We start from the raw sequence: 93,219 nt of genomic DNA, 5'->3' as shown, positions 1-93,219 counted from the left end.
CCGTTGGCTGTTGTGCCGTTGGCTGTTGTGCCGTTGGCTGTTGTGCCGTTGGCTGATGAGCCGTTGACCCGAGGGCCATCGGCGGATGCACCGATGCTCGACGCGCCGTTGACGGATGCCCGGTACGCGGGAGCGCCGTTGGCCGGCGCGGGCTGGGTCTCGTCGCTCGAGCGGGCCGGTGTGACGTCGGTGGCCGCGGCCGCGGGCTGGCTGATCGGGCGTAGCTGGGCCGGCTCAACGACCAGGCGCTGGGGCGTGCCGATGCCGAGCTCGTGCAGCGTGCCCGTCTCGCTGGCTTGCTTGAGCTGGCGGACCTCGTGCTGCAACGCCTCGAGGTCGGAGCCGATGACCCTTGTCGTCTCGATCCGCTCGAGGCGCAGCTGACCACCGACTTTGTCGAGCAGGTCCTGGCGCAACCGCGCGATCTCGCCCCGCAGGTCGCCGACCTCGCGTGCGAGCTCGCGGCGCAGCATCTGCTCCAGCCGGTCCTCGAAGACCCGGCGCGCAGCGGCCTCGGCGATCCGCTCGACCTCGACGGGCGAACGCAGCAAAAGTTCCTGGCCGGACCGGACCGGATCGTCGGACCCCGACACCGGCTGGGGGGGCGGCTCGACGAGCTCCGAACCGCCTCGACGGGCGCCAAACATCGAGAAGGCGCCGAGCAGGGCACCCCACAACCCAACGATCACCCCGATCTGGATCGACTTGGTGCTGTCGGCGATGACGATGAGCCACACCGCGACAGCGCCGAGGGCAATTGCGACCCCGAAGACGATTCCGCGCAGAACGACGCCACGCGTCAGCGGCGGGTCGTCGGGGTTCGGCACCGCACCATCCTAGACAACTTCGGGGTCGGTGCCGATTTCTCGAAAGTCACTTTCAGTAGGCGCGTTCGTCGGGGCGCTGCGCCCCGCTGTTCGGGTCGATGCCGGCCCGTTCGAGCAGCAACCCGGCCGCCACGAGCAGCGCTGACGCCAGCAACAGCAGCACCCCGACGCGGGCGTCGTGCGCCGCGGCGTCGACGTTCGGCACATCCGGCAGCAGGCGCGCAAGCAGGCCCAGCGAGCCCCCGACGACCCCTGAACCAACCAGCGAGGACGCCTTGCCCAAGGCCACGCAGCGCGCAATGACGATGGCGGCCATTGGCTTGGCATCGGGGTCGTGACGCACCGCGGCCCGCACCCGGCGGGCGGCAATCAGCTCGGCCACAGCCAGCGCGGCGAGCGGCGCCGGCACGAGGAACTGCAACCTGGGCAGGGAGTCGTAGGAGAAGCGCAGCAGGGCGTAGACGGTGATCGCGATGACCACCAGCGGCACAGCGAGCTCGGTCCAATGGGTCCGCTGCATCCCCGGCCCCCGGTCGCTCATCTCCCCACCCCGTTCGGCGTTGCGGAGACGCGATACCGCCAGGTCGCTGGGCAAGCGTCGCTCATGTCAGCACCAGGTCAGCACGCAGGCGCGCCCCGGCGACGTCCGCCGGGTCGAGGTCGTGCACCAGCTGCTTCACGGACGTGCCCCCGAGCAGCGCCGCCGGGTCGACCTCGAGCCACGGCACGAGGACGAACGCCCGTTCCGCAGCTCGGGGGTGCGGCAGCGTCAGCGTCGGGTCGTCACTGGTCAGGTCGCCGACCGTGACGATGTCGACGTCGAGGGTGCGCGGCCCCCATCGCACCTCGCGCGTGCGGCCCGCCGCGTTCTCGGCGGTGTGCGCACGGGTCAGCCAGTCGGCGGCACCGGCCGACGGGTCGTCGACGAGGACGATTGCGTTGAGATAGTCGCCCTGCGGCACCGGGCCCCACGGAGCGGTCTCGTACACCGGCGAGACGCTGAACACCCACGGCCGGAACGAGTCAACGGCACCCTGCAGGGTCGCGAGCCGGTCACCGAGATTCGACCCGATCGACAGCACGGCAGCAGTCATCCACGGCTCCGGCGGATCGTCACCGCGACGTCGTCGAACTGCAGGGCGATCGGGGCCTGCGGCTTGTGGACGGTCACCGTCGCCGCCTCGACACGCGCGTCGGCCAGGCACACGTCGGCCAACCGCTGGACGAGGCGTTCGAGCAGATTCACCGGCTCGCCCGACACGACGGCACCCAGAGCCTCAGCGAGCTCGCCGTAGTGCACGGTGTCGGTGACGTCGTCCGACGCGGCGGCCGGCGCGGTGTCGAGCTCCAGTACGACGTCGACGACGAACTCCTGGCCCTCGCGCCGCTCGAAGTCGAACACGCCGTGGTGGCCGTACACCCGCAGCCCGGACAGGGTGATGAGATCGCTCATCGCGCAACCCGGATCGCTGCGACGGTCAACGCGGCGTCGACGGACGGTCGGACCTCGTGCACCCGCACCCCCCACACGCCGGCAGCGGCGCACACCGCGGTGAGGGCCGTCGTGGCGTCCTCGCGTTCCTCGATCGGGCGTGGATTGCCCGAGTGGTCCGCCAGCAACCGGCCGAGGAACGACTTGCGCGACGCCCCCACGAGCACCGGCAGGCCGAGCCCGACGATGACATCCAGCTGCGCCAGCAGCTGCCAGTTGTGCTCGCCGGTCTTGGCGAACCCGAGGCCCGGGTCGAGCACCAACCGGTCGACGTCGATACCGGCGGCGACCGCGGCGTCGACGCGGGCCGACAGCTCGTCGCGAACCTCCAGCACGACGTCGTCGTAGCGGGCGAGCTCAGCCATCCGGTCCGACGGGCCGCGCCAATGCATCAGCACCCACGGGCAACCGGCGTCGGCCACCACCCGGGCCATGTCGCGGTCGGCGAGGCCGCCGGAGACGTCGTTGACGAGCAGGGCCCCCGCGTCCAGTGCGGCAGCCGCGGTGCGGGCATGCACGGTGTCGATCGACAGCGGCACCCCGACCTCGGCCAACGCTGTCACCACCGGCAGGACGCGCGCCAGCTCGTCGGCGGGCGCGACCGCGGCGGCCCCGGGACGCGTCGACTCGCCGCCCACGTCGACGAGGTCGGCGCCGGCGTCGCGCAGGGCGATGCCGCGGGCCACCGCGTCGTCGACGGCCGTCCAGCGCCCGCCGTCGGAGAACGAGTCGGGCGTGACGTTCAGGACGCCCATGACCATGATCCGGTCGGCGCGTCCAGGCAGCGTTGCCGCAGTCATCTGGACCGGATCAGGTCCAACGCCTCGGCGCGGGTGCGCGGGTCGTCCTGGAAGATGCCGCGCACAGCCGAGGTCATGGTCTTCGCCCCGGGCTTGCGGATGCCGCGCATGGCCATGCACAGGTGCTCGGCCTCGATGACGACGATGACGCCGCGCGGTTCGAGACGGCGCACGAGCGCGTCTGCCACCTGGCTGGTCAGCCGTTCCTGAACCTGCGGGCGACGCGCGTAGAGGTCGACGACGCGGGCCAGCTTCGACAACCCCGTGATACGCCCCTCGTGGCCCGGGATGTAACCGACCGCGGCGATCCCGTGCCACGGCACCAGGTGGTGTTCGCACGTGGAGTACAACGGGATGTCTTTGACGAGCACGAGCTCGTTGTGGTGCTCGTCGAACGTTGTCTGCAGCACGTCGTCCGGGTTGACGTGCAGGCCGCCGAAGGTCTCCGCGTACGCGCGGGCGACCCGCTCAGGTGTGGCTCGCAGACCCTCACGGTCAGGATCCTCGCCGATGGCGTAGAGCAGCTCGCGAACCGCAGCGGCGGCACGGACGAGGTCGACCTCACCCGACGCTGCGGCGTTCCCCGCCGCCGCGCCGTCGACGTCGACGACGCGGGTCTGACTCAAGCCTGGCCGCCACCGGCGGGGCCCTGCGGCGGCAGCTGCGGCGGTGGTGGTGAGTAGCCGCCCGGCTGCGGACCGAAGTAGCCACCCTGGTTGCTCGGCGGCTGCGGGATGCTGCCGCCCGGGGTCGGCGTGATGCCCGGCATCGCGCCGTTGCCGTTGGAGCCGTTGCCGTTGGAGCCGCTGCCGTTGGACCCGTTGCCGTTCGAGCCGTTGTGGCCGTTCGTCCCGTTGACGGCCTTGCGCATCGACGCCGGGATCTCGATCGGCGGGCGGTCGCTGGGCGTGCGCTTGCCGAAGGCGGTGAAGGTGTTGTGCGCGGGCCGCTTGCGGACCCCGACCAGGATGCGCTCGAGATCCTTCTTCTCCAGCGTCTCGCGCTCGACGAGCTCGAGCACCATGGCGTCGAGCGCATCGCGGTACTGCTGCAGGATCTCCCACGCCTCGTCGTGCGCGCCCTCGATGATGTCGCGGACCTCGGCGTCGATGTCGGCGGCGATGTCCTCGGAGTAGTCGCGCTGGTTGCCGTAGTCGCGGCCCATGAACGGCTCGGAGTCACCGGTGCCGTACTTGACCGCGCCGAGCTTGCTGCTCATGCCGTACTCGGTGACCATCGAGCGAGCCAGCTTCGTGGCCTTCTCGATGTCATTGGACGCACCCGTGGTCGGCTCGTGAAAGACGAGTTCCTCGGCGGCGCGACCGCCGAGGGCGTAGACGAGCTGGTCGAGGATCTCGGCGCGGGTCTGGGTGTAGCGGTCCTCGAGCGGCAGCACGAGCGTGTGCCCGAGGGAACGGCCGCGCGGCAGGATCGTGACCTTGTGCACCGGGTCGAGGTTGGGCATGGCCCACGCGGTGAGGGCGTGCCCGGCCTCGTGATAGGCGGTGACCCGCTTCTCCTTGTCGCTCATGGCCCGCGTCTTGCGTTCGGGCCCGGCGATGACGCGGTCGATGGACTCCTCGAGCGCGGCCTCGGTGATCAGCCGGCCGCCGGTGCGGGCGGTGAGCAGCGCAGCCTCGTTGACCACGTTGGCCAGGTCGGCACCGGTGAAGCCGGGGGTGCGTCGGGCGATGACGCCGAGGTCGACGTCGGCGGCGAACGGCTTGCCCTTGGCGTGCACCTTCAGGACGGCCTCGCGGCCGATGACGTCGGGCGGGCCGACGGCGATCTGACGGTCGAAGCGGCCCGGGCGCAGCAGCGCGGGGTCGAGGATGTCGGGCCGGTTAGTTGCGGCGATCATGATGACGCCGCCCTTGACGTCGAAGCCGTCCATCTCGACGAGCATCTGGTTCAGCGTCTGCTCGCGCTCGTCGTGGCCGCCGCCCATTCCGGCGCCGCGGTGCCGGCCGACGGCGTCGATCTCGTCGACGAAGATGATCGCCGGCGCGTTGGACTTGGCCTGCTCGAACAGGTCACGCACGCGCGACGCGCCGACACCGACGAACATCTCGACGAAGTCCGAGCCGGAGATCGAGTAGAACGGCACCCCGGCCTCGCCGGCGACGGCGCGCGCGAGCAGCGTCTTGCCGGTGCCGGGCGGGCCGTAGAGCAGCACGCCCTTCGGGATCTTGGCGCCGATGGCCTGGAACTTGGCGGGGCTGGCGAGGAACTCCTTGATCTCGTCGAGTTCCTCGATGGCCTCGTCGGCCCCGGCGACGTCGGCGAACGTCGTCTTCGGGGTGTCCTTGCTGACCAGCTTGGCCTTGCTCTTGCCGAAGCTCATGACCCGGCTGCCGCCGCCCTGGACCTGGCTCATGACGAAGAACAACACGCCGACGATGAGCAGGAGGGGCAACAGGCTGACCAGGATCGACAGCCAGGTGTTCTCCTTGGCCACGTGGGTGCGGAACGTCAGATCCGAGCCCTGCTTGGCCGCTGCGGTGTCGAGGGTCTTGTAGATGTCGTCCGAGGCGCGCGCCGGGTACTGCGTGCTGATCTTGCTGTACTTGTCCTCGAACTTCTTCTTCAGCGTCAGCTGCAGCGTCTGACCCTTGTCGTCCTGGACCGCGGACTTGACGTTGCCACTCGAGACCTGGGCCAGCGCGTCGGACGTGCTCACGCCGTGGTAGCCGCTACCGCCCGACAGCACGCTCGGCAGGATGAGGACGCCGAAGAGGATCACGACGGCCCACAGCCACCATGACCGAACTATGCGCTTGCGATTCATATCGTTACCACGAACGGACAGCCGCTCGCGTTCCTTCCCGCATTGGGATCGTTAGCGGGTTCTGCGACGAGGTGTGTGACGCCGCAGAACACCGGGTCTGAACCGTCGACGGTACACGTCACGTGGTGTAGATCTCGGGCCGCAGACGGCCGATGTAAGGCAGGTCGCGGTACCGCTCGGCGTAGTCGAGGCCGTACCCGACGACGAACTCGTTGGCGATGTCGAAACCGACCCAGTCGACCTCGACGTCGACTCGGAGCGCCTCCGGTTTGCGCAGCAGGGTGACGATCTTGATCGAGGAGGGGTTGCGGCTGCTGAGATTTCGCAGCAGCCACGACAGCGTGAGGCCCGAGTCGATGATGTCCTCGACGATGAGGACGTCCTGGCCGGCGATGTCGCGGTCGAGGTCCTTGAGGATGCGCACCACACCGCTGCTCTGCGTCCCGCTGCCGTAGGAGCTGACGGCCATGAACTCCATGGTCGACGGGCGTTCCAAGGCGCGAGCGAGGTCGGACATGAACATCGCCGCGCCCTTGAGGACGCCGACGAGCACCGGTTCGCGGTCGCTGTACTCGGCGTCGATCTCCTTGGCGAGTTCGACAGTGCGCGCGGCGATCTCCTCGGCCGAGACGACCGTGGCCTCGATATCGCCGTCCAGAACGGACATGTCACTCCTGCTCATGAGGTTCGGCCTCAAGTCTCCCAGACGCCCGGAACACGTGGACGCCCCCGGGCAGCGGCACCGGACCCTGCCCGTGCCAGTCGGTGATCAGCGCGTCGAGCGCGGCCGTGTGTCCGGCGCTGAGCGGCGCCGCGCCGACCCGGACGGCCCAGGCGCGCAGCACCCGGGTGCGTACCGCCCGCGGCAGGTCGATGAGCCCCGCCACCTCGAGCTGTCCGCCCCCCGACGCGTCGGAGGGCGTCGAGGCGCGGACAACTTCTGTGGCGGCCCACACGTCCAGGGCTTCCAGGTCGTCGCGCAGCAGGTCGGCCGTCCGGGCGAGGGCGGGTACGACCCCGCCCTGCAGGACGTCGTCGAGCAGCGGCAGCACCTCGGTCCGCAGCCGCACGCGCTGGAACCGCGGGTCGATATTGTGCGGGTCGCTCCACGGCGTGAGCCCGAGCGCGGCGCAGGCGGCCTCGGTCGTCGAGCGCCGGATCCCGAGCAGCGGACGGACGTAGCGCCCGTCGACGGCAGCCATCCCGGCGATCGACCGCGGCCCCGAGCCGCGGCCGAGGCCGAGCAGCACCGTCTCGGCCTGGTCGTCGAGGGTGTGGCCGAGCAGGACGTCGGCGCCGAGGCGCTCGGCGACCTCGTCCAACGCGGCGTAGCGGGCTGCGCGTGCGGCCGCTTCGGGCCCACCCGTCGACCCCACCTCGGCGTCCAGCGTCAGGACCGGGTCGAGGCCGAGCTCATGCCCGATCGCGGCGACGCGCGCGGCCTGGTCGGCCGAGCCGGCTTGCAGGCCGTGATCGACGGTGACGAGCCCGGCCGCTACGCCCGCGCGGGGCGCCTCGAAGGCCACCGCGGCCGCGAGCGCGAGCGAGTCCGCACCACCGGAGCAGGCGACCAGCAGCGAACCCCGGCCCAGCTCTGCCCGGACCGCGCGGCGCACGTCGGCGACCGCGGCTGCCGGACCCACCCGAAATCAGGCGTGCACGCGGGCGATCCAGAGACCTGGATCGGCGATCTCGCTCTTCGTCGGCAGCGTCTCCGCAGACGTCCAGATGGCGTTGAAGTCATCGAGACCGATGCGGTCGACGACCGTGCGCACGAACGCCGACCCGTCGACGTACTGGCGCGTCTTGGCCTCCATGCCGAGCAGTCGGCGCAGCAACCGATCGAGCGGATTGCCGCCCCGTCGACGTCGGGTGGCGAAGCGTGCCTCGATGGCCTGCTGGCTGGGGATGACGCTGGGCGACACGGCGTTCATGACGTACTCGGCGTGACCCTCGACGAGCGACATGAACGCGGTGACCCGCTCGAGCACCGCGCGCTGCTCAGGCGTGGTGACCACCGCGAGCAGGCCCGAACCGTCACCCTGGCCGCGGACGACCTTGACGAGTTCCCCGGCGGCGCCGGACAGGCGTTTGCGCAGCTCGGTGGGGTCGGTGTCCAGGCTGTCGGTGAGCGCGCCGACCTCGTCGAGCATGTGCTGGCGCAGCCACGGGACGGCAGTGAACTGCACGCGGTGCGTGACCTCGTGCAGGCACACCCACAGGCGGAAGTCCTTCGGGTCGACCTTGAGCTGACGCTCGACAGCCACCATGTTCGGGGCGACGAGCAGCAGCTGCCCGCCGGGCCGGTCGAAGAACTCGAATTGGCCGAGCACCTTGCCGGACAGGAAGCCCAGGATGACGCCGAGCTGCACGCCGGTGAGCCGGCCGCCGACGCGCTCGGCCACCTTGCCCACGGGGTTCTGCTCGGTGAGCCGTTCCATGATCGGGGTCATGACGGCCTGCATGCCGCCGGCGTTCGCGTCTATCCACCCGGCCCGGTCGACCACGCGCGTCGCGGCCGTGACGGCCGGTTCCTGCAGGCGGGTCAGCTCGGCGACATGGTCGGCGGCCGCGGCGGTGGCGCGGTACAGCTCGCTCACGACATCGTCGGCCTCGCGGCGTGACACGCTCGGCGACGCAGGGCTGAACCGGCGAGCAGACCGGGTGGCCAGGTCCCAGTCGATGAGCGACGACATGACTACACGCTACCCAGGTCGGCTGGGCGTCGGCCGTGGCCGCAGCGAGCTGCCCTTCGGGTCAGCTGCTGCAGGTGCAGGTGGCGAGCGCCGCGGCCAGCTCGTCCAGGGCTGCTTGCGCACCAGGGGTGGACGTCGCGCGGTCGGCGATGAACGCGAAGGCCAGCAGCCGGCCCGAACGGTCGTGCACTAGCCCGGCGAGCGCGCTGACGCCGGTCAGCGTGCCCGTCTTGGCCCGCACGAGTCCAGCGCCGGCGCGCGCCGAGCCGGCGACGTAGCGATCCTGCAGGGATCCCGACCACGCACCGACCGGTAGCCCGGCAACGAGGTCTCCGAATGCCGGATCACCTGGGGAGCCGGACCGGCGGGTCGCGACCATGGCCAGCAGGTCGGCGAGAGCACTGGCGGACAGCCGGTCGGTGGGTGCGAGCCCACTCGCGTCGCGCATGCCGGCGCCCGGATCGACGCCGAGCGTGCGCACCGTGGCCCGGATCGCCGCTGCTGCGCCGGTGAAGGTCGCGGGCAGGCCGCGGGTCATCGCGACCTGCCGTCCCAGGCATTCGGCAATGACGTTGTCGGAGTACATGAGCATCTGGGCGACCAGCGTCGAGACCGGCGCCGAGCGGACGGTCCCGAGCACCCGCGCACCGGTGGGTGCGACGCCGCGGGACACCGGCAGTTTCGGATGGCCGAGCAGCGCGGCGAGCTCGGCGCCGGCGGCGAGGTCGGGGTTCGCACTGCGCACGACGGCGGACGGGGCGGCCCGGCCGCCGTCGGTCATGGTCGCCGTGATGGCCGCGCCGTACTCGGTCGGTACGTCGTCGCTGTCCCACGCCGGTGAGACGGCCGGCCCGCCGAACGCTGAGCTGTCGACGACGATGCGGGTGGGTCGCACGCCCGCGTGGGTGATCGCCGCCGCGAGGTCGCTCAGCCGTGCGGCGCCGGTGTAAGCCGGCCGCTGGGTCGCCCTCGCTCCGGTGAGCGTCGGGTCGCCGTGCCCGACCAGCACAACGGTGCCGCCCGAGCCGAGCACGACGGACGTCCGGATGCGGAAGTCCGGGCCACGCGTGGTGAGCACCGCAGCAGCTGTCAGCAGCTTGGCGGTGGACGCGGGGGCCGCCGCAGTCGTTGCGCCGCGGTTGAGCACAACAGCGCCAGTGGCGACGTCGATCACCTCGGCCCGCAGGCGCGAGCCCAACCCGGTTGCGGTCAACGGCGTGCGCAGCGCGGCGGCCACGGCGGCAGCCTGGACCGGCAGCGTGGCCGGCGTGATGGCGGTGGTCGGGGCCTGAGTGCTGCCGGCCAGCGCGGCGGCGCGGGCGACCGCGGGTCGGGGGGCTGGCTCGTCGGTGCGCGCGGCGCGCGTCTCGCCGTAGCCCAGCGCTGCGCACGCGAGCGCGACGGCCATGACGGTGGCGACCCGTCCTGCCGTCCGCGCGCGGGGGTGGCTCACGATGCGTCAGACTAAACGCCTGAGTTCCGGTCATCGCCGAATCGAGGAGCAACTTAAGGTGGAGTTCGACGTCCTGATCGAGATCCCGCGCGGCAGCCGCAACAAGTACGAGGTCGACCACGAGTCGGGCCGCATGCGCCTCGACCGCACGCTGTTCACGTCGACCCAGTACCCGGCCGACTACGGCTACATCGAAGACACGCTCGGCGAGGACGGCGACCCGCTCGACGCGTTGGTCATCCTGCACGGCGACCCGCTGTTCCCCGGCGTCCTGGTCCGCTGCCGCGCGATCGGCATGTTCCGGATGACCGACGAGAAGGGCGGCGACGACAAGCTGCTCGCCGTCCCCACCACCGACCCGCGTCTCGAGCACCTGCGCGACATCCACCACGTCCCGGAGTTCGACCGCCTAGAGATCCAGCACTTCTTCGAGGTCTACAAGGACCTCGAGCCCGGCAAGAGCGTCGAGGGTGCGAACTGGGTCGGCCGCACCGAGGCCGAAGCCGAGATCGTCCGCTCCTACCAGCGGCTCACCGACAGCAACGGCCACTGACCGCGTCCCCTTTCGCGCGCTTGTCCGTCGAGATGGTCGCGATCGACGCGCTGTTCACGACCACCTCGACGGACAAGCGCGAATCGGGGGAGGTTACAGCACCGGCGAGGCGTCGACCGGGTCGATGCGCACCGGCAGGTAGCGCCAGAACATCGCCGGTCCGGCGTTGCCGCAGGTCAGCCCGTCGGCCGGGATCCGGTCCGCCGCGACTGTGACGTCGAGCTCCCCGTGCGGTCCGCGGATCCGCACGAGCGCGAAACCGCCGCGGAACGTGCCGACCGACAGGACCTCCAGATCGGTGCGGCACGGCAGCGCGAGCTGCTCGTGCGCGAAGGCCAGGGCCGCCTGACCCGCCGGCGGCGTGCCGATCCGCCCGCGCAGCAGGGCGCCGAGCACCTCGTCGGCCTCGGCGGCGGCGACGAACTCGGTTGCCGCGAACGGCAGGACCCGCCCGTAGAGCAGGCCGGTGGGCAGCACCATGACGTTTGCCCCAAACCGGTCGCCGCCCAGGTGGCTCGTTTCCCACACCTTCCCGGGTGCGGCATCGGCCAGCGCTGCTGCCACCGGACGACCTCGCAGTGCGCAGCAGACGTCGTGCTTGCCGTGCGTGCAGACCAGGTAGACCAGGCCGTCCTCGGCCACCCCCTCGTCGCCGGCGAGGGACAGCTCTAGCAGCTCCTCGTCGCGGGTGAACGTGCCCCAGCGCACCGTCTCGATCCCGGAACGGGTGTCGGCGAGCGCCCAACGGCGTTCCTGCGGGTGGGTGTCGCGGCCGGGGCGGCGGATGGTCTGAATGCGGATGCCGGCAGCGTTCGCCCGTAGCTCTAGGGCGAGCGCGGACGCCCGGTTGAAGCGGGAATCGACGAGCGCCCGGCGTCCCCACGGCCCGGGCTGCTCGACGAGCAGCAGCCGCGCGGCCGGGAACGCGGTGCCGAGCATCGGGTCGCCACGCAGCTGGGCGCGCAGCGCGCAGCGATCGTGCGTCTCCCGCGGGCGGGGCCTGGAGCTCACGGTCAAGCGACGACGAGCAGGCCCTCGCGGACCAGCCGCCTGGCAAGAGTGAGCTGCTCGGCCGGCTCCAGGCCGGGCAGGTTGGCCGGCGTGAACGGCGCACCCGCGAGCGCGATCTTGACCGCCTCGGCGGTGCCGGCCGGCAGCTCGACGGTGCGGTCGAGCAGCACGATCTGCAACCGCTCGCCGGTGTCGGCGAACCGGTACCGCAGCGCCGCCCGCAGCCGCAGCGCGGTGTCGACCGCGAGCCGCTCGGCGAGGTCGAGCTGGGCCAGCGGGCCGAGCGCGACGGGTCGGGTGCGGCGCATCAGGTTGGTGCCCAGCTCGTCGGCGACCCGGCTGACCGGTACGTCGGCCAAGGCACGCTGCAATGCGCCGACGGTGTCCTGGAGCGCGGGCGCCAGCACGGCCGGGTCGGCGAGATCGACGCCCATCGGCAGCGACGCGCGCAACGCCGGGTCGTCCTGGACCGCCTCGAGCAGGCGCTGGACCAGGTCGTAGCGGGTGAGCGGGTGCACCCCGACCGTCAGATGAATGGACAACTCCCCCAGCGCCTGCGCGGCGTGGATGGTGCCGCGTGGCAGGTAGACGGCGTCTCCGGGTGCGAGCACGGTCTCGAGGACGGGCGCCTCGGCCGTGCGGGCCTCGACCAGGCTGCGGCGGGCGTCCCACGGCTGGTTGGCCAGCGGGTCCTCGACGACGGGACGGTGCACCGTCCACTTCTTGCGGCCCGTCACCTGCAACACGAAGACGTCGTGGACGTCGTAATGCGGGGAGAAGCCCTGATTCTGTGGCGGGGTGATGTAGGCGTTGATCTGCACCGGGTGGCCGAGCTCGTCGGCCAGCTTCGCGCCGAACTCGACGAGCGGTGGCCAGGTGCGGTGCAGGCCCTGCAGCACGAGCGTGGAGCCGTCGGCCATGGCCGTGAGGACCTTGTCGTCGGCGGCCTGGTCGGCCACCGAGGCGCCGGCGCCGCCGCCGCGGGTGAAGCGGGCGGCGGGCAGCACGCTGCCTTCCTTGGCCATCCGCAGGAACGGCGTACGCAATCCGCGCGCGGAGACAAGCTCGTCGACGGCGTGCGCGTCGAACAGGTCGGTGAAGTCGCGCGGCAAGCTCGCCGCGGCGCTCAACAGGGGCGCACGGCCCCAGTGCTCGGCGGCGAAGACGTCGGCCGAGCCGGCGACACAGCGCGCAACGGCGGTGTCACCGACTCGGTCCGTCGATGGGTCGTTCATCGTGCAGTCATGTCGGGTTATGGACGTCGGCTTAGCTGTCGGCCGGGCCCTCGGCGCCGGGCGTGGCTGCGCCATCGGCACCGCCGTCGCCAGTGCCCGCCGCGCCATCGGCACCGCCGTCGCCAGTGCCCGCCGCGCCGTCGGCGCCGCCGTCGCCGCTGTCGGCGCCACCGTCACCGCCGCCGTCCGCGCCACCGTCGCCGCCGCCGTCGGCCGGGCCCTCGGCACCGGGGGACGCCGCGCCATCGGCACCGCCGTCGCCGGTACCCGCCGCGCCGTCGGCGCCGCCGTCGCCACTGGTGATGTCGTCGTCGTCGAGACTCATGCCAACCTCCACTGATAGATGCGGGTCCGGTCAACCCGACCGGCTACCCCAACGTAGCGCTGTCCTTCTGCGGTTACCCGAGCGGATGCCGGCCTAACCGCCGCGGGCGTCAGAGCGGTTTCTCGGCCAGATGCAACGCGACGATGCCGCCGGTGAGGTTGCGGTGCCGGACGTGCGTCCACCCGTTCGCGGCGATCTGCCCGGCGAGCTCGACCTGCGCCGGCCAGGCCCGGATCGACTCGGCCAGGTAGACGTAGGCCTCGGCGTTCGACGACACCCGGCGCGCCACCGCGGGCAGCGCGCGCATCAGGTAGTTCAGGTACAGCACGCGGAACGGGCGCCACGTCGGGCGGCTGAATTCGCAGACCACGAGGCGGCCACCAGGACGCACCACACGCGCCATGTCGCGCAGGGCAGCGGGGACGTCGGAGACGTTGCGCAGCCCGAAACTGATCGTCACCGCGTCGAACGAGCCGTCGGCGAACGGCAGCCGGGTCGCGTCGCCGGCCACGAACGGCAGCGTGCGCCGGCGGCGGCTCGAGCGGCCGGCGCGCAACATGCCGAGCGAGAAGTCGCAGGCGACCGCGTCGGCGCCACCGCGGGTCAGCTCGGCCGTCGACACCCCGGTACCGGCAGCGAGGTCCAGGACGCGCTGCCCGGGTGTCAGCTCGAGACACTGACGGGTGCGCCGGCGCCAGCGTCGGTCCTGCCCGAAGGACAGCACGGTGTTCGTGAGGTCGTAGCGGCGGGCGACGCCGTCGAACATCTGCGCGACCTCACGGGGCCGCTTGTCGAGGGTCGCCCGGACGGGCTGCGCTGCCGAGCTGTCCTGCGCCGGCACCGTCATGCAGCCAGTCTCTCACCGGACCCGCGGTCAGCAGGCTGCAGTGGCCGGTTCGGCAAGCCGGGCGCGGGCCTGGGCGAGCGCGATCGCACCGGCCACGACTGCGGCCAGGCACAGCAGGTAGCCCGCCAGGTGTGGCACGGACAACGGGACGTGCTCCTGCAGCAGCATCGCTCCGAAGATGACGCCCATGGCCGGGTCGGCGGCCAGGTTGGCCGGCAGCGTGGCGCCGAGCGCCCCGACCTGGAAGGACAGCTGCGTCAAGGCCATGCCGGCGGCACCGAGCACGACGACGCTGATCAGCGGGACCATACCTCGAGGTGTGGTGAACAGCGCCCCGACGCCCTGTGCGCTGACCCGGTCGGAAGCGGCGTCGACCATGACGGCGAGCGTGCCGAAATAGCTGCCGGCGACGGCCCCGTACACCGCGCCACGGATGATGCGTCGGCACCGAGAGGCGAGCAGGACAAGCAGACCGCCGATGAGCAGGACGGCGATCACCGCCATCAGGATGTAGTGGGGCCTGGGTACGTGCTCGGTTGTCGGCTCGCCGATCAGGGCCAGGAAAGCGCCGAGCCCGCCGAGCACCCCGACGCAGCCCAGGTAACTGGTACGGGTCGGCTTCGGGCCGCCCATCAGGACGCTGACGCCGAGCGCCACGGGCAGCATCAGCACCACGAGCGGTTGGATCAGGACGACCGCGCCGGCCGAGAGCGCGACGATGTTGAAGATGAAGCCGACCAGGTCACCGGCAATGGCGAGCAGGAAGATCGGATGGCGGGCGAGGCGCATGAGCCCCTTCGCGCTCTCCTCGCCCTCGTCGGCGTGCTCCTGCGCCACTCGGTGCTGGACGACGATCGAGGTGCCGTAGACGACCGCCGACGCCACGCCGAAGGGCACGGCGACGGCGAGGTTCACGTACTGGAGGGTAACCGCCCGGCTGCGCTGCGGCGTCGTCCCTCAGCTGGCAGGCACCAAGGTCAGCGGCTGGGACACCGTCAGCGCGGTCGAGCTCATGTGCGAGTGCACGCGCTCGTCGACCGGGTCGTTGGCCGGGTCGTCGTGGACGACGAGATGGCGGTAGAGCGTGTCGCGCTGGGCCGGGATGCGTCCCGCGCCGCGGATGAGCTCGATGAGCTCGGTGCGGTTCGAGCGGTGCCGGGCGCCGGCCGAGGACACCACGTTTTCCTCGAGCATCACCGATCCGAGGTCCTCGGCGCCGAAGTGCAGCGTCAGCATGCCGATGTCCTTGCCCGTGGTCAGCCACGAGCCCTGCAGATGCACGATGTTGTCGAAGAACAGCCGGGCGACCGCGATCATGCGCAGGTACTCCAGCGACGTCGCCTGGGTGCGTCCCTTGAGATGGTTGTTCTCGGGCTGATAGGTCCATGGGATGAACGAGCGGAAGCCACCGGTGCGGTCCTGGACATCGCGGATCATCCGCAGGTGCTCGATGCGCTCGGCGTTCGTCTCGCCCGTCCCCATCATGAACGTGGCCGTCGACTCCAGACCCAGACCGTGCGCGGTCTCCATGACCGACAGCCAGACCTCGCCGGGCTCCTTGAGCGGCGCAATGGCGGTGCGCGGGCGTGCGACGAGGATCTCGGCGCCTGCACCGGCGAACGAGTCCAGGCCGGCCACCTTCAGCCGCGTGATGACCTCGGCGTGCGGCAGGTTCGACGTCCGCCCGATGTGCACGACCTCCGACGCCCCGAGCGAGTGCAGCGTCAGCTGCGGGTAGGCGGACTTGATCGCCGAGAACGTCTGCTCGTACCACTCCATGCCGAGGTCGGGTGAATGCCCGCCCTGCAACATGATCTGCGTGGCGCCGAGGTCCACGGCCTCGCCGCAGCGCCGCAGGATCTCCTCGAGCGGGTGCGTCCAGCCTTCGGCGTGCTTCGGCGACCGGTAGAACGCGCAGAACTTGCAGGCCGTCAGGCAGACGTTCGTGTAGTTGATGTTGCGGTCGATGATGTAGGTGGCGATGTTGTCGGGGAATTGCCGCCTTCGGACGGCATCGGCCGCCTGCCCCAGCGCGTGCAGGGGGGCGTCGGTGTAGAGCTCCAGCGCCTCGTCCGGGGTGATGCGTCCACCGTCGGCAGCCCGGGCCAGCACGTCACTGATCGTCACCAGGCAAGGGTACGGCGACGGGCCCGACCGCAGGCGACGGGACGACGATCCCCACACTGGAGGGCATGGCTTTCCAGCAGCGACCCGATCCCTCGCGCACCCTGGCGCCGGTCCTCGGCGCGCTGGCCATCGCCGCTGTCGCGCTCATCGCGATCTTCACGATCGGGGTCAAGAACGACGGCAGTAACCCTGACGTCGCCGGGGGCACGTCCGTCGCGGCCGACAAGGCACTCGCCTGCCCGCGGGCCTACGCCCAGACGCGCGGCGACGCCAACGGGTGGGTGCCACTGCGGCCGCGCGGGCTCAACGGCGACGACGCCCTCGTCCCCGACCAGACGCCGACCCACGCGGTCGTCTGCGCCTACCTGGCCGGTGCCGAGCCCAGCGTCACCAAGTCGGTGGCGCTGACCGGACGCAGCGTGCTCGCGGGCAGCCTGACCGGGCTGGTGCGCACGCTGTCGGTGGCGCCGCGGATCAGCGGCGCGAAGCCCGCGTGCGCCGCCCTGCTCACCCAGGCCGACACCCGCAACTACCTCTTCGGGCTCAGCTACGGCAAGGCGACGCTGTGGGTCTCGGCGCCGGGCTATCACTGCGCGGGGTCGACGAACGGGTCGTTCACCACCCGCGAGAACCTCGCGAATCATGCGGCCGCCTCTTACGCCGCGCAGAAGTGGGTCGCGGCGAACTAGCTCAGCGTTTGGCGCGGTCCAGGATCGTGCGTAGGTCGTCGGCTGCCTCGGACGCCGCCGCGTCGGCCACCGAGGACACGCCGCCGAGCCCGAAATAGGAGTGGTTCAGCGACGGGTGCTCGCGGGCAATGACGTCGACGCCCGCCGCGCGCAGGTCGTCAGCGAAGAAATTGCCCTCGGTGCGCAGCACGTCCAGCGTCGAGGTGTGGATGACCGCGGGCGCAACCCCGGCCAGCGACGAGGCCCGTTTCGGTGACACCCGCCAGTCGGACGAGTCCTCGGCCGACACGTACGTCTTCGCGAAGTTGACCATGCCCTCGAGCGTCAGTCCGAAACGCTTGTGCCCCGAGTGTCGCGACATGTAGCCGGCGTTCACCGACTCGTCCTCGTACCGGCCGGCGACGTCGGTGACGGGGTAGAGCAGCAGCTGCGCGCTGAGCGGCTGCCCCGCGTCCCGACGCGCGATCGCTACCGAGGCAGCCAACTGACCGCCGGCGCTGTCGCCGGCAACAACCAACTCGGCGGACCGGCCGAACTCGTCCAGCCGCTGGGCCACCCATTCGGTCGCCCGCACCGCGTCGTCGAACGCCGCCGGGAAGCGGTGCTCGGGGGCGAGCCGGTAACCGACCGAGACGACGACGGCGTGCACCTGCGCGCAGAGCCGACGGGCATGCCCGAGGTGGGTGTCGACATCACCGACGACCCAGCCGCCGCCGTGGAGGTAGACGACGGTGGGCAGCGCCGCGGTGTCGACGTCGCGGGTACCGGGCACTGCCGGCCGCAATACCTTGACCGGGATGGCCGGCGCCTCGCCGTCGGCCGGGATCTCGGTGTCGGACTCCGCGGCCGGGAACAGCTTCGGGTCCATCTGTTCGAGAGCCTCGGCGTTTGTCACCCGCGCATGCTCCCGCGCCTCGTCGACGGTCTGCGGGTCGCGGTCAGGCATGATCCGCACCAGCCACTGGGCCACGTCGGGGTCGAGGGCGTTCTGCTCGGTGTCGTTCATCCCGCCATTCTCCTGGCGGTTAGACGTCGGCGAACACCGGGTCGATGACGTAGCCGGCGCGGCGGCCGAACTCGACGAGCCCCTGCAGCTGCCGCTCGCCGAGGGAGAAGTCGAGCGTGCGGAAGTAGGTGGCCAGCGTCGCGGCGTCGAAGATCTCCCAGCGGGCGGCGGTCTTGGCCACCTCGTCGACGTGGGCCAGGGCGTCGTCGCGGCTGCGGATGAACGCGGCGTGCACGTCCTTGACCAGGCCGGGGTTGGCCTGGGCGTAGTCGCGGCGCGCAGCCCAGACGGCGAAGACCATCGGCAGACCCGACCAGTCGCGCCACGCCTGACCCAGGTCGTGCACGGTGAGCCCGCGGCGAGGGGCGTCGTAGGTGGCCCGCAACGCGGTGTCGCCGATGACGACGGCGGCCTGCGCCTCGAGCAGCATTGCGGTGAGGTCCGGCGGGCAGGTGAAGTACTCGGGACGCACACCGTGGTACTGCTCGAGCCACATCTGCGCCAGCAGCACTGACGTCCGCGACGTCGAGCCGAGAGCCACCCGGGCGCCGTCCAGTTCGGCCAACGGCACCTGCGAGACGAGATCGACCGACAGCACGGGGCCGTCGGAGCCGATCGCGATGTCCGGCAGCAGCACCAGGTCGTCGGCGTGGCGCAGGTACTCGACGAGCGAGATCGGACCGATGTCCAGGTCGCCGGCCACCAGCATGTCGTTGAGGTTGTCGGGCGTGTCCTTGGTCAGCTCGACGTCGATCAGAACGCCGGCGCGGACGAGACCCCAGTAGATCGGCAGGCAGTTGAGGAACTGGATGTGCCCCACCCGGGGCCGGACATTTCCCACCCGATCGACGCTACGCCGACGCAATGCTGGCCCCCGCACAGTGACCCGTGCCACAGTCGTTCGGTGGACATCGAGCTCGCGACCAACCTCATCACCCGCGTGAACATCGGCGATGCACTGACCCGAACAGCTGCTCGGCTGCCGGATCATCCGGCCGTCGTCGACGGCGAACGCCGGTGGACCTATGCCGAGCTCGATGTCTGGGTGAACGGCGTCGCGAACGGTCTGTCCGAGGCGGGTTACACCCGCGGTGACGTGCTCGCGCTCGTGTCCGGGAACAGCGCCGAGTTCGTTGTCACCTATTTCGCCTGTGCCAAGCTCGGCGTCGTCTGCGTTCCGCTGAATCTCGGCTGGCGAGCGGACGAGATCGCCTACGTGCTCGACCATTCCGAGGCCCGCGGGATCGTCGTCGAGGCGCAGTTACTGCCCCTGGCCCAGCCGGCCGTCGAGAAGGTGCCGACCGTACGCGACGTCGTGGTCGCCCCGGGCACCGGCGCCGACTACGCCCAGGAGCTGCCCGATCGGCAGTGGCGCACGTTCGACGAGCTCACCAGTGACGATCGTCGCCCGCCGGAGGTGTTCGTCGGAGAACGCGACGCGGTCAGCTACCTCTACACGAGCGGCACGACGTCGTTCCCCAAGGGCGTTGTCGGCAGCCACACCGCGATCTACCTCGAATCGATGATGATCGTGGCCCAGTCGCGCCTCGGCGCCGACGACCGCATCGCCTGCCTCATGCCGATGTTCCACACCGCGCAGCTCAACGGCTTCTGCACGCCTGCGGTGCTCGTCGGCGCGACGCAGTACCTGATGCGCGGCTTTGACGCGCCGGCGCTGCTGGACCTCATCGAGCGCGAACGGATCACCCGGACATTCGCGCTACCCATGATGTGGCGTGCCCTCGTCGAGCAGCCCGATGTCGCCACGCGCGATCTGACGTCACTGCAGCGCGCGGCGTACGCGATGGCCCCGATGCCCGACGACCTGCTGCGCCGGTGCATCGAGATGTTCGACTGCGGGTTCCACCTGTCCTTCGGCCAGACCGAGATGAGCCCGGCGACGACGTACTTCCGCCCCGAAGACCAGCTGTCGCACTCCGGCGCGGTCGGGACGCAGGTGCTCAACGTCCAGATCGCGATCATGGATCCGGACGGCAACCTCCTGCCCCGCGGCGAGGAGGGCGAGATCGTCTATCGCGGGCCGCAGGCGCTGAACGAGTACCTGAAGAACCCAGGGGCGACCGAGGCGGCATTCGCACACGGCTGGTTCCACTCCGGCGACGCGGGCGTGCTCGCAGACGACGGCATGCTCTGGTTCAGCGATCGCTACAAGGACGTGATCAAGTCCGGCGGCGAGAACGTTGCGTCGATCGAGGTCGAGAAGGCGGTCTACGCGGCCGCCCCGTCGGTGGGCGAGGTAGCGGTCGTCGGACTCCCCCACGCGCGCTGGACCGAGGCGATCACCGCGGTCGTCACCGCCAAGGAGGGCGAGATCGTCGATCCCGACGAGGTGCTCGCTGCGACGCGGAGCCAGATCGCCGGCTTCAAGGCACCCAAGGCGGTCATCGTCGTCGACGAGCTCCCGCGCACCTCCACCGGCAAGATCCAGAAGAACCTGGTTCGCAAGACCTACGCGGATTACTACTCCGGCTGAACCGGCCGTCGGGGCGCTTCCTACTCTCGATCACATGAGCATCCGCCGGGCGGCGAGCTGATGGCCCGCGTCGTTGTCGTCGGCGCCGGCGTCGGCGGGCTCGCCGCCGGGATCCGGTTGGCCGGGCTCGGCCACCAGGTGACCGTCTGCGAAACGGCACCTGTGGCCGGCGGCAAGCTCGGCGGGTTCAGCCGGACGACCGAGGCCGGCACGTTCACCTTCGACACCGGGCCGACACTGCTGACCCTGCCGCACGTCTTCGCCGACCTCTTCACCGGCGGCACCCCTTTCGACGAGCTGGTGGGCCTGCACCGCCTCGACCCGATCGCGCGCTACCGCTTCGCCGACGGCGTGACCGTAGAGACGACCAGCGACCTCACCCGACAGCGCCAGAATTTCGACAACGCCCTCGGTCCCGGCACCGGTGCCGCCTGGCAGCGCGTGATCGACCGTGGCGCGGCAATCTGGCGCGCGGTGGAGCAACCGGTCTTCGGCGTCGCCCTGTCCGCGCGCACGGCCTTGGGCCTCGGCCGCCGGTTGGCGCGGCCGGCCGATCTGCGCGCCGTCGCGCCGGGGCGTACGTTGCGCGGGCTCGGACGAACGCTGCTCACCGATCCGCGTCAGCGCATGATGCTCGATCGTTATGCGACCTACGAAGGCTCCGACCCGCGCCGGGCTCCGGCCGCGCTGGCCGTCGTGCCCTACCTCGAGCACAAGTACGGCGCCTGGTACGTCGACGGCGGGTTGCACCGCCTCGCCGGCGCCCTGACCGCCCGGCTCGTCGAGTTGGGCGGGGCGCTGCGGTTGGCGACCGCGGTGGAGCGGATCGGCGTCGAGGGCGGGCGCGTCGCGTACGTCGACCTAGCCGGCGGCGAGCGTCTGCCCGCCGACGTTGTGGTCAGCGACGCTGACGCCCGGGTGCTGTACGGGCGGCTGAACACGTCGCGGCGACGACCGACGCCGCCGGCCGATTCGTTGAGCGGCGTGGTGTTGTTGCTCGGCGTCCGTGGTGCGCACCCGAGAATGGCCCACCATACCGTGCTGTACGGTACGGCTCCGTATGACGACGAGTTCGACGCGGTGTTCGGCCGCCTCGGCGCTCCTCGACCCGTCGAAGACCCGGTCCTCTACGTGAACGCGCCGGACGACCCGTCCGTCGCTCCCGCCGGCCATCGCTCCGTGTACGTCCTCGTCAACGCGCCGCGCCACGGCCCGGACGCCGTCGACTGGACGTCACCCGAACTCACTGAGCGCTACGCGCAGCAGCTCTTGCAGCAACTGGCCGACCGGGGCGTCGACCTGCGTCCCGACCTGGTGTCCTGCGACGTCCGGACGCCCGCCGACCTCGAACGGCTCACCGGAGCTCCCGGTGGAGCGATCTACGGCCAGGTGCAGCATGGCGCGCTGGCAACGCTGCGTCGGCCGCACAACCGCTCACTCACGCGCGGGCTGTTCCTGGTCGGCGGTTCGACCCACCCGGGTGGCGGTCTTCCGCTCGTCGCGCTGTCGGCCGCGGTCGTCGCGGGGGCGATCGGCGCGGCCTGACCGTGGCGGGCGTTCGTGCAGGACCAACGCCAGCAGGTAACCCAGCAGGAACACCAGGTTCTCGAGGTAGACGAGGAAGGCGAACGCGGCCACCTCGCCCGCCGGTGCGTAGTGCCCGAACGCCCGGTCGAACCCGCCTACGTGCCGCAGCGCGATCAGGTACCCGAGCAGTTGCCCGGAGATCCAGGACGCGGACACGAACGCGCCGGCCACGAGCGGGCCGCGGCGCAGCGGCGTGCTGGCGAAGAGCCGGTACACGAGCAGGAGCGTCGGGAACAGGAGGAAGAACAGCAGGTTGAAGGCGACGAAGACGCCGAGCAATCGCGCTCCGAGCCCGCGGCCGAACGGGTCGTCGAGCAGCGGGCGCAGGGGCCCCGCAGTGAGCACGACGGCCAGCATGGCCAGGACCACGAGCACCGGGGTGAGCGTCCGTCCCCGGATTGCCCGCGAACGTCGCTCCGGCGCGCGAGAGAAGCGTTCGAGGCTGCGGACTGTCCCCTCGGCGTACAGCGACACGGGTAGCAACGCGAGCAACGCGGTCCACCAGGGAGCCCCGCTCGCCGAGCGTGCGAACGCGACGACGGACCGGTCGAGGTGCAGCGCACCCGGCACGTAGCGCGCGAGGAACTGCGCGGCCCCGACCACCCGGCTCGAGCCGTACACCCCGGCCGCCACGCGGGTGCCGATGGCCAGCAGCGGCACCAGGCCGAAGGCGGCGTAACAGGTCAGCGCCGCCGCGACCACCATGACGTCCGAGCGCCGGGCGCGGTCGCGAAGACCCCCTGCGATTTCGCGCAGCAGCGACACTGCGCGCGAGCCCACGGCTGATACCTACCCCGATCGCTACGGTGAGGACGTGGCTGCCGACGTCGACCTCGCCGGCGCGCTGGTCCGGGCTGCCGGCCACCTCGCGGCCCGCATGCTGGCCGACGGGCTGACCGTCCGGCACAAGACCTCGATCTCCGACGTCGTCTCGGCCGCCGACCACGCCGCCGAGGAACTCGTGGTGACGCGGTTGCGCGCCGAGCGCCCGGACGACGCGATCGTCGGCGAGGAGGGCACGTCCGACACTGGGGCTTCGGGCGCGGCGACCGCCCGCACCTGGTACGTCGACCCGGTCGACGGCACCTACAACTTCCTGTCCGGGCTGCCCGCCTGGTGTGCCGCGCTGGCCCTCGGACCGTCCCAGACCGAGGCGCCGATCCTCGGAGCGGTGTACCAGCCGGGCACCGACGAGCTGTGGGTCGGCGGCCACGATCACCCGACGACGCGCAACGGCGTCCGGCTCGAACCGCTGGCCGACAAGCCGCTGTCCCAGGTGTCCCTGGCCACCTACCTGCACCCGTTCACGCTGCCCGACGACTCGCTGCGCGAGCCGCTGCTGCGAGCCATGGGCGGCGCAGCCACGGTCCGGATGCTCGGGTCGGGTTCGGTCGAGCTGGCCGCCGTCGCGGCGGGGCGCCTGGGGGCGTCCGTCCAGGCGAACTCGCTGCCGTGGGACTGGTTGCCCGGCGCGGCGCTCGTCCTGGCCGCCGGCGGCGCGGCCAAGATCGTCGAGGCGTCCGGTCACCGCTGGCACGTCGCCGGGTCACACCAGACCGTGGCCGAGCTGAGCGAACTGCTGCGCGGCTGACGCAGACGAGTTGTCCGCGCCCGGACCTGTCCTGGCCGGGCGTGGCACGGACAACTCGGCGCTGACTACGCTCGGGCCGTGCCGGACGGCGGGGGCAGGACGGTCGGGTCGAACCGACCTCTCCGGGGTAACCCCGGGGGCATCACCCGAAGCAGGGCATCGCACCGCACGCCAGCGCATGCACTCCATGCATCATCAGGCGCGCACCACCGGGAACGGCTGTTCCCGCCGTCCGGCACGTGAGTACCGACCGCCAACGGGCCGTGGCGACGGGGATCGCGACCGCCCTGCTGGCCGGGCCCTGGCACGAGTCCGACATGCTTCGCCGCGCACGGATCACGCTGGGCCGACGCCGGGCGCCTACCTGGTTGATCGAGCTGGTGGTGGAGGTCAGCGAGGCCTACCGCGACCCCCCGTACGACCGGCCCCGGGAGCTCGCCGCGTTCCTGCAGACCACCCAGTCCTGGGTCAGAGCATGGACCGGCCGGCGCGACCGGCTGCCGCGCATCGTCTCGCTGACCCCGACGCCGACGCGCGCCGGCGAGCTGCGCTGGCCCGTCGCGCCGCTCGACGACCTCGCCGACCTCGCCCGGCTGCTCGACGTCGATCAGGGCGAGCTGGCCTGGTTCGCCGACGTCCGCGGGTGGGAACGCCACGCGTCCGAGCCGCTGCGGCACTACCGCTGGCACGCTATGCCTACCCGTACCGGGCAGCGGCTGGTGGCGGCGCCGAAGCCTCGGCTCAAGGAGATCCAACGGCGGCTCCTGCGCCATGTGCTCGAGCCGATCCCGGTGCATGCCGCTGCCCACGGCGCCGTGACCGGGCATTCGGTACGCACCGCCCTGGCGCCGCATGCAGGTCGGCTCGTCGTGATCCGGCTGGACCTCGAGTCGTTCTTCGCGTCGATCGTCGCGGGTCGGGTGTGGGGAGTGCTGCGCACCGCGGGTCTGCCGGAGCAGGTGGCGCACACCGCCACCGGGTTGCTGAGCACCGTCGTCCCGTACGACGTGTGGCGCGCACTGCCCGTCGCGGACTCGGCACCGGACAAGCACTGGCGGTTGGGCGACCGGCTGGCTGTTCCGCACCTGCCGCAGGGCGCACCATCGTCCCCGCGGGTGGCCAACCTCGTCGCGTTCAACCTCGACCGGCGGCTCACCGGGCTGGCCGAGTCGTTCGGCGCGAGCTACACCCGCTACGTCGACGACCTGACGTTCAGCGGTGGATGCGAGCTGCGCGGCGGCCGCAGCTCGTTCGTCCGGGCCGTCGAGCGGATCGTCGCTGACGAGGGCTTTGCCGTCAACGACACGAAGACGGTCGTGCTGGGCGCCGCAGGACGGCAGGCGGCCCTGGGTGCCGTGCTGAACGTCCGACCGACCCTGCCTCGCCCCGAGCGTGACGCGCTGCGCGCGGTGCTGCACAACTGCGCCCGGCACGGCTGGCGGACCCAGGCGCGGGGTCGCGAGGACTTCCCCGACTACGTGCTCGGTCGGGTGTCCTGGGCCGCCGGCCTGGACCCGGTGTTCGGCGCCCGGCTCCGCACTCTCGTCGATGCCGTCGACTGGGCCTGATCCGAGTTCGACAGCGTCAGTCGGGCGTGGCCGCGCGACGCGACTTCTTGCGCATGTCGACGCGCCGGGCTTCCTCGGCCTGTGCCTCGCGCAGCTCGGCCTCGCGATCGTGGGCATCGGGGTCGAGCTGGGTGTCGAGGTCCTCGCGCTGGAACCGGCGCGAGTCGACGCGCGCCTCGAGTTGCGCGGCGAAACGAGCCCGCGGCCGGGCCAGCAGGACGAACGACAACGGCACGGACAGCACCAACCCGATCATCGCTGCGATGTAGCCGGACACGCCGAGGAGGTAAAGGATCCCCCACAGCACACCGAACAGGCCGAAGCGCAGCGTCGTGTACAGCCACATCGAGCCCATCCAGCCGCGGAACGTCGGCTCGACGCGCGCGGGCTGCTCCGGCTGGTCCGTCATGCTGACCTCGCTCAGGCCCATACCGTCTGCGGCTCGGCCCGGCGTTCGGCGAGCGGCACGGGACGGTCGTACTCCCGGATGATCTCGTAGCGGGTGTTGCGCTCCTTGGGCTGGAAACCGGCGTCCCGGATGAGGTCGAGCAGGTTGTCGCGGGTCAGCTTGTCGGGTGTACCGAAGTTGTCGGCGTCGTGGGTGATCTTGTACTCGACGACCGAACCGTCCATGTCGTCGGCGCCGTAGTTCAGCGCGAGCTGGGACGTCGACAGCCCGTGCATGACCCAGAAGACCTTGACGTGCGGGAAGTTGTCGAGCATCAACCGGCTGACAGCGAAGGTCTTCAGGACGTCGGCGGGCTGCGCCATCGGCAGGTGCGAGAGCCGGTTGTTGTCGTTGTGGAAGCGCAGCGGGATGAATACCTGAAATCCGCCGGTCTCGTCCTGCAGCTCGCGCAGCCGGATGACGTGATCGACGCGGTGCCGCGGCTCCTCGATGTGCCCGTAGAGCATCGTCGCCGGCGTCTTGAGGCCCTTCTGGTGGGCCAGTCGGTGGATGCGCGACCAGTCCTCCCAGTGCGTGTCGTGGTCGACGACCTGCTTGCGGACATCCCAGTCGAAGATCTCGGCGCCGCCGCCGGTGAGTGACTCGAGGCCCGCGTCGATCAGCTCGTCCAAGATCTCGGAGGCGGTGAGCCCGGAGATCGTCTCGAAGAAGTGCACCTCGGTGGCGGTGAAGGCCTTGAGGGCGACGTCCGGCAGAGCTGCTTTCAGCTCGCGCAGCACGCGCGGGTAGTACTTCCACGGCAGCGTCGGGTGCAGGCCGTTGACGATGTGCAGCTCAGTCAGCCCGTCGTCCTTCATGCCCAGCGCGGTCTCGACGGCCTCCTCGACGCGCATTGTGTATGCGTCCTTCTGGCCCGGCTTGCGCTGGAAGCTGCAGTAGGCGCAGGACGCGGTGCAGACGTTCGTCAGGTTCAGGTGGCGGTTGACGTTGAAGAAGACGGTGTCGCCGTTCTTCTCGGTGCGCACGCCGTGCGCCAGACCGCCGAGCCAGGCGAGGTCGTCGGTGTCGTAGAGGTCCTCGCCGTCCTGCTGCGTGAGCCGCTCGCGGTGCTCGATCTTCTCGGTCAGCTCGGCCTTGCGGGACTCCGTCATCGCCATGGAACGAGGGTACGTCGGCCTGCGGGGCGGGCCGTCTTCGAGTAGGGGCGGCGGGTCTGCGCAGAGCCCCCCGAAAGACCCCGGCGCGACCCGCCTGACGCATGACGGGCCGTCGAGGCAAGGCCCCGGAGATCGTTACGCGGCGCAACACTATTACCCGCTGCATAGTTTTTCTTAACGTCGAGCTCACCTGGCGGGCGTCACGTCGTGCGGGCCGCGCCCAGCTCACCCGTCCACCTGGTGATCAAGGTGTGCTCGACGCCGATGGCGTCGAGGATCTTGGCCGCGACGAAGTCGACGAGCTGCCCGATCGTCTGCGGCGCGCTGTAGAAGCCCGGGTTCGCGGGCAGGACCACGGCACCTGCGTCGTGCAGCGTCAGCAGATGACCGAGCGTGGCTCGGGTGAACGGCGTCTCGCGGGGCACGACAACGAGCGGTCGGCGCTCCTTCAACGTGACGTCGGCGGCGCGTTGCAGCAGGTCCTTCGACAGCCCGATCGCGATGCCGGCAACGGCCGCGGTCGAGGCCGGCACGACGACCATGCCGCGCGCCTCGTAGGAGCCGCTCGCGGGGCCCGCGCCGAGGTCGCCCGCCGACCAGTACACGGTGTCGCCGGGATCGCGGGCCAGCCAGCTGGTGAGGTCCTCTCGCCAGTGCGCGTCGCGGAAGGAGATGCCGGTCTCGTCGAGAATGGTCAACCGCGCGGCCCGCGAGACGACGAGGTCGACGGGCTCCCCCGCGTCCAGCAGCGCGCCGATCACCGCTCGCGCGTAGGGCGTGCCGGATGCCCCGGAGACGCCGACGATCCAGGGGGTGCGACTCACGAGCCCAGCCCGTGCACCAGGAGGTCGGCGAGCGCGAAGCCGAACAGGCCGATACCGATGACGCCGTTGGCGGTGAAGAACGCTCGGTTCACCCGCGACAGGTCGGCCGCGCGCACGATCGTGTGTTCATAGATCAGGACGAGCGCGGTGAGCGCCAAGCCCGTCCACCACAGCCGGCCGAGCCCGGCCGCGGCGCCGAACCAGGCAAAGGCAGCGACGGTGACCACGTGCACGATCGCCGAGGCGCGCAACGCAGCCGGGATGCCGAAGCGGGCCGGCACCGACCGCACGCCGATCGCGCGGTCGACCTCGTAGTCCTGGCACGCGTAGATGAGGTCGAAGCCGCCGATCCAGGTGCCGACCGCGAGGCCCAGCGCCGTGGCCGGCCAGGACGGGTGGCCGGTGACGGCGATCCACGCCCCGACGGGCGCGACGAACTGCGCCAGGGCCAGTAGCACCTGCGGGAAGTCGGTGAACCGCTTGCCGTAGGAGTAGAGGACGAGCAGACCCACCGCGACCGGGGCGAGCGCCAGGCACAGCCAGGACAGCGCGGCGCAGGCACCGAGGAAGACGGCGAGCGCAACACCGGTACCGGCCCATGCCGTCGTCAGCGACACCTCACCGGTGACGAGCTCGCGCCGGGCAGTGCGCGGGTTGAGTGCGTCGAAGCTGCGGTCCAGGATGCGGTTGGCGCTCATGGCCACCGTGCGGGCCGACACCATGGCCACCGTGATCAGCAGCAGCTCGACCCAGTGCACCGTCCGGGTGTCGCGCCACATCGCCGTCAGCGCGGCGATGTAGGCGAACGGCAGCGCGAACACCGAGTGCTCGATCATGACCAGCGACAGGAACTTGCGGACGTTGCCACGTGCGGGCGCGATGTCTTCCCTGGTGAGGTCGCCGGTGGTCACGCCACTAATTCTGCCTGTCAGCAGCTCTGTTCGCTCCGCACGCTTCGTCGCTCAGGAGAAACGGGCCGGTTGGCCGGTGGCCTCGAGCACCGCCATCCAGAGATCGCCGTCCGGGTCGACCTGGTTGCGCCCGCTCGTCGCGAGCGGAATCGGGATGTGCACGAAGCGGCCGTGCCACATGCCGACGACCATCGCGGTACGCCCGGCCAGGGCCGCGTGCACGGCGGCCTGCGCGAGCCGCAGGCAGTACTCCGCGTCGTACCCGTTGGCCGCGACGCTGCGGATCGCGTACCCGGGGTCGACGTAGCGCAGGCTCAGCTCGACGTTCTCGCGGGCGAAGTGGTTGACGACGCGGTCCCGGGTGAGCGTGCCGATATCGGCGAGGCGCGCGTTGCCTGACGCGTCGGTGCCGGCCGTCTGGAGCAGGTCCTGCCCCGCGCTCTCGGCGACCACGACCACCGCGTGGCCGTTCGCGTCGACGCGTCTGCGCAGCGCGTCCAACAGCCCGCCGTGGCCTTCGAACCGGAACGGGACCTCGGGGATGACCACGAAGTCGACGTCGTGCTGCGCAAGCGTGGCGTAGCAGGCGATGAAGCCCGAGTGCCGACCCATGAGCTTGACCAACCCGACACCGTTGGGCGTCGAACGGGCCTCGGTGCTCGCCGCCCGGATCGACTCCGCCGCGCGGGTGAACGCCGTCTCGAAGCCGAAGCTGCGGTCGATGAACGGGATGTCGTTGTCGATGGTCTTCGGCACCCCGACGACGGCCAGGTCGTAACCGCGCGCCGTCGCGGCCTCGGCGATGCGCTGCGCGCCGCGCAGGCTGCCGTCGCCGCCGATGACGAACAGCACGGTGATGCCTCGCTCGACGAGGGTGTCGACCATCTCGTCCGGGTCCTGGGCGCCTCGGCTGGTGCCGAGCACGGTGCCGCCCCGGTTCTGGATGTCGTGCACGACCGATCTGGTGAGGACGGTGGTGGTCTTCGCGCCGTCGACGGTCAGGCCGCGGTAGCCGCCCTGGAAGCCGACGACGTCGTGAATGCCGTAGCGGTCGTTGAGCTCCAGGACGAGACCTCGGACGACGTTGTTGAGCCCTGGGCACAGCCCGCCACAGGTGACGATGCCGACCCGGGTCGTGGACGGATCGAAGTACAACGTCTTACGCGGGCCGGCCGGTTCGAACGCGGGCAGTTGTCCGACATCGATTCCGCGGTTGACGGCCATGGCGCGGGTGTCGTCGAGCAGCACCCGGTCCGACTCACCCACCCAGTGGACGGTGTCGCGGCGGCCGTCTAGTTCGTGCGCCAGAGGCGACACGTAACGGCGCTTGCCGAGCTCGCGTACCACGAGGTCCGCCTGCGAGAGCGCGAGGACGTCCCGGGTGAACACGGCCCCGATCGTGCTCGCGCGAGGTTTCCGCCGCGTGACGTGGATCTACGGTCATACGCCTCAGCGGCGGCGCCGACGGCCCTTCGCAGGCGCGCCGATGCCGTACTCCGCCCAGCGGCGGTCGACGGTGGCGAGCGTGGCGTCCTCGAGCACGCACTCGGTGGGCCAGCCGCGGTGGTAGCCCTCGGTCGGCAGCTTGCGGGTGGCGTCGATACCGAGCTTGCCGCCGTAGAACTGCTCGTAGGAGCCGTGATCGAGGTGGTCGACCGGCCCCTCCGTGTGCAGCACGTCGCGGCCGTAGTCGACGTTGCCGAACGCGCGCCACGCGACCTCGGCGTAGTCGTGCACGTCGCAGTCGGCGTCGACGACCACGATCAGCTTGGACAGCGACATCAACCCGGCACCCCAGATCGCGTTCATGACCTTCTGTGCGTGCTTGGGGAAGCGCTTGTCGATCGACACGATGCAGCAGTTGTGAAAGACGCCGGCCTCGGGCAGGTCGTAGTCGACGATCTCCGGCACGGTCAGTCTGATCAGCGGCAGGAAGATCCGCTCGGTGGCCTTGCCGATCGGCCCGTCCTCCTGCGGCGGTCGACCCACGATGATCGACTGGTAGATCGGCTTTTTGCGCATCGTCACGGTCTCGACGCGGAGAAAAGGGAACGGCTCGACCGGCGTGTAGAAGCCGGTGTGATCGCCGAACGGACCCTCCGGCAACCGCTCCCCCGGCTCGACCCAGCCCTCGAGGATCACCTGCGCGTCGGCCGGCACCTGCAGCGGCACGCTGACGCAGTCGACCATCGGCACCCGCTCGCGCTGCACGAAGCCGGCGAACAGGTACTCATCGATGTCGGCCGGCAGCGGCGCGGACGCCGCGTACGTCACCGCGGGCGGGCAGCCGAACGCGATGGCGACCGGCAGTCGCTCGCCCCGCCGCTCGGCAACCGCTGCGTGCGAGGTGGAGTCCTTGTGGATCTGCCAGTGCAGGCTGACCGTCCGCTCGTCCTGCAGCTGCAGGCGGTACATGCCGAGGTTGCGCGCGCCGGTCTCGGGGTGCTTGGTGTGCGTCAGCCCCAAGTTGAGGAACACCCCGCCGTCCTCGGGCCAGGCCAAGATGCCGGGCAGCAGGTCGACGAGGTCGATCTTGCTGTTCTTGATGACGACTTCCTGGCAGGGCGCACTCTTGACGTGCCTCGGCGGTGCGTTCTTCAGCTGACCGACCTTGCCGAGCGCGTCACGAAAGCCGCTGATGCCCTTCGGGAGCTCGGGTTTGAGCAGGTCGGCAATGCGATCGCCGATCTCGTCCAGGTCGGCGACGCCGAGGGCCTTCGCCATTCGACGCTCGGTGCCGAACGCGTTGATCAGCAGGGGCATCCGTCCGCGCGTGGGGTTCTCGAACAGCAGCGCCGGCCCGCGCTCGCGCACCACCCGCTGCACGATCCCGGTGACCTCGAGGTGCGGGTCGACGGGCACGCTCACGCGGGCGAGATCACCCTCCTTCTCGAGGGCTGCGACGAATTGCTGAAGATCGGCGTAGGCCATCCCTCCAGTATCCGGCGCGATCGTGGAGAGTTGACCCCGGTATCGGGGCACAGCACTCCACGATGTTGGACGGTTAGTCTCGCGGCCATGGCTCAGGTGCTGCTGGTCGAAGACGACGGTGCGATCCGTACCGCGCTGACCCGAGGGCTGCGCGAGCACGGGCACGTCGTGTCGGCGGTCGGGTCGGGCATGCCGGCGCTGAGTGCGGCCGTCGAGCAGAAGCCTGACGTCGTGCTGCTCGACCTCGGATTGCCGGACATCGACGGTGCCGACGTGCTGTCCATGCTGCGGGCGGTCAGCGACGTGCCGGTCATCGTCGCCACGGCGCGGGACGACGAGCAGGAGATCATCCGGCTGCTCGACCTCGGCGCCGACGACTACGTGATCAAGCCATTTACTGCGGCGCAGATGACGGCGCGGATCCGGGCCGTCATGCGGCGTTCGGGCAAGACCGACGAGGACCCGGTGATCACCGTCGGTGGCCTGAAGATCGACACCCGCAGCTACGAGGTCACCGTCGACGGTCGAGCAGTCGAGCTGGCCCGCAAGGAGTTCGAGCTGCTGCTCGCCCTGGCCCGGCGGGCCGGGGAGGTCGTCACCAAGCGCGACCTGCTCAGCGAGGTCTGGCAGCTGGCATGGGGTGGCTCCGACCGCACCGTCGACGTCCACCTGTCGTGGCTGCGGCGCAAGCTCGGCGAGACGGCGGCCGAGCCGCGCTACCTGCACAGCGTGCGCGGCGTCGGTGTGCGGCTCGCCGCTCCCTTGGAGGCCTGAGCGTGCGCCGGCGCATCCTGCTGCTGGTCGTCGGCATGACCGTCCTCGTGGTGCTGGCCTTCGCCATCCCCCTCGTGGTGTTCATTCGGAACAACGCCCGCGACGACGCCATCAGCGACCTGCAGCGCGAGGCAGGCGACGTCGCCCGCGCGGTCGGCCAGTACGGCGCCACAGCACTGCCCGCCTACCTGAAGGGGCTCCCCAACGCCGCGTCGGTGCAGCTGCCCAGCGGCTCCGTCGTCGGTACCCCGCCGCCGGGCACCCCTGCCAACCTTCCCGCGCTGTCCGACGGATTGTCCGGTGGGGTGTCGCGGCCGGGTCTGGGTGGCCCGCCGAACCCCTCGCCAACCAGCTATGCGGGAGGCACACTCGTATCGCTGCGGGTCGGATTCTTCCGCAGCGCCGAGGACGACGCCTACGTCGTGCGGGTATACGCCACCGACGACGAGATCACGTCCGGCGCCACCACCCCGCTGCTCCTGCTTGCCGGCGCCAGCGTCGTGCTGATCCTGATCGGGATTGCCCTCGGTGAGCTATTGACCCGACGCATCGTGCGCCCCCTGGCCGAGACCGCGGCGACGGCCCAACAGTTGAGCTCCGGCGACACCACCGCCCGGGCGCCTACCGACGGGCCGGTCGAGGTCGCCGACGTCGGCCGTGCGCTGAACCGGCTGGCCGACCGGATCGATGAGCTCATCGCCGAGGAGCGCGAGACGGTCGCGGACATGTCGCACCGGCTGCGCACCCCGCTGACCGCGCTGCGCCTCGACGCCGAGGCTCTCGACGAGCCGGCTGAGGCCGAACGCATCGGGGGGCACGTCACCGTCCTGGAGCGCATGCTCACCGCCGTCATCCACGCGGCGCGGCGACCGCAGCGCGAGGGCCGCATCCCCGCGTCCGACGCCACCGAAGTGGTCGGTGGGCGCGTCGCGTTCTGGTCGGCACTGACGGAGGATCAGGGCCGGGTGGCCACCGTCGACCTGCCTGCCGACCCGCTACCGGTACGCGCCGGAGCCGAGGATCTCGCCGTGGTCGTCGACGCCCTGCTCGAGAACGTCGTCGCACACACGCCCGAGGGCACGGCGTTCTCGGTGACCCTCGCGCCGTCCGAGCACGGCGCGCGCCTCGTGGTGGCCGATGACGGCCCCGGCCTGCCATCGGGCGAGCCGATCCGCGGGCGCAGCGACCGCGGATCCAGCGGCCTCGGCCTGGACATCGCCCGGCGCAGTGCCGTGGCATCAGGCGGCGCCATGACCCTGGGCGCGAGCCCGTCCGGCGGAGCGATGATCACGTTGGACTTCGGCCGGCCCTAGTTCGTCTGGCCCGTCAAGTCCGTCGGATACTTCCAGTCCGTCGACGCGTACCCCCGTCAGCTGCGCCAACGCAGCGAACCGACGATGCTGTGGGCGGCGGCGCTCGACGCCGCGAAGTCGACGGTGGTCGACGTGTAGGTGATCGTGTAAGCGGACGAGCCGTGCAGCACGACCGTCTGACGCTGGATCAATTTCCGCCCTTGCTGCGTGTCCGTGAAGGAGTACTCGAGGGCGTCCTCACCGTCGACGCTCAGCTTGGTGCTCGGCGTCAGATCGGTGATCGCGATCGCCGCGCGCAGGCCGGCAAGTGACTTCGCACGATACGACTCCACGTCGAGGCCGGCCGGCAGGTCCTCCCGAACGACATTGACGTTCGAGGCGAAGGCGTTGCGGGTCGGGCCGAAATAGGCCGCGACCGCCTTGATCTGCTGCGCGACGGCCGTGTCCTGCCGCCAGCCGGTAGGCAGGACGACGGTGAAGTCGCCGTCCGGCGACGCGACCGCAGGCCCGGAGGCCGCAGGCGTGGAAGCCGTCGACGACGCCGCCCCGAGCGACTCGACCCCCTTGACCGATGGCGAAGCGGTGACCGGCGAGGTCGGAGCGGAGGACGACTGGTCGGCTCCCGAGCCAGAACTCCCACAGGCGGTCACGGCCAGGACGAGGCCCAGGGCCGGGAGCCAGGAACGGATCTTCATAAGCCCACTATGAACGGGCCGCCCAATCCGGGGACCTTCACCCAGTCTCAGCCAGGCTTAAGAGGCACTTGACGTTGTGGTGACGCGGCCCTGAGCCGCCCGACAGCATCGTTGCCGGTATGAATCCGATGGACTCCCCGAAGCGCCTGCGCATACGCGGCCGGATCGCTGCCGGCGCCGCCGCCCTGTCCGCCACCGCAATCACGCTCGGCCTCGTGTCCGGGGTGGCGAGCACCGCGGACGCCTCCGGCGACACCGCCACGACACCGAGCACCGGGTCCAGCACGTCGGCGTCGACAACGACACCCACCACGACGACACCGACCACGACGACGCCGACCACGACGACACCCAGTTCGTCGGCGAGCTCGTCAACGTCCAACGACTCAGGTGTCAGCAGCACCGACCAGAACAGCTCAACCGACGGCGGGAGCAACGGGTCATGAGCGCTACCCACGTCATGACAGCCTGGAGCAGCACGGTGCGACTGACGATCGACGACGAGACCGCGCTCGCGGCCGCAGTCGCCGACCTCACCGCGCTGCTCGAGCGGGTCGACATCCTGGCCAGCCGGTTCCGTCCGGACTCGGCGCTCTCGGAGGCCAACGCGCTTGCCGGCCGCCCCGTCCCCGTCTCCCGGATGCTCGTCGAGCTCGTGGACGCCGCCCTCGACGCCGCGGCCAACACCGACGGCGCCGTCGACCCCACCCTCGGCATCGCGATGCAGCGCATCGGTTACGACCGCGACATCACCGAGCTCGGGCCCAACGCGACGGTCGAGCACGCCGCACCCCGGGCCGACGCGTGGCGGGCGGTCCGGCTGGACCGCGAGGCCGGCATCCTGCGCGTCCCGGCGGGTTGCGCCCTCGACCTCGGCGCCACCGCCAAGGCCTGGACCGCCGACCACGCCGCCCGCACCCTCGCCGGCCGCTACGGCACACCGGTGCTCGTCGAGCTCGGCGGGGACGTCGCGGTGGCCGGCGAGCGGCCGGAAGGTTGGACGGTTCGCGTCGCCGAACGCGAGGGCGAGACCGGTCAGCTCGTCCGCATCCGCCGCGGCGGCCTGACGACCTCGACCACCACCGTCCGCACCTGGCGCCGCGGGAACGGCACCGCCCACCACATCGTCGATCCCAGCACGGGTGAGCCGACAGCCGGCCCGTGGCGCACGGTCAGCGTGGCCGCGGGCTCGGCGCTCGCGGCCAACACGGCCAGCACCGCCGCGATCGTCAAGGGCAACGACGCGCTGGCCTGGCTCGCCTCGCGCGGGACCGCAGCCCGGCTCGTGGATCAGCGGGGCGACGTCGTCACCACCGGCGCTTGGCCGACCCAGATCCGCACGCCGACCCAGATCCGCACCCTGCCCCTTCGTCGCTCCCTCGGCGCCGTCCCGCGAGGTGCGGTCGCATGAGTCTCTGGTTCACAGCGCGCGGAGCCGGCCTGTCTGCGCTCATCCTGCTGAGCTTCGCCACCTGCCTCGGTGCGCTGATGTCCCGCCCCGGCCACGCGGGGCGCCGGTACGTGGTGCAGTACCTGCACCGCGCGGCAGCCGGCCTCGGCCTGGGCGTGCTCGTGCTGCACGTCGTGACGATCGTCCTGGACACCTACGCGAACGTCGGGATCACCGGGGCGATCGTGCCGTTCACCTCCGGCTACCGACCCACGTGGGTCGGGCTCGGTTCGCTTGCGTTCTACACGTTCGTAGGCGTCTCGCTGCTCGGCCTGGCCCGCGGCCGAATGGCCGCCTCCGAGCGCGGCGCGCGGGTGTGGCGCCGGTTGCACGGGCTGTCCTACGCCGGCTGGGGCCTGGCCATGCTGCATGGCTTCACCAGCGGCACCGACAGCTTGGTGGGCTGGGTGCGATTGATCTACATCGTCTGTGGTGCGGCCGTGCTCGTATCGGTGGCAATCCGCGTCGCCTCCATACCTCGCGGTACGCAGCGCGATCGTTTCGCCGGTCGGCCGGTACCCCTAGCCGCCAGCGGCGTGCGGCCGACCACCCCCACCCGCGTCTCCGAGGGAGCCTCCCGATGACCGCCCTGCTGCACCGTCCGGCCCTTGCGCCGAACCTCGACCTGCACGCCTGGTCCATCGGCGCGCCTCGCCTGCTGGCCGGTTTGCAACACGCGCCGCGCCTCGACCTGCCCGCCCACCTGGCCACCCACGGCCCGCTGCCCGGGTCGGACCTCGAGCGCGTGCTGGCTTACCTCGACAGCGCGTCGGTCGCCGGCCGCGGCGGCGCCGGCTTCCCGCTGGCAACGAAGATCCGCGCCCTGGCGCCCGGTCGTCGCGAAGTGATCGTGAACGGCACCGAGAGCGAGCCGGCCAGCCGCAAGGACCGTGTCCTGATGCGCCGAACGCCGCACCTGATGCTCGACGGAGCGCTGGCGCTCTCGCATGCGATCGGCTCGCGCAACGTCACGGTCGCCGTGCACGACGAGGCAACCGCGCAGTCGGTGCGCGCCGCCGCGACCGAGCGTCCCGACGGCAAGCACGTGCGCGTCAAGATCGTTCCCGGCGGCTTCGTCAGCGGCGAGGCCCGCGCCGTGGTCCGCACCCTGCACGGCAGCGCAGCCCTGCCGCCGGGCCGGCGCACACCCCCCACCGTCGACGGCGTGCTCGTGGCCAACGTCGAATCGATGGCTCAGCTGGCCGTGCTGCTGCGCTACGGCCCGCACCGCTTCGCCGAGACAGGGACGCCGGACGAGCCGGGCACCACGCTGCTCACGGTCGGCGGCGCAGTCGGCCGGCCGGGCGTCGTCGAGATACCTTTGGGTACGCCGCTGGGCATCGTGCTGTCGGCCGCGCAGTCCGCCGACCCGCAGGCCGTCGTGGTCGGCGGTTACCACGGCAGCTGGATCGCGCCGATCGGGCAGATCCGGTTGTCTCGTGCCGGACTGGCGTCGGCCGGCGGCACCCTGGGCGCGGGAGTCCTGGTAGTTCTGGGCCACAACACCTGCTCGCTCGGCGAGTTGGCTCGGGTCACCGGTTGGCTGGCCGGCGAGTCGGCCCGCCAGTGCGGCCCGTGCCGGTTCGGCCTGCCGGCGCTGGCGGCCGACGTCACGGCGCTGGCGGCAGGTCATGTTGCCGGGCTCAGCTCAGCCTTCGCGCACGCCCGAGCGGTTGACGGCCGCGGTGCGTGCGCGCATCCGGACGGCGCGGCCCGGTTCGTAATGTCCGGCCTGCACCTGCTGCACGACGAGAACGATCTGCACCTGCACGGCGGCTGCGGGCGTCCGGTGCTCGGTCAGCTGCCGATCGGGCTCGTGCCATGACCGGCCCTCGCTGCGCTCCGGCCGCCGAATGCCATGCACATTGGTCGTGCTCCGACTGCGTCGTCGCATGACAAGTCTCGAGATCGATTGGACCCGCTGCGACGGCCACGGGCTGTGCTCCGTGCTGCTGCCGACCCGGGTCGGCGTCGACGAGTGGGGCTTCCCCGTGCTGCATGACCCGGACGTGGCCGAAGCCGACCTGCCCGCTGCGCGACGCGCGGTGGCCGCCTGCCCCGCCCTCGCCCTGCGCCTCGAGACGCCTGTCCCACTCTCCCGATGACCGCTGAATCCCCACCTGAAGCAGCGATCGAGTCCGTGAAAGGAACCCAGATGACCGCATTAGCGGCCCGCACCGATACCGGCACCCCGCCAGATCTCGATGCGATCGTCGACGTCGAGATCGTCGTCCCCGTCTACAACGAGGAGGTCGACCTCGAGCCGAGCGTGCGCCGGTTGCACGATTTCCTGCGCACGCAGTTCCCGCTCGAGACGGTGATCACCGTCGCCGACAACGCGAGCACCGACGGCACCTGGGCCGTTGCCCGGCGGCTGTCGGACACCCTCAGCGGGGTGCGTGCCGTTCACCTCGACGCGAAGGGCCGCGGCCGCGCATTGAACAGCGTGTGGTCGGCATCGACGGCGCGCGTCGTCGCGTACATGGACGTCGACCTGTCGACCGACCTCGCGGCGCTGCTGCCCCTCGTGGCACCGCTGCTGTCGGGTCACAGCGACGTTGCAATCGGCAGTCGCCTGGCGCGGTCGTCGCGTGTCGTACGCGGACCGAAGCGCGAGTTCATCTCCCGTGGTTACAACCTGTTGCTCCGCACGACCTTGCGCGCTGGGTTCAGTGACGCTCAGTGCGGCTTCAAGGCCATGCGGGCCGACGCGGCGCGCGTGCTGCTGCCGCACGTCAAGGACACGGCCTGGTTCTGGGACACCGAGCTGCTGGTGCTCGCCGAGCGCAGTGGCATGCGCATCGCCGAGGTACCGGTCGACTGGACCGACGACCCGGACAGCCGCGTCGACATCCGCTCCACCGCATGGCAGGACCTGCGCGGCATCGTCCGGGTGGGACGCGCGCTACTGGGCGGCGGCCTGCCGCTGAGCGAGGTCCGGCAGGCGGTGGGACGAGACGCATCCATACCTTCGGGTACGGCAAGCACCGGATTTACGGTGCAGGCTCTTCGCTTCGGCATGATCGGCGTCCTGTCAACGCTCGCATATCTCGTCCTGTTCGTGGTGCTGCGGGGATCGCTCGGTGCGCAGGGTGCGAACCTGCTGGCACTGCTCATCACCGCAGTGGCCAACACCGCCGCAAACCGCCGGTTCACCTTCGGCGTCCGCGGCTCGGGCCACGGCAAGCACCAGGTGCAAGGACTCGTCGTGTTCGCGCTCGGTCTCGGGCTGACGAGCGGCTCGTTGTGGCTGCTCGGCGCGTTGTCGACGCACCCTGCGCGCACGGTCGAGGTCGCGGTGCTCGTCGTGGCCAACCTGGTCGCCACCGCCCTGCGCTTCGTGCTGCTGCGGCACTGGGTGTTCGGCCGCCGGACGGAGGTGACCGCGTGAGCAGCGTCATGTATCAACCCGACCTCGTCGTACCGCCCGAGCCGGCGGCACGGCACGGCTGGGTCTACGAGCAGCGGGAGCGGCTCTCGCTCGTCGCCCTGCTGGCCGGCACCGCCGTGCTCTACCTCTGGAAGCTCGGCGCGTCCGGCAACGCCAATGACTTCTACGCTGCCGCCGTGCAAGCCGGCACCAAGAGCTGGAAGGCGTTCTTCTTCGGCTCCTTCGACTCGTCGAACTTCATCACCGTCGACAAGCCACCGGCATCGCTGTGGCCGATGGAGCTCTCCGGACGGATCTTCGGGTTCAACTCCTGGTCGATGCTGGCGCCGCAGGCGATCGAGGGCGTGCTGACCGTTTGGCTGTTGTACGCGGCGGTCAAGCGCTGGTTCGGTCACGGCGCCGGGCTGCTCGCCGGGCTGCTGCTGGCGATCACACCGGTCGCCGCGCTGATGTTCCGGTTCAACAACCCCGATGCGCTGATGACGCTGCTCATCGTGGTCGCTGCGTACTGCACCGTCCGGGCCATCGAGAACGGCTCGACGCGGTGGCTGATCGCCGCCGGGCTCGTCATGGGCTTCTCGTTCCTGGCCAAGGGCCTGCAGCCGTTCACGGTGCTGCCTGCGTTGGCCATCGCCTACCTGGTGTGCGCGCCGGGCACCTGGTGGAAGCGCCTGCTGCAGCTGCTCGGCGCGGGCGTCGGGATCATCGTCGGGGCCGGGTGGTGGGTGCTGGCCGTCGACCTGACGCCGACCTCGTCGCGTCCCTACATCGGCGGCTCGGGCAACAACACCGCCCTCGGCCTAGCGTTCGGCTACAACGGCGTCTCGCGCATCACCGGATCCTCCGATGGTGCGGGTGGCGGCGGTGGCGCCAACTTCAGCGGCTCGACGGGCCTCGGCCGGTTGTTCAACGACCTCAACGGCGGCCAGATCGCCTGGCTGCTCCCCACCGCCCTCGTCGCCGTGGTGGCGACCGCGGTGGTGACGAGGCGTGTTGCGCTAACCGACCGGCTGCTGGCGTCACTGATCGTCTGGGGCGGCTGGGTTGTCATCACCGGCGGCGTGCTGAGCTTCGCCAGCGGCACCATCCATACCTACTACAGCGTCGAGTTGGCCCCGGCCATCGCGGCGGTGGTCGCCATCGGCGCGGTCACGCTGTGGCGCGCCCGGGCGCAGCAGGCAGCTCGCGTCGGACTGGCCGTCGGTGCGCTGGTCACCGGCATCTGGAGCTACTCGCTGCTCAATCGCGCGTCCGACTGGCACCCATGGGTGCGTTGGGCTGTGCTCGTGGCGTCGGTCGCGGCGGCCGCACTGCTGCTCGTGCCGCCGAGTCGGGCCCGACGCGGTCTGGTCATCGCCGCCGCGGCGGTCGGCATCATCTCGCTCGGCAGCGGTTCGACCGCGTACGCCCTGGACGCCGCGGCCACCCCGCAGACGGGGTCGACGCCGTCGGCCGGACCGTCGACCGGGACGCGCGGCTTCGGCGGCGGTCGCTTCGGCGGCGGCGGCGGCGGTGCGGGTGGGTTCCCCGGCGGTAGGGGTGGGACCGGTGGGTTCCCCGGCAGCACAGGTGGCACCGGTGGGTTCCCCGGCAGATCAGGTGGCACCGGTGGGTTCCCCGGCAGCACGAGCGGTACCGGTGGGTTCCCCGGCAGCACGGGGACTCGTCCCACCGGCGGCGGGTTCGGCGGCCAGAGCGCGAGCACTGCGGTCGTTGCCCTGCTGAAAAATACGTCCACAACCTGGTCGGCGGCCACCATCGGTTCGATGAGCGCCGGCCCCCTGGAGCTCGCGTCCGACACTGCCGTCATGGCCATCGGCGGGTTCACCGGCTCTGACGCCACCCCGACCCTGGCCCAGTTCCAGAAGTACGTCGCCGCAGGAAAGATCCACTACTTCATCGGCGGCGGCGGCTTCGGCGGCGGACGGGGTGGCGGCACCGGCAGCGAGATCACCTCGTGGGTCGAGGCCCACTACACCGCGACGACCGTCGGCGGCTCGACCGTCTACGACCTGACCGCAAAGGCGAAGTGATGACGACCGATCTGACGCAGTCCTCGACCCACCCCCCGTTGAGTGGCGGGTTACGCGACGAGTGGCGCCTTTCAAGTCGACACTCGGACGACAACCCGACACTCGACCCGCGGGAGCCGGAAGACCCGCCGCAGCTCGACGCGTCGGCGCATCGTCGGCGTGACCGGGGATTGTTCGGTGGGCTGCTCGTCGGCACCGTGCTGCTCTACCTCGTCAACCTCTCGGTGTCGGGCTGGGCCAACCAGTTCTACGCCGCGGCCGCCCAGGCGGGCGCGAAGAGCTGGAAAGCCTTCCTGTTCGGCTCGCTCGACCAGTCGAACTTCATCACCGTCGACAAGCCCCCGGCGTCGCTGTGGGTCATGGACCTGTCGGTGAAGCTGTTCGGCGTCAACTCGTGGTCGGTGTTGGCGCCGCAGGCCCTGGAAGGAGTCGCGGCGGTCGCGCTGCTGTACGCGGCGGTGAAGCGGGTCAGTGGCCCGACGGCGGGGCTGCTGGCCGGCGCCGCGCTCGCCACCACCCCGGTGGCCACTTTGATGTTCCGGTTCAACAACCCCGACGCCCTGCTCGTGCTGCTGATGACCGCGGCCGGGTATGCCACCGTCCGTGCGATCGAGCACGCGCGGATGCGCTGGATCGTCCTGGTCGGGGTGCTCATCGGCTTCGCGTTCCTGACCAAAATGCTGCAGGGCCTGCTCGTCGTCCCCGGCTTCGGAATTGCCTACCTGGTCGCGGCGCCGACCACCGTCCGTAACCGGTTGCTGCACCTGCTCGCCGGGCTCGGTGCGCTCGTCGTTTCTGCCGGCTGGTGGGTGGTTCTCGTCGAACTGTGGCCGGCCGGCTCGCGTCCCTACATCGGCGGGTCGACGAACAACAGCATCCTCGAGCTGGTGTTCGGCTACAACGGCATCGGGCGACTCACCGGATCGAACAACAACGGCGCCGTCGGTGGACGAGGCCGAGCGGCGACCGGCGGCGGATTTTCCTCCGGCGAGACCGGCCTCACCCGGCTGTTCGGCAGCGAGATGGGCTCCCAGATCAGTTGGCTGCTGCTGGCGGCGCTCATTGCGATCGTCGCCCTGGCCTGGGTGACCTGGCGGCGCCCGCGAACCGACGCCCTGCGTGCGTCGCTGATCGTCTGGGGCGGTTGGCTGCTCGTCACCGGCGTCGTCCTGAGCTTCGCGAGCGGCATCATCCACCCGTACTACGTCGTTGCGCTCGCGCCGGCGATTGCAGCGCTCGTCGGCATCGGCGTGCTCGAGTTGTGGCGGCGCCGCGCCGAGACCAACGGTGTGGCCCGGTGGACGCTTGCGGCGTTCGTCGCGGCCACGGGCTGGTGGACGTACGTCCTGCTCGGCCGGGCGTCCTGGCACCCCGAACTGCGCTGGATCGTGTTGCTCACGGCCGCGCTGACGGTGCTCGCACTGTTCGTCACCAAGCTCGCACGGGCCTGGATCGTGGCACCGCTGCTGGCACTGACGCTGCTCATCGCTCCGACCGCGTACGCGCTGCAGACGGCGTCGACCGGGCACACCGGCGCGTTGCCCTCGGCCGGTCCGGCCACCTCGGGCGGGTTCGGCGGTGGACGTGGTGGGTTCGGCGGCACCGGCGCAGGATTCCCCGGCGGCGGCACCGGCGGGTTCGGTGGGTTCCCCGGCGGGACGACAAACGGGACGACGGGCGGTACGGCGACCGGTGGCTTCCCCGGCTTCCCCGGCGGCGGCACCCGACCGACCGGCGGGTTCGGCGGCCGCGGCGGTGGCATGGGCGGCCTGGGCGGCGCGACGACGGTCAGTTCGGCATTGACCAACGCGCTGAAAGCCGATGCATCCGCCTACTCGTGGGTGGCGGCGACGACCAGCGACAACGAGGCAGCGTCGCTGGAACTGGCTACCGGCAGGTCAGTGATGGCGCTCGGCGGCTACAACGGCACGGACGACGCGATCACGCTGGCACAGTTCAAGGCACTGGTCGCCGCCGGCAAGGTGCACTACTACGTCGCCGACGCCCAGGGGTTCATCGGGTCGACAGCGGCCAACACCTCGACGGCCTACGCCATCCAGCAGTGGGTGACGAAGACGTTCACCGCGAAGACCGTCGGCGGGTCGACCGTCTACGACCTGACCACGACGTCCTGACCGCCTGCCCCACCGAGTTGTCCGCCCGTCGCCGTGTTCCTGCGCGGGGACGGGCGGACAACTCGCGGAACGCAGCGCTACGACAGGCCGGCGTAGGAGTGCAGGCCGGAGACGACCAGGTTGACGATCACGAAGTTGAAGGTGATGGCCCCGAAGCCGAGCAGGTTGACCCAGGCCGCGGCCCGGCCCTTCCACCCGGCGGTAGCGCGGGCGTGCAGGTAGCAGGCGTAGATGACCCAGACGATGAAGGCCCAGGTCTCCTTAGGGTCCCAGCCCCAGTACCGGCCCCAGGCCGCCTCGGCCCAGATCGCGCCACAGATGATGGCCACCGTGTACAGCGGGAACGAGAACGCGACGACCCGGTAGGCGGCCTTGTCGAGCGTCTTGGCGGCGGGCAGGCGCGACGCGAGCGTGGCGACGGAACCCTGCCGGTACCCCGGCGCGGCGACCTGCTTGTCGTAGCGCGAGCGCAGCAGGAACAGCACGGTCAGCACCGCGGACGTCATCAGCGCACCCTCGGCCACCGACACGAGGGTGACGTGGATGGCCAGCCAGTAGGACTGCAGCGCCGGGACGAGCGGCTGCGCCCTGGAGTACAGCACGGTCCCGGCCAGGAACATCAGCAGGATGACGGGCAGCAGCACGAAGCCGCCGAGGAATCGGATCTGCGGCGCCTTCCACATCACGCCGAGGAAAGCGACGATTCCGATCAGCCCGGCCACCGACGCGAACTCGTACATGTTCGACCACGGCACGGCGTCGACGGCGCCGGCGCGCACCGCGATCGACGCGACGTGCACGAGCATGCCGACGACCGTGATCAGCACTGACCAGCGGCCGATGCTGTCGGCGGTCGTGCGCTTGCCGGTGGCAGGCTCGACGACGTCCGCAGACGACGTCAATGGCGGTCCGCCGGCGCCCACGAGTTCCCGCGCGCGCATGGCCGGCGCCTTGGCCACCCGTCCGAACGCGAACTCGGCGGTGTAGCCGACCATGGCGAGCGCGTACGTCGCGATCGCCGTGGTGAACAACCCGTCGGAGAGGTGGGCCATGGGTCCGTCGATGCCGGCCATGATCAGTCCTTCCCTGCAGAAGTCGAGCCTGCGTGGATCATGTCGCGGGCCTCGGCCCGCTCCGTGGTGGTCCGGGCCCCGCGCAGCCGCTCGAGCAGCGTGGCGAATTCACCGGTGAAGTTGCCCGAATCGCTGCGGGCCAGGCCGCCGACACGCACGAGCGTAGTCCCGCTGTCGCCGGGCCCGATGCGCAGCCAGACCCGTCGCCGCCGCACGCCGAGCGAGGCGCCGAGCCCGAGCACCATGGCCACCGCGGCGATCAACAGATAACCCTGGGCGGGGTCATGGGAGACCTGCAGGTTCACCCATGGCGTCCAGCCGTCGAAGGTGACCTGCACGCCGTTGGCCAGCGTCTTCGTCTGCCCGATGACGAGGTTCTCGGCACCGATCTTCTTCATCTTCGACGTGTCGAGGGAGTAGACGGACCGGGGCAGTCCGGTCGCGTTGAGATTGCCCTGGTAGACGAACACGCCGAGCACGGGCCGGTCGACACGAGCCGACGCCGAGGTGATGACGCCGTTGCCCTCCGGGTCGACCGGTGTCGGCGCGAAGAACCCGGACAGCCCGATATCCGTGGTCGAACCGTTGCCGTCGAAGGAGAAGACGCCCTCGGAGTACAGCGTCGAGGCGTTGGTGGGCAGGAACTCCGCGGTCAGGGTCTGCTTACTGCCATCGGGCATCCGCACCGTGACCGTCGGGGAGAAGCCGTGGCCGGTCAGGTAGACCCGGTCGCCCTCGAGCCGCAGCGGATGGTTCACCGTAATCGTCGTCGTCTTGGTCGCCGGCTTGTCGACGTCGGGCTGGTAGGTGACCTTCGCCGCGAACTCGCGCGGCTCGCCGCCCGCGGCGTAGGTGGCCGTGAACTTGTCGATGTTCCTGATGCAGAACGGCGCCGGCTTGACCTTGCCCTCGGCGGCGAAACGTCCGGGCTTCCAGGTGTCGTACGCACCGATGTTGTTGCAGAATCCAGTGCCCTGCCGAACGATCCGCAACCCCTCGTACGTGTACAGCCGGCCGACCGCGATGAGCACCAGGGCGACGAGCAGCGCAACGTGGAAGATCAGGTTGCCGGTCTCGCGGCTGTAGCCCTTCTCGGCCGACAGCGTCACGACGCCGCCGTCCTCCGGCCGCTCGACGACCCGCCACCGCCGCCCCAGGGAGGCCCGTGCGGCCGAGGCGTACGCAGCAGGCGCGTCGCCGACGTCGAACGTGTCGGACTCCGGCAGCTTCGAGAGGTTGCGCGGTGCGGGCAGCGGCTTACGGGCCACCGCGCGGGCGTGCACCCGGATACGTGGGATCAAGCAGCCGACGAGCGAGATGAACAGCAGCAGGTAGATGGCCGCGAACCAGGCCGAGCCGAAGACGTCGAACATGCCGAGGCGGTCGAGGAACGTGCCCCACGCACCGTGGTCCTTGATGTAGGTCGAGGTCTTGGACGCGTTCAGCGGACGCTGCGGCAGCAACGATCCCGGCACCGCGCCCAGGGCCAGCAGGAACAGCAGGATCAGCGCGGTGCGCATGGACGTCAGGCGTCGCCACACCGAGCGTAGGGGCCGGATCAGGAGGTCGCTGCTCATACCTCGATCCCCGACCCCGGGGAGATGTGCGCCTGCAGCTGGATCATCAGCGAGTTCCACTCCCCGGTCAGCAACAGGACGCCGATGACGAGCAGCAGCCCACCGCCCACGGCACTGACCACCTTGCGGTGCGCACGCACGAAGCCCAGGGCACTGGACACCCAGCCGAAGCCGAGGGCGACGAGGATGAACGGGATACCGAGGCCGAGGCAATAGCACAGCATCAGCAGCGCGCCCCGGCCCGGACTGCCCTGCGAGATCGACAGTCCGTAGACGGCGGAGAACGTCGGGGTCAGGCACGGTGTCCAGGCCAACGCGAACGCGAACCCGAGTAGGGGGGCTCCGAGCAGGCCGGCGCGGGGCAGCTTGTGGATCTTGAATTCACGCTGCAGGAAACCGATCCGGCCGAGAAAGGCGATGCCCATGACGATTGTGACGACGCCGAGCACCCGCTCGATGGTCAACGTGTGCTCGCGAATACTGCCTGCGAGCTGCCCGAACAGCGCACCCTGCAGCGTCAGGAACGATGTGAAGCCGAGTACGAACAGGAACGCGCCGCCGACCATGCGGCGTTGACTGGGCCGCTCGTCGGTGCCGGCGAGACCGGCGACGTAGGACAGGTAACCCGGGACGAGCGGCAGTACGCACGGCGAGAGAAAACCGATCACGCCGACCAGCACCGCAACGCCCATCGCGACCAGCAGCGGCCCGCTCTCGACCGTGCCAGTGAACCCGGACGCGAGCAGCATCAGCGTTCCGCGAGCAGCGTGTCGACCGGCCCTTGCAGATCCTTCGGCGTCAGCTTGTCGATGTAGACGGCGGCCACCCGTCCCTGCTTGTCGACCAGGACGGTGAAGGGAAGCACCCCGGGGATGTTGCCGAGCTTGAGCTGCACCTCGCTCTCCTGGTCGAAGACGACCGGGAAGCTGATGTCGTTCTGGGCGATGAACGCCTTGCCTGCGCCCTTGTCGTCGTGGGTGTCGAAGCCGATGAAGTGCAGACCCTTCGTCTTCATCTGCCGGTAGAACAGATCCAGCTGCGGGGTTTCCACCTTGCACGGGCTGCACCAGGACGCGAAAAAGTTCAGCACGGTGACGTGACCCTTGTTCGCCGCCAGGGTGACGCGCTTGCCGCTGGAGATCAACTCACCGCCGATGTCCTGTGCAGGCTTGCGCTTGCTCTCGCTGATCAAGGTCCCGCGCTTGTTCTTCGACGTGAAGCTGAAATCCTTGCCGCCGGAGCTGCTCGAGCACGCCGACAGCACCAGGACGCCGCACACCGCGAGGGCGGCGAGCAGGCGCAGAATCCGGCGGTGACGAGGCATCGCAACTAGTGTGCGCCACGCTCCCGGGCCTGTCGGAACGGGCCTCAGGAAGGTGTGACGCGGCCGAGCGCGTCGCCCGGCCGGCTCAGGCCCCGGCGCCGGTCCCTGCCGGCAGGTCGGCGGCGGGTTCGGCGTACTGCACCCGGGTGATGATGTCGCCGTCGAACGTCAAGGAGGTCACCGACGCCAGCCCACACCTGCGCCGGCGCGGGTCGTGGAACAGCCGCAGACCCTGGGCACGGCGCGCGGCCATGACGACCGGCAGCTGGTGACTGACGCACACCGCCTCCCGCCCGTCCGCCTGGTCGCGAGCGCTGCGGATCGCAGCCATGACGCGGTCGGCGATCTCGTCGTACGGCTCACCCCACGACGGCCGCAACGGGTTGCGGAAGTACTTCCAGTACGACGGGTTGGTCAGCAGGCCCTTCCCGCCGGCCACCGGCTGTCCCTCGAACTCGTTACCGGCCTCGATCAGCCGATCGTCGATCGCGATCTGCAGCCCGACGGCTGCCGCAACCGGGGCCGCGGTCTCGCGGGCCCGCTGCAGCGGCGAGCAGGCCAGGTACGCGATGTCGCGCGCGGCGAACCAGGCGGCCGCGGCCTCGGCCTGGCGCACCCCCAGGACGCTGAGCCGGAAGCCCGGCAGTCGCCCGTACAGCACGCCGTCGGGGTTGTAGACCTCGCCGTGACGCAGCAGGTGCACGATCGTCACGACGAGACCGCCGCCGCCGCCGAGACTGCTGACGGCAGCGCCCGCTCGATGACGGCGAGCGCCTCGGTGTCAATGGCCGCGTTCACGAAATAGGACTCGAACGCGCTCGGCGGGAGGTACACCCCGGCGTCCAGCATCGCGTGGAAGAAGGCTGGGTAGCGGAAGGTGTCCGCGGCCTGCGCGCCGGCGAAGTCGCGCACCGGGCCGTCGGTGAAGAACACCGAGAACATGTTGCCCGCGTACTGCACCTGATGCGTGACACCCTCGCGGGTCAGCGCGGCACCGAACATCGCCCCGATGGTCTGCGCGGTCTCGTCCAGCTGCTTGTAGACCGCGTCGTCGGCCGTCCGCAGGGTGGTGAGCCCGGCAGCGACAGCGACCGGGTTCCCCGACAGTGTGCCGGCCTGGTACACCGGCCCAGCGGGGGCAAGGCGCGACATCACGTCGGCACGACCACCGAACGCCGCCGCGGGCAGCCCGCCGCTCATCACCTTGCCGAACGTGAACAGGTCGGCATCGACCGGGTCGAGGCCGTACCACCCCGAGCGCGAGACTCGGAAACCCGTCATCACCTCGTCCATGATCAGCAGCGCGCCGTGCCGGGCGGTGATCTCGCGCAGCCCGGCGTTGAAGCCGGGCGCCGGCGGTATCGCGCCCATGTTGCCGGCCGCGGCCTCGGTGATCAGGCAGGCGATGTCGTCGCCGAACTCGGCGAAGCAGGCCTCGACGGCGGCCAGGTCGTTGTAGGGCAGCACGATCGTCTCGGCCGTCTGCGCGCCGGTCACGCCAGGCGTGTCGGGCAGGCCCAGGGTGACGACGCCCGAACCGGCCGCGGCCAGCAGCGAGTCGACGTGGCCGTGGTAGCAGCCGGCGAACTTCACGATCCGGTGCCGGCCGGTGAACCCGCGGGCCAGCCGGACCGCCGACATGGTTGCCTCGGTGCCGGAGTTGACCAGCCGCACCTCCTGCACGGGCGCCACCCGCGAAACGAGCTCCTCGGCCAGCTCGACCTCGCCGATCGTCGGTGTGCCGAACGACAGCCCCTCCGATGCCGCCGCGCGCACCGCGCCGACCACCGCCGGGTGTGCGTGCCCCAGGATCATCGGCCCCCACGAGGACACGAGGTCGACGAAGCGGTTGCCGTCGGCGTCCTCGATCCAGGGCCCCGACCCGCGGACCATGAACCGCGGCGTGCCGCCGACGGACTTGAACGCGCGGACCGGTGAGTTCACGCCGCCGGGGATCACCCGCTGCGCGCGCTCGAACAGGGCTGCGGACTGCGCGGTGTCGCTCACGTCCTCGCTCCGCTCGACCGGGCACAGCCGCCGTACCTCTGATTCGCTGCGCAAGCGTCGCTCATTGACCCAGTCTGACAAAGGGTGCCAGGACGGGACGTCGGCGGGACAGCTGGCGTTCGAGCTGGCAGTCTCTCCGCGATATCTCAGCGAACGTCAAGGGGGTCCCGTGAACCGGTTGCGCATGCTCGTTCCGTTGGCCGGCGCCGCAGCGTCGGCGCTGGTGCTCACTGCGTGTGGTTCCAGCGGGGGCGGTGGCAGTTCCGCGGCCGCGTCCGGCGGAGCTCAGGGTGGGGCATCGTCGAGCGCGCAGTCGCCGACGGCGGCCTCGAGCAGCGCTACCTCCGCGCCGGCCCCCTCCCGGACGCAGCTGCAAGCGATCAACGTGCAGGCCGCCGACCTGCCGGCCGGCTACCAGGGCAAAGCGGCCACACCCGACTCCGACGACGACGACGTCAACGCGCAACTGGAATCGTGCACCGGTGTCCAGGGAGCCCCGGAGAGCCACAAGGTGGCGACCGCCGACTCCGACGACTTCACGAAGGGCCAGCTCACCGTCTCGTCCACCTTCTCCAGCTTCCAGAGCCAGAGCGACGTGGACGCCGACGTCGCCCTGATCAAGAGCCCGAAGGTCAACGAGTGCCTGAACACCGTCTTCAAGGCCACCCTGGCCAAGTCGCTGGGCAGCAGCGGCACTGTCGACAGCGCCACGATCAAGCTCACCCCCGGCTCCGGCGGCGGACCCAGCAATGTCGCGGCGTTGGCCTCGGGCGCCGTGAACATCACGGCGGGTGGCCAGAAGACGGTGATCTATCTCGGCGTCGCTTTCATCACCGGGCCGCAGGTCGGCGGCACGCTGAGCTACGTCGGGATCGGCGAGCAGCTCGACACCGCCACCCAGGTTTCGGCACTGGCTGCGGTGGCCAAGCGCGCAGAAAACCCGTGATCAGGTGGGCGGCGCCGCCGTCAGCGCGCGCCGCATGACCACCCGGGCGCCAACGGCGTCCAGTCCGGCCGCGCGTTCCCGCTCGCGCGCGGCGCGCAGCCCCGGGCCCGGATCGTCGTCGGCGACGAAGCCGCGGGTGGCGTAGAACGGCGCGTTCCAGGGCACGTCGACGAACGTCGTCAGCGTGATCGATGGATAGCCCTGCTCAGCCGCCCACTCGCAGGCCGCCTCGAGCAGGCGGCTGCCGTAACCCCGCCGCATCGCGCCGGGCAGCACGGACAGCTCGTGCAGGTGGGCCTGACCGTCGAGCTCTTCGACCCAGGCGAAGCCGGCCGGCGGGTCGTCGATGACGAGCACCAACCGGGCCTCGGCCAGCGCCGGCGCGTCGAAGGTCATCGCCGGCAGGTCATAACCACTGACGCGGAAGATCGCCTCGGCGCGCTCGTCGATGACGGGTATCTCGGCCAGATCGGCCTCCTGTGCCACCCGGACCACGACGGGCCTTTCCGGCCCGGGAACGCCCATCTGCAGGGCGTCGACCACCAGATCGGGAAAGCGCGTCGGCACCAGCACATCGCGGTCGTCGGCCAGTCGCACCGTGACGGCCTTCGCGCCCCGTGGGAATCCGTTTGGCCAGCCGAGGGTCGCCAGATCGGGACCGGTCGCCCGGCCCGGAGTCACGCCGGTGATGTCGGCGCGCGGCACCGCCTCGTCGCCCACAACCAGCTCGTCTGGCGTGACGTACAGCGAATGCGTGTTCCGGACGGCATGCAGCAGCAGCCACTGTGCCCCGATCAGCAGCGCGCCGGCGATGAGCCAGCCTGGCAGGTGGACCAGCGCGCCGTGCCGGCCGCTGACCAGCAGATCGGCGCCGAACAGAACAGGTACCAGCAGCAGGGACCAGACCAGGCTGCGGTAGCTGCGTGCGTCCTCGTGATAGACGGCGCCGGCCACCGCATCCGTCATCCCAGCAGGGTAGCCACCTCGGCCGCCCAGTACGTGAGAATGATCGACGCCCCAGCCCGCTTGATCGAGGTCAGCGTCTCGGCGATGACGCGGTCGCGATCGAGCCAGGCGCGCGCCGCCGCGGCCTCGACCATCGCGTACTCGCCGCTGATCTGGTACGCCGCCACCGGCACCGGCGACGCGTCGGCGACCGCGCGCAGCACGTCCAGGTAGGGCAGCGCGGGCTTGACCATGACGATGTCGGCGCCCTCGGCGACGTCCAGGGCCACCTCGGCCAGCGCGTCGGCCACGGTGCGCGACGCGTCCTGCTGGTAGCTCGCCCGGTCGCCCTGCAGCGAGGAATTGACGGCCTCGCGGAACGGGCCGTAGAAGCCGGACGCGTACTTGGGCGCGTACGCCAGGATGCCGGTGTCGACGAAGCCGGCATCGTCGAGCGCCCGGCGGGCTCCCGCGACCTGGCCGTCCATCATGCCGCTGGTGCCGAGAAGGTGGGCGCCAGCCTCGGCCTGCGCCACGCCCATAGACGCGTACCGCAGCAGCGTGGCGTCGTTGTCGACCGCGCCGTGCTCGTCGAGTACACCGCAGTGCCCGTGGTCGGTGAACTCGTCCAGGCAGAGGTCGGACATGAGCACCGTGCTGTCACCGAGCTCGGCCCGCAGGTTGCGCAGGGCCACATTCAGCACGCCCTGCGGGTCGTCGGCACCAGAACCGGTCGGGTCCTTGACGACCGGGATCCCGTAGATCATCAGACCGCCGACGCCCGCCGCCACCGCGGCGACTGCGGCCTTCACCAGCGACTCCTGCGAGTGCTGCACGACGCCCGGCATCGAGGAGATCGGGTTCGGGTCGGTGAGGTCCTCGCGCACGAACATCGGCAGGACGAGGTCGGCCGGCCGGACCACGACCTCGGACACTAGCCGACGCAGTGCCGGCGTGCGCCGTAACCGACGCGGGCGGGAGATCGGGAACGGCGGCAGGTCGGGCAGGCTCACCCGCCCGAATCTACGCCCGGACCGTCCCCGGGTTAGAAGTGCAACTTCCAGACCTGACCCGACGTGCCCGGTCCGCCCAACCCGCCCGACGGGGCGATCGAGTAGGCGGCCACGAACACGACGCCCTTCGAGTTCACCGCGACGCCGGCCGGGAACGGGACGTCCAGGTGGCGCCGGTGGCCGTTGGCGATGCGGGTGAGCACGCCGACGACCTGCGGGCCTGCCGGGTGGGCCTCCTTGGCTTCCAGCTCGCTGACGTAGAGCACGCCCTTGGGGCTGACGGCCACCCCGGTCACCGAGGTGAACCCTCGATAGACGTGCAGCACCTTGCGACCGTCCGCACTGAGCTTGAGAACCTGTCCCTGGCCCCGCGCCTCGCTGACGAGGCCGCCGACGTACACATGGCCGGCCGCGTCGACCGCGAGCGACGTCGGGACGAAATTGCAACCGGGGAACTTCGGTCCCGGGTCGGCCTGCTTGGCGCAACTGCCGGACCGGACGTTCGGGAACACGTGGAACACGTGGATGCGGTTCTTGCTGTCAACCCGAAGCACATCGTTGCCCGCGGCGTCGGCCACCAATAGGTCGTTGCTGCGCGCCAGCACGGCGTATGGGTTGGAGTCCTTCTCCCTGCCGTCCGGGTTGTGGCGGAACTCGTAGCCGGTGATGTTCGCGACCACGTGCACGGCGTGGTACGGCAGAGCCGCGAGCAGCCGCCCGTCCTGCTTGCTCTTGAACGGCGCGGGCAGCACGTCCGGCGGCGCGTACGTCTCCTGGACGTAGATCGGCCCGTGCGCCGTCCGCGCGGCCACTCCGTCCGAGCCGACCGCGGCCGACCCGTCCTTACCCGCGGCCGACAGCAGGCCGCGCACGATCCGGGTCGGCGTGGTGTTGTGGGCGTACTGCGGCAGGTACACGGCGCTGATCGACCCCGTGGGCCCGACGTACTGGTCGCCCTCGCCGGGCGCTCCAGGCACCTTCGTCGTGCCGCCGTAGCCGGCCTCGGCCACCAACAGCTCGTCGTTGCTTACGAGCGCGATCTGGCGTGGGTTGTTCAGCCCCTTGACGACGACCACCGGTTTTGGCGTTGCCGCCGAGGCCCCGACGACCTGCGGCGCCGCGACGCAGAGCGCCGTCACCGCGCTGACGACCACACCGAAACGCACAACCCTGCCCATGTCCGACTCCCGACGCCTCACAGGCCGCTCAGGACGAGCAGCCAGCTCACTAACAGCGGTCGCGAATCTACGACTGCTGGGGGGAGCTGAGAAGAGGTCGAGGGCAGGCCGGCACGAATACGGCGACTGGTCGTGGGCGTGCCAGGACCACGCATTCCTGGCACGCCGGACGATCCGGAAAAAGGGACGACCTAGCGCGAGACGCGCCGCGCCGACGTCCGGGTGGCCTTCTTGGCTGCCGTCGCCGCGGCCTTCTCCTTCTCGGCCGCCGCGCGCTCGACGGCGAACTCGGCGAGGGCGTCGATCAGGGCGGGCACGGTGGCCTGCTCGGGCTGGACGTCGACGCGCAGGCCGAACTCGGTAGCCGTGGCAGCCGTCTGCGGGCCGATGCACGCCACGACGGTCCGCGCGTGCGGCTTGCCGGCGATGCCGACGAGGTTGCGCACGGTCGAGGACGAGGTGAAGCAGACAGCCTGGAACCCACCGGACTTGATCGCGTCACGGATCTCGGCCGCGGGCGGCGCAGCCCGCACCGTGCGGTATGCCGTGACGTCGTCGATCTCCCAGCCAAGCTCGCGCAGGCCAGCGGCCAGCGTCTCGGTGGCGATGTCGGCGCGCGGCAGCAGCACCCGGTCGATCGGGTCGAGCACGTCGTCGAAGGGCGGGAAGATCGCAAGCAGGCCTTCACTGGACGATGCGTCCTCGGCCGGCACGAGCTCGGGCTTGATGCCGAACGCGCGCACGGCATCGGCCGTGGCCTCGCCGACGCAGGCAATCTTGACGCCGGCGAACGCGCGGGCGTCCAAGCCGAACTCCTCGAACTTCTCGCGCACGGCCCGCACGGCGTTGGTGGAGGTGAACACGATCCACTCGAACCGGCCGGTGACCAGGCCCTTGATCGCACGCTCCATCTGCGTGGGCGTGCGCGGCGGCTCGACGGCGATCGTCGGCACCTCGACCGGCACGGCACCGAAGCCGCGCAACCGATCGCTCATCGTGCCGGCCTGCTCCTTCGTCCGCGGAACGAGGACCTTCCAGCCGTAGAGGGCGCGGGACTCCCACCACGCCAACTTCTCGCGCTGGGCCGCGGCCTTGCCGACCGTGACCACGACCGCGCCGGTCATGCCGACGGCGGCGAGCTCCAGGTCGCCGGCGACACCGGTGACGGTCTGCTGGCCGGTGGTGGTGCCGTCGCAGCTGACCGTGACCGGGGTGTCGGGCTTGAGGCCGTAGGCGACGAGCTGCTCGCCGACCGACTGCACGTCGGCGGCGTCGACGGTGAGCAGGAGCGTGCCGGCGGCGTGCGCCAGCGCGTCGTAGTCGGCGGCGCTCGCGGCACCGAGGTCGCGCAGGTCGGCCTCGGTGCGCACCGGCCCGACCGGGACGCCGGCGTACGCCGCCGTGCCGGCGCCGAGCCCGACGCCGGGGACGACCTCGAACGGCACAGCCGTGCGGGCGACCGCGAGGGCCTCCTTGACGGCGGTGTCGTCGACGAACGGATCGCCAGGCACGACCCGGGCCACGTTCAGCCCGGCACGCGCGTCGGCGAGCAACGCCTTCGCCGTCTCGGCCGGTGTGATCTCGGCGGGCCGCACCTCGACGCGTGCGAGCGCGGTGATGGCCGCGGGAACTGCACTGCCCGCGACTACGACGTCGGCGCTGCGGATCGCCTCGGCAGCCCGCGTGGTGAGCAGGCCAGGATCGCCCGGACCAGCCCCCACGAAGGTGATGTGGCCTACGGCCTTGCGTGCGCGGGTCATGTGGTGCTCCCCATCATAGTGTCAGCGCCGTCGGCAAGCAGGTCGGCGGCAAGCCGCCGCCCGACACCGTCGGCATCGGTGGTGGGCCCGGTGACCGAGAGCCGGACGGCGTCACTGCCGTCAGCCGCGGTCACCGAACCACGTAGATAAATCTCCGGGCCGTCGTCGCCTTCGGCAAGGACGGCCAGTGCGCCGACCGGCGCGGAGCAGCCTGCCTCGAGTCCGGCGAGCAGCGCGCGCTCGGCGAGGACCGCGGCCCGGGTGTCGGGGTCGTCGAGGGCGGCCAGCGCGGCCAGCGCGCCGTCGTCGTCGGCGCGGCACTCGATGGCAAGTGCACCCTGCGCCGGCGCTGGTAGCACCTGGATCGGGTCGAGCACCTCGGTGACCTCATCGGCCCGGCCCAGGCGACGCAGCCCGGCGTACGCCAGTACAACAGCGTCCAGCTCGCCGGAGCTCACCTTGCCAAGGCGCGTGTCGACGTTGCCGCGCAACCCGACGATCTGGACGCCGAGCCCGAGCGCGTGCAGCTGCGCCGCGCGCCGTGGCGAGCCGGTGCCGATGCGCGCGCCGGCCGGCAGCTCGCCGAGCGTCAGGCCGTCGCGGGCCACGAGGGCGTCGCGCGGGTCCTCGCGGAGGGGCACCGCGGCCAGCGCGATCCCGATCGCCGGCGCGGTCGGCAGGTCCTTGAACGAGTGCACGGCGACGTCGATCTCGCCGCTGATCAACGCGGTACGCAGCGCCGAAACGAAGACACCGGTGCCGCCGATCTGCGTCAACGCGGCCGACGAGCGGTCGCCAGCGGTGATGATCGGGACGATCTCGGTCGGGACGCCGAGCGCGGTGGCGACGAGATCGGTTTGCGTGCGGGCCAGCGCCGAGGCGCGGGTGCCGATGCGCAGCGTGCGGACAGCGGCCTTCACGAGAGACCCGACTTCTTCACCGCGGCGACCGACTCGGCCGCGGCCGGGTCGAGGTCGAACAGCTCGCGCAGGGCCGCGGCGTACTGGTCGCCGCCGGGCGTCGCGGCCAGTTCCTTAACGCGCACGGTCGGTGCGTGCAGCACCTTCTCGACGGCGCGGCGCACCGCGTCGGCGACCTCGCGCCGCTCGGCCGACGTCAGGTCAGGGACGCGACCGTCCAGGCGGCACAGCTCGCCGTCGATGACCTGGTTGGCCCGGGCCCGAAGAGCGGTGACGGTGGGCGCGACCGCGAGTCGCTGCACGGCGGCCAGGTGCTCGCGCAGCTCCTCGGCCACAATGGCCATGGCGGCAGCAACCTCGGCATCGCTGACCATGGCCCCGCCGTCGCGCAGTGCCTCGAGGTCGAGGTAGGTCACGCCTTGCTGGACGGCAACGGACGGGTCGACGTCGCGGGGCAGGGCGATGTCCAGAACGACGAGTGGACGAGCGGCGCGCGCACCGATGGCGTCGGCCTCGACGATGAGCCCGGTGGACCCGGTGGAGGACATCACCAGGTCGGCGCCGGCGATGACTTCGGCGAGGGCGGTCAGCGGTACCGCCGTGCCGCCCAGGCGTTCGGCCAGATGCGCGCCGCGGTCCATGGACCGGTTGGCCACGACGATGTCGCCGATCCCGCGACGGCGCAGGGTGGCCCCGGCCAACGCGGCCATCGACCCGGCACCGACGATGACCGCGGTGCGACCGTCGAGGGTGCCGAGCACCGACTCGGCGCGGTCGAGCGCGACTGACACGATGGACGCGCCGGCCCGGTCGATCCCGGTCTCGGTGTGCACGCGCTTGCCGACCCGCAGCGCGGTCTGGGCGAGGTCGTGCAGCACGCTGCCGACCGAACCGATCTCGGTGCCGAGAGCGTAGGAGTTGCGCAGCTGCCCCAGTATCTGCGATTCGCCGACGACCATCGAGTCGAGACCGGAGGCCACCGTGAACAGGTGCTCGGCCGCGGCCTCGGCGAAGTGCACATAGAGGTGGTCGGACAGGTCCGACACCGCCAGCCCCGAGTGCCGGGCCAGCACCGAGGTGATCTCGGCGACCGCGGGGTGGAAGCGCGCGACGTCGGCGTAGACCTCGATGCGGTTGCACGTCGAGAGCAGCATGACCTCGCTGATCGTCTCGGCCAGGTGCAACTCTTCGACGGTCTTGCGCACGTCGTCGACCGGGACGGCGGCGCGCTCCAGAACCGACACCGGCGCCGTCCGGTGCGAGAGACCAACTACCAACACGCTCATCGCACGGCCCCGGTCAAGGACAGCGCGGCCTTGCGCGTTTCATGGAAAGAGAGGATCTGCAGCTCGGCGGCGAGGTCGACCTTGCGCAGATGCACGTGCGGCGGCACCGAGAGCACAACCGGCGCGAAATTGAGGATGCTGCTGACCCCGGCGTGGACGAGGCGGTCGCAGACCGACTGCGCCACCCCGCTCGGCACGGCCAGCACCGCGATGGTGACGTCGTACTCGACCAGCACGTCCTCGAGATCGACGATGTCCCGCACGACGAGTCCGCGCATCTCGGTGCCGACGCGCCGCGGGTCGGCGTCGAGCAATGCCGTGATGCGGAAACCGCGCGAAGCGAAACCGGCATAGCCGGCCAGCGCCTGGCCCAGGTTGCCGACGCCGATCAGCGCCACCGAGTGGTGCACGGTCAGCCCCAGCGTCCGCGAGATCTGCTCGGTCAGCGTGCTGACGTCATAGCCCACCCCGCGGATCCCGTAGGAGCCCAGGTAGGACAGGTCCTTGCGCAGCTTGGCCGAGTTGACGCCGGCTGCCGACGCCAGCTCTTCGGAGGAGACGGTGCTGATCGCGTCATCGCAGAACGTGGTCAGGACGCGCAGGTAGGTGGCCAGCCGGGCGACGGTGGCATCCGGGACAGCCCGGAGGTCGGCGGGTACGCCGGAAACAGCCGCGCCGACAGAGTCGTCGGCGACGCGGCCGTCGGAGACTCGGTCGTCGCTGTTGCAACGGTCGCGCGGAGCAGACATCGGCACCTCGGTGGACCGATCCGCGAGGGCGCGGCGAGAGTCGCAGACGTAGTCCGCGGACCGCCACGCCGGCGCCGAGACCGGTGTGGTAGAGCTGGCTGGTACGCGTCCGGACGGTACGCCGCTCGTGAAAGTTTTCCCAAATCGTCAGTGCCCGTGCTAGGGCTCTGGAGGCGCCGGAATACGGGCCGGTCAGCGCGCGATGGCGGCGCGGAAGCGAGCCTCCTCTACCCGCCAGTAACCATGCTCGCGATTGTCGATGAGCACCACGGGGACCCGGTCGGAGTATTCGGCCCGCAATAGCGGGGATGAGTCGACGTCGACCTCGCGGTACTCGAAGCCGAGCTCCGCGTGCAACACACGCACCTGTTCCTCGGCGACCGCACAGAGATGGCACCCAGCCCTGGTGAGCAGCGTCACAACATGCTCAGTTGCGGCCATGCCATCGCCCTCCCCCGGTTGCCGTGTCGACGAGCATCAGCACATCTTGCGCGTTCCAAGAAATGCAGGGTGCAGACTGGTACATCCCGATCCGAACAACCCTATTCAGCGCTGGGATGCCGCCTTATAGTCATCGGTTAGCGCTGTCTTCACATAGCGGCCGAGCCGTCGGCCGCTCGCTACACGGAAGGGACGCCGCCCATGCCGCGTGCTGCCTTCCCGGAGCCTGACGCCAACGAGCCGCGGGACGTCTTCTCGACGACGGCCCTGCGCACCCTCGTCGCACTGCTCAACGACGCGCTGGCTGCATTGGCTACGCAGCCGCGCGTCGCCGGTGTCGCCGCCATGTCGTCCTTCGAGACGCAAGCCGTCAGCCTGACTACGCCGCTTGCCGGGCGCTCATCGCGGGGGTTCGAGCCCACCGTTGTGCCCGATCGTTCGGCGGATGACGACCCCGATCCGCTTGATCCGGGCATCGACGCCGAACACGTCGAGACATGGCACTTGGTGCACCTCGCCCAGGAGGGCGATGGAGAAGCGTTCGGGATGCTCTACGACCGCTACGTCGACTCGGTGTTCCGCTTCATCTACTACCGCGTCAACGATCGCGCGCTCGCCGAGGACTTCACCAGCGAGACGTTCGTGCGGGCGCTCCGGCGCATCGGCACCATCAGCTACCAGGGCCGCGACATCGGCGCCTGGTTCGTGACGATCGCGCGCAACATTGTCCTGGATCATGTGAAGTCGGCCCGGCACCGTCTCGAGACCCCCACCGGCGAGACGATCGAGGGTCCCGAGCACACCCATAGCACCGAGACCGCCGTCCTGGCCGCACTGGCCTCCGAGCAGCTGATGGCCGCTGTCGACCAGCTCGGCGACGAGCAGCGCGAATGCGTGCTGCTGCGCTTCATGCAGGGCCTCTCGGTCACCGAGACGGCGGCGGTCATGGGCAAGAACGACGGCGCGATCAAGGCACTGCAGCACCGCGCGGTGCGCAAGCTGGCCGACCTCGTCGGGGACGACCTGAGATGAGCGCACGCGGGGGTTTGCGTGTCGCTGGCGGGTTTCGTATCGCTGGGGGGGTCCGGTCGTTGATACCACTGAGCGATGGGCAGCTGTCGCCGGTGGCGCGAAGGATCCCAGCATGGACCCCCGGTACGGCACCATGAGCGAGCATCGAGTCTCGATGCTCGGCTCGTCGCTGCGCCGGATCGAGGATCCCGAGCACTCCCGCGACCCGCGCGTACGCGAGCTCGTCGACGCGCTGAAGGCAGTCGATTACGCCCCGGCACCGTCACCGCACTTTCGCGCCGAGCTCCGGGCGCAACTGGTTGCGGTGGCTCCGCGCATCATCGCCGAAAGCACTCCGGAGGCCGAGCCCGCGAGCACGCGGGCCCGAACCGGGTCGGCGCGAGCCGGTGCGGTGACCGCGCGGACCCGGCGGCGCCGTTTCGCCCGGCCGCTGGCCGTGGCGGCCGGCGTGGCCGCCGCGTTCCTCCTGCTCCTCGGCGGCGCCGTCTGGCAGAGCCAGAAGTCTCTGCCGGGCGACTCCCTCTACGGCCTGAAGCGCACCAGCGAGAACGTCCGCCTGGCCATGTCCTCCGGCGGTACCGGCCGCGGGCACGAATACCTGAGGCTGGCGCAGACCCGCGTCGACGAAGCTCGGGCCCTGCTGCGTCGAGACTCGCCCTCCGCCGCGGGCACCGGCACGCTCGCCGGTGGCCTGTCCCCGCACACCGCGAAACTCATCTCCTCGAACCTGACCTCATCCGACTCCGACGTCACGCACGGCACCGATCTGCTCAGCACCCAGGCCGTCACCGCCAGGTCGCAGAGTCCGATCGCCCTGATCACCGAGTGGGCCCCCGGGCAGCTCGCCCGGTTGACCGACCTCGCCGCCGCGCTGCCTCAGGGCGCGCTGCTGAATCAGACCAAGAGTTCCTGGACGCTCACGAAGTCGGCGCTGACACGAGCCCGATCGCTCGCCCCAGCCGTCGCCGCGGGCTGCGCTTCGACGACGCAGACCGACCCGCTCGGCCCCGTGCCCACCTGCAGTCAGAGTGCGACGAGGAGCACCCCGGTACCTGTGCCCACGTCCTCGAGCGCCCCGACCGCCGGCACGGGTACCGGCACCGCGCGTCCGGGCGGCGGCGCCGCGTCCCAGCGCTCGGGCGGCACGCGCCCCTCCTCAGCGGCGCCAGTGGCGCCAGTGGCGCCAGTGGCGCCCGCCACGTCAACGCCGACCGCGCCGCCGAACCCGCTACCCAGCACGCTGACCGTGCCGTCGTTGTTGCCCAGCGGGCCCGTATCCGTCGGCAGCTGCGGCATCTCGGTCGGCGCCGGGCCGATCGGCATCGGCATAGGCGGGTGTCCATCACACTCCTGACGGTCCCAACCTGCGCTCAGCCGGGCTCGATAGGCTGAAGTGCGTGCGCGGGATGACGGGCAGGCCCACCGGCTCCGACCGCACGCCCGCCGACGATCCCGCCGCGACGTACCGCGCGCCTGACCACTTCGACCCGCTGGCTGCGCTAGCTGCGTTGCCAGTGGACGCCGACCCCACCACCGTGCTCGACGCGGCCGGTGTCGAGGACGTGGTCCGGCCCGTGCCCGACCCGACCGGCGCCGCGTTCTTCGATGTCGACAATACGATCATGATCGGCGCGTCGATCTACCACTTCGCCCGCGGGCTGGCCGCCCGCGACTTCTTCACCTGGCGCGACCTCACCACCTTCGCGACGAAGCAGCTCCGGCTCCGGGTGCGTGGCGAGACCCACGGTGATCTGCACTCCACCCGCGAGTCCGCATTGGCGTTCGTCGCCGGCAAGAATGTCGAGGAAGTGGTTGCGCTCGGCGAGGAGATCTACGACGAGTCGATGTCGGACAAGATCTGGCGCGGCAGCCACGCTCTCGCCCGCCTACACCTCGACGCCGGGCAGCGGGTCTGGCTGGTCACGGCCACGCCCGTCGAATTGGCCAGGATCATCGCCGACCGGCTCAATCTCACCGGCGCGCTCGGCACCGTCGCCGAGTCCGAGAACGGCGTGTACACCGGGCGTCTCGTCGGCGACGTGCTGCACGGTGCGGCCAAGGCCGCTGCGGTGCGCTCGCTCGCCGCGAACGAGGGCCTCGACCTCGCGCACTGCTCGGCGTACTCGGACTCGATCAACGACCTGCCCATGCTGTCGCTCGTCGGCCGGGCCGTCGCCGTCAACCCTGACTCCGCGCTGCGGGCAGAGGCTAAGCGACGGGGCTGGGAGATCCGCGACTTCCGTACCGGGCGCAAAGCGGCCCGCATCGGCATCCCGACCGCGCTCGGTGTCGGAGCGGCCGCGGGTGGGTTGGCCGCCGGCCTCGCGGTGCGGCGCCGGGTGGCCTGAGCGCCGGGTCGACGCCGGGTCAGCGCAGGCTTATCGCCAAACGGAGCGCCGTTGCACCAACAACCGGTACAGCGTGCTCTGGATCGTCTCGCGCACCTGATCGGTGAGATCGAAGACCACCGCCGGATCGTCTGCAGCCGCGGGGCTGTAGCCGTCGGTGGTGATGGGCGCGCCGAACTCGATGTACCACTTGCTGGGCAGCGGGACGAGTCCGAGCGGGCCCAACCAGGGAAACGTGGGCGTCAACGGGAAGTAGGGCAGGTTCAGTACCCGGGCAAGCGTCTTGGCCTTGCCGAGCACTGGATGGATCTCCTCGGAACCGATGATCGACACCGGGATGATCGGGACGCCGGTGCGCAGCGCAGCGTGCACGAACCCACCGCGCCCGAAACGCTGGAGCTTATAACGCTCGCTGAACGGCTTGCCGATGCCCTTGAACCCCTCGGGAAAGACGCCGACGAGCTCGCCGGCGCGCAGCAGCCGTTCGGCGTCGGGCGCGCAGGCCATGGTGGCGCCGGCCTTGCGTGCGATCGCGCCCAGGACGGGTGTGCGGAAGATCAGCTCGGCGCCGAGCAGCCGCAGGTGCCGATGCGCGGGGTGTTCGGTGCGCACCGCGACGGCCGCCATGGTGGCATCCAGCGCCCAGAGCCCACCCGCGTGGTTGGACACCAGCAGCGCCCCACCGTCGGCCGGGATGTTGTGCACGCCGTTCACCTCGACGCGGAACCACCGGTCGTAGAGCGGCCGGAGGACTGGCAGGACGGCGTTGTCGGTCAGGTCGGGGTCGAAGCCGAACTCGTCGACGGCGTAGTCGCCAGACACCCGCCGCTGTGCAAAAGCCACCAGCGCCTCGAGCCGGTCGGCGGTCGACCGGCTCGGACTCTCGTCATCAACGCGGGCGACAGGCGTCTCGACCGGCGCCGGCAGGCTGGTGACCGACGCTGCGGGGTGGCCGGACCCGGGACTCGGCCGACCTCGCCGCTCGGCGAAGCGGCGGGCGCGCCCGATGGGTCCGGACGGGTGCCGGCTCGCGCGATCATCAGCACCGTGCAGCGGGATGACCTGCGCTTCGTCGGAGGTCGTGCCACGGTCGGCGTCGCTCGTGGGGCTCATGTCGTCGCCTCCGCGGCCAGTCTGAGGTTCAGGCTCCGGGCGTCGCCAGCTGTCGCGCACGACGCGCTCGCAGTGCGTCCGAGCCTACGCGTAATCCGGTCCGCGCGACGTGCGGCAGCGGACGTTGCCCTGCGGCGAACGAGTCGATCGCGGTGCCGGTGGTGTAGCGCGGCTGGTAGCCGAATCGGGTGTGCAACGCGGTCGTGTCGACGGCCCGCCCGAAGCGCAGCCAGCGGCGCTCCTCGGCGACCAGCTCGGCGGCTCCGTCGTTGTTCAACAGCGCTGCCATCGAGCTGACGCGCGTCACCGGCACCCGGATGCGACCGGCACGGCGGATCACCTGCGACAACGCCAGCACACCATCGGCGGCGACGTTGACCACGCCGGGACGCGAGGTGACGGTGGCCAGGCGCAGTGACTCGACGGCATCGGCCTCATGCAGCAGCTGCACCCGCGGGTCGAACCCGAGCGAGGTGGGCACGAGCGGGCCGGCGAGGTACCGGGTCAGCGCGGTCTTGACCGTCGGCCCGACGATGCGGGTCTGCCGCAGCACCGAGACGTCCACGTCCGGCCGTCGTCGGGCGAAGCCGCGCACGTAGGCCTCGATCTCGACGGCATCCTTCGCATAGCCGTCATCGACCGAGGTGTCGGGGCCCATGTCCTCGGTGAAAACGGCTGCGTCGCGGCTCGTGCAGCCGTAGATCCCGGCGGTCGAGCGCACGACCAGGCGATGCACGTCGTCGGATTTCTGGCAGGCAGCAAGCAGCTGCATGGTCCCGATGACGTTCATCTCCTGCATCGCCACCCGGCCGCCGGCCGCGCGCGGCGAGGTGTGCAGGGCAGCGTGCACGACGACGCTCACCCGCGCCTGCGCCATAACCTTGGCGACGAGCGGGTTGCGGATGTCGGCACGGACGAACTCAGTCCGGCCGAGCAGCGGACGGTCGACCTCGCGTGGTGGCACGGTGTCGATGCCGATGACCCGCCCGATCGAAGGGTCGGAGCTCAGCTGGGCCGCCAGCCTGCTACCCAGGAAACGACTGACCCCGGTGATCAGGACAACCTCAGCCATGGGCTGAGCCCCCCACGCCGGCCATCGGCCAACCGACCGGAACTACTTCTTGTTGCGTCGCTGGACGCGGGTCTTCTTCAGCAGCTTGCGATGCTTCTTCTTCGCCATCCGCTTGCGCCGCTTCTTGATGACCGAGCCCATAAGTACTGTCCCAACGTCGACGAAAACGCCAGTCTACTAACCGGCTTCTATGAAGGCGTCGCGCAGGTAGTCGTGCACGGCTTTCTCGGGCACCCGGAATGACCGGCCGACCCGGACGGCGGGCAGCTCGGCGGCGTGCACCATCCGGTAGACGGTCATCTTCGACACGCGCATGACGGCAGCCACCTCGGCGACGGTCAGGAACTTGACGTCGGACAGGACAGGGTCGACCGGTCGGATCTCGGCCGGCTCGTCGGCGCGTGGGCGCGGTCCGGGCTGGTCGATGGGCTTGTCGGGCATGGATGGGTCACCGAACGCTTCCGGCACGTGTCGGTGCTTGGCTTCCCCACCGAGCAACGGGACACGCACGTGCTGTGCTGAGACTAGCGGTACTCAAGTGGCCTATGCGATAGCTGAGCGGAACCTTAATTCACGAACACCAAAGACAACTGCAGCCGGAATGCGAGTTTTGTCCCGATCCCGGGTCAGTCCGCGGCACCCAGTTCGGCCGAGCGGAGCGCTGCGGCCTCGATCGCGGCCAGGATTGCGGCGCGCACCCCGTGTACCTCGAGCTCGCGGATGGCCGAGATCGTGGTCCCGGCGGGGCTGGTCACCGCCTCACGCAGCTGGACGGGATGCTCGCCGGAGTCCCGAAGCATGACGGCCGAGCCGATCGCGGTCTGCACGATCAGGTCGGCGGCCAGCGCCCGCGGCAGGCCGAGCAGGATGCCGGCGTCGATCATGGCTTCGACGAGGAAGAAGAAGTACGCCGGTCCGGAGCCGGACAGCGCGGTTACCGCGTCGAGCTGGGACTCCGGCACGCGCACCACCTTGCCTACTGAGGCCAGCAGCGCCTCGGCGACCTCGAGGTGTTCGGTGCCGGCGTGCGCCCCGGCGCAGATGGCGGTCATCGCCTCGTCGACGAGCGCCGGGGTGTTGGGCATGCAGCGCACCACGGCGACGCCATCGGGCAGGTGCCGCTCGAGGTGGGCGGTCGTGACGCCGGCCGCGACGGACACGACGACGTGCCCCGGGCCGATGGCCGGCGCGATCTCGGCCAGCAACGTGTCGATGTCCTGCGGTTTCACCGCGACGATGACGATCTCGGCCCGCCCGACCGCTTCGGCCGGCTCGAGCACCTGCACGCCGAAGGTGGCGGTGAGGTATTCGGCGCGCTCGGGGTACTTCTCGCTGAGGACGATGTCGGTCCGCTCGCGGGCACCGCGCAGCAGGCCGGACAGCAAGGCCTCACCGATCTTGCCGCCGCCGAGGATGGCAACGGGCCTGCGCGCAGCGGGATCCGTCATCGTGGTCAACCCTTCGAAACCAGGCCGCGGGCGAAGAAAGCCATGTTGGCCGGACGCTCGGCAAGGCGCCGCATGAGGTAGCCGTACCACTGCGCGCCATAGGGCACGTAGACCCGGACGGTGTGCCCGGCGTCCGCCAGGCGCTGCTGCTCCTCTGGCCGGATGCCGTAGAGCATCTGGTACTCGAGGTCCGTCGTGCTGGTCGCGCGGGCCCGCTCGCCGATGATCTCGACGAGGCGCGGGTCGTGGGTGGCGAACATCGGGTAGCCCTCACCAGCCAGCAGAACGTTCATGCACCGCACGTAGGACCGATCGACATCCAGGCGCTTGTCGAAGGCCACCGATGCCGGCTCGTCGTACGCGCCCTTGCACAGCCGCACCCGGCTGCCGACGTAGGCAAGGTCGCGGCAGTCACCCTCGGTGCGCAACAAGTAGGCCTGCAGGACGGCGGCGGTGTCCGGGAAGTCCAGACGCAGTTCGCGCAGCACCGCGAGCGTCGAATCGGTAGTGGTGTGGTCCTCCATGTCCAAGGTGACCGTCGCTCCGACCCGGCGGGCGTGCTCGCAGATACGGCGGGCGTTCTCGAGGGCGATCTGCTCGCCGTCGCGCGGGAGGGCCTGGCCCACCGCGCTGAGCTTGACGCTGACGTCGGCGCGAGCAGTTAACCCGCCCAGCCCCTGGGTGAGGCCGGCATCGTGCAGCGCATCGAGCAGGGTGCCGTACGCGGCAACGACGTCGTCGGCCTGAGCGCGGTCGGTGGTGTCCTCGCCGAGGTGATCGAGGGTGACGGTCAGCCCGCGGGCTACGAGCTCGCGGCTGGACTCGATCGCCGCCTCGTGGCCCGCACCCCCCACGAAGCGCTTGACGATCGACCGCGACACCGGAGCATTCGTGACGACCCGCTCGAGGGTGTGGTTCCGGGCGGCCGCCAGGATCGCAGTGCGGAGCATGGGCATCAGGCTAGGTGATCGCGGCGGTGGCCGACCTGCTGCTATAAGCGCTGTTAGAAACCTGTGAGTTTCTGCCACGGGTAGTGACTTCCCGTGCGAAGAGAGCACACTATTTGTTGGCGACGATCTCTCATTGAGTAGGAAGTCGTTGACATTTGCACAACGTTATGACCCTGGGGGGATGTCGTGACGAACAAGAATTCCAGGCGATCCAGAGCCGCAGCGCGCAACGCACTGCCGACGCACCGGCCTGCGCAGAGTCAGCGAGCCTTGGCGGGTCGCCTGCAGCGGATGACTGCCGATGTCGAGCAGCTGCAGGTGGAGATTGCCGAGCTCGAAGCGCTCATCATCGAGCCGGGCGCGACCGGGCCAGGGCGGTCGGGTTCCGGGTGGCAGCCCACCCCCGAGCCTCAGCCGTGGCTGGTCGCGCGCAGCGCCTGATCACACGTCAGTTCGCGCGCGACCCGTGTCGGGCACCCGGGACGCAACGAGGTGCAGGCGGCAGAAGGCCAAGGCCTCGGCGAGGTCCCGCTCGCGCTCCGTTCGGTCGAGGGCGCGTCGGGTGTTGATCTCGACGATGACATGACCGGTGAAATAGCGCTGCGCAAGTCGTTCCAGGATCTCGGCACACGGTTGGTCGCCGCGTCCGGGGACGAGGTGTTCGTCCTTGGGTAACCCGGTTCCGTCGGCGATGTGCAGGTGGCTCAGGCGGTTGCCCATCGCGTCAAGCATGAAGAGCGAGTCGGAGTGCGAGACGGCTGAATGGGACAGGTCCAGCGTGTAGTCGCGGTACGGCTCCTCGGCCGCAACGTCCCAAGAGGGCTGGTAGGCCGAGACCTCCCGTCCGCGCACGCGGAGCGGGAACATGTTCTCCACCGCGAAGCGGACGTCCGTCTCCTGTGACAGCCGTTGCACCCCGGCGCGGAAGTTTCGCGCGTACTCACGCTGCCAGCGAAACGGCGGGTGCACGACGACGGTCTGGGCGCCGAGCAGTTCGGCTGCGAACTGCGCCTTCTGCAGCTTCGTCCACGGGTCGGTCGTCCACACCCGTTGGGTGATGACCAGGCACGGCGCGTGGATGGCCAGGATCGCCACGCCGTACTGCTGCGAGAGCTTCTGCAGGGCGTACGGGTCCTGGCTGATCGGGTCGGTCCAGACCATGACCTCGACGCCGTCGTAACCGAGCTTGGCCGCCAGCTCGAAGGCGACGGCCGTCGACTCCGGGTAGACGGACGCCGTCGACAGCCCGACCTTCGCCCGCGCGGTGCGCACGCCACGCTGCCCGCCCCGCGTCATGGGTCGAACGCTAGACCGTCGGCAGCCGCTAAGGACTCTCGAGCCAGTCCAGCCGCCGCAAGATCACACCCTCGCGCAACGCCCACGGACAGATCTCGAGCTGATCGACACCGAGCGCGTCCATCGCCGCGGCCGCGACGATGCTGCCGGCGAGGGTCTGGTGCGCCCGGCCGACGCTGACGCCGTCGAGCTCGGCGAGATCGGCCGAGGCCATCCGCGAGATGAACGACGTCACCTGCGTCAGCCCGGTCCGCGTCAGAATGCGGTGCGTGCGCGGGCCTGCCGAGCTGGGTGCGGCACCCGACAACCGGGCCAACGTGCGGAACGTCTTGCTGGTGGCCACGACCCGGTCCGGCGGCCCGGCCTCGAGCAGCAGCTTGGCCGGGCGGGTCAGTTCGGCCTCGACGTGCTCTCGCAGCCGGTTCACCGCCGACTTCGACGGTGGGTCCTCCTCGAACCACTCACGGGTCAGCCGGGCCGCGCCGAGCGGCACCGATACGGCGATGCGCGGGTCCTCGTCGGCGCCCGCAGCGAGTTCGAGCGAGCCGCCGCCGATGTCGAGCGAGACGATCGCACCGGCACTCCAGCCGAGCCAGCGGCGTACGGCGAGGAACGTCAGCCGGGCCTCGTCCTCGCCCGAGAGCACCTGCAGGTCGACGTCGGACTCACGCGCAACGCGTTTGAGTACCTGAGCGCTGTTGTTGGCGTCGCGGACAGCGCTGGTGGCGAAGGCGAGCAGCTCGTCGCAGCCCTGGGCCAGAGCCTGTCTGCGCGCCTCGGACACCGCCCGAACCAGGGCATCGGCGCCGCGCGGGGTCAGGTTGCCGCGCTTGTCGAGGTTCTCGGCAAGCCGCAGCTCGGCCTTGTCGGAGTGCTGCGGCGTCGGCTCCGCGCCTCGGTGCGCGTCAACGATCAGGAGGTGCACGGTGTTCGACCCGACGTCCAGCACGCCCAACCTCATGCCGCGCACAGTACTGGCTTGCGATGTCATGATCGTGTCGCGTCGTAGGCTCGACGACGTGCCGCAACGTGAGGTGCCCCTCGACTTCCCCCGCGAATGGATCGAGTTCGTCGACCCGGCTGACACCGAACACGTCATCCGTGCCGATCTGACCTGGCTGTGCTCGCGCTGGACGTGCATCTTCGGGCGCGGTTGCCACGGCACGGTCGCCGGTCAGGCCAGCACCGGGTGCTGCAACCACGGCGCATACTTCTCCGACCGGGACGACGAGAAACGCACGAAGCGCTTCGCCGCCCAGCTGACCCGCGACGACTGGCAGCTCTACGAAATCGGTCATCGCGACGGCAAGCTGCGGTTCTCCGAACGCGTGCCCGAGGACGAGGCCAACCCCGACGAGAAGCGGCGCAAGACCCGCACCGTCGACGGCGCGTGCATCTTCGCCAACCGCGAGGGTCACCCCGGCGGCATCGGGTGTGCCTTGCACGGGCTTGCGCTGCGGCTCGGGATGAACCCGCTCGAGACCAAGCCCGAGGTGTGCTGGCAGCTGCCGGTGCGTCGCGAGCAGGAGTGGATCGACCGTCCCGACGGCACCCGCATCCTGCGCTCCACGCTCGCCGAGTTCGACCGACGCGGCTGGGGCGAGGGCGGCCACGACCTGGACTGGTACTGCACGTCCTCGCCCGAAGCGCACGTCGGCGGCGAGGCGATGTACCTCTCCTACGCACCCGAGCTCATCGCCCTCGTCGGCGACAAGGCCTACGACGAGCTCGCCACCATCTGCGCCAAGCGACTGCAGCTGGGGCTGGTAGCGGTGCACCCGGCAACTAGATCCGCCGGGCACTGACCTCGGTCTCGACCACGCGCTTCGCTCGTGCGGCGGGCTCTTCGCGCGAGCGCTCATCGCGTCCTGGTCGCGCAGCGTCACCGTTAGTGGCTTGGACGCGGAACCTTCGGTTCCGCTCGTTCAACTTTCGAACTTATAACCCAAACCACGCACCGTTACCAGGTACTTGGGCGTCGCCGGGTCGGGTTCGATCTTGGCGCGCAAGCGCTTGACGTGGACGTCGAGGGTCTTGGTGTCACCGACGTAGTCGGCGCCCCAGACCCGGTCGATGAGCTGGCCGCGGGTGAGCACCCGGCCGGCGTTGCGCAGCAGCAGTTCGAGCAGGTCGAACTCCTTGAGCGGCAACTGCACGTGCTGGCCGTCGACGGACACCACATGCCGCTCGACGTCCATGCGCACGGGGCCGGCCTCGACCACGTTGAGCATCAGCTCCTCGGGCTCGATGCCGCGCCTGAGCACGGCACGGATGCGCGCAACCAGCTCGCGGGAGGAGAACGGCTTGGTGACGTAGTCATCGGCGCCGAGCTCGAGCCCGACCACCTTGTCGACCTCGGTGTCGCGCGCCGTGACCATGATGATCGGTACGTGCGAGCGGTTGCGCAGCTCGCGGCAGACCTCGGTGCCCGACAGGCCGGGCAACATCAGGTCTAGCAGCACCAGGTCGGCGCCGCTGCGGTCGAAGGTGGTCAGCGCGTCGATGCCCGTTCCGGCGACCTCGACCTCATAGCCCTCTCGGCGCAGCATGTACGACAGCGCGTCCGAGAACGATTCCTCATCCTCGACGACCAGTACCCGGGTCATGCCCGCTCCGTCCCTGCGGGTCGTGCCCAACACCCTTCGGCGTCCTCGACGACCAGTACCCGCGTCATGCCCGCTCCTCAGTGGCGACCGAACCGGTCGACGAGTGTGTGCCGTACGTTCCGGCCGTGCCGTTCGTGGCTGACGATGGACGATCTGCATGAACGCGTGGTAACCGGATGGTGAATGTCGACCCGGACCGATCGGCGCTCCACACCGAGACCGAGCCGAGATGGTTCGTGACGATGTTTTTGACGATGGCCAGGCCCAGTCCAGTGCCGCCCGTTGCTCGCGAGCGAGCCGGGTCGACGCGGTAGAAACGCTCGAAGATGCGGTCGCGGTCGGCCTCAGCGATACCGATGCCCTGATCGGTGACGGAAATGTCGACGGTGTTGCCCGTTGTGTCGTCGGCGTCGACCCGGCCCGTCACGGCCACCTTCGTCCCGCTGCCGCTGTAGGAGATGGCGTTGTCAACGAGGTTGGCGACCGCCGTGGCCAGCTGAGCCGCGTTGCCCTGGACCCCTAGGTCGGGCGAGCACGACAGCGTCACCGAGATCGACGCCTGCTCGGCGGCCAACCGGGTGCGCTCCATCGCTTCTTCCAGGATGTGCCGGACGTCGACCTCGGTGGCGCCCGGCATCGGGTCGGCGCCCTGCACGCGGGACAGCTCCATCAGCTCGCCAACAAGCTTGGCCAGCCGCGCACCCTCGTGCTGGATGCGTCCGGCGAAGCGGGCCACCATCGCAGGCTCGTCGGCGGCGTCCTGGATCGCCTCCGCCAGCAACGTCAACGCGCCGACCGGCGTCTTCAGCTCGTGGGAGACATTGGCGACGAAGTCGCGGCGCACGGCCTCGAGACGCCGTTGCTCGCTGACATCGGCCAGCAGCAGGCACACGCCGGTGACGCGAGCGTCTGCGGCGCGGCGCAGCGGCACCGCGGTGACCGACAGCGCGATCGGCTCGCGTCCGAGCCGACCCATCGGCAGGTCCATGACCCGAGTGACGTTGACGCCGACCTCCATGGACCGGCGCGCGATGGACACCAGGTCGGGGAAGGCGAGGGTGTCGACGTCCAAGACGCCCATCGCGCGCGCGGCCGGATTGACCAGTACCGCGCGCTCTTCGCGGTCGACGACGATGACGCCGTGATCGAGCGCCTCGACGACGAGCGATGCGAGCGGCTGGGTCATGCGGGGCTCGGACGGGGGCGGAGCGGGCGCCGATGGGGTGTCCTGGGTGCCGGCCGCAACCGAGTCGACCGACCGACGGCGAGCCGTGCCGAGTGCCAGCCCGAGCGCCACACCTGCGGCGAGGGCCACGATCGCTACGACTAACGCCAGCGTTGGCACACAATAAGGGTACGGGCGGACTCGCTGTCCGCCCCGCAACCAGGAGGGAGGCGCCCGTGCAGCCCCTCGCTGTTCACCTCGACGCCCGGCGCCGTTCATCGCACAACACCGCCGCTGTTGCTCTACGCCCGGATCGTGCCGGTCATGCGTGACGTGTTCCACGACGAGCTGGACGAGATCGGTGCCGGCGTTGCCGAGATGATCCGCATGGTGGCCGTCGCCATGGACCAAGCCACCGGCGCCCTGCTCGACGCCGACCTGAACCGGGCCGAACGCGTCATCGACGCCGACCAGAAGGTCGACGACCTGCGGGTCGCACTCGAGGACCGCGCCTTCCAGATCATCGCGCTGCAGCAGCCAGTCGCGACCGACTTGCGCGTCGTTGTCACCACCCTGCACCTCGTCGCCGATCTCGAGCGGATGGGCGACCTCGCCCTGCACGTCGCCAAGATCGCCCGCCTGCGCTTCCCCGACGCCGCAGTGCCCGAGGAGGCCCGCGATGTCATCGCCCAGATGGGTGAAGTCGCGCACTCGCTGGTGCTCAAGGTCGGCGAGGTCGTCCAGGGGCGCGACATCTCGCTCGCCCAGGCCATCGAGGCCGAGGACGACTCCATGGACGCGCTGCGCCGCAAGCTGTTCACCCTGGTGCTCTCACCGCGGTGGGCCCACGGCACCGAGGCCGCGATCGATATGACACTGCTCGGGCGTTATTACGAGCGTTACGCCGACCACGCCGTCGCCGTCGCCCGTCGCACGATCTTCATCGTCACCGGCGAGCGTCCCAACCCGGCGAGCAACGGCATCAGCCCACTGCGCTGAGTTACTTCTTGCCCTGATTCGCGACGGCCTCGATGGCTGCCGCCGCGGCGTCGGGATCCAGGTAGGTGCCGGGGCCGGTCGGCATGAGGGTGGTGTCGTCGAGTTCGTAGTGCAGCGGGATACCCGTAGGTACGTTCAGTCCTACGACGGCGTCATCCGACAGCCCGTCGAGGTGTTTGATCAAGGCGCGCAGTGAGTTGCCGTGGGCGGCGACGAGCACGACGTCCGACGAGCGCAGGTCCGGCACGATGGCGTCGTACCAGTAGGGCAGCATCCGCCGGACGACGTCTGCCAGGCACTCTGTGCGCGGCACCGTCTCGAGCAGGTCGGCGTACCGCGGGTCGCCCACCTGACTGTAGGTGTCGTCGTCGGCCAGCGGCGGCGGAGGCTGGTCGTACGAGCGGCGCCACAGCATGAATTGCTCGTCACCGAACTCGTCGCGCACCTGGGCCTTGTCCTTGCCCTGCAGTGCGCCGTAGTGCCGCTCGTTGAGTCGCCACGACCGGCGCACCGGGATCCAGTGCCGGTCGGCTGCGTCGAGCGAGAGCTGGGCGGTTCGGATCGCGCGGCGCAGCAGCGAGGTGTGTACGACGTCCGGCAGCAGACCGTTGTCCACGAGCAGCCGACCACCGCGCTCGCCCTCGGCCACGCCGTCTGCGCTCAGGTCGACATCGACCCAGCCGGTGAACAGGTTCTTCTTGTTCCAGTCGCTCTCGCCGTGACGGAGCAGTACGAGCGTTGCCATGCCCGTCATCTTGCCAGCGGGCCTGCCACCGCATCGGCCGGCCGGTCAGGGACTGGTGGGCTTCTGGCGACTTTTCAGCTTCGTCACCGCGTCGTTGATCCGCTTCTGGTTCGCCGGCTTCTTGAGCTCCCGCTGCGCGACCTGCACTGCCTTCGCAGCAAGACCACCCTTGACCAGCTTCCCGAGCAACGCCATGAGATCTCCTCCATCGACACCGGTTGTGCGTGTTCTGCCCAGCTGGCCGTTGCGACTCACTGAGAACGATGTTGCGTGGTCAGGGGCGCTGCGCGAAGTCCTTGAACGCCATCAGGTTGTGCAGCGGCTCGTCGTTCTTGACTCGCCACGCCCACTCGCGCTTGATCGACGACCCGAAGCCCATCTCGAGCAGCAGGTTGAACGAGCCGTCCGAGTACTCGAGTACGGCACCGAACAGCCGGTCGAGCTCGTCTGGCGTGACGCCGCCGAGCGGTACGCGGCCCGTGAGGTAGACGTCGCCGGTGCTGTCGATCGACCACGAGACCCCGTACATGCGGGCGTTGCGCTGCAGCAGCCAGCTGTACACACGCTCGCGGTTCTCCTCCGGCGCGCGCATGACGAATGCCTCGATCTGCAGGGCATGCGCGCCGACGGTCAGCAGGCACGCCGTCTTCAGGCGCTTGTCGCCGGGCAGCGCGACCGCGAAGGTCGCGTCGTCGACGCGCTCCCACTCGAGCTCCAGCTCGCGCAGCGTGGAGTCGATGATGTTGGGCACCGACGTCATTGCATTGCTCGCTCCGCAAGCGTCGCTCATTGGTGGATCGCGACCTCTCTCAAGTGGGCTAGTTCGGCAATGGCTTCGCGATAGGCGACGAGCAGGCCGCCGGCCGTGCGGCTCCACGAGAAGCGTTCGGCATGCGGCCGCGCGCCGCCCGCGAGCCGTTGCAGGACGTCGGGCGTGCGCAGCACATCGGTGAGCACCTTCGCCCACTGCACGGGATCGTGCCCATCGACGAGCACGCCGGACACGTCGTCGGCAACGGCAGTCGGCAGCCCGCCGACCGCGGCGGCGACGACCGGCGTCCCGCAGGCCTGCGACTCGAGCGCGACGAGCCCGAAGGACTCGTTGTGGCTCGGCACAACGGTGAGATCGGCGGCGCGGTAGTAGTCGGCGACCACCGTGCGCGAGGCCGGCGGGCGGAACTCGACGACGCCGGCAAGCCCAAGCTCGTCGCACAGCGTCTCGAGGTGCCGAGGCCGTTCGAAGCCGGTGCCGCTGGCCGCGCCCAGCACGACGACCTGCAACCGGCCGGCGAGGTCCGGATCGGCGTTCACCAAAGCGACGGCGCGCAGCAGGACGTCCGGGGCCTTGAGCGGTTGAATGCGTCCGACGAACAGCAATGTCAAGGCGTCCGGCCGGAGGCCCAGCCGGCAACGGGCCGCGGACGCCGAGCCGGGAACGAAGTTCTCCAGGTCGACGCCTGGTGCGATGGTGCGCACGCGTCGTGGGTCGGCGCTGTAGAGCTCGACGAGCTGCGCGGCCTCGTCGGCGGTGGAGGCGATGAGCCGATCGGCTTCGGCCACCACCTGTTCCTCGCCGATCACGCGGGCCCTCGGCTCGGGCTCGTCGCCATCGGCCAGCAGCGCATTCTTGACTTTGGCGAGCGTGTGGGCCGAGTGCACCAGCGGGACGCCCCAGCGCTCGCGGGCGAGCCAGCCGACCTGGCCGGAGAGCCAGTAGTGCGAGTGGATGAGGTCGTAGTAGCCGGGCTCGTGGCGCGCCTCGGCGCGCATGACGCCGGCGCTGAAGGCACACAGCTGTGCTGGCAGGTCGTTCTTGGCGAGTCCTTCGAAAGGCCCGGCGGTGACGTGCCGCACAGTGACGCCCGGACACAGGGGTTGCTCGGGTGCCTGGTCACTGGAAGTGGCCCGGGTGAAGATCTCGATGTCGACGCCGGCCTCGGCTAGGCGCTTGGCCGTCTCGACGACGTAGACGTTCAAGCCGCCGGCATCGCCGCCGCCCGGGGCGTCGAGCGGGGACGTGTGCACGCTGAGCATCGCTACGCGCTGCAGCCTCACGTGCCCTCCTTCACCCGGCGTCCCCCTGCCGAACGCTGGCGGCAGTGGAATAAGTCCCACGATCGCCCTGTCGCATCATGCCCGAGCGCGGCCGGCGGCAGAATCGGAGCATGTCGCGAGGAACAGCAGTGGTGACCGGGGCGAGCAGTGGCATCGGGGCGGCGACGGCGCGCAGGCTCGCCGCGGAGGGGTACGACGTGGTCGCAGCCGCCCGGCGGCGCGAGCGCCTCGACGACCTCGCTTCATCGGTGCCCGGGATCCGCGCAGTGACGCTGGACGTAACGTCGGCTGAGTCGGTGACGTCGCTCGCTGCCACGCTCGACGACGTCGCGGTGCTCGTCAACAACGCCGGCGGCGCGCTCGGCACCGAATGGATCGCCGACGCCGATCCGGCCGACTGGCAGCAGATGTTCGAGACGAACGTCGTGGGCGTGCTCCGGGTGACGCAGGCGCTGCTGCCCGCGCTCGAGGCGGGTGACGGCGGGCATGTGGTTGTCGTCGGGTCGATCGCCGGTCACCTCGTCTACGAGGGTGGCGCCGGCTACACCGCGGCCAAGCACGGCGCGACCGCGGTCGTCGAGACGATGCGCCTGGAGTTCAACGGCAAGCCGATTCGCGTCACCGAGGTCGCGCCCGGCATGGTGCACACCGAGGAGTTCTCGCTCACCCGGTTGCGCGGCGACCAGGCCGCCGCCGACAAGGTGTACGAAGGCGTCGATCACCCGCTCGTGGCCGACGACATCGCCGATGTGATCGCCTTCGCTGTCACCCGGCCCGCGCACGTCAACGTGGATCTGCTGGTGGTGAAGCCCATCGCGCAGGCCGCGCCGCACAAGGTGGCGCGCCGCACGATTGGCTAGAACCCACCGCTGACACGACACTAGAACCATCTGGCGCTACTGCGTATAGCGCAGTACCGTGCACCGCATGGATACGACCCAGTTGCTCAAAGGGGTCCTCGACCTCGCGGTGCTGGCCGTGCTGCGCGATGCGGACGGCTACGGCTACGACATCGTGCGGCGGCTGCGGGCTGCCGGGCTCGACGAGGTCGGCGATGCATCGGTCTACGGCACGCTGCGCCGGCTGTTTCAGTCCGGCGCGCTGACGACCTACGTCGAGGCGAGCGAGGAGGGCCCGCACCGTAAGTACTACGCGATCAACAAGGCGGGTCGGGCGCGCCTCGAGCTCTCAACGAAGGTCTGGAACGACTTCGCCGGGACCATGCAGAACCTGCTGATCGGAGACGCGGCATGAGCACGATCACGAGCGAGATCGACGACTATGTCACCGCAGTGCATGCTGCGCTGGCGGATCTGCCCGATGCGGAACGCGAGGACCTGCTCGACGACCTCCCCCAGCACCTCGCCGACGTCCAGGCCGACCGCGGCGGAACGCTTGTCGAGCTGATCGGCACGCCTGAGGCCTACGCTTCGGAGCTCCGCGCGACGGCCGGCCTCGATGCCACCCCGACGACCCACCCCTGGCAGGCGTTGCGCAAGCGTTTGAAGAGACTCGACGTACTGCTGGGTTCGATGCTCGGCTACGCGCGCTTCGTCGATCTGCTGCGCGCGTTGGCTCCGGCGTGGTGGTTGCTGCGGGCCTACCTGATCGTCGAGGTGTGCACTGCGGCTACGCAGCGATCCGGAACCGACCTGCTGGTGCCCGAGATCGGCGGCAACAGGGTCGCCGGCGCCATCCTGCTGGCGCTCGCCCTCGTCGCGTCGGTGTGGCTCGGGCGACGGGGACTCACGCAGAATCGGCAGCGCACGGTCGTCGCGATGATCGGTCTCGCGCTCGCTGTCTACGGTGTCGCACTTGTCCGCCAGGCCACTGCACCAATACAGACCTACGTCGACAGCGGCGGCTACGACGGCACCGGAACCGACACGTCGAACGTCAGCAACATCTACCCCGTGGGGCCGGACGGCTCGGTGCTGAAGAACGTGCGCCTCTACGACCAGGACGGCAACCCGATCACCACAGGTTCGCCCTGTAACACCACGGGTATTACAGTCCATTTCCCGGTCACGAATCCGAACGATCTCGGCGACCCAGGCAACGGGAGCGGGGTTGCCAGCACCGACGCCCCGAGCTATCCGCTCTCATGCTCGACCGCGCCCGGGCCGTTCCCGGCCGTTTCGGCGGCGGCGCAGCCTGCGACGTCCTCGCCAGCCCCAACCACGCCGGCTCTTGCATCGACGCCGCCCCCAACGCCGTCCGAGTCGCTAGAACTGGACGCCCACCAGATGCGCCTCCGGGCGCAACCGGATGCCAAAACGGCGCTCGACACCGTCGCGGATGTTTGCGGCCAGCTCGAGCAGTTCGGCGGTCGTCGCGCCGCCGCGGTTCGTCAAGGCCAGGGTGTGTTTGGTCGACAGCGCCACCCGCCCGTCGCCGCGGTCGAGACCGAACCCCTTGCCGAAGCCCGCGTGTTCGATCAGCCAGGCGGCCGAGAGCTTGATGCCCTCATCGGTTGCCCAGTGCGGGCAGCCTTCTGGCACGAGGTCGGGCTCGACGAACGGGTTGACGAAGAACGACCCGACGCTCCACGTGTCAGGGTCCGGCTCGTCCAGCACCATGCCCTTGCTGGCCCGCAACGCCAACACCGCTTCGCGTACGTCCTTCGACGGCGCCGCTTCGCCGATCTCGACCCCGAGGCGACGGGCCAGCTCGGCGTAGCGGATGGGCGGCGCGTCCGGACTCTGCGGAAGAGTGAGGGTGACCGTGAGGACGACATACCTATCGGTATGTTTGAACGCACTGCTGCGGAAGGCGAACGCGCATCGAGCGGCGGGCCAGTCCTCGAGCTCGCCCGTGTGCCGGTCGAGCACCCGCACTTCGCTGATGACGTCGGCCACCTCGATGCCGTACGCGCCGACGTTCTGCACCGGCGTCCCGCCTGTCGAACCGGGGATCCCGGACATCGCTGCCAGCCCGGAGAACTCCTGCGCAACGGTGTCGGCGACCAGGTCGTCCCAGGTGACGCCTGCATCGACGGTGATCTGAGCGCGTTCGGAATCGGTGCGCACGACCACGTCGGTGTTGCGCACAAGCACCACGACGCCGTCCCAGCCGTCGTCGCCGACGACGAGGTTGCTCCCGCCACCGATGACCAACAGCCGCTCGCCCTGGGCGTCGGCGGTTCGCACGGCGTCGACGAGTTCGGCGGTCGAGCCGGCCGTCACGACCCGGCGAGCGGGGCCGCCGAGACGCAGCGTGGTGAACTCGGCGAGCAGGTGCGACACGCCCTCGACGCTACCGTTTCCGACATGCCACCCCAGGCGAAACGGCTTGCCGCTGGGCGGGCGCGTGCCCTCGGGCTGCCGACGCGGGGCACGACGAACCCCAATCGGCTGCGGCGCATGGACAACTGGATCTGCTCGACCCTTGCCGCGCCGCTGCGGGCCGCGGCAGATCCGCTGGTCGTCGACCTCGGCTACGGCGCCACTCCGGTTACCGCGGTGGAGCTGGCCGGCCGGTTGGCCCGGGTGCGTCCCGATGTCCGGGTGCTGGGGCTGGAGATCGACGCAGAACGGGTGGCAGCGGCGCTGCCGGCGGCTGACCCGCCGCGGCTGACCTTTGCCCGCGGCGGCTTCGAGCTGACCGGGTCGCGTCCGTTCCTGGTCCGGGCGGCGAACGTGCTTCGCCAGTACACCGAGCCCGAGGCACTGGCCGCGTGGCAGACGGTGCTGGGAGGGCTGGCGCCTGGCGGGCTGCTCGTCGAAGGCACGTGCGACGAGCTGGGCCGACTCGGCTGCTGGGTGCTGCTGGACGCCACCGGGCCGCGCACCGTCACGTTTGCCTGCCGCGTCGAGGACCTCGAGCGGCCGTCCGTCCTGGCCGAACGGTTGCCGAAAGCGCTGATCCACCACAACGTGCCTGGCGAGGCCGTCCATGCGCTGCTGCGCGACTTCGACCGGGCCTGGGACTCCGCCGCCGCGTTGTCGGCGTTCGGGACGCGGCAGCGGTGGATCGCCGCGGGTGCCGGGTTGCTCGAGCGGGGTTGGCCGGTCGACGTCACGCGGGTGCGGCACGGCGAGGTGAGCGTTCCGTGGGCGTCCGTCGCCCCGCAGTGAGCGGGGTTGCCGGAAAGATCAAGGTGCACCACGCTGGTCGTGGCGCGGCCGCCGGACGGCGGCACGCGCACGATCAACGAGGAGGACTACATGGCTGTGTCCGTCAAGCTGGACAAGGGTCTCGACAAGGCGTGGGAGAACAAGACGCTGGACGAGATCCTCGCCGCGCCGCCGTCAGCGCTCGCGGGTCTGACCGAGAAGCACGACGCAGCGCTGGCCGATGCGCTGGGGATCAAGACGATCGCCGACCTGGGCAAGAACAAGTACTTCGCGCTGGCCGGCGTTCTTGTGGCGCTGGGCGAGAAGCAGGGCTGACCCACCCAGTGATCAACAGCGTCGAAACGTCGCCTGCCGACGTTTCGACGCTGTTGATCACGCCTGTTGGATCAGCCGGCGAGGCGCTGGCGCACCGAGCCCAGACCCAGCGTCGCGCTCTCGGGCAGATAGGTGTGCAGGTGGGCATTCGCGGTGTCAGGCACCATTCGGGTGCGCCCGATCTCGATCATGAGCCGTTGCGCGGCCGGTACCGCAGTGGCCGGGTAGGCGATGAGCTCGTTGTAACCCGCGACCTGGGCGACGCCGGCGATGTGCGTCATCAGCTCGCTGCCGATCCCGAGGCGCTGCCAGCGATCCTCGACGAGCAGCTGCGCCTCGGCGCAGAGGTAGTTGTGCTCGGGGTCGCGCCGGACGCTGACCGTGGCGATCACCGAGCCGTCTGTGGTCACGGTGACAAAGCTGAGCGGATTGCGCAGCGACCAGTCCAGTGCTGCCACGGCCGGCGCCCGCCCGCCCGAGCGGTAACGGTCGAGCAGCGAGCGCGCCGAGCACCGTCGGTGCATCTGAGCGACGGCCGCGATGTCCCGCGCGGTGCTGGTTCGGACGATCATGGGCTGGTTCCCCACCCGCAGCGTCCACGGGCGACGCGACAAGGCGGCGAGTTCGTCGATCTCGGTGCGCTGGGGCTCGGCAGGGTCGCCGACGAGTACCGGGCGGATGCAGGACGTGTGTGTTGCGGTTGGCATGCGCCCACGCTCACATTGCTGCGTTTCGGGCAGGTGTCTAGAGGTGGACAACCATGCAACGGGTCCTGACGAGCCTGTTTGCCGGGCGTGTCGCGTCGACGTTGTGCCGGTAAGGTCGGCCGTGCATCAGGGCCTCTAGCTCAGTCGGTAGAGCAGCGGACTTTTAATCCGTAGGTCGTCGGTTCGAGCCCGACGGGGCCCACCACTATTTTGCCAGTATTTACTGGCCCGCAGCGTCCTGGTCCAGTTCCGGGAACATGATCAACTGCGGCTTAGTCCGCAAAAAGTCCGCAGCAGGTCCGCGAGCCGTCCGCGCGTCACCCTTGGGAAGCAAGTCCGGAGCGCAACGCGACGAGCAGATTGGCGTTCTCGGCTACGTCCGCGCGCATGGCTCGGGACAGCCGCTCGAACGCGCGAGAGTCGTCGGTGCCGATGGTCTGCGCACATCGCGCGGCGACCAGACCGCCGAGTTGATCTCGGACGTCGGCACCGAGCAGATGCGCGCCGGCGTGGCGTACGTCGTAGTCGTAGTGCGCCAGCGTGCCCTGGTTGCCCTCTGCGTAAAGGTTGTCGAAGCGATCGGCGGCGCTGTAGGCGTCGATGAGGGTGCGAAGGTCGACCGCATCTCGCTCGGTCCGGTCGTTCCGGTCTGCCCAGGCGAAGATCTTCAGGGCTGCCTGCGCGGCGAGCGAGGCGACGAGCACGGTCCGCTCGCCGCCGAGCTTGATACGCAGTGCGGATCGGGCGGACTCGGCGAAGCCGAGCGTGTTCATGACGGCACCGTCCGGCCAGGTGATGGTTCGTTCCAGGCTCTCGATGCCGCCGAAAGGGACGATGTCGACCTCGACGCCAGCGACGGTGAACTTGTGCGCAACGCCTCGGCGTGCCGGCGTCAGCGACGAGGTCAACTGCATGAAGGCCTCGGCGTTCTGCACCGCGACGGCTACGTCGACATCGTTGGTGGCTCGCAGCGCCGCGTCCTGGTTCTCGGCGACCAGGGCAATATCGCGTGCCGTGGCGCCGACGAGAATCATCTCGACGCCGGCCGCATCGGACAGCTCGGCCAGATGTTCCAGCACCTCGCGGAACGGGATCCGGTCAAGACTCATCGAGGCGCCGAAGCTCAGGGTCGTTGTTGCGCAGCGAGGCGGCGGCCTCGATGAGCCGGGGATCGCCGTCGGCGAGCAGGTCGGCGTACACCAGCGGGCTGGGTACGGTGTCCCGCTCACTCCACGACGGCACGCGCCAAAAGCGCCGTCGGAGTTCGGCCGGCGCTGGATTGCGCGGGTCGCGACGCAGTCGCAGCGCGCCGACGAGAGACGGTGCAACATCGTCGACGTAGACGATCCCTTGCGCCGGCCGCAGATTGCCGCCGGCGGCCCACACAGCCGTCTCCCCGCCCCATTGGCCCCCCGCTTGCCGGACGACGTCTCGAGAGACCTGCCACCAGTCGGGCTGGTTGGCGCCGAAGCCGCCGAGGCGCAGCTTGTCGAACAGCCGGACCCGATACCCGTCGGTCCAGGTGTTCAGCAGCCGCGACGTCCTCCGCAGTTCGCGGCCGTGCGCGGTCCGCGCGACGTAGCCGTCGCGGTCGAGGGCCCTGAAGACGCTCGCGACCGTCCCCAGGGACACGCCCGAGGCATCCGCAATCGTCCGGTACGGCGCATTGCAGAACTCCGGCTCGACCAGCAGAACGAAGATGATCTGCAACCCCGAGCGGCTCGTTAGCCGAGCCGGGCTGCTTGTGTCACCCGCAAGATCTCGGCTCGCCCCAACCGGGCGGCCGACGATGTCAACGGCGTTGGTCGACGTCCGAACAAAGAGATTGCCGTCCGCATCGGCGCAGTTGACGCCGAGAGCGCGACATGTATCGACAACGCTGGGCGTCAGCCGAGGTACAAACAGGATCATTTGGTCGTCGCTGTGCTCGTGCCGCGATGCCGCAACGTCAGTCGTGCTCATGTACTGGCGTGCGACGACCATGAGCGGAACTGGCGGAACGTCGAGAGTCAAGACGAGGGTCCCATCGAAGCCGCGCTGCGGCGTCGGATTGAGCACGACCTCAATATCTCGACCGAAGGTCGTGGCTAGCGTCGTCCTGACCGCAGTGACAACTGCGTTCAAGATCTTCGTCCGTTCAGAATAATTGAACACGATCAATTATGAACAGCCGTAGGCTCGAAGGCAACCCATCGTCCTCGTCGAGATCAGTCGCCACTGGCAGGGAACGGCAGAATCTCAGCGTCCTCTGGAAGCTTTCGCGCGCTCCGCAACGCGTCCATCCGATCGGCTACTTCGTCGAGGCGATTGCCATACAGATGGCCGTACAGATCCAGCGTCATCGTGGCGCTGGCGTGCCCCAGCATCTGCTGGACGACCTTCACATCGGCGCCGCTGGTGATGGCCAGGGACGCCGCGGTGTGACGGAGGCCGTGCGGTGTCAGCCCGTCCAGGCCGGCCGCTCGTACTGCAGGATCGAAGATCGTCGGGCGGAAATTGGTGAGCCGTAGCAACCCGTCCTTGCGCGATGTGAAGACGAAGTCCTCCGGCGCCTTGCCTGAGATCAGCTGCGCGAGGTCGTCGACGAGGAAGCGTGGGATCGGCACGCTGCGAACCTGGTGGGACTTCGGCGAACTGAAGACGGCCTTCCCGCCGACCTCGGCCACCGCCTCGACGATCTCGGCGCGGCGGCGCATCAGGTCGAGGCGACGCACGCGCAGCCCGGACAGCTCACCGATGCGCACGCCGGTGTAGGCGAGGAACAGGATGACCGTCCGGTAGTCGCCGGCGGCGTCGGCAAGCTCGTCGGCCTGGTCCATGGTCAGGAACGTCTTCTCACGCTTCACCAGCCGCGGCAGCGGGACGTGGTCGGCGGGGTTGCGCGCCAGCCTGCCGTCGCGGACGGCCAGCGTGAGCGCCAGCGAGAAGACGCGGTGCGCCTGACGGACCGTGGCGGGGGCGAGCCCCTTCTTCGTCAGCGACGCGACCCAGGCCGCAACACCCTCGTGCGTGACGTCGACGAGCTTCACGTTCTTCCAGCGTGGCAGCACGCTGACGCGCAGCAGGCCCTCGTAGCGCGCGTGCGTCGAGGGCTTGAGATTGACCTTGGTCTCGATCCAGCGCTGCGCCCAGTCGCCGACCGTGATCTGCGACCGCCCGGGGTCGACGTACATGCCGGTCGTGACCGCCGTCGTGACCTCGTCCAGCCAGCGCTGGGCGTCGACTTTGCGTTTGAAGTGCCGCGAATGCTCGTTGCCGGCGGCGTCGCGGTAACGCGCCCGCCAGTGTCCGTCTGCACGCTTGGCAAGGCTGGCCATGATCGCCTCCGGAAAGGGTTCGGTGTGCCGGGTCTACCACGGGCCTCTGCCAACCTCTCCCCGCGAGATGGCGACCGGCGACGGCCGGCGTCGTTACGCTGATTCCGTGGCTTTCGAACGGATCACGACGAACCGGGATGTGATGGGTGGCCTGCCCTGCATCCGGGGCATGCGCATGCCGGTCGCGACCGTCGTCGGCATGGTCGCCGATGGGATGCCAGTTGCCGAGATCCTCGACGACTTCCCGGACCTCGAGGCCGAGGACATCGCCGCTGCGCTGCGCTCTGTGCCGTCCACTCGCGTTTGATGCCGCCGATCACGAACGTCTATATCGACGGCTTCAACCTCTACTACGGCCTCAAGGGCACGCCCTACAAATGGCTCGATCTGGCCGCCCTGTTCGACCGAGTGCTTCCTCGCAATGACGTGCAGCGCATTCGCTACTTCACAGCTCGGATCAAGCCCCAATCGGGTGACCCGGACGGCCCAGCCTCTGTTGCCCGGCAGCAGACGTACCTCGCGGCATTGGCCTCGAACTCACGAGTGTCGATCCACTACGGCCAGTTCCTCGCCTCGAAGACGTACGCCCGCCTCGTGTCGCCTCCGCCTCCGCCGGCGCCGCCCACCGCGCGTGTTCACAAGATGGAGGAGAAGGGTTCGGACGTCAATCTGGCGACGTGGATGCTCGTCGATGCCTTCGAGAACGACTGCGACGTGTCTGTACTCGTCACCAATGACTCCGACCTCGCATTTCCAATGCAGGTGCTGTCGCAGCGACTCGGACGCACTGTCGGGTTGATCAATCCGCGCGGGGGCGGCCACAGCCAGTCACTGCTCAGGGAGCAACCAGCGTTCAAGCGCTCGCTCCACCACGCCGACCTTGCGGCCTCGCAGTTCCCTGCCGTCGTCACTGCAGGCGCACGCCGGCTACATCGTCCGCAGGCCTGGTAAAAGCGGAGGCCCCGCCGAAGCGGGGCCTCTCGTCCCAACCGCGCGAGGCAGCTGGGGGTGTGTCATCAAGATACATCAAGAGACAGCATTGGACACCATCTGACATCAGCAGACAGCCTGCGGCGCCGCCCCGGATCTGTTGACGTTCAGCATCGCCGTCCGGGTGCGAGCGAGCACGCTGGACACCTTGAACAGACACGCTCGTCAGTTGCGCCGTCCACGCCATTGGGAGCGGCCGACGACGGCTGCCTGGGCCACTTCGAGGGCGGCCGCGAGCTGGTCAAGATCTTGGTCACCGATCGGTCCCGGGTTACTGGTGATCTGCTCGGCGAGCGTCCCCAGCTGGGCAATCCATCCCTCGCCGTTGTTCGGGACGGCTGCGACGTATCGGTCCACCACTCGGACCGCAGCCTGTCCCGACTGGGCCGCTCGGGTGTGCTCCCAAGCGCGCTGCCGGCACACCTGCGAACACCACTTCGGCATTCGGCCGGTGCGCTGCACGACGATCGCCTGCTTGCACCAGCCGCACTCGACCGCCTGGCCGGCTACCCGCCGACCCGACGCCAGCAGCCCGGTGGCGGGATCGCGCACCAAGGGCATCGTCGCCGCGGCGGCCGCGGCCTGTTCAACAGCGACGTCGCGCTCATGTCGGATCCGATCCGCGGCACGACGACGCTCTCCTTCTCGCTGCAAACCCTGCCGCTGATTCGTTCGTCTGCTCATGCCACACCAGCTCGCTTCTCCGACGTGTCACCTGTAACAACTCAGCCTACGACGTTTCGTCATGACAGAACTGGCACAGACCCGTGAATAGGTGATTGGAGCGCGCGCGTCAGCGCCGTCGGGCGTAGCCCGACGGTTGTTCGTGTCCAGCGGGTCAGGCGGCCGGTGGCGCTGCCGGGGTGTCGAGGGCGACGGTGTGGCCGAGGCGTTCGAGCTGGGTGACCAGGCGGCGGGTGTGGGCTTCGGCGTCGCGCCGGACGTGCCAGTCCGGGCCGAGGTCGCGGTAGGGCTCGTCGCGTTTGAGCACCCAGTAGGCCGCGACCAGGATCGAGTGCGCGACCGCCACTTGGGCCCGGCCCATCCCGCGCCGCTTGGTGAGGCGGGCGTGCTGAAGGGCGAGGTAGTTCGTGCCGTGCATCCGCCCCACGGACCCGGCGGACTCGACCAGCATGTGGTTGAGCCACTTGTTGCCGTGCCGGGCCCCAGCCGGGGTCCGTTTGCCCGCTGATTCATAGATCGCCGGCGCCAGCCCGGCCCACGCGGCCAGGTGCGCCGCGGACGGGAAACGCGACATGTCCCCGCCGGTCTCGGCGATGAACACCTGCGCCACTTTCACCCCGACCCCAGGGATCGTCTGCAGCAGCTCCAGCTGATGCGCCCACGGCAGGCACGCCTCCTCGATCACCCCGTCGAGCTCGGTCAACGCCGCTTCGACCAGATCCAGGCGGTGCAGGATCGATCGGGCCAGCCGGGCATGGTGCTCGTCGAAGTGCCCCGTGAGGGCTTCAGTCAGTTGCGGGATCTTGCCCCGCAGCTTGCCCTTCGCCAGCTCCGCCAGGACCCGAGGGTCAGATTGCCCGTCGATCATCTCGGCCAGCATGGCTCGCGCCGACACCGTCTTCAGGCTCGACACCACCGCCGACAGCTTGATCGAGGCGTCCTCGAGCATCAGCTCCAGCCGGATCATCTCCCGCGTCCGATCAGCCAGCAGCTGATCGCGGTAACGGGTCAGCAGCCGCAAACGGCGGATCTCCGGCGGCGGCACGAACGAGGGACGCAGCAGCCCGTGCTCGAGCAGCTGCGCGATCCACTCCGCGTCCCGCACATCGGTCTTGCGACCAGGGACGGCCTTCATGTGCTGGGCGTTGAGCAGCCACACGTCCATCACCTCCTCGAGGCAGTAGAACGGCGGCTTCCAGTACGTCGAGGTCGACTCGATCGCCGCCACCGTCACCCCCTGCGAGACGAGCCAGTCCCTCATCACGCCCAAAGAACGGGTCATCGTCGGGAACGTCCGCGTCTCACTCTTGCGTCGGCCCGCCCAGGTGCTGGGGGTGCGCACGCACACCGTCACCGACGCCTTCCCGACATCGAGCCCGGCCACCCGCTCGAACATGACTTCCATCCCGACCATCCCCTTCCAGCCCGACAACGCCGGCCCGGACGGGCCGGCGGATGTCGCCCGGAAGGTCTCCTGCCAGGACACAGACCCACGCGCTCGCAGCAGCAATCAGACGGCACCCGAAGACCCCGCGCCATACACCTCATCGGGCTCAACAACCCGCACCAGTGTGTTCCGACGTCCCCGGACGACCCCCCAATTCTCATCCCCAGACAGTGCGAGCGTTTTCAAGATCGCAAACCGATACACCTCATGCACTCCGGGACGTGTGAGGTCGAATTTCGGGATTCGGTGGCATAGGGCAGCGCGACAGTCGTGTCGTGATGACGTTGCAAGCTCACCGCGGGCGAGGGATACACGTATCTCACCCGCCAGGTGGCTGCGCACGACGCCACTAGCCGCGGTTTCGACGACTTGGGCAGCTACTACAGCGAGAAGGGCGAGTCACCCGGCGTCTGGATGGGGCGGGGCCTTGACGCCGTGCCAGACTTTTCAGTTGGCGAGCACGTGACCGAGGCCCAAATGCGGTCGCTGTTCGGGGAAGGACGCCACCCGAACGCCGAGCAGATCGTCGCCGACGCCCGCGCTCGAGGGCTGAGCCCGGCCGAGGCGGACAAGCTCGCAAAGCTCGGGCGGCCCTACCTGGTCCACGATGCCGCGAACATGTTCCAGCGCCGCACGGCGGGCGCGTTCCGCGACTACAACACCGCCCAGGGCCTGCACGCCGACACACCCGTGCCCGAGGACGTGCGCGCCGAGATCCGCTCGAGGATCGCGACGACGATGTTCGTCGAGACCTACGGCCGCGAGCCCGCCGACGCCCGCGAGCTGTCCGGTCACCTGGCCCGCATCTCGCGCCAAGCAACCACCGCGGTCGCCGGCTATGACATGTCGTTCTCGCCGGTCAAGAGCGTGTCGACGCTCTGGGCGATCGCGCCGCGCGAGGTCGCCCAGGTCATCGAGCAGGCCCACCACGACGCGGTCAAAGACACCCTGACCTGGCTCGAAGACAGCGCCACCTACACCCGCACCGGCGCCCAGGGAGTCGCACAAGTCGAGGTGCGCGGCCTGATCGCGGCGTCGTTCACGCACCGCGACTCGCGCGCCGGCGACCCGGACCTACACACCCACGTGGCCATCAGCAACAAGGTCCAGACCCTCGACGGCCGGTGGCTCGCCCTCGACGGGCGGCCGATCTTCAAGAACAACGTGCCGGCCAGCGAGCGGTACAACACCCGCTTGGAGGCGCTGCTGATCGAGCGTCTCGGCGTCCAGTTCGCCGACCGCGACGGCGACGACCCGGAGAAGCGGGCCGTCCGCGAGATCGTCGGCATCGACGGGATCTGCCCCGATCGTGGTCCTCACGGCGCGCCGCGATCGACGTGCACCGCGCGCAGCTGTCGGCGAAATTCCAGGCCGACCACGGCCGCCCTCCAACCCCGAAAGAGGCCGTCGCGCTCGCCCAGCAGGCGAACCTCGCGACCCGGCAACGCAAGCACGAGCCACGTTCCTACGCCGAACAACGCGCGACCTGGCGGGCCGAGGCCGTGGCGGTGTTAGGCGACGAATCGAGGCTGCACTACTTCGTGCGCGACGCGTTGCGCGGCGGCGGCCGGCGCACATTCGACCGCAACGGAGCGCACCGCGCGACACGACGAACCCGCACCGCACCGACAGCCGTGACCCGCCGATGGGTCGAACAGTCGGCCGAGAAGGTGCTGTCCACGGTATCCAACGAGCGCGCCACCTGGCTGGCCAACCACGTTCGCGCCGAGGCCGAACGGGTCGTGCGCGAGGCCGGCGTGCGCTACGCCGACCTCGACCGCGCCGTCGACGACATCGTCGCCACCGCGCTCGACCCGGCACGTTCGATCCTGCTCGACGAGCGCGACCCGATCACCGCCGCCGGCAAGGACCCAGCGAAACTGCGCCGCTCGGACGGGTCGTCGGTGTTCACCGTCGCCGGTGCCGCCCGCTACACCTCAGCCGAAATTATCGCCGCCGAGGAATCCATCGTCGCCGCCGGCGCGCGGCGCGACGGCCGCACCGTCGACGCTGGCGTGCTCACTGTTGCGCTGCTCGAGTCGACGGCGAACGGTGTCACGCTCAACCCCGGACAGGTGCAGCTGGTCCACGAGCTCGCCACTTCCGGTGCGCGGGTGCAGCTCGCCCTGGCCCCTGCAGGTACCGGCAAGACGACCGCCATGCGGGTGCTGTCCCGTGCCTGGAGCGAGTCCGGAGGCACTGTCATCGGCCTCGCGCCCTCGGCCGGCGCCGCAGCGGTGCTGCGCGAGGAGATCGGCCCGGGCGGCTGCACAGCCACCGACACCCTGGCGAAACTGATCCACCACCTGCGCGGCGGCGAGGGTGAACCGCCCGCCTGGCTCAACCAGATCGGGCCCGACACCCTCGTCGTCATCGACGAGGCCGGCATGGCCGGCACGCCGCACCTGGCCGAGGCGATCGAGCACATCACCGGCCAAGGCGCATCCGTCCGGTTGATCGGCGACGACCAGCAGCTCGCCGCGATCGGCGCCGGTGGCGCGCTGCGAGACCTGGCGCACGAGCACGGTGCGGTCACGTTGAGCCAGGTCATGCGGTTCACCGACCCGTCCACCGGAGCCCCGAACCACGCCGAAGGAGCAGCATCGCTGGCGCTGCGCGACGGCGACCCCGCCGCGATCGCCTACTACCTCGACCACGGCCGCGTCCACGTCGGCGACCTCACCACCGTCACCGAAGACGCCTACGCCGCCTGGAGCAGCGACCGTGCCCGCGGCGCCGACCCGATCATGCTGGCCCCCACCCGCGACCTCGTCGTCGAACTCAACGAGCGCGCCCGCAGCGACCGGCTGCGTGGGCTTGCCGAGCAGACCGGCATGCCGATCGCCGCTGTCACCGGCCGTGAAGCGCACCTGTCCGGCGGGGTCCGCGCGTCCGCCGGCGACACGATCATCACCCGAAAAAACAACCGGCGGATCCGCATCAGCGCAACCGACTGGGTGAAGAACGGTGACCGGTGGCGCGTCGACGCGGTCAACGACAACGGCTCGCTGTCGGTCACCCACCTCGACGCCAACGGCGCCAGCAACCGGCACGTGACCCTGCCCGCCCGCTACGTCCGCAAGCGGGTGCAGCTCGGCTACGCCTCCACCGTCCACGGCGCGCAGGGCATCACCGCCGACACCTGCTACACCGTCGCCACCGGCGACGAGTCGCGCCAACTGCTCTACGTCGCGATGACCCGCGGCCGCCACGCCAACCACGTGTACCTGACCACCGCCGGCGACGGCGACCCGCACAGCGTCATCACCCGTGACGCACTGCTGCCGCCCACCGCCGGCGACATCCTCACCCGCGTCCTGGCCCGCGACGCCTCTCCCATGTCGGCCACGAGCCAACGCCGCGAACTCACCCGCGCCGACGTGATGCTCGAAGCGACCGCCGCCCGCTACCACTACCTGCTCAACCTGGCCGCCGAAGACCACCTCGGACCCGACCGGCTCGCCGCCATCGACGCGACCGCCGAGCAGACGGTCGCCGGCATTACCAGCGCCGAGGCCTACCCCGCGCTGCGTTCGCACCTGGCACTGCTCAGCCTCGACGGACACGACCCCGCCGCCGCGCTCGGCGCCGCAGTCGCGACCAGCCGCGGCCTGGCCGACGCCCGCGACCCCGCCGCAGTGCTCGACTGGCGACTGTCCCCCAGCGGTCAACACGCCTCCGCGCCCGGACCACTGCCATGGCTCACCGGTGTCCCCGCGACGCTCGCTGCCGACCCCGGCTGGGCCAAGGACCTGCACGAACGAGCTGACCTGGTCAAGCGATACCGCGACGAGCTGATGACGCAAGCACGGCACTGGACCCCGACCAGCGCACCAACCTGGGCGCTGCCCTTGGTCGACCAGACCCACCACGACCCTGAACTGATCGCCGACCTCGCCGTATGGCGCGCCGCCCACGCCGTCGAGGACACCGACCGGCGACCCACCGGCCCGACCCAGCCCTCGACCGCCGAGGCCCGCACCCAACGCATGCTCGACCAACGGATCACCCGCGTGCTCGGCAACCCCGACGCCGCCGCGGCGAAGTGGGCACCGCTCGCAGACAGCGTCGACACACGCATCACCAGCGACCCCTACTGGCCCACTCTCGCCGACCGGCTCACCGCCATCGACCGCGCCGGTATCGACGCCGCCGCCCTCACCCGGTCCGCCGCCGGCACCTCGCCGCTGCCCGACGAACAACCCGCCGCCGCGCTCTGGTGGCGCCTGGCCGGGCACCTGTCCCCCGCCGCGATGACCGCGACCGACCAGTCCGAATCCGACACCCTGCGCCCGCCGTGGACCAGCGACCTGGTCGACGTCGTCGGCGAGCAAAACGCCGCACGAGTCATGGCCGACCCCGCCTGGCCCTCACTTGTCGCCGCCGTCACCGCCGCAACGACCCCCGACCAAGGCGCCGGTGTCGCCGCCGGCAACACCGGCAGCTGGGAACCGCACCAGATCCTCGCGCTGTCCTACGACCTGCTCCAAGGCGGACAACCCGACGACGAACCGCTGCACCCCGATGAGCTGGCCACCGCACTTGTGTGGCGCGTCGCCATGATCACCGACCCCAGCGCCGCGCCCACCGCCACGTTCGCACCCACCGCCGAACCGGCGCCCGAACCCGAACCGGCACCCACCTTCGCCTACGTCGACGGCGAAAGCGGCGTCGAGGGCACCGACGAGGACTGGCTGGAAAGCCTGGTCCGCGACGACCTGCCACCGGAGGTCAGCGACGGCGACGCACCCGACCCAGACACCGACGACGGCAACAGCGACCCGTTCAACACCGACCTCGCCGACGACTTCACCCGAGCTTCGTTTCCACTGTTGGTCGAAAGGTGGGAGCAGGCCGACCATTCGCGCGCCGAAGCCGAGCAGAACCGCGAACACTTCTGGGCCACCGCCGCGGTCCCCCGCGAACGGCTCGTCGAGCTCAACACGCTCGCCGAAGACTTCTTCACCCGCCACTACAACGACACCTGGGCCGCCGACTACACACGCGAACGTCTGGGCACCGACCTGAGCGACGACCCGCGCGCCGTCGTCGGCTACGCCCCCAGCAACTGGACCGCGCTGACCAACCACCTGCGCCGCAACGGCGCCAGCGACGTCGAGATCCTCGGCGCAGGGCTCGGCACCCAGACCCGCACCGGCAATATCGTCGACCGATTCCGCGACCGCCTGGTGTTCCCCATCAAGGGCATCAACCTCGACCACGACCCCACCACCGACACCAGCGGCATCGAGACGCTCGGCTTCATCGGCCGCCGCAACCCCGCCAAGACCGACGAGGACAACGCCGGACCGAAATACCTCAACACCGCCGACACCGACCTGTTCACCAAGGGCCACACGCTGTACGGGCTAGCCGAGCACGCCGCGGCGCTCGCCGCCGGCGCCACCCCCGTTGTCGTCGAAGGCCCAATGGACGCCCTGGCCGTCACCCTCGCCGGCACCAACCCCGACGGCAGCACCGACTACGTCGGCGTCGCGCCGCTCGGTATCGCGTTCACCTACACCCAAGCCGACGCCCTGCGCCCCTACATCAGCACCTGCGACCACGGCCCCGACGCACCCACGCGCGCACCTATCGTCGTGGCCACCGACAATGACCGCGCCGGACAACAGGCCGCGCACCGCGCGTTCTGGCAGCTCGTCGCCCGCGGCGAAGACCCACGCCACCTGGTCGTGACCCACGGCAAGGACCCCGCCGAACTGCTGCACAGCGACGGCGCCGCGGCGCTGCGCGCCGGCCTCGAGTCCGCTGCCCCGCTGGCCGACCAGGTCATCGCCGACCGCACCGCACCGTTCGCTGACCGCCTGGACACCATCGAAGGACGCGTACACGCGGCCCGCCGCGCCGCCGACGTCATCGGAGCGCTGCCCGCCGAGACGTGGCTCGCCCGCGCCAACGCCACCGCCGACCAGTTCGGTCTCGCCCCCACAACCGTCATCAACGACGTGCTTGACCGCGGCCACGAATGGACCGAAGACCCCCGCGCTCTGGCCCGCCAACGCATCGCCGAGCGCCTGCCCGAACCCGCCCGCCCCGCACCTGCAACCACCGGCAAGCCCGCAACCCGCTGGGCCGACCTCGCGGTCGGTCTTAGCGAAGGCCTCGTCGACGACCCGCACTGGCCCACCCTGGCCGAGCACCTCGCCCGCGCCGAAGCGACCGGCTACGACGTCACGAACCGGCTCACCATCCTCGCTGCACAACGACCGTTGGACAACGCCCACCGCGCCCGCGACCTAGACCTGCGACTCGTGTCCGACTGGCCCCGGTGCCTGCCGCCCACCGCCCAGCCGCACTACGCGACACCCAGAACCACCGCGACCGCGCCGCGGGCGAGCGACGTGCTGTCGCCGACGAGCACACCGCCCATCGCTCGCTCGAGCAAACGTCCACACCCGCATCCGCTCCGACGCCCCGCGCTGCACAGTCTCTGCCGCGACCGGTCCAACGGTCGTGCCCCGGGGAGTGGTGTAAATCGTTCGCGTACAGCTCTGCGTTGCTG

The 93,219-nt window shown here is 70.2% G+C and carries 91 protein-coding genes, 1 tRNA gene and 2 pseudogenes; 31 read left to right on the top strand and 63 right to left on the bottom strand.

Annotated features, from left to right (window positions below):
- The 11 genes and pseudogenes from ACFFC4_RS02240 to dacB all read right to left on the bottom strand — a co-directional run.
- A pseudogene (locus ACFFC4_RS02240) lies at positions 1 to 827 on the bottom strand (hypothetical protein); the annotation flags it as partial.
- Between the two features lie 52 nt (positions 828 to 879).
- Positions 880 to 1,368, bottom strand: a complete 489-nt coding sequence (locus ACFFC4_RS02235; RefSeq protein ID WP_375497338.1) for a DUF3180 family protein — start codon at positions 1,366 to 1,368, stop codon at positions 880 to 882.
- Positions 1,369 to 1,429: 61 nt separating this feature from the next.
- Positions 1,430 to 1,921, bottom strand: coding sequence for a 2-amino-4-hydroxy-6-hydroxymethyldihydropteridine diphosphokinase (folK, locus tag ACFFC4_RS02230; protein ID WP_375497336.1), 492 nt, complete (start codon positions 1,919 to 1,921; stop codon positions 1,430 to 1,432).
- A complete protein-coding gene (gene folB, locus ACFFC4_RS02225) occupies positions 1,918 to 2,280 on the bottom strand; it encodes a dihydroneopterin aldolase (protein ID WP_375497334.1) in 363 nt (120 codons plus the stop codon). The genes folK and folB overlap by 4 nt, the downstream gene beginning before the upstream one ends.
- A complete protein-coding gene (gene folP / locus ACFFC4_RS02220) occupies positions 2,277 to 3,119 on the bottom strand; it encodes a dihydropteroate synthase (protein ID WP_375497332.1) in 843 nt (280 codons plus the stop codon). Before folP ends, folB begins: the two co-directional genes overlap by 4 nt.
- Complete coding sequence (folE, locus tag ACFFC4_RS02215) at positions 3,116 to 3,643, bottom strand: GTP cyclohydrolase I FolE (RefSeq protein ID WP_375497654.1); 528 nt, start codon at positions 3,641 to 3,643, stop codon at positions 3,116 to 3,118. The genes folP and folE overlap by 4 nt, the downstream gene beginning before the upstream one ends.
- Before the next feature lie 98 nt (positions 3,644 to 3,741).
- Positions 3,742 to 5,907, bottom strand: coding sequence for an ATP-dependent zinc metalloprotease FtsH (gene ftsH, locus ACFFC4_RS02210; protein ID WP_375497330.1), 2,166 nt, complete (start codon positions 5,905 to 5,907; stop codon positions 3,742 to 3,744).
- A 118-nt stretch (positions 5,908 to 6,025) separates the two neighbouring features.
- Positions 6,026 to 6,574: a hypoxanthine phosphoribosyltransferase gene (hpt, locus tag ACFFC4_RS02205; RefSeq protein ID WP_375497328.1), complete on the bottom strand. Its 549-nt coding sequence runs from the start codon at positions 6,572 to 6,574 to the stop codon at positions 6,026 to 6,028.
- Position 6,575: 1 nt separating this feature from the next.
- Positions 6,576 to 7,523, bottom strand: a complete 948-nt coding sequence (tilS, locus tag ACFFC4_RS02200) for a tRNA lysidine(34) synthetase TilS (RefSeq protein ID WP_375497326.1) — start codon at positions 7,521 to 7,523, stop codon at positions 6,576 to 6,578.
- Between the two features lie 33 nt (positions 7,524 to 7,556).
- On the bottom strand, positions 7,557 to 8,603 hold the full coding sequence (locus ACFFC4_RS02195; RefSeq protein WP_375497324.1) for a zinc-dependent metalloprotease: 1,047 nt from the start codon (positions 8,601 to 8,603) through the stop codon (positions 7,557 to 7,559).
- Between the two features lie 61 nt (positions 8,604 to 8,664).
- Positions 8,665 to 10,056, bottom strand: coding sequence for a D-alanyl-D-alanine carboxypeptidase/D-alanyl-D-alanine-endopeptidase (dacB, locus tag ACFFC4_RS02190; RefSeq protein ID WP_375497322.1), 1,392 nt, complete (start codon positions 10,054 to 10,056; stop codon positions 8,665 to 8,667).
- 58 nt (positions 10,057 to 10,114) lie between these two features.
- Between dacB and ACFFC4_RS02185 the strand changes: the two genes are divergently transcribed.
- Complete coding sequence (locus ACFFC4_RS02185) at positions 10,115 to 10,609, top strand: inorganic diphosphatase (RefSeq protein WP_375497320.1); 495 nt, start codon at positions 10,115 to 10,117, stop codon at positions 10,607 to 10,609.
- 93 nt (positions 10,610 to 10,702) lie between these two features.
- Here the strand turns inward: ACFFC4_RS02185 and ACFFC4_RS02180 are convergent, their stop codons facing one another.
- The 6 genes from ACFFC4_RS02180 to mqnC form a co-directional block, all read right to left on the bottom strand.
- On the bottom strand, positions 10,703 to 11,620 hold the full coding sequence (locus tag ACFFC4_RS02180; RefSeq protein WP_375497318.1) for a sucrase ferredoxin: 918 nt from the start codon (positions 11,618 to 11,620) through the stop codon (positions 10,703 to 10,705).
- A 2-nt stretch (positions 11,621 to 11,622) separates the two neighbouring features.
- Positions 11,623 to 12,855: a cupin domain-containing protein gene (locus tag ACFFC4_RS02175; RefSeq protein ID WP_375497316.1), complete on the bottom strand. Its 1,233-nt coding sequence runs from the start codon at positions 12,853 to 12,855 to the stop codon at positions 11,623 to 11,625.
- 31 nt (positions 12,856 to 12,886) lie between these two features.
- Positions 12,887 to 13,180 carry a BatC protein gene (locus ACFFC4_RS02170; protein ID WP_375497314.1) on the bottom strand — a complete coding sequence of 98 codons (294 nt, stop codon included), beginning with the start codon at positions 13,178 to 13,180 and terminating at the stop codon, positions 12,887 to 12,889.
- 109 nt (positions 13,181 to 13,289) lie between these two features.
- Positions 13,290 to 14,027 carry a demethylmenaquinone methyltransferase gene (locus ACFFC4_RS02165; RefSeq protein ID WP_375497312.1) on the bottom strand — a complete coding sequence of 246 codons (738 nt, stop codon included), beginning with the start codon at positions 14,025 to 14,027 and terminating at the stop codon, positions 13,290 to 13,292.
- 27 nt (positions 14,028 to 14,054) lie between these two features.
- Entirely contained in the window at positions 14,055 to 14,942 is an 888-nt protein-coding gene (locus tag ACFFC4_RS02160) for a DMT family transporter (RefSeq protein WP_375497310.1), read from the bottom strand.
- Between the two features lie 42 nt (positions 14,943 to 14,984).
- Positions 14,985 to 16,154 (bottom strand): cyclic dehypoxanthinyl futalosine synthase, encoded by a 1,170-nt coding sequence (mqnC, locus tag ACFFC4_RS02155; RefSeq protein ID WP_375497308.1) that lies wholly within the window; start codon positions 16,152 to 16,154, stop codon positions 14,985 to 14,987.
- A 65-nt stretch (positions 16,155 to 16,219) separates the two neighbouring features.
- Between mqnC and ACFFC4_RS02150 the strand changes: the two genes are divergently transcribed.
- Entirely contained in the window at positions 16,220 to 16,843 is a 624-nt protein-coding gene (locus tag ACFFC4_RS02150) for a hypothetical protein (protein WP_375497306.1), read from the top strand.
- A 1-nt stretch (position 16,844) separates the two neighbouring features.
- On the opposite strand, the gene ACFFC4_RS02145 is transcribed toward ACFFC4_RS02150, so the two are convergent.
- Both ACFFC4_RS02145 and ACFFC4_RS02140 read right to left on the bottom strand, forming a co-directional pair.
- A complete protein-coding gene (locus tag ACFFC4_RS02145) occupies positions 16,845 to 17,849 on the bottom strand; it encodes an alpha/beta hydrolase (RefSeq protein ID WP_375497304.1) in 1,005 nt (334 codons plus the stop codon).
- Positions 17,850 to 17,868: 19 nt separating this feature from the next.
- Complete coding sequence (locus ACFFC4_RS02140; protein WP_375497302.1) at positions 17,869 to 18,690, bottom strand: menaquinone biosynthetic enzyme MqnA/MqnD family protein; 822 nt, start codon at positions 18,688 to 18,690, stop codon at positions 17,869 to 17,871.
- Between the two features lie 63 nt (positions 18,691 to 18,753).
- Here ACFFC4_RS02140 and ACFFC4_RS02135 point away from each other — a divergent pair, with 63 nt between their 5' ends.
- Both ACFFC4_RS02135 and ACFFC4_RS02130 read left to right on the top strand, forming a co-directional pair.
- Entirely contained in the window at positions 18,754 to 20,343 is a 1,590-nt protein-coding gene (locus ACFFC4_RS02135; protein ID WP_375497300.1) for an AMP-binding protein, read from the top strand.
- A 60-nt stretch (positions 20,344 to 20,403) separates the two neighbouring features.
- Positions 20,404 to 21,888, top strand: a complete 1,485-nt coding sequence (locus ACFFC4_RS02130) for a phytoene desaturase family protein (protein ID WP_375497298.1) — start codon at positions 20,404 to 20,406, stop codon at positions 21,886 to 21,888.
- Here ACFFC4_RS02130 and ACFFC4_RS02125 read toward each other — a convergent pair.
- A complete protein-coding gene (locus ACFFC4_RS02125; RefSeq protein ID WP_375497296.1) occupies positions 21,778 to 22,710 on the bottom strand; it encodes a YhjD/YihY/BrkB family envelope integrity protein in 933 nt (310 codons plus the stop codon). The genes ACFFC4_RS02130 and ACFFC4_RS02125 overlap by 111 nt on opposite strands.
- A 34-nt stretch (positions 22,711 to 22,744) precedes the next feature.
- On the opposite strand from ACFFC4_RS02125, the gene ACFFC4_RS02120 reads away from it, so the two are divergent.
- Complete coding sequence (locus ACFFC4_RS02120) at positions 22,745 to 23,521, top strand: inositol monophosphatase family protein (protein WP_375497294.1); 777 nt, start codon at positions 22,745 to 22,747, stop codon at positions 23,519 to 23,521.
- Between the two features lie 239 nt (positions 23,522 to 23,760).
- Entirely contained in the window at positions 23,761 to 25,089 is a 1,329-nt protein-coding gene (locus tag ACFFC4_RS02115) for a reverse transcriptase family protein (RefSeq protein ID WP_375497292.1), read from the top strand.
- Between the two features lie 16 nt (positions 25,090 to 25,105).
- Here ACFFC4_RS02115 and ACFFC4_RS02110 read toward each other — a convergent pair whose 3' ends face one another.
- The 6 genes from ACFFC4_RS02110 to ACFFC4_RS02085 all read right to left on the bottom strand — a co-directional run bounded on the left by ACFFC4_RS02110 (position 25,106) and on the right by ACFFC4_RS02085 (position 31,321).
- Positions 25,106 to 25,498, bottom strand: a complete 393-nt coding sequence (locus tag ACFFC4_RS02110) for a DUF4229 domain-containing protein (RefSeq protein ID WP_375497290.1) — start codon at positions 25,496 to 25,498, stop codon at positions 25,106 to 25,108.
- Between the two features lie 11 nt (positions 25,499 to 25,509).
- The gene (gene mqnE, locus ACFFC4_RS02105) at positions 25,510 to 26,649 is read right to left on the bottom strand and encodes an aminofutalosine synthase MqnE (protein ID WP_375497652.1); all 1,140 of its coding nucleotides are present in this window, start codon (positions 26,647 to 26,649) and stop codon (positions 25,510 to 25,512) included.
- Between the two features lie 206 nt (positions 26,650 to 26,855).
- On the bottom strand, positions 26,856 to 27,479 hold the full coding sequence (locus ACFFC4_RS02100; protein WP_375497288.1) for a UbiX family flavin prenyltransferase: 624 nt from the start codon (positions 27,477 to 27,479) through the stop codon (positions 26,856 to 26,858).
- Positions 27,476 to 28,390, bottom strand: a complete 915-nt coding sequence (gene mqnP / locus ACFFC4_RS02095) for a menaquinone biosynthesis prenyltransferase MqnP (RefSeq protein ID WP_375497286.1) — start codon at positions 28,388 to 28,390, stop codon at positions 27,476 to 27,478. Before mqnP ends, ACFFC4_RS02100 begins: the two co-directional genes overlap by 4 nt.
- Positions 28,391 to 28,441: 51 nt before the next feature.
- Entirely contained in the window at positions 28,442 to 29,779 is a 1,338-nt protein-coding gene (locus ACFFC4_RS02090) for an ATP-dependent 6-phosphofructokinase (RefSeq protein WP_375497284.1), read from the bottom strand.
- Between the two features lie 60 nt (positions 29,780 to 29,839).
- The gene (locus ACFFC4_RS02085) at positions 29,840 to 31,321 is read right to left on the bottom strand and encodes a menaquinone biosynthesis decarboxylase (RefSeq protein ID WP_375497282.1); all 1,482 of its coding nucleotides are present in this window, start codon (positions 31,319 to 31,321) and stop codon (positions 29,840 to 29,842) included.
- A gap of 87 nt (positions 31,322 to 31,408) precedes the next feature.
- On the opposite strand from ACFFC4_RS02085, the gene ACFFC4_RS02080 reads away from it, so the two are divergent.
- Positions 31,409 to 32,095: a response regulator transcription factor gene (locus ACFFC4_RS02080; protein WP_375497280.1), complete on the top strand. Its 687-nt coding sequence runs from the start codon at positions 31,409 to 31,411 to the stop codon at positions 32,093 to 32,095.
- A gap of 2 nt (positions 32,096 to 32,097) precedes the next feature.
- Positions 32,098 to 33,408 carry a sensor histidine kinase gene (locus ACFFC4_RS02075; RefSeq protein ID WP_375497278.1) on the top strand — a complete coding sequence of 437 codons (1,311 nt, stop codon included), beginning with the start codon at positions 32,098 to 32,100 and terminating at the stop codon, positions 33,406 to 33,408.
- 56 nt (positions 33,409 to 33,464) lie between these two features.
- Here the strand turns inward: ACFFC4_RS02075 and ACFFC4_RS02070 are convergent, their stop codons facing one another.
- Together ACFFC4_RS02070 and ACFFC4_RS02065 are read right to left on the bottom strand one after the other, a co-directional pair.
- On the bottom strand, positions 33,465 to 34,103 hold the full coding sequence (locus ACFFC4_RS02070) for a DcrB-related protein (protein WP_375497276.1): 639 nt from the start codon (positions 34,101 to 34,103) through the stop codon (positions 33,465 to 33,467).
- A 37-nt stretch (positions 34,104 to 34,140) separates the two neighbouring features.
- Entirely contained in the window at positions 34,141 to 34,560 is a 420-nt protein-coding gene (locus tag ACFFC4_RS02065) for a hypothetical protein (RefSeq protein ID WP_375497274.1), read from the bottom strand.
- Between ACFFC4_RS02065 and ACFFC4_RS02060 the strand changes: the two genes are divergently transcribed.
- The 7 genes from ACFFC4_RS02060 to ACFFC4_RS02030 all read left to right on the top strand — a co-directional run bounded on the left by ACFFC4_RS02060 (position 34,546) and on the right by ACFFC4_RS02030 (position 43,112).
- A complete protein-coding gene (locus ACFFC4_RS02060; protein ID WP_375497272.1) occupies positions 34,546 to 35,514 on the top strand; it encodes an FAD:protein FMN transferase in 969 nt (322 codons plus the stop codon). The two genes, ACFFC4_RS02065 and ACFFC4_RS02060, sit on opposite strands and share 15 nt — an antisense overlap.
- Positions 35,511 to 36,137, top strand: a complete 627-nt coding sequence (locus ACFFC4_RS02055; protein ID WP_375497270.1) for a hypothetical protein — start codon at positions 35,511 to 35,513, stop codon at positions 36,135 to 36,137. The genes ACFFC4_RS02060 and ACFFC4_RS02055 overlap by 4 nt, the downstream gene beginning before the upstream one ends.
- Positions 36,134 to 37,378: an NADH-ubiquinone oxidoreductase-F iron-sulfur binding region domain-containing protein gene (locus tag ACFFC4_RS02050; RefSeq protein ID WP_375497268.1), complete on the top strand. Its 1,245-nt coding sequence runs from the start codon at positions 36,134 to 36,136 to the stop codon at positions 37,376 to 37,378. The genes ACFFC4_RS02055 and ACFFC4_RS02050 overlap by 4 nt, the downstream gene beginning before the upstream one ends.
- 67 nt (positions 37,379 to 37,445) lie before the next feature.
- Positions 37,446 to 37,658 (top strand): ferredoxin, encoded by a 213-nt coding sequence (locus tag ACFFC4_RS02045; RefSeq protein ID WP_375497266.1) that lies wholly within the window; start codon positions 37,446 to 37,448, stop codon positions 37,656 to 37,658.
- 50 nt (positions 37,659 to 37,708) lie between these two features.
- The gene (locus tag ACFFC4_RS02040; protein WP_375497264.1) at positions 37,709 to 38,944 is read left to right on the top strand and encodes a glycosyltransferase; all 1,236 of its coding nucleotides are present in this window, start codon (positions 37,709 to 37,711) and stop codon (positions 38,942 to 38,944) included.
- Complete coding sequence (locus tag ACFFC4_RS02035) at positions 38,941 to 40,977, top strand: glycosyltransferase family 39 protein (protein ID WP_375497262.1); 2,037 nt, start codon at positions 38,941 to 38,943, stop codon at positions 40,975 to 40,977. Before ACFFC4_RS02040 ends, ACFFC4_RS02035 begins: the two co-directional genes overlap by 4 nt.
- Positions 40,977 to 43,112 (top strand): glycosyltransferase family 39 protein, encoded by a 2,136-nt coding sequence (locus ACFFC4_RS02030; RefSeq protein WP_375497260.1) that lies wholly within the window; start codon positions 40,977 to 40,979, stop codon positions 43,110 to 43,112. Before ACFFC4_RS02035 ends, ACFFC4_RS02030 begins: the two co-directional genes overlap by 1 nt.
- Before the next feature lie 77 nt (positions 43,113 to 43,189).
- Here the strand turns inward: ACFFC4_RS02030 and ccsB are convergent, their stop codons facing one another.
- The 6 genes from ccsB to hemL all read right to left on the bottom strand — a co-directional run bounded on the left by ccsB (position 43,190) and on the right by hemL (position 49,093).
- A complete protein-coding gene (gene ccsB / locus ACFFC4_RS02025) occupies positions 43,190 to 44,185 on the bottom strand; it encodes a c-type cytochrome biogenesis protein CcsB (RefSeq protein WP_375497258.1) in 996 nt (331 codons plus the stop codon).
- 2 nt (positions 44,186 to 44,187) lie between these two features.
- Positions 44,188 to 45,762: a cytochrome c biogenesis protein ResB gene (locus ACFFC4_RS02020; protein WP_375497256.1), complete on the bottom strand. Its 1,575-nt coding sequence runs from the start codon at positions 45,760 to 45,762 to the stop codon at positions 44,188 to 44,190.
- Entirely contained in the window at positions 45,759 to 46,511 is a 753-nt protein-coding gene (locus tag ACFFC4_RS02015) for a cytochrome c biogenesis CcdA family protein (RefSeq protein WP_375497254.1), read from the bottom strand. Before ACFFC4_RS02015 ends, ACFFC4_RS02020 begins: the two co-directional genes overlap by 4 nt.
- On the bottom strand, positions 46,511 to 47,086 hold the full coding sequence (locus ACFFC4_RS02010) for a TlpA family protein disulfide reductase (protein ID WP_375497252.1): 576 nt from the start codon (positions 47,084 to 47,086) through the stop codon (positions 46,511 to 46,513). Before ACFFC4_RS02010 ends, ACFFC4_RS02015 begins: the two co-directional genes overlap by 1 nt.
- Before the next feature lie 85 nt (positions 47,087 to 47,171).
- Positions 47,172 to 47,798 carry a histidine phosphatase family protein gene (locus ACFFC4_RS02005; RefSeq protein WP_375497250.1) on the bottom strand — a complete coding sequence of 209 codons (627 nt, stop codon included), beginning with the start codon at positions 47,796 to 47,798 and terminating at the stop codon, positions 47,172 to 47,174.
- Positions 47,795 to 49,093, bottom strand: coding sequence for a glutamate-1-semialdehyde 2,1-aminomutase (gene hemL, locus ACFFC4_RS02000; protein WP_375497248.1), 1,299 nt, complete (start codon positions 49,091 to 49,093; stop codon positions 47,795 to 47,797). The genes ACFFC4_RS02005 and hemL overlap by 4 nt, the downstream gene beginning before the upstream one ends.
- A 169-nt stretch (positions 49,094 to 49,262) precedes the next feature.
- Here hemL and ACFFC4_RS01995 point away from each other — a divergent pair, with 169 nt between their 5' ends.
- On the top strand, positions 49,263 to 50,039 hold the full coding sequence (locus ACFFC4_RS01995) for a hypothetical protein (RefSeq protein WP_375497246.1): 777 nt from the start codon (positions 49,263 to 49,265) through the stop codon (positions 50,037 to 50,039).
- On the opposite strand, the gene ACFFC4_RS01990 is transcribed toward ACFFC4_RS01995, so the two are convergent.
- From ACFFC4_RS01990 to ACFFC4_RS01955, 8 genes are all read right to left on the bottom strand, one after another.
- A complete protein-coding gene (locus ACFFC4_RS01990) occupies positions 50,040 to 51,005 on the bottom strand; it encodes a GNAT family N-acetyltransferase (RefSeq protein ID WP_375497244.1) in 966 nt (321 codons plus the stop codon).
- Positions 51,002 to 51,997, bottom strand: coding sequence for a porphobilinogen synthase (gene hemB, locus ACFFC4_RS01985; RefSeq protein WP_375497242.1), 996 nt, complete (start codon positions 51,995 to 51,997; stop codon positions 51,002 to 51,004). The genes ACFFC4_RS01990 and hemB overlap by 4 nt, the downstream gene beginning before the upstream one ends.
- A 32-nt stretch (positions 51,998 to 52,029) precedes the next feature.
- Complete coding sequence (locus ACFFC4_RS01980) at positions 52,030 to 53,175, bottom strand: ScyD/ScyE family protein (RefSeq protein ID WP_375497240.1); 1,146 nt, start codon at positions 53,173 to 53,175, stop codon at positions 52,030 to 52,032.
- Between the two features lie 191 nt (positions 53,176 to 53,366).
- Positions 53,367 to 54,935 carry a uroporphyrinogen-III synthase gene (locus ACFFC4_RS01975; RefSeq protein WP_375497238.1) on the bottom strand — a complete coding sequence of 523 codons (1,569 nt, stop codon included), beginning with the start codon at positions 54,933 to 54,935 and terminating at the stop codon, positions 53,367 to 53,369.
- The gene (hemC, locus tag ACFFC4_RS01970; protein WP_375497236.1) at positions 54,932 to 55,855 is read right to left on the bottom strand and encodes a hydroxymethylbilane synthase; all 924 of its coding nucleotides are present in this window, start codon (positions 55,853 to 55,855) and stop codon (positions 54,932 to 54,934) included. The genes ACFFC4_RS01975 and hemC overlap by 4 nt, the downstream gene beginning before the upstream one ends.
- The gene (locus ACFFC4_RS01965; protein WP_375497234.1) at positions 55,852 to 57,141 is read right to left on the bottom strand and encodes a glutamyl-tRNA reductase; all 1,290 of its coding nucleotides are present in this window, start codon (positions 57,139 to 57,141) and stop codon (positions 55,852 to 55,854) included. Before ACFFC4_RS01965 ends, hemC begins: the two co-directional genes overlap by 4 nt.
- Complete coding sequence (locus tag ACFFC4_RS01960; RefSeq protein WP_375497232.1) at positions 57,138 to 57,890, bottom strand: redox-sensing transcriptional repressor Rex; 753 nt, start codon at positions 57,888 to 57,890, stop codon at positions 57,138 to 57,140. The genes ACFFC4_RS01965 and ACFFC4_RS01960 overlap by 4 nt, the downstream gene beginning before the upstream one ends.
- A gap of 192 nt (positions 57,891 to 58,082) precedes the next feature.
- The gene (locus ACFFC4_RS01955; RefSeq protein WP_375497230.1) at positions 58,083 to 58,331 is read right to left on the bottom strand and encodes a glutaredoxin family protein; all 249 of its coding nucleotides are present in this window, start codon (positions 58,329 to 58,331) and stop codon (positions 58,083 to 58,085) included.
- Positions 58,332 to 58,532: 201 nt separating this feature from the next.
- On the opposite strand from ACFFC4_RS01955, the gene ACFFC4_RS01950 reads away from it, so the two are divergent.
- The 3 genes from ACFFC4_RS01950 to ACFFC4_RS01940 all read left to right on the top strand — a co-directional run bounded on the left by ACFFC4_RS01950 (position 58,533) and on the right by ACFFC4_RS01940 (position 61,711).
- Positions 58,533 to 59,363: a sigma-70 family RNA polymerase sigma factor gene (locus ACFFC4_RS01950; protein WP_375497228.1), complete on the top strand. Its 831-nt coding sequence runs from the start codon at positions 58,533 to 58,535 to the stop codon at positions 59,361 to 59,363.
- 112 nt (positions 59,364 to 59,475) lie between these two features.
- On the top strand, positions 59,476 to 60,717 hold the full coding sequence (locus tag ACFFC4_RS01945) for a DUF5667 domain-containing protein (protein ID WP_375497226.1): 1,242 nt from the start codon (positions 59,476 to 59,478) through the stop codon (positions 60,715 to 60,717).
- Between the two features lie 52 nt (positions 60,718 to 60,769).
- Positions 60,770 to 61,711, top strand: a complete 942-nt coding sequence (locus tag ACFFC4_RS01940; RefSeq protein ID WP_375497650.1) for an HAD family hydrolase — start codon at positions 60,770 to 60,772, stop codon at positions 61,709 to 61,711.
- Positions 61,712 to 61,741: 30 nt separating this feature from the next.
- Here the strand turns inward: ACFFC4_RS01940 and ACFFC4_RS01935 are convergent, their stop codons facing one another.
- The 6 genes from ACFFC4_RS01935 to ACFFC4_RS01910 all read right to left on the bottom strand — a co-directional run bounded on the left by ACFFC4_RS01935 (position 61,742) and on the right by ACFFC4_RS01910 (position 66,294).
- Complete coding sequence (locus ACFFC4_RS01935) at positions 61,742 to 62,824, bottom strand: lysophospholipid acyltransferase family protein (RefSeq protein ID WP_375497224.1); 1,083 nt, start codon at positions 62,822 to 62,824, stop codon at positions 61,742 to 61,744.
- Positions 62,825 to 62,852: 28 nt separating this feature from the next.
- Positions 62,853 to 63,896 carry an NAD-dependent epimerase/dehydratase family protein gene (locus ACFFC4_RS01930; protein ID WP_375497222.1) on the bottom strand — a complete coding sequence of 348 codons (1,044 nt, stop codon included), beginning with the start codon at positions 63,894 to 63,896 and terminating at the stop codon, positions 62,853 to 62,855.
- Between the two features lie 42 nt (positions 63,897 to 63,938).
- Positions 63,939 to 64,037, bottom strand: a complete 99-nt coding sequence (locus ACFFC4_RS01925; RefSeq protein ID WP_012854759.1) for a 30S ribosomal protein bS22 — start codon at positions 64,035 to 64,037, stop codon at positions 63,939 to 63,941.
- 36 nt (positions 64,038 to 64,073) lie between these two features.
- Positions 64,074 to 64,337: a helix-turn-helix domain-containing protein gene (locus tag ACFFC4_RS01920; protein WP_375497220.1), complete on the bottom strand. Its 264-nt coding sequence runs from the start codon at positions 64,335 to 64,337 to the stop codon at positions 64,074 to 64,076.
- 185 nt (positions 64,338 to 64,522) lie between these two features.
- Entirely contained in the window at positions 64,523 to 65,344 is an 822-nt protein-coding gene (gene proC / locus ACFFC4_RS01915) for a pyrroline-5-carboxylate reductase (RefSeq protein ID WP_375497218.1), read from the bottom strand.
- A 5-nt stretch (positions 65,345 to 65,349) separates the two neighbouring features.
- The gene (locus ACFFC4_RS01910) at positions 65,350 to 66,294 is read right to left on the bottom strand and encodes a proline dehydrogenase family protein (protein ID WP_375497216.1); all 945 of its coding nucleotides are present in this window, start codon (positions 66,292 to 66,294) and stop codon (positions 65,350 to 65,352) included.
- A gap of 291 nt (positions 66,295 to 66,585) precedes the next feature.
- On the opposite strand from ACFFC4_RS01910, the gene ACFFC4_RS01905 reads away from it, so the two are divergent.
- Positions 66,586 to 66,735 (top strand): hypothetical protein, encoded by a 150-nt coding sequence (locus ACFFC4_RS01905; protein WP_375497214.1) that lies wholly within the window; start codon positions 66,586 to 66,588, stop codon positions 66,733 to 66,735.
- Here the strand turns inward: ACFFC4_RS01905 and ACFFC4_RS01900 are convergent, their stop codons facing one another.
- Together ACFFC4_RS01900 and ACFFC4_RS01895 are read right to left on the bottom strand one after the other, a co-directional pair.
- Complete coding sequence (locus tag ACFFC4_RS01900; protein WP_375497212.1) at positions 66,736 to 67,590, bottom strand: sugar phosphate isomerase/epimerase family protein; 855 nt, start codon at positions 67,588 to 67,590, stop codon at positions 66,736 to 66,738. It abuts the gene before it with no gap.
- Between the two features lie 28 nt (positions 67,591 to 67,618).
- On the bottom strand, positions 67,619 to 68,551 hold the full coding sequence (locus tag ACFFC4_RS01895) for a Ppx/GppA phosphatase family protein (protein ID WP_375497210.1): 933 nt from the start codon (positions 68,549 to 68,551) through the stop codon (positions 67,619 to 67,621).
- A 28-nt stretch (positions 68,552 to 68,579) separates the two neighbouring features.
- Here ACFFC4_RS01895 and ACFFC4_RS01890 point away from each other — a divergent pair, with 28 nt between their 5' ends.
- On the top strand, positions 68,580 to 69,395 hold the full coding sequence (locus ACFFC4_RS01890) for a hypothetical protein (RefSeq protein WP_375497648.1): 816 nt from the start codon (positions 68,580 to 68,582) through the stop codon (positions 69,393 to 69,395).
- 120 nt (positions 69,396 to 69,515) lie between these two features.
- Here ACFFC4_RS01890 and ACFFC4_RS01885 read toward each other — a convergent pair whose 3' ends face one another.
- Together ACFFC4_RS01885 and ACFFC4_RS01880 are read right to left on the bottom strand one after the other, a co-directional pair.
- A complete protein-coding gene (locus ACFFC4_RS01885) occupies positions 69,516 to 70,196 on the bottom strand; it encodes a response regulator (RefSeq protein WP_375497208.1) in 681 nt (226 codons plus the stop codon).
- A 64-nt stretch (positions 70,197 to 70,260) separates the two neighbouring features.
- On the bottom strand, positions 70,261 to 71,541 hold the full coding sequence (locus tag ACFFC4_RS01880) for a sensor histidine kinase (RefSeq protein ID WP_375497206.1): 1,281 nt from the start codon (positions 71,539 to 71,541) through the stop codon (positions 70,261 to 70,263).
- Between the two features lie 144 nt (positions 71,542 to 71,685).
- On the opposite strand from ACFFC4_RS01880, the gene phoU reads away from it, so the two are divergent.
- Positions 71,686 to 72,360 carry a phosphate signaling complex protein PhoU gene (gene phoU, locus ACFFC4_RS01875; RefSeq protein ID WP_375497204.1) on the top strand — a complete coding sequence of 225 codons (675 nt, stop codon included), beginning with the start codon at positions 71,686 to 71,688 and terminating at the stop codon, positions 72,358 to 72,360.
- 1 nt (position 72,361) lies between these two features.
- On the opposite strand, the gene ACFFC4_RS01870 is transcribed toward phoU, so the two are convergent.
- The 4 genes from ACFFC4_RS01870 to mshA all read right to left on the bottom strand — a co-directional run bounded on the left by ACFFC4_RS01870 (position 72,362) and on the right by mshA (position 75,139).
- Positions 72,362 to 73,105, bottom strand: coding sequence for a phosphoglyceromutase (locus ACFFC4_RS01870; protein ID WP_375497202.1), 744 nt, complete (start codon positions 73,103 to 73,105; stop codon positions 72,362 to 72,364).
- Between the two features lie 45 nt (positions 73,106 to 73,150).
- The gene (locus ACFFC4_RS01865; RefSeq protein ID WP_375497200.1) at positions 73,151 to 73,300 is read right to left on the bottom strand and encodes a hypothetical protein; all 150 of its coding nucleotides are present in this window, start codon (positions 73,298 to 73,300) and stop codon (positions 73,151 to 73,153) included.
- Positions 73,301 to 73,379: 79 nt separating this feature from the next.
- A complete protein-coding gene (locus tag ACFFC4_RS01860) occupies positions 73,380 to 73,895 on the bottom strand; it encodes a YbjN domain-containing protein (protein ID WP_375497198.1) in 516 nt (171 codons plus the stop codon).
- Positions 73,892 to 75,139, bottom strand: coding sequence for a D-inositol-3-phosphate glycosyltransferase (gene mshA, locus ACFFC4_RS01855; RefSeq protein ID WP_375497646.1), 1,248 nt, complete (start codon positions 75,137 to 75,139; stop codon positions 73,892 to 73,894). Before mshA ends, ACFFC4_RS01860 begins: the two co-directional genes overlap by 4 nt.
- Before the next feature lie 131 nt (positions 75,140 to 75,270).
- On the opposite strand from mshA, the gene ACFFC4_RS01850 reads away from it, so the two are divergent.
- Together ACFFC4_RS01850 and ACFFC4_RS01845 are read left to right on the top strand one after the other, a co-directional pair.
- Complete coding sequence (locus tag ACFFC4_RS01850) at positions 75,271 to 76,020, top strand: SDR family NAD(P)-dependent oxidoreductase (RefSeq protein ID WP_375497196.1); 750 nt, start codon at positions 75,271 to 75,273, stop codon at positions 76,018 to 76,020.
- Between the two features lie 67 nt (positions 76,021 to 76,087).
- The gene (locus ACFFC4_RS01845) at positions 76,088 to 76,414 is read left to right on the top strand and encodes a PadR family transcriptional regulator (protein ID WP_375497194.1); all 327 of its coding nucleotides are present in this window, start codon (positions 76,088 to 76,090) and stop codon (positions 76,412 to 76,414) included.
- 971 nt (positions 76,415 to 77,385) lie between these two features.
- On the opposite strand, the gene ACFFC4_RS01840 is transcribed toward ACFFC4_RS01845, so the two are convergent.
- A complete protein-coding gene (locus tag ACFFC4_RS01840; RefSeq protein WP_375497192.1) occupies positions 77,386 to 78,405 on the bottom strand; it encodes a UDP-N-acetylmuramate dehydrogenase in 1,020 nt (339 codons plus the stop codon).
- Positions 78,406 to 78,429: 24 nt separating this feature from the next.
- Between ACFFC4_RS01840 and ACFFC4_RS01835 the strand changes: the two genes are divergently transcribed.
- Both ACFFC4_RS01835 and ACFFC4_RS01830 read left to right on the top strand, forming a co-directional pair.
- Positions 78,430 to 79,236, top strand: a complete 807-nt coding sequence (locus tag ACFFC4_RS01835) for a class I SAM-dependent methyltransferase (RefSeq protein ID WP_375497190.1) — start codon at positions 78,430 to 78,432, stop codon at positions 79,234 to 79,236.
- Positions 79,237 to 79,326: 90 nt separating this feature from the next.
- Positions 79,327 to 79,551 carry a hypothetical protein gene (locus ACFFC4_RS01830; RefSeq protein ID WP_375497644.1) on the top strand — a complete coding sequence of 75 codons (225 nt, stop codon included), beginning with the start codon at positions 79,327 to 79,329 and terminating at the stop codon, positions 79,549 to 79,551.
- A 71-nt stretch (positions 79,552 to 79,622) separates the two neighbouring features.
- Here ACFFC4_RS01830 and ACFFC4_RS01825 read toward each other — a convergent pair whose 3' ends face one another.
- The gene (locus tag ACFFC4_RS01825; RefSeq protein WP_375497188.1) at positions 79,623 to 80,258 is read right to left on the bottom strand and encodes a GNAT family N-acetyltransferase; all 636 of its coding nucleotides are present in this window, start codon (positions 80,256 to 80,258) and stop codon (positions 79,623 to 79,625) included.
- 129 nt (positions 80,259 to 80,387) lie between these two features.
- Here ACFFC4_RS01825 and ACFFC4_RS01820 point away from each other — a divergent pair.
- Positions 80,388 to 80,463: transfer RNA gene (locus tag ACFFC4_RS01820), tRNA-Lys, on the top strand.
- Positions 80,464 to 80,575: 112 nt separating this feature from the next.
- Here the strand turns inward: ACFFC4_RS01820 and ACFFC4_RS01815 are convergent.
- The 3 genes from ACFFC4_RS01815 to ACFFC4_RS01805 form a co-directional block, all read right to left on the bottom strand.
- Entirely contained in the window at positions 80,576 to 81,367 is a 792-nt protein-coding gene (locus ACFFC4_RS01815; protein WP_375497186.1) for a nucleotidyl transferase AbiEii/AbiGii toxin family protein, read from the bottom strand.
- Positions 81,357 to 81,968: a type IV toxin-antitoxin system AbiEi family antitoxin gene (locus ACFFC4_RS01810; RefSeq protein WP_375497184.1), complete on the bottom strand. Its 612-nt coding sequence runs from the start codon at positions 81,966 to 81,968 to the stop codon at positions 81,357 to 81,359. The genes ACFFC4_RS01815 and ACFFC4_RS01810 overlap by 11 nt, the downstream gene beginning before the upstream one ends.
- Positions 81,969 to 82,465: 497 nt before the next feature.
- Positions 82,466 to 83,575, bottom strand: a complete 1,110-nt coding sequence (locus tag ACFFC4_RS01805) for a tyrosine-type recombinase/integrase (protein ID WP_375497182.1) — start codon at positions 83,573 to 83,575, stop codon at positions 82,466 to 82,468.
- Between the two features lie 106 nt (positions 83,576 to 83,681).
- On the opposite strand from ACFFC4_RS01805, the gene ACFFC4_RS01800 reads away from it, so the two are divergent.
- Positions 83,682 to 83,882 carry a DUF433 domain-containing protein gene (locus ACFFC4_RS01800; protein WP_375497180.1) on the top strand — a complete coding sequence of 67 codons (201 nt, stop codon included), beginning with the start codon at positions 83,682 to 83,684 and terminating at the stop codon, positions 83,880 to 83,882.
- A complete protein-coding gene (locus tag ACFFC4_RS01795) occupies positions 83,882 to 84,526 on the top strand; it encodes an NYN domain-containing protein (RefSeq protein WP_375497178.1) in 645 nt (214 codons plus the stop codon). The genes ACFFC4_RS01800 and ACFFC4_RS01795 overlap by 1 nt, the downstream gene beginning before the upstream one ends.
- Before the next feature lie 204 nt (positions 84,527 to 84,730).
- Here ACFFC4_RS01795 and ACFFC4_RS01790 read toward each other — a convergent pair whose 3' ends face one another.
- Both ACFFC4_RS01790 and ACFFC4_RS01785 read right to left on the bottom strand, forming a co-directional pair.
- Positions 84,731 to 85,117 (bottom strand): hypothetical protein, encoded by a 387-nt coding sequence (locus ACFFC4_RS01790; protein ID WP_375497176.1) that lies wholly within the window; start codon positions 85,115 to 85,117, stop codon positions 84,731 to 84,733.
- 286 nt (positions 85,118 to 85,403) lie between these two features.
- Entirely contained in the window at positions 85,404 to 86,735 is a 1,332-nt protein-coding gene (locus ACFFC4_RS01785; RefSeq protein ID WP_375497174.1) for an IS110 family transposase, read from the bottom strand.
- A 291-nt stretch (positions 86,736 to 87,026) separates the two neighbouring features.
- Here ACFFC4_RS01785 and mobF point away from each other — a divergent pair.
- Together mobF and ACFFC4_RS01775 are read left to right on the top strand one after the other, a co-directional pair.
- Positions 87,027 to 89,314: pseudogene (gene mobF, locus ACFFC4_RS01780) on the top strand (MobF family relaxase); the annotation flags it as partial.
- A gap of 129 nt (positions 89,315 to 89,443) precedes the next feature.
- The coding region (locus ACFFC4_RS01775) for a toprim domain-containing protein (RefSeq protein ID WP_375497642.1) at positions 89,444 to 93,219 on the top strand (3,776 nt) is incomplete at its 3' end.

Origin of the sequence: uncultured Jatrophihabitans sp. (assembly GCF_964244045.1) — a bacterium.
GTDB lineage: Bacteria > Actinomycetota > Actinomycetes > Mycobacteriales > Jatrophihabitantaceae > Jatrophihabitans.
The sequence above is the reverse complement of the archived record's forward strand: the minus strand, read 5'-3'. Positions and strand labels throughout refer to the sequence as shown.

Excerpts from the sequence above, each read along its gene's own strand:
- ACFFC4_RS02235 (WP_375497338.1), bottom strand. The coding sequence starts at position 1,368 with ATGAGCGACCGGGGGCCGGGGATGCAGCGGACCCATTGGACCGAGCTC.
- folK (WP_375497336.1), bottom strand. The coding sequence starts at position 1,921 with ATGACTGCTGCCGTGCTGTCGATCGGGTCGAATCTCGGTGACCGGCTC.
- folB (WP_375497334.1), bottom strand. The coding sequence starts at position 2,280 with ATGAGCGATCTCATCACCCTGTCCGGGCTGCGGGTGTACGGCCACCAC.
- folP (WP_375497332.1), bottom strand. The coding sequence starts at position 3,119 with ATGACTGCGGCAACGCTGCCTGGACGCGCCGACCGGATCATGGTCATG.
- ftsH (WP_375497330.1), bottom strand. The coding sequence starts at position 5,907 with ATGAATCGCAAGCGCATAGTTCGGTCATGGTGGCTGTGGGCCGTCGTG.
- hpt (WP_375497328.1), bottom strand. The coding sequence starts at position 6,574 with ATGTCCGTTCTGGACGGCGATATCGAGGCCACGGTCGTCTCGGCCGAG.
- ACFFC4_RS02195 (WP_375497324.1), bottom strand. The coding sequence starts at position 8,603 with ATGTCGTCGCTCATCGACTGGGACCTGGCCACCCGGTCTGCTCGCCGG.
- ACFFC4_RS02175 (WP_375497316.1), bottom strand. The coding sequence starts at position 12,855 with ATGAACGACCCATCGACGGACCGAGTCGGTGACACCGCCGTTGCGCGC.
- ACFFC4_RS02170 (WP_375497314.1), bottom strand. The coding sequence starts at position 13,180 with ATGAGTCTCGACGACGACGACATCACCAGTGGCGACGGCGGCGCCGAC.
- ACFFC4_RS02165 (WP_375497312.1), bottom strand. The coding sequence starts at position 14,027 with ATGACGGTGCCGGCGCAGGACAGCTCGGCAGCGCAGCCCGTCCGGGCG.
- ACFFC4_RS02150 (WP_375497306.1), top strand. The coding sequence starts at position 16,220 with ATGGCTTTCCAGCAGCGACCCGATCCCTCGCGCACCCTGGCGCCGGTC.
- ACFFC4_RS02145 (WP_375497304.1), bottom strand. The coding sequence starts at position 17,849 with ATGAACGACACCGAGCAGAACGCCCTCGACCCCGACGTGGCCCAGTGG.
- ACFFC4_RS02130 (WP_375497298.1), top strand. The coding sequence starts at position 20,404 with ATGGCCCGCGTCGTTGTCGTCGGCGCCGGCGTCGGCGGGCTCGCCGCC.
- ACFFC4_RS02110 (WP_375497290.1), bottom strand. The coding sequence starts at position 25,498 with ATGACGGACCAGCCGGAGCAGCCCGCGCGCGTCGAGCCGACGTTCCGC.
- mqnE (WP_375497652.1), bottom strand. The coding sequence starts at position 26,649 with ATGACGGAGTCCCGCAAGGCCGAGCTGACCGAGAAGATCGAGCACCGC.
- ACFFC4_RS02085 (WP_375497282.1), bottom strand. The coding sequence starts at position 31,321 with ATGGCCTACGCCGATCTTCAGCAATTCGTCGCAGCCCTCGAGAAGGAG.
- ACFFC4_RS02080 (WP_375497280.1), top strand. The coding sequence starts at position 31,409 with ATGGCTCAGGTGCTGCTGGTCGAAGACGACGGTGCGATCCGTACCGCG.
- ACFFC4_RS02070 (WP_375497276.1), bottom strand. The coding sequence starts at position 34,103 with ATGAAGATCCGTTCCTGGCTCCCGGCCCTGGGCCTCGTCCTGGCCGTG.
- ACFFC4_RS02060 (WP_375497272.1), top strand. The coding sequence starts at position 34,546 with ATGAGCGCTACCCACGTCATGACAGCCTGGAGCAGCACGGTGCGACTG.
- ACFFC4_RS02055 (WP_375497270.1), top strand. The coding sequence starts at position 35,511 with ATGAGTCTCTGGTTCACAGCGCGCGGAGCCGGCCTGTCTGCGCTCATC.
- ACFFC4_RS02050 (WP_375497268.1), top strand. The coding sequence starts at position 36,134 with ATGACCGCCCTGCTGCACCGTCCGGCCCTTGCGCCGAACCTCGACCTG.
- ACFFC4_RS02045 (WP_375497266.1), top strand. The coding sequence starts at position 37,446 with ATGACAAGTCTCGAGATCGATTGGACCCGCTGCGACGGCCACGGGCTG.
- ACFFC4_RS02040 (WP_375497264.1), top strand. The coding sequence starts at position 37,709 with ATGACCGCATTAGCGGCCCGCACCGATACCGGCACCCCGCCAGATCTC.
- ACFFC4_RS02030 (WP_375497260.1), top strand. The coding sequence starts at position 40,977 with ATGACGACCGATCTGACGCAGTCCTCGACCCACCCCCCGTTGAGTGGC.
- ccsB (WP_375497258.1), bottom strand. The coding sequence starts at position 44,185 with ATGGCCGGCATCGACGGACCCATGGCCCACCTCTCCGACGGGTTGTTC.
- ACFFC4_RS02020 (WP_375497256.1), bottom strand. The coding sequence starts at position 45,762 with ATGAGCAGCGACCTCCTGATCCGGCCCCTACGCTCGGTGTGGCGACGC.
- ACFFC4_RS02015 (WP_375497254.1), bottom strand. The coding sequence starts at position 46,511 with ATGCTGCTCGCGTCCGGGTTCACTGGCACGGTCGAGAGCGGGCCGCTG.
- ACFFC4_RS02010 (WP_375497252.1), bottom strand. The coding sequence starts at position 47,086 with ATGCCTCGTCACCGCCGGATTCTGCGCCTGCTCGCCGCCCTCGCGGTG.
- ACFFC4_RS01990 (WP_375497244.1), bottom strand. The coding sequence starts at position 51,005 with ATGACGGATGCGGTGGCCGGCGCCGTCTATCACGAGGACGCACGCAGC.
- ACFFC4_RS01980 (WP_375497240.1), bottom strand. The coding sequence starts at position 53,175 with ATGGGCAGGGTTGTGCGTTTCGGTGTGGTCGTCAGCGCGGTGACGGCG.
- ACFFC4_RS01975 (WP_375497238.1), bottom strand. The coding sequence starts at position 54,935 with ATGACCCGCGCACGCAAGGCCGTAGGCCACATCACCTTCGTGGGGGCT.
- ACFFC4_RS01965 (WP_375497234.1), bottom strand. The coding sequence starts at position 57,141 with ATGAGCGTGTTGGTAGTTGGTCTCTCGCACCGGACGGCGCCGGTGTCG.
- ACFFC4_RS01960 (WP_375497232.1), bottom strand. The coding sequence starts at position 57,890 with ATGTCTGCTCCGCGCGACCGTTGCAACAGCGACGACCGAGTCTCCGAC.
- ACFFC4_RS01955 (WP_375497230.1), bottom strand. The coding sequence starts at position 58,331 with ATGGCCGCAACTGAGCATGTTGTGACGCTGCTCACCAGGGCTGGGTGC.
- ACFFC4_RS01950 (WP_375497228.1), top strand. The coding sequence starts at position 58,533 with ATGCCGCGTGCTGCCTTCCCGGAGCCTGACGCCAACGAGCCGCGGGAC.
- ACFFC4_RS01945 (WP_375497226.1), top strand. The coding sequence starts at position 59,476 with ATGGACCCCCGGTACGGCACCATGAGCGAGCATCGAGTCTCGATGCTC.
- ACFFC4_RS01940 (WP_375497650.1), top strand. The coding sequence starts at position 60,770 with ATGACGGGCAGGCCCACCGGCTCCGACCGCACGCCCGCCGACGATCCC.
- ACFFC4_RS01935 (WP_375497224.1), bottom strand. The coding sequence starts at position 62,824 with ATGAGCCCCACGAGCGACGCCGACCGTGGCACGACCTCCGACGAAGCG.
- ACFFC4_RS01930 (WP_375497222.1), bottom strand. The coding sequence starts at position 63,896 with ATGGCTGAGGTTGTCCTGATCACCGGGGTCAGTCGTTTCCTGGGTAGC.
- ACFFC4_RS01925 (WP_012854759.1), bottom strand. The coding sequence starts at position 64,037 with ATGGGCTCGGTCATCAAGAAGCGGCGCAAGCGGATGGCGAAGAAGAAG.
- ACFFC4_RS01920 (WP_375497220.1), bottom strand. The coding sequence starts at position 64,337 with ATGCCCGACAAGCCCATCGACCAGCCCGGACCGCGCCCACGCGCCGAC.
- proC (WP_375497218.1), bottom strand. The coding sequence starts at position 65,344 with ATGACGGATCCCGCTGCGCGCAGGCCCGTTGCCATCCTCGGCGGCGGC.
- ACFFC4_RS01910 (WP_375497216.1), bottom strand. The coding sequence starts at position 66,294 with ATGCTCCGCACTGCGATCCTGGCGGCCGCCCGGAACCACACCCTCGAG.
- ACFFC4_RS01905 (WP_375497214.1), top strand. The coding sequence starts at position 66,586 with ATGACTGCCGATGTCGAGCAGCTGCAGGTGGAGATTGCCGAGCTCGAA.
- ACFFC4_RS01900 (WP_375497212.1), bottom strand. The coding sequence starts at position 67,590 with ATGACGCGGGGCGGGCAGCGTGGCGTGCGCACCGCGCGGGCGAAGGTC.
- ACFFC4_RS01895 (WP_375497210.1), bottom strand. The coding sequence starts at position 68,551 with ATGAGGTTGGGCGTGCTGGACGTCGGGTCGAACACCGTGCACCTCCTG.
- ACFFC4_RS01890 (WP_375497648.1), top strand. The coding sequence starts at position 68,580 with ATGATCGTGTCGCGTCGTAGGCTCGACGACGTGCCGCAACGTGAGGTG.
- ACFFC4_RS01885 (WP_375497208.1), bottom strand. The coding sequence starts at position 70,196 with ATGACCCGGGTACTGGTCGTCGAGGATGAGGAATCGTTCTCGGACGCG.
- phoU (WP_375497204.1), top strand. The coding sequence starts at position 71,686 with ATGCGTGACGTGTTCCACGACGAGCTGGACGAGATCGGTGCCGGCGTT.
- ACFFC4_RS01870 (WP_375497202.1), bottom strand. The coding sequence starts at position 73,105 with ATGGCAACGCTCGTACTGCTCCGTCACGGCGAGAGCGACTGGAACAAG.
- ACFFC4_RS01865 (WP_375497200.1), bottom strand. The coding sequence starts at position 73,300 with ATGGCGTTGCTCGGGAAGCTGGTCAAGGGTGGTCTTGCTGCGAAGGCA.
- ACFFC4_RS01860 (WP_375497198.1), bottom strand. The coding sequence starts at position 73,895 with ATGAGCGACGCTTGCGGAGCGAGCAATGCAATGACGTCGGTGCCCAAC.
- mshA (WP_375497646.1), bottom strand. The coding sequence starts at position 75,139 with ATGCTCAGCGTGCACACGTCCCCGCTCGACGCCCCGGGCGGCGGCGAT.
- ACFFC4_RS01850 (WP_375497196.1), top strand. The coding sequence starts at position 75,271 with ATGTCGCGAGGAACAGCAGTGGTGACCGGGGCGAGCAGTGGCATCGGG.
- ACFFC4_RS01845 (WP_375497194.1), top strand. The coding sequence starts at position 76,088 with ATGGATACGACCCAGTTGCTCAAAGGGGTCCTCGACCTCGCGGTGCTG.
- ACFFC4_RS01835 (WP_375497190.1), top strand. The coding sequence starts at position 78,430 with ATGCCACCCCAGGCGAAACGGCTTGCCGCTGGGCGGGCGCGTGCCCTC.
- ACFFC4_RS01830 (WP_375497644.1), top strand. The coding sequence starts at position 79,327 with ATGGCTGTGTCCGTCAAGCTGGACAAGGGTCTCGACAAGGCGTGGGAG.
- ACFFC4_RS01825 (WP_375497188.1), bottom strand. The coding sequence starts at position 80,258 with ATGCCAACCGCAACACACACGTCCTGCATCCGCCCGGTACTCGTCGGC.
- ACFFC4_RS01815 (WP_375497186.1), bottom strand. The coding sequence starts at position 81,367 with ATGAGTCTTGACCGGATCCCGTTCCGCGAGGTGCTGGAACATCTGGCC.
- ACFFC4_RS01805 (WP_375497182.1), bottom strand. The coding sequence starts at position 83,575 with ATGGCCAGCCTTGCCAAGCGTGCAGACGGACACTGGCGGGCGCGTTAC.
- ACFFC4_RS01795 (WP_375497178.1), top strand. The coding sequence starts at position 83,882 with ATGCCGCCGATCACGAACGTCTATATCGACGGCTTCAACCTCTACTAC.